The organism is Metapseudomonas otitidis (assembly GCF_900111835.1).
GTDB lineage: Bacteria > Pseudomonadota > Gammaproteobacteria > Pseudomonadales > Pseudomonadaceae > Metapseudomonas > Metapseudomonas otitidis.
In genome coordinates this window covers 113,529-222,540 of the sequence record NZ_FOJP01000005.1, presented here as the reverse complement: position 1 = coordinate 222,540, position 109,012 = coordinate 113,529, and the positions used below count along the sequence as shown (strand labels likewise).

The 109,012-nt window shown below is 68.1% G+C and carries 113 protein-coding genes and 2 pseudogenes (2 of these 115 only partly in view); 63 read left to right on the top strand and 52 right to left on the bottom strand.

Going from position 1 to position 109,012, the window contains the following annotated elements; genetic code table 11:
• Positions 1–636, top strand: the 3' portion of a protein-coding gene (gene pdxH, locus BM198_RS08295) for a pyridoxamine 5'-phosphate oxidase (protein ID WP_044413361.1). 12 nt of this gene lie to the left of the window's left edge; the window shows 636 of its 648 coding nt (coding positions 13–648); its start codon lies beyond the left edge, outside the window; its stop codon occupies positions 634–636.
• Here pdxH and BM198_RS08290 read toward each other — a convergent pair.
• Positions 633–881, bottom strand: a complete 249-nt coding sequence (locus BM198_RS08290; protein ID WP_044413363.1) for a hypothetical protein — start codon at positions 879–881, stop codon at positions 633–635. The genes pdxH and BM198_RS08290 overlap by 4 nt on opposite strands.
• A 157-nt stretch (positions 882–1,038) precedes the next feature.
• Here BM198_RS08290 and BM198_RS08285 point away from each other — a divergent pair, with 157 nt between their 5' ends.
• The 9 genes from BM198_RS08285 to BM198_RS08245 all read left to right on the top strand — a co-directional run bounded on the left by BM198_RS08285 (position 1,039) and on the right by BM198_RS08245 (position 9,541).
• The gene (locus tag BM198_RS08285) at positions 1,039–1,503 is read left to right on the top strand and encodes an outer membrane lipoprotein (RefSeq protein ID WP_074969173.1); all 465 of its coding nucleotides are present in this window, start codon (positions 1,039–1,041) and stop codon (positions 1,501–1,503) included.
• Between the two features lie 225 nt (positions 1,504–1,728).
• On the top strand, positions 1,729–4,524 hold the full coding sequence (locus BM198_RS08280) for a monovalent cation/H+ antiporter subunit A (RefSeq protein ID WP_074969171.1): 2,796 nt from the start codon (positions 1,729–1,731) through the stop codon (positions 4,522–4,524).
• A complete protein-coding gene (locus BM198_RS08275; protein ID WP_044413370.1) occupies positions 4,524–4,856 on the top strand; it encodes a Na+/H+ antiporter subunit C in 333 nt (110 codons plus the stop codon). Before BM198_RS08280 ends, BM198_RS08275 begins: the two co-directional genes overlap by 1 nt.
• Positions 4,853–6,358, top strand: coding sequence for a monovalent cation/H+ antiporter subunit D (locus BM198_RS08270; RefSeq protein ID WP_074969169.1), 1,506 nt, complete (start codon positions 4,853–4,855; stop codon positions 6,356–6,358). The genes BM198_RS08275 and BM198_RS08270 overlap by 4 nt, the downstream gene beginning before the upstream one ends.
• Positions 6,355–6,855, top strand: a complete 501-nt coding sequence (locus BM198_RS08265) for a Na+/H+ antiporter subunit E (RefSeq protein WP_044413375.1) — start codon at positions 6,355–6,357, stop codon at positions 6,853–6,855. The genes BM198_RS08270 and BM198_RS08265 overlap by 4 nt, the downstream gene beginning before the upstream one ends.
• Positions 6,840–7,109, top strand: coding sequence for a K+/H+ antiporter subunit F (locus BM198_RS08260; protein ID WP_044413378.1), 270 nt, complete (start codon positions 6,840–6,842; stop codon positions 7,107–7,109). The genes BM198_RS08265 and BM198_RS08260 overlap by 16 nt, the downstream gene beginning before the upstream one ends.
• Positions 7,106–7,453, top strand: coding sequence for a Na+/H+ antiporter subunit G (locus tag BM198_RS08255; protein ID WP_082078339.1), 348 nt, complete (start codon positions 7,106–7,108; stop codon positions 7,451–7,453). Before BM198_RS08260 ends, BM198_RS08255 begins: the two co-directional genes overlap by 4 nt.
• Positions 7,454–7,528: 75 nt before the next feature.
• Positions 7,529–8,434: a DMT family transporter gene (locus BM198_RS08250; protein WP_074969167.1), complete on the top strand. Its 906-nt coding sequence runs from the start codon at positions 7,529–7,531 to the stop codon at positions 8,432–8,434.
• A 9-nt stretch (positions 8,435–8,443) separates the two neighbouring features.
• Entirely contained in the window at positions 8,444–9,541 is a 1,098-nt protein-coding gene (locus BM198_RS08245) for a PLP-dependent cysteine synthase family protein (protein ID WP_074969165.1), read from the top strand.
• A gap of 44 nt (positions 9,542–9,585) precedes the next feature.
• Here BM198_RS08245 and gap read toward each other — a convergent pair whose 3' ends face one another.
• Both gap and BM198_RS08235 read right to left on the bottom strand, forming a co-directional pair.
• Entirely contained in the window at positions 9,586–10,605 is a 1,020-nt protein-coding gene (gene gap / locus BM198_RS08240; RefSeq protein WP_044413387.1) for a type I glyceraldehyde-3-phosphate dehydrogenase, read from the bottom strand.
• 107 nt (positions 10,606–10,712) lie between these two features.
• Positions 10,713–11,381, bottom strand: a complete 669-nt coding sequence (locus BM198_RS08235; protein WP_074969163.1) for a COG3650 family protein — start codon at positions 11,379–11,381, stop codon at positions 10,713–10,715.
• Positions 11,382–11,448: 67 nt separating this feature from the next.
• Between BM198_RS08235 and BM198_RS08230 the strand changes: the two genes are divergently transcribed.
• Complete coding sequence (locus tag BM198_RS08230) at positions 11,449–11,844, top strand: DUF488 domain-containing protein (RefSeq protein WP_074969161.1); 396 nt, start codon at positions 11,449–11,451, stop codon at positions 11,842–11,844.
• Between the two features lie 4 nt (positions 11,845–11,848).
• Here the strand turns inward: BM198_RS08230 and BM198_RS08225 are convergent, their stop codons facing one another.
• Complete coding sequence (locus BM198_RS08225; protein WP_074969159.1) at positions 11,849–12,448, bottom strand: short chain dehydrogenase; 600 nt, start codon at positions 12,446–12,448, stop codon at positions 11,849–11,851.
• A gap of 113 nt (positions 12,449–12,561) precedes the next feature.
• Between BM198_RS08225 and BM198_RS08220 the strand changes: the two genes are divergently transcribed.
• Positions 12,562–13,482, top strand: a complete 921-nt coding sequence (locus BM198_RS08220; protein WP_074969157.1) for a LysR family transcriptional regulator — start codon at positions 12,562–12,564, stop codon at positions 13,480–13,482.
• A 262-nt stretch (positions 13,483–13,744) separates the two neighbouring features.
• Here the strand turns inward: BM198_RS08220 and BM198_RS08215 are convergent, their stop codons facing one another.
• From BM198_RS08215 to BM198_RS08195, 5 genes are all read right to left on the bottom strand, one after another.
• Positions 13,745–14,446: an ABC transporter ATP-binding protein gene (locus tag BM198_RS08215; protein WP_044413400.1), complete on the bottom strand. Its 702-nt coding sequence runs from the start codon at positions 14,444–14,446 to the stop codon at positions 13,745–13,747.
• A 3-nt stretch (positions 14,447–14,449) separates the two neighbouring features.
• A complete protein-coding gene (gene livG / locus BM198_RS08210) occupies positions 14,450–15,217 on the bottom strand; it encodes a high-affinity branched-chain amino acid ABC transporter ATP-binding protein LivG (protein ID WP_074969155.1) in 768 nt (255 codons plus the stop codon).
• Positions 15,214–16,476 (bottom strand): high-affinity branched-chain amino acid ABC transporter permease LivM, encoded by a 1,263-nt coding sequence (locus BM198_RS08205; RefSeq protein ID WP_074969153.1) that lies wholly within the window; start codon positions 16,474–16,476, stop codon positions 15,214–15,216. The genes livG and BM198_RS08205 overlap by 4 nt, the downstream gene beginning before the upstream one ends.
• On the bottom strand, positions 16,473–17,396 hold the full coding sequence (gene livH / locus BM198_RS08200) for a high-affinity branched-chain amino acid ABC transporter permease LivH (RefSeq protein WP_044413408.1): 924 nt from the start codon (positions 17,394–17,396) through the stop codon (positions 16,473–16,475). Before livH ends, BM198_RS08205 begins: the two co-directional genes overlap by 4 nt.
• A gap of 116 nt (positions 17,397–17,512) precedes the next feature.
• Positions 17,513–18,631: a branched-chain amino acid ABC transporter substrate-binding protein gene (locus tag BM198_RS08195; RefSeq protein WP_074969151.1), complete on the bottom strand. Its 1,119-nt coding sequence runs from the start codon at positions 18,629–18,631 to the stop codon at positions 17,513–17,515.
• 309 nt (positions 18,632–18,940) lie between these two features.
• Here BM198_RS08195 and BM198_RS08190 point away from each other — a divergent pair, with 309 nt between their 5' ends.
• From BM198_RS08190 to BM198_RS08175, 4 genes are all read left to right on the top strand, one after another.
• Positions 18,941–19,258: a DUF2288 domain-containing protein gene (locus tag BM198_RS08190; RefSeq protein WP_044413413.1), complete on the top strand. Its 318-nt coding sequence runs from the start codon at positions 18,941–18,943 to the stop codon at positions 19,256–19,258.
• Positions 19,259–19,327: 69 nt separating this feature from the next.
• On the top strand, positions 19,328–19,696 hold the full coding sequence (locus tag BM198_RS08185; RefSeq protein ID WP_044413417.1) for a DUF5064 family protein: 369 nt from the start codon (positions 19,328–19,330) through the stop codon (positions 19,694–19,696).
• Positions 19,697–19,846: 150 nt separating this feature from the next.
• Complete coding sequence (locus BM198_RS08180; protein WP_074969149.1) at positions 19,847–20,731, top strand: NAD(P)-dependent oxidoreductase; 885 nt, start codon at positions 19,847–19,849, stop codon at positions 20,729–20,731.
• On the top strand, positions 20,728–21,507 hold the full coding sequence (locus tag BM198_RS08175; RefSeq protein WP_074969147.1) for a hydroxypyruvate isomerase family protein: 780 nt from the start codon (positions 20,728–20,730) through the stop codon (positions 21,505–21,507). The genes BM198_RS08180 and BM198_RS08175 overlap by 4 nt, the downstream gene beginning before the upstream one ends.
• A gap of 15 nt (positions 21,508–21,522) precedes the next feature.
• Here the strand turns inward: BM198_RS08175 and BM198_RS08170 are convergent, their stop codons facing one another.
• Entirely contained in the window at positions 21,523–23,688 is a 2,166-nt protein-coding gene (locus tag BM198_RS08170; RefSeq protein WP_074969145.1) for a putative bifunctional diguanylate cyclase/phosphodiesterase, read from the bottom strand.
• A 226-nt stretch (positions 23,689–23,914) separates the two neighbouring features.
• On the opposite strand from BM198_RS08170, the gene BM198_RS08165 reads away from it, so the two are divergent.
• The gene (locus tag BM198_RS08165; protein WP_074969143.1) at positions 23,915–25,252 is read left to right on the top strand and encodes a spinster family MFS transporter; all 1,338 of its coding nucleotides are present in this window, start codon (positions 23,915–23,917) and stop codon (positions 25,250–25,252) included.
• A 55-nt stretch (positions 25,253–25,307) separates the two neighbouring features.
• On the opposite strand, the gene rapA is transcribed toward BM198_RS08165, so the two are convergent.
• Complete coding sequence (gene rapA / locus BM198_RS08160) at positions 25,308–28,157, bottom strand: RNA polymerase-associated protein RapA (RefSeq protein ID WP_044413428.1); 2,850 nt, start codon at positions 28,155–28,157, stop codon at positions 25,308–25,310.
• A gap of 154 nt (positions 28,158–28,311) precedes the next feature.
• Between rapA and BM198_RS08155 the strand changes: the two genes are divergently transcribed.
• From BM198_RS08155 to BM198_RS30125, 3 genes are read left to right on the top strand one after another with little or no spacing between them, the layout of a single operon-like run.
• Complete coding sequence (locus BM198_RS08155) at positions 28,312–28,608, top strand: aspartate-semialdehyde dehydrogenase (RefSeq protein WP_074969141.1); 297 nt, start codon at positions 28,312–28,314, stop codon at positions 28,606–28,608.
• Between the two features lie 45 nt (positions 28,609–28,653).
• Positions 28,654–29,250 carry an alpha-ketoglutarate-dependent dioxygenase AlkB family protein gene (locus BM198_RS08150; RefSeq protein WP_074969139.1) on the top strand — a complete coding sequence of 199 codons (597 nt, stop codon included), beginning with the start codon at positions 28,654–28,656 and terminating at the stop codon, positions 29,248–29,250.
• Entirely contained in the window at positions 29,247–29,405 is a 159-nt protein-coding gene (locus tag BM198_RS30125) for a hypothetical protein (RefSeq protein WP_164707288.1), read from the top strand. Before BM198_RS08150 ends, BM198_RS30125 begins: the two co-directional genes overlap by 4 nt.
• A gap of 139 nt (positions 29,406–29,544) precedes the next feature.
• On the opposite strand, the gene ccoM is transcribed toward BM198_RS30125, so the two are convergent.
• Complete coding sequence (ccoM, locus tag BM198_RS30630) at positions 29,545–29,664, bottom strand: cytochrome c oxidase subunit CcoM (RefSeq protein WP_044413434.1); 120 nt, start codon at positions 29,662–29,664, stop codon at positions 29,545–29,547.
• Positions 29,665–29,943: 279 nt separating this feature from the next.
• Between ccoM and BM198_RS08145 the strand changes: the two genes are divergently transcribed.
• Genes BM198_RS08145 through BM198_RS08135 form a run of 3 tightly spaced genes read left to right on the top strand, consistent with a single transcriptional unit; the run spans position 29,944 to position 33,009 of the window.
• On the top strand, positions 29,944–31,932 hold the full coding sequence (locus BM198_RS08145) for an FUSC family protein (protein WP_074969137.1): 1,989 nt from the start codon (positions 29,944–29,946) through the stop codon (positions 31,930–31,932).
• Positions 31,919–32,125 (top strand): DUF1656 domain-containing protein, encoded by a 207-nt coding sequence (locus BM198_RS08140; protein WP_074969135.1) that lies wholly within the window; start codon positions 31,919–31,921, stop codon positions 32,123–32,125. The genes BM198_RS08145 and BM198_RS08140 overlap by 14 nt, the downstream gene beginning before the upstream one ends.
• An 11-nt stretch (positions 32,126–32,136) precedes the next feature.
• Positions 32,137–33,009, top strand: a complete 873-nt coding sequence (locus tag BM198_RS08135) for an efflux RND transporter periplasmic adaptor subunit (protein WP_074969133.1) — start codon at positions 32,137–32,139, stop codon at positions 33,007–33,009.
• Between the two features lie 66 nt (positions 33,010–33,075).
• Here BM198_RS08135 and BM198_RS08130 read toward each other — a convergent pair whose 3' ends face one another.
• Positions 33,076–33,546 (bottom strand): MaoC family dehydratase, encoded by a 471-nt coding sequence (locus tag BM198_RS08130; RefSeq protein ID WP_074969131.1) that lies wholly within the window; start codon positions 33,544–33,546, stop codon positions 33,076–33,078.
• A complete protein-coding gene (locus BM198_RS08125; protein WP_074969129.1) occupies positions 33,543–34,499 on the bottom strand; it encodes an alpha/beta hydrolase in 957 nt (318 codons plus the stop codon). Before BM198_RS08125 ends, BM198_RS08130 begins: the two co-directional genes overlap by 4 nt.
• Positions 34,500–34,767: 268 nt before the next feature.
• Here BM198_RS08125 and fadD2 point away from each other — a divergent pair, with 268 nt between their 5' ends.
• From fadD2 to BM198_RS08080, 9 genes are all read left to right on the top strand, one after another.
• On the top strand, positions 34,768–36,456 hold the full coding sequence (gene fadD2, locus BM198_RS08120) for a long-chain-fatty-acid--CoA ligase FadD2 (RefSeq protein WP_074969127.1): 1,689 nt from the start codon (positions 34,768–34,770) through the stop codon (positions 36,454–36,456).
• Positions 36,457–36,746: 290 nt separating this feature from the next.
• On the top strand, positions 36,747–38,432 hold the full coding sequence (fadD1, locus tag BM198_RS08115; RefSeq protein WP_044413452.1) for a long-chain-fatty-acid--CoA ligase FadD1: 1,686 nt from the start codon (positions 36,747–36,749) through the stop codon (positions 38,430–38,432).
• 263 nt (positions 38,433–38,695) lie between these two features.
• Positions 38,696–39,523 carry an SGNH/GDSL hydrolase family protein gene (locus tag BM198_RS08110; protein ID WP_139233585.1) on the top strand — a complete coding sequence of 276 codons (828 nt, stop codon included), beginning with the start codon at positions 38,696–38,698 and terminating at the stop codon, positions 39,521–39,523.
• Positions 39,524–39,631: 108 nt separating this feature from the next.
• Positions 39,632–43,531 carry an ATP-dependent RNA helicase HrpA gene (gene hrpA, locus BM198_RS08105; RefSeq protein WP_074969125.1) on the top strand — a complete coding sequence of 1,300 codons (3,900 nt, stop codon included), beginning with the start codon at positions 39,632–39,634 and terminating at the stop codon, positions 43,529–43,531.
• Positions 43,532–43,546: 15 nt separating this feature from the next.
• The gene (locus tag BM198_RS08100; RefSeq protein WP_074969123.1) at positions 43,547–44,071 is read left to right on the top strand and encodes a DUF3087 domain-containing protein; all 525 of its coding nucleotides are present in this window, start codon (positions 43,547–43,549) and stop codon (positions 44,069–44,071) included.
• A 29-nt stretch (positions 44,072–44,100) separates the two neighbouring features.
• Entirely contained in the window at positions 44,101–44,691 is a 591-nt protein-coding gene (gene pnuC / locus BM198_RS08095; protein WP_074969122.1) for a nicotinamide riboside transporter PnuC, read from the top strand.
• 1 nt (position 44,692) lies between these two features.
• Positions 44,693–45,733 (top strand): AAA family ATPase, encoded by a 1,041-nt coding sequence (locus tag BM198_RS08090; RefSeq protein WP_074969119.1) that lies wholly within the window; start codon positions 44,693–44,695, stop codon positions 45,731–45,733.
• A gap of 87 nt (positions 45,734–45,820) precedes the next feature.
• Positions 45,821–46,885, top strand: coding sequence for a sensor domain-containing diguanylate cyclase (locus BM198_RS08085; RefSeq protein WP_083422354.1), 1,065 nt, complete (start codon positions 45,821–45,823; stop codon positions 46,883–46,885).
• An 83-nt stretch (positions 46,886–46,968) separates the two neighbouring features.
• Positions 46,969–47,400: an HIT family protein gene (locus tag BM198_RS08080; RefSeq protein WP_044413468.1), complete on the top strand. Its 432-nt coding sequence runs from the start codon at positions 46,969–46,971 to the stop codon at positions 47,398–47,400.
• A gap of 38 nt (positions 47,401–47,438) precedes the next feature.
• Here the strand turns inward: BM198_RS08080 and BM198_RS08075 are convergent, their stop codons facing one another.
• Positions 47,439–47,894, bottom strand: coding sequence for a hypothetical protein (locus BM198_RS08075; RefSeq protein ID WP_044413471.1), 456 nt, complete (start codon positions 47,892–47,894; stop codon positions 47,439–47,441).
• A gap of 453 nt (positions 47,895–48,347) precedes the next feature.
• Here BM198_RS08075 and BM198_RS08070 point away from each other — a divergent pair, with 453 nt between their 5' ends.
• The 5 genes from BM198_RS08070 to BM198_RS08050 all read left to right on the top strand — a co-directional run bounded on the left by BM198_RS08070 (position 48,348) and on the right by BM198_RS08050 (position 53,213).
• Positions 48,348–49,469: a beta-ketoacyl-ACP synthase III gene (locus tag BM198_RS08070; RefSeq protein WP_074969117.1), complete on the top strand. Its 1,122-nt coding sequence runs from the start codon at positions 48,348–48,350 to the stop codon at positions 49,467–49,469.
• A complete protein-coding gene (locus tag BM198_RS08065; protein ID WP_074969115.1) occupies positions 49,469–50,080 on the top strand; it encodes an RNA polymerase sigma factor in 612 nt (203 codons plus the stop codon). The genes BM198_RS08070 and BM198_RS08065 overlap by 1 nt, the downstream gene beginning before the upstream one ends.
• Entirely contained in the window at positions 50,074–50,307 is a 234-nt protein-coding gene (locus BM198_RS08060) for an anti-sigma factor (RefSeq protein ID WP_074969113.1), read from the top strand. The genes BM198_RS08065 and BM198_RS08060 overlap by 7 nt, the downstream gene beginning before the upstream one ends.
• Positions 50,308–50,564: 257 nt before the next feature.
• Positions 50,565–51,896: an OprO/OprP family phosphate-selective porin gene (locus tag BM198_RS08055; RefSeq protein ID WP_074969111.1), complete on the top strand. Its 1,332-nt coding sequence runs from the start codon at positions 50,565–50,567 to the stop codon at positions 51,894–51,896.
• A gap of 189 nt (positions 51,897–52,085) precedes the next feature.
• On the top strand, positions 52,086–53,213 hold the full coding sequence (locus tag BM198_RS08050; protein WP_074969109.1) for a GNAT family N-acetyltransferase: 1,128 nt from the start codon (positions 52,086–52,088) through the stop codon (positions 53,211–53,213).
• A 3-nt stretch (positions 53,214–53,216) separates the two neighbouring features.
• On the opposite strand, the gene BM198_RS08045 is transcribed toward BM198_RS08050, so the two are convergent.
• From BM198_RS08045 to BM198_RS08025, 5 genes are all read right to left on the bottom strand, one after another.
• On the bottom strand, positions 53,217–53,483 hold the full coding sequence (locus BM198_RS08045) for a DUF2790 domain-containing protein (RefSeq protein ID WP_074969107.1): 267 nt from the start codon (positions 53,481–53,483) through the stop codon (positions 53,217–53,219).
• A 481-nt stretch (positions 53,484–53,964) separates the two neighbouring features.
• Positions 53,965–55,794, bottom strand: coding sequence for an ABC transporter ATP-binding protein (locus BM198_RS08040; RefSeq protein ID WP_074969105.1), 1,830 nt, complete (start codon positions 55,792–55,794; stop codon positions 53,965–53,967).
• Between the two features lie 82 nt (positions 55,795–55,876).
• A complete protein-coding gene (locus BM198_RS08035) occupies positions 55,877–56,431 on the bottom strand; it encodes a peptidylprolyl isomerase (protein WP_044413490.1) in 555 nt (184 codons plus the stop codon).
• Entirely contained in the window at positions 56,425–57,234 is an 810-nt protein-coding gene (locus BM198_RS08030; RefSeq protein ID WP_074969103.1) for an alpha/beta fold hydrolase, read from the bottom strand. The genes BM198_RS08035 and BM198_RS08030 overlap by 7 nt, the downstream gene beginning before the upstream one ends.
• 10 nt (positions 57,235–57,244) lie before the next feature.
• Entirely contained in the window at positions 57,245–58,171 is a 927-nt protein-coding gene (locus BM198_RS08025; protein ID WP_044413495.1) for a LysR family transcriptional regulator, read from the bottom strand.
• Positions 58,172–58,256: 85 nt separating this feature from the next.
• Here BM198_RS08025 and BM198_RS08020 point away from each other — a divergent pair, with 85 nt between their 5' ends.
• The 3 genes from BM198_RS08020 to rarD all read left to right on the top strand — a co-directional run bounded on the left by BM198_RS08020 (position 58,257) and on the right by rarD (position 60,595).
• Positions 58,257–58,574: an S-Ena type endospore appendage gene (locus BM198_RS08020; RefSeq protein ID WP_044413498.1), complete on the top strand. Its 318-nt coding sequence runs from the start codon at positions 58,257–58,259 to the stop codon at positions 58,572–58,574.
• A 145-nt stretch (positions 58,575–58,719) separates the two neighbouring features.
• The gene (locus tag BM198_RS08015) at positions 58,720–59,319 is read left to right on the top strand and encodes an FMN-dependent NADH-azoreductase (RefSeq protein WP_074969101.1); all 600 of its coding nucleotides are present in this window, start codon (positions 58,720–58,722) and stop codon (positions 59,317–59,319) included.
• A gap of 376 nt (positions 59,320–59,695) precedes the next feature.
• A complete protein-coding gene (rarD, locus tag BM198_RS08010) occupies positions 59,696–60,595 on the top strand; it encodes an EamA family transporter RarD (RefSeq protein ID WP_074969099.1) in 900 nt (299 codons plus the stop codon).
• 10 nt (positions 60,596–60,605) lie between these two features.
• Here rarD and BM198_RS08005 read toward each other — a convergent pair whose 3' ends face one another.
• Together BM198_RS08005 and BM198_RS08000 are read right to left on the bottom strand one after the other, a co-directional pair.
• Positions 60,606–61,013: an NUDIX hydrolase gene (locus BM198_RS08005; RefSeq protein ID WP_074969097.1), complete on the bottom strand. Its 408-nt coding sequence runs from the start codon at positions 61,011–61,013 to the stop codon at positions 60,606–60,608.
• Positions 61,010–61,555, bottom strand: a complete 546-nt coding sequence (locus tag BM198_RS08000; RefSeq protein ID WP_074969095.1) for a dihydrofolate reductase family protein — start codon at positions 61,553–61,555, stop codon at positions 61,010–61,012. The genes BM198_RS08005 and BM198_RS08000 overlap by 4 nt, the downstream gene beginning before the upstream one ends.
• A 164-nt stretch (positions 61,556–61,719) precedes the next feature.
• Here BM198_RS08000 and BM198_RS07995 point away from each other — a divergent pair, with 164 nt between their 5' ends.
• From BM198_RS07995 to BM198_RS07980, 4 genes and pseudogenes are all read left to right on the top strand, one after another.
• Positions 61,720–63,051 (top strand): DEAD/DEAH box helicase, encoded by a 1,332-nt coding sequence (locus BM198_RS07995; protein ID WP_074969093.1) that lies wholly within the window; start codon positions 61,720–61,722, stop codon positions 63,049–63,051.
• A gap of 14 nt (positions 63,052–63,065) precedes the next feature.
• Positions 63,066–63,296, top strand: a pseudogene (locus tag BM198_RS07990) (DUF1294 domain-containing protein); the annotation flags it as partial.
• Positions 63,297–63,458: 162 nt separating this feature from the next.
• Positions 63,459–64,517 carry an HAD family hydrolase gene (locus tag BM198_RS07985; RefSeq protein ID WP_044413514.1) on the top strand — a complete coding sequence of 353 codons (1,059 nt, stop codon included), beginning with the start codon at positions 63,459–63,461 and terminating at the stop codon, positions 64,515–64,517.
• A gap of 70 nt (positions 64,518–64,587) precedes the next feature.
• Positions 64,588–65,313, top strand: coding sequence for a substrate-binding periplasmic protein (locus tag BM198_RS07980; RefSeq protein WP_052807669.1), 726 nt, complete (start codon positions 64,588–64,590; stop codon positions 65,311–65,313).
• On the opposite strand, the gene BM198_RS07975 is transcribed toward BM198_RS07980, so the two are convergent.
• Both BM198_RS07975 and BM198_RS07970 read right to left on the bottom strand, forming a co-directional pair.
• Positions 65,307–65,603, bottom strand: a complete 297-nt coding sequence (locus tag BM198_RS07975) for a hypothetical protein (RefSeq protein WP_074969088.1) — start codon at positions 65,601–65,603, stop codon at positions 65,307–65,309. The two genes, BM198_RS07980 and BM198_RS07975, sit on opposite strands and share 7 nt — an antisense overlap.
• Positions 65,604–65,638: 35 nt before the next feature.
• Positions 65,639–67,399 (bottom strand): S8/S53 family peptidase, encoded by a 1,761-nt coding sequence (locus tag BM198_RS07970; RefSeq protein WP_074969086.1) that lies wholly within the window; start codon positions 67,397–67,399, stop codon positions 65,639–65,641.
• A 141-nt stretch (positions 67,400–67,540) separates the two neighbouring features.
• On the opposite strand from BM198_RS07970, the gene BM198_RS07965 reads away from it, so the two are divergent.
• Positions 67,541–67,942: a transcriptional regulator gene (locus tag BM198_RS07965; protein WP_074969084.1), complete on the top strand. Its 402-nt coding sequence runs from the start codon at positions 67,541–67,543 to the stop codon at positions 67,940–67,942.
• 3 nt (positions 67,943–67,945) lie between these two features.
• On the opposite strand, the gene BM198_RS07960 is transcribed toward BM198_RS07965, so the two are convergent.
• On the bottom strand, positions 67,946–68,254 hold the full coding sequence (locus BM198_RS07960) for a hypothetical protein (RefSeq protein WP_044413524.1): 309 nt from the start codon (positions 68,252–68,254) through the stop codon (positions 67,946–67,948).
• 195 nt (positions 68,255–68,449) lie between these two features.
• Here BM198_RS07960 and BM198_RS07955 point away from each other — a divergent pair, with 195 nt between their 5' ends.
• The gene (locus BM198_RS07955) at positions 68,450–69,748 is read left to right on the top strand and encodes a phospholipase (RefSeq protein ID WP_044413527.1); all 1,299 of its coding nucleotides are present in this window, start codon (positions 68,450–68,452) and stop codon (positions 69,746–69,748) included.
• A 25-nt stretch (positions 69,749–69,773) separates the two neighbouring features.
• Here the strand turns inward: BM198_RS07955 and BM198_RS07950 are convergent, their stop codons facing one another.
• Positions 69,774–70,472 carry an RNA pseudouridine synthase gene (locus tag BM198_RS07950; RefSeq protein ID WP_074969082.1) on the bottom strand — a complete coding sequence of 233 codons (699 nt, stop codon included), beginning with the start codon at positions 70,470–70,472 and terminating at the stop codon, positions 69,774–69,776.
• A gap of 45 nt (positions 70,473–70,517) precedes the next feature.
• Positions 70,518–72,866, bottom strand: coding sequence for an LTA synthase family protein (locus BM198_RS07945; protein WP_074969080.1), 2,349 nt, complete (start codon positions 72,864–72,866; stop codon positions 70,518–70,520).
• 242 nt (positions 72,867–73,108) lie between these two features.
• Here BM198_RS07945 and BM198_RS07940 point away from each other — a divergent pair, with 242 nt between their 5' ends.
• Both BM198_RS07940 and BM198_RS07935 read left to right on the top strand, forming a co-directional pair.
• Positions 73,109–73,948: a CvfB family protein gene (locus tag BM198_RS07940; RefSeq protein ID WP_074969078.1), complete on the top strand. Its 840-nt coding sequence runs from the start codon at positions 73,109–73,111 to the stop codon at positions 73,946–73,948.
• 178 nt (positions 73,949–74,126) lie between these two features.
• Positions 74,127–74,396 carry a DUF3509 domain-containing protein gene (locus tag BM198_RS07935; RefSeq protein ID WP_074969076.1) on the top strand — a complete coding sequence of 90 codons (270 nt, stop codon included), beginning with the start codon at positions 74,127–74,129 and terminating at the stop codon, positions 74,394–74,396.
• 74 nt (positions 74,397–74,470) lie between these two features.
• On the opposite strand, the gene BM198_RS07930 is transcribed toward BM198_RS07935, so the two are convergent.
• The 4 genes and pseudogenes from BM198_RS07930 to BM198_RS07920 form a co-directional block, all read right to left on the bottom strand.
• Entirely contained in the window at positions 74,471–74,785 is a 315-nt protein-coding gene (locus BM198_RS07930) for a hypothetical protein (protein WP_074969074.1), read from the bottom strand.
• Positions 74,786–74,975: 190 nt separating this feature from the next.
• Positions 74,976–75,167, bottom strand: a complete 192-nt coding sequence (locus BM198_RS30440; RefSeq protein ID WP_244165682.1) for a hypothetical protein — start codon at positions 75,165–75,167, stop codon at positions 74,976–74,978.
• Positions 75,168–75,299: 132 nt separating this feature from the next.
• Positions 75,300–75,467, bottom strand: a pseudogene (locus BM198_RS30755) (DUF4124 domain-containing protein); the annotation flags it as partial.
• 69 nt (positions 75,468–75,536) lie between these two features.
• Positions 75,537–76,466, bottom strand: a complete 930-nt coding sequence (locus tag BM198_RS07920; RefSeq protein ID WP_074969071.1) for a DMT family transporter — start codon at positions 76,464–76,466, stop codon at positions 75,537–75,539.
• A gap of 121 nt (positions 76,467–76,587) precedes the next feature.
• Between BM198_RS07920 and BM198_RS07915 the strand changes: the two genes are divergently transcribed.
• Positions 76,588–77,520, top strand: a complete 933-nt coding sequence (locus BM198_RS07915) for a LysR substrate-binding domain-containing protein (protein WP_074969069.1) — start codon at positions 76,588–76,590, stop codon at positions 77,518–77,520.
• 44 nt (positions 77,521–77,564) lie between these two features.
• Here the strand turns inward: BM198_RS07915 and BM198_RS07910 are convergent, their stop codons facing one another.
• On the bottom strand, positions 77,565–77,774 hold the full coding sequence (locus tag BM198_RS07910) for a cold-shock protein (RefSeq protein WP_044413549.1): 210 nt from the start codon (positions 77,772–77,774) through the stop codon (positions 77,565–77,567).
• Positions 77,775–78,066: 292 nt separating this feature from the next.
• Here BM198_RS07910 and def point away from each other — a divergent pair, with 292 nt between their 5' ends.
• Both def and BM198_RS07900 read left to right on the top strand, forming a co-directional pair.
• The gene (def, locus tag BM198_RS07905) at positions 78,067–78,606 is read left to right on the top strand and encodes a peptide deformylase (RefSeq protein ID WP_074969067.1); all 540 of its coding nucleotides are present in this window, start codon (positions 78,067–78,069) and stop codon (positions 78,604–78,606) included.
• A gap of 31 nt (positions 78,607–78,637) precedes the next feature.
• Entirely contained in the window at positions 78,638–80,176 is a 1,539-nt protein-coding gene (locus BM198_RS07900) for a ComEC/Rec2 family competence protein (protein WP_074969065.1), read from the top strand.
• 1 nt (position 80,177) lies between these two features.
• On the opposite strand, the gene BM198_RS07895 is transcribed toward BM198_RS07900, so the two are convergent.
• Positions 80,178–80,513, bottom strand: a complete 336-nt coding sequence (locus BM198_RS07895) for a DUF2025 family protein (protein ID WP_044413557.1) — start codon at positions 80,511–80,513, stop codon at positions 80,178–80,180.
• Between the two features lie 140 nt (positions 80,514–80,653).
• On the bottom strand, positions 80,654–81,196 hold the full coding sequence (locus BM198_RS07890; RefSeq protein WP_044413559.1) for a hypothetical protein: 543 nt from the start codon (positions 81,194–81,196) through the stop codon (positions 80,654–80,656).
• A gap of 229 nt (positions 81,197–81,425) precedes the next feature.
• On the opposite strand from BM198_RS07890, the gene BM198_RS07885 reads away from it, so the two are divergent.
• The 3 genes from BM198_RS07885 (at position 81,426) to BM198_RS07875 (ending at position 84,707) form a co-directional block, all read left to right on the top strand.
• Positions 81,426–82,226, top strand: a complete 801-nt coding sequence (locus BM198_RS07885; RefSeq protein ID WP_074969063.1) for a PP2C family protein-serine/threonine phosphatase — start codon at positions 81,426–81,428, stop codon at positions 82,224–82,226.
• A 17-nt stretch (positions 82,227–82,243) separates the two neighbouring features.
• Positions 82,244–83,785: a serine/threonine-protein kinase gene (locus tag BM198_RS07880; RefSeq protein ID WP_074969061.1), complete on the top strand. Its 1,542-nt coding sequence runs from the start codon at positions 82,244–82,246 to the stop codon at positions 83,783–83,785.
• Positions 83,786–83,846: 61 nt separating this feature from the next.
• Entirely contained in the window at positions 83,847–84,707 is an 861-nt protein-coding gene (locus tag BM198_RS07875; protein ID WP_044407376.1) for an FHA domain-containing protein, read from the top strand.
• A 33-nt stretch (positions 84,708–84,740) separates the two neighbouring features.
• On the opposite strand, the gene BM198_RS07870 is transcribed toward BM198_RS07875, so the two are convergent.
• From BM198_RS07870 to BM198_RS07860, 3 genes are all read right to left on the bottom strand, one after another.
• Complete coding sequence (locus BM198_RS07870; RefSeq protein ID WP_074969059.1) at positions 84,741–85,169, bottom strand: DUF4019 domain-containing protein; 429 nt, start codon at positions 85,167–85,169, stop codon at positions 84,741–84,743.
• Positions 85,170–85,224: 55 nt separating this feature from the next.
• Positions 85,225–85,623 carry a hypothetical protein gene (locus BM198_RS07865; protein WP_044407370.1) on the bottom strand — a complete coding sequence of 133 codons (399 nt, stop codon included), beginning with the start codon at positions 85,621–85,623 and terminating at the stop codon, positions 85,225–85,227.
• Positions 85,624–86,017: 394 nt separating this feature from the next.
• Entirely contained in the window at positions 86,018–87,283 is a 1,266-nt protein-coding gene (locus BM198_RS07860; RefSeq protein WP_074969057.1) for an OprD family porin, read from the bottom strand.
• 333 nt (positions 87,284–87,616) lie between these two features.
• Here BM198_RS07860 and BM198_RS07855 point away from each other — a divergent pair, with 333 nt between their 5' ends.
• The gene (locus BM198_RS07855; protein ID WP_074969055.1) at positions 87,617–88,990 is read left to right on the top strand and encodes a CSLREA domain-containing protein; all 1,374 of its coding nucleotides are present in this window, start codon (positions 87,617–87,619) and stop codon (positions 88,988–88,990) included.
• A gap of 431 nt (positions 88,991–89,421) precedes the next feature.
• Here BM198_RS07855 and BM198_RS07850 read toward each other — a convergent pair whose 3' ends face one another.
• The 4 genes from BM198_RS07850 to BM198_RS07835 form a co-directional block, all read right to left on the bottom strand.
• Entirely contained in the window at positions 89,422–89,763 is a 342-nt protein-coding gene (locus BM198_RS07850) for an FKBP-type peptidyl-prolyl cis-trans isomerase (RefSeq protein WP_044407361.1), read from the bottom strand.
• Between the two features lie 88 nt (positions 89,764–89,851).
• Positions 89,852–91,702 carry an ABCB family ABC transporter ATP-binding protein/permease gene (locus tag BM198_RS07845; RefSeq protein WP_074969053.1) on the bottom strand — a complete coding sequence of 617 codons (1,851 nt, stop codon included), beginning with the start codon at positions 91,700–91,702 and terminating at the stop codon, positions 89,852–89,854.
• A 103-nt stretch (positions 91,703–91,805) separates the two neighbouring features.
• Positions 91,806–92,933 (bottom strand): PilT/PilU family type 4a pilus ATPase, encoded by a 1,128-nt coding sequence (locus tag BM198_RS07840; RefSeq protein ID WP_074969051.1) that lies wholly within the window; start codon positions 92,931–92,933, stop codon positions 91,806–91,808.
• Between the two features lie 141 nt (positions 92,934–93,074).
• Positions 93,075–93,356, bottom strand: coding sequence for a peptidylprolyl isomerase (locus tag BM198_RS07835; RefSeq protein WP_044407352.1), 282 nt, complete (start codon positions 93,354–93,356; stop codon positions 93,075–93,077).
• Between the two features lie 284 nt (positions 93,357–93,640).
• Between BM198_RS07835 and BM198_RS07830 the strand changes: the two genes are divergently transcribed.
• The gene (locus tag BM198_RS07830) at positions 93,641–94,240 is read left to right on the top strand and encodes an eCIS core domain-containing protein (protein ID WP_074969049.1); all 600 of its coding nucleotides are present in this window, start codon (positions 93,641–93,643) and stop codon (positions 94,238–94,240) included.
• On the opposite strand, the gene BM198_RS07825 is transcribed toward BM198_RS07830, so the two are convergent.
• Positions 94,241–95,161 (bottom strand): ABC transporter six-transmembrane domain-containing protein, encoded by a 921-nt coding sequence (locus tag BM198_RS07825; protein WP_074969047.1) that lies wholly within the window; start codon positions 95,159–95,161, stop codon positions 94,241–94,243. It abuts the gene before it with no gap.
• Between the two features lie 112 nt (positions 95,162–95,273).
• Between BM198_RS07825 and BM198_RS07820 the strand changes: the two genes are divergently transcribed.
• Positions 95,274–95,888: a TetR/AcrR family transcriptional regulator gene (locus tag BM198_RS07820; protein WP_074969045.1), complete on the top strand. Its 615-nt coding sequence runs from the start codon at positions 95,274–95,276 to the stop codon at positions 95,886–95,888.
• A 33-nt stretch (positions 95,889–95,921) separates the two neighbouring features.
• On the opposite strand, the gene BM198_RS07815 is transcribed toward BM198_RS07820, so the two are convergent.
• Complete coding sequence (locus BM198_RS07815) at positions 95,922–96,146, bottom strand: hypothetical protein (protein ID WP_044407341.1); 225 nt, start codon at positions 96,144–96,146, stop codon at positions 95,922–95,924.
• Entirely contained in the window at positions 96,146–96,850 is a 705-nt protein-coding gene (locus tag BM198_RS07810) for a YebC/PmpR family DNA-binding transcriptional regulator (RefSeq protein WP_044407338.1), read from the bottom strand. Before BM198_RS07810 ends, BM198_RS07815 begins: the two co-directional genes overlap by 1 nt.
• 198 nt (positions 96,851–97,048) lie before the next feature.
• On the opposite strand from BM198_RS07810, the gene BM198_RS07805 reads away from it, so the two are divergent.
• Complete coding sequence (locus tag BM198_RS07805) at positions 97,049–97,474, top strand: group II truncated hemoglobin (protein ID WP_069563608.1); 426 nt, start codon at positions 97,049–97,051, stop codon at positions 97,472–97,474.
• Positions 97,475–97,477: 3 nt separating this feature from the next.
• Here BM198_RS07805 and BM198_RS07800 read toward each other — a convergent pair whose 3' ends face one another.
• On the bottom strand, positions 97,478–97,957 hold the full coding sequence (locus BM198_RS07800) for a hypothetical protein (protein ID WP_074969043.1): 480 nt from the start codon (positions 97,955–97,957) through the stop codon (positions 97,478–97,480).
• Between the two features lie 201 nt (positions 97,958–98,158).
• Here BM198_RS07800 and BM198_RS07795 point away from each other — a divergent pair, with 201 nt between their 5' ends.
• The 3 genes from BM198_RS07795 to BM198_RS07785 all read left to right on the top strand — a co-directional run bounded on the left by BM198_RS07795 (position 98,159) and on the right by BM198_RS07785 (position 100,321).
• Entirely contained in the window at positions 98,159–98,551 is a 393-nt protein-coding gene (locus tag BM198_RS07795) for a hypothetical protein (protein WP_074969041.1), read from the top strand.
• 113 nt (positions 98,552–98,664) lie between these two features.
• Entirely contained in the window at positions 98,665–99,288 is a 624-nt protein-coding gene (locus BM198_RS07790) for a hypothetical protein (protein ID WP_139233583.1), read from the top strand.
• 181 nt (positions 99,289–99,469) lie between these two features.
• Positions 99,470–100,321, top strand: coding sequence for a CAP domain-containing protein (locus BM198_RS07785; RefSeq protein ID WP_044407322.1), 852 nt, complete (start codon positions 99,470–99,472; stop codon positions 100,319–100,321).
• 13 nt (positions 100,322–100,334) lie between these two features.
• Here BM198_RS07785 and BM198_RS07780 read toward each other — a convergent pair whose 3' ends face one another.
• Positions 100,335–100,772, bottom strand: coding sequence for a helix-turn-helix domain-containing protein (locus BM198_RS07780; protein WP_044407319.1), 438 nt, complete (start codon positions 100,770–100,772; stop codon positions 100,335–100,337).
• A gap of 71 nt (positions 100,773–100,843) precedes the next feature.
• Between BM198_RS07780 and BM198_RS07775 the strand changes: the two genes are divergently transcribed.
• Positions 100,844–101,350, top strand: coding sequence for a DUF2938 domain-containing protein (locus tag BM198_RS07775; protein WP_074969037.1), 507 nt, complete (start codon positions 100,844–100,846; stop codon positions 101,348–101,350).
• A gap of 9 nt (positions 101,351–101,359) precedes the next feature.
• On the opposite strand, the gene BM198_RS07770 is transcribed toward BM198_RS07775, so the two are convergent.
• Positions 101,360–102,247, bottom strand: coding sequence for a LysR family transcriptional regulator (locus BM198_RS07770; RefSeq protein WP_074969035.1), 888 nt, complete (start codon positions 102,245–102,247; stop codon positions 101,360–101,362).
• Between the two features lie 85 nt (positions 102,248–102,332).
• On the opposite strand from BM198_RS07770, the gene BM198_RS07765 reads away from it, so the two are divergent.
• Entirely contained in the window at positions 102,333–103,112 is a 780-nt protein-coding gene (locus tag BM198_RS07765; RefSeq protein WP_074969033.1) for an NAD(P)H-dependent oxidoreductase, read from the top strand.
• A 482-nt stretch (positions 103,113–103,594) separates the two neighbouring features.
• Here the strand turns inward: BM198_RS07765 and BM198_RS07760 are convergent, their stop codons facing one another.
• From BM198_RS07760 to BM198_RS07740, 5 genes are all read right to left on the bottom strand, one after another.
• Positions 103,595–104,434: a bifunctional allantoicase/(S)-ureidoglycine aminohydrolase gene (locus BM198_RS07760; protein ID WP_074969031.1), complete on the bottom strand. Its 840-nt coding sequence runs from the start codon at positions 104,432–104,434 to the stop codon at positions 103,595–103,597.
• 190 nt (positions 104,435–104,624) lie between these two features.
• Positions 104,625–105,509, bottom strand: a complete 885-nt coding sequence (locus tag BM198_RS07755) for a LysR substrate-binding domain-containing protein (RefSeq protein ID WP_044407304.1) — start codon at positions 105,507–105,509, stop codon at positions 104,625–104,627.
• 167 nt (positions 105,510–105,676) lie between these two features.
• Positions 105,677–106,243, bottom strand: coding sequence for a prolyl hydroxylase family protein (locus tag BM198_RS07750; protein ID WP_074969029.1), 567 nt, complete (start codon positions 106,241–106,243; stop codon positions 105,677–105,679).
• A 129-nt stretch (positions 106,244–106,372) separates the two neighbouring features.
• Positions 106,373–108,424, bottom strand: a complete 2,052-nt coding sequence (locus tag BM198_RS07745; protein ID WP_074969027.1) for a TonB-dependent receptor — start codon at positions 108,422–108,424, stop codon at positions 106,373–106,375.
• A gap of 212 nt (positions 108,425–108,636) precedes the next feature.
• Positions 108,637–109,012, bottom strand: partial view of a methyl-accepting chemotaxis protein gene (locus BM198_RS07740; RefSeq protein ID WP_074969025.1) — the final stretch only. It continues 980 nt past the right edge of the window; the window shows 376 of its 1,356 coding nt (coding positions 981–1,356); its start codon lies off the right edge, out of view; its stop codon occupies positions 108,637–108,639.

The window sequence follows — 109,012 nt, the reverse complement described above, 5'->3', positions numbered from 1 at the left end:
CTGGCCGATATGCGCCGCGACTACACCCGCGACGGACTCAGCGAGGAGCAGGCCCCCCAGGAGCCGCTCGCGCTGTTCCACCGCTGGTTCGACGAGGCGGTGAAGACCGAGCAATTGCCCGTCGAACCCAACGCCATGACCCTGGCCACGGTGGACGCCGATGGGCGCCCCCATTGCCGGGTGCTGCTGCTCAAGGGGCTGGATGAGCGTGGCTTCACCTTCTTCAGCAACTACGACAGTGCCAAGGGCGAGCAACTGGCGGCGCGGCCGTTCGCGGCCATGACCTTCTTCTGGCCCAGCCTGGAGCGCCAGGTGCGCATCGAGGGGCGCGTGGAGCGGGTGACTCCGGCGGAGTCGGACGCCTACTTCCAGGTCCGCCCGCTGGGCAGCCGCATTGGCGCCTGGGCCTCACCGCAGAGCCGGGTGATCGCCGATCGTGCCGAACTGGAGGCCTTGCTGGCCGACACCGAGCGGCGTTTCCTCAACCAGTCCCCCACCTGCCCGCCGCACTGGGGCGGCTACCGGCTGCTGCCGGAGCGCGTCGAATTCTGGCAGGGGCGCCCCAGCCGGCTGCACGACCGCCTCAACTACCGCCTGGTAGATGGGCGTTGGCAGCGCGAGCGCCTCGCACCCTAGGACGCCTGGGGCGGCTGCGGGTAACGGCTGGCCGCCTGCTCCAGCCAGGCCTGCAGCGCCTTGCGCTTGATCCCCGCAGCCTTCGCCGCCTCCAGTTGCTCCAGCATGTAGGCGCGGCGCTGCGGGTCATCCCCCGCCATCGACAGGGCCAGGTCGCGGTCCACCCAGCGCTTGATACGCACGTAGATCCACCAGTGGAAGTACAGGCCCGCGACGGTGGTGACGACGATGATGAAGTAATCCATGGACTAACCTTGCTGCTCGGCACCCTGGCGTCGTTTCGTTGTCCGATGGCCGTGGCTGTACGGAAACTGAACGAGTCTGCACTTTGGCCGAGCGTCGAGTGACAGTTGAAGGTGCCGCGCAGTCTAATGGAGGCGCATCCAATCTGGAGGAAAAATCATGCGTAAATCCGTTCTGCTGGCCGCTTCGTTCGCCTCGATGGCGATGGTTCTGAGCGGCTGTCAATCGAGCCTGACCGGAGACACCTACTCCCGCGCCGAGGCCCGCCAGGTGCAGACCGTGCGCATGGGGACCATCGAATCGCTGCGCCCGGTGAAGATCGAGGGCACCAAGACCCCCATCGGTGCCGGTGCCGGTGCGGTGGTGGGCGGTGTCGGCGGCAGCGCCATCGGCGGTGGCCGTGGCAGTGTGGTGGCCGCCGTGATCGGCGCCGTGGCCGGTGGCCTGCTGGGCGCCGCGACCGAAGAAGGCCTGACCCGCACCCAGGGCGTGGAGATCACCGTGCGCGAGGATGACGGTTCCATGCGCGCCTACGTGCAGGAAGTGCAGGAAAACGAGATCTTCCGTGTCGGCGAACGTGTTCGCATCATGACCGTCAATGGCACCAGCCGCGTGACCCACTGATCCATCCCCCCGCAACCGGCGGGCTTTCCGCCGGTTCGTCCCCTACGCTTCATCTCACCAGCCAACCGGCAGGCGATTCATGGCTCTGTAGAGCGGGTCGCCTGTTCCGGCTTGCTAGGTTTTGAAATAATTCATGCATGCGCGGTGATCGATAGTTCTGGATAATCGATCACCGCATCGCCATTGCCGTGCTCAGCGCTGGCAGGCCGAAAGAGGAGGATTTCGATGCTACTGGCGCTGATCGTCGCCCTGCCGTTCCTGGGAACCCTGTTGCCGCTGCTGTTCGGCCGCCATTGCCGCACCCGTGCCGCGCTGGCGGCCGCCGTGGCGCCGGCCATCGGCCTTGGCCTGCTGCTCGCCCAGGCCGGCACCGTGCTGGGTGGGGAGGTCCTGAAGCTGTCCATCCCCTGGTTGCCGCAGCTGGGGCTGAACTTCAGCCTGCGCCTGGATGGGCTGGGCTTCCTCTTCGCACTGATGATCCTCGGCATCGGCCTGCTGGTGATCCTCTACGCCCGCTACTACCTCTCCGAGCGCGAGCCCTGTGGCCGCTTCTTCGCCTACCTGCTGCTGTTCATGGGCGCCATGCTCGGCGTGGTGCTGTCCGAGAACCTGCTGCTGATGCTGGTGTTCTGGGAGGCCACCAGCCTGTCGTCGTTCCTGCTGATCGGTTTCTGGGGGCACCGCTCCGACGCCCGCAAGGGCGCGCGCATGGCGCTGGCGGTCACCGGTGGCGGTGGCCTGGCGTTGCTGGCGGGCATCCTCCTGCTCGGGCAGATCGCCGGCAGCTTCGAGCTGACCGAGGTGCTGGCCCGGGGCGAGCTGATCCGCCAGCACAGCCTCTATCCGGTGATGCTGTGCCTGGTGCTGCTGGGGGCGCTGACCAAGTCGGCGCAGTTCCCCTTCCACTTCTGGCTGCCCCACGCCATGGCCGCGCCGACCCCGGTGTCCGCCTACCTGCACTCGGCAACCATGGTGAAGGCCGGTGTGTTCCTCCTGGCGCGGCTCTACCCGGCCCTGGCCGGCACCGACCTGTGGTTCTACCTGGTGGGCCTGAGCGGCCTGGCGACCCTGCTGCTGGGCGCCGGGATGGCGCTGTTCCAGCATGACCTCAAGGGCCTGCTGGCCTATTCCACCATCAGCCACCTGGGCCTGATCACCCTGCTGTTCGGCCTGGATACCCCGCTGTCCAACGTCGCGGCGGTGTTCCACATCATCAACCACGCCACCTTCAAGGCGTCGCTGTTCATGGCGGCCGGCATCATCGACCACGAGACCGGCAGCCGCGACATGCGGCAGATCAACGGCATGTGGCGCTACCTGCCGCACACCGCTGTGCTGGCGATGGTCGCCTCCCTGGCCATGGCCGGGGTGCCGTTGCTCAACGGCTTCCTCAGCAAGGAGATGTTCTTCAGCGAGACCCTCGGGCAGGACCTGCTGGGCAGCTTCAGCTGGTTGATCCCGGCCGGGGCGACCCTGGCGGGCGTGTTCTCGGTGGCCTACTCGCTGCGTTTCGTCCACGACGTGTTCTTCAACGGCGAGCCGCGCCAGTTGCCCAAGTTCCCGCCCCACGAGCCGCCGCGCTACATGAAGGTGCCGGTGGAGGTGCTCGTCGCCCTGTGCCTGCTGGTGGGCATGGCGCCGAACTTCAGCGTCGCGCCCCTGTTGGCGGCCGCATCCTCGGTGAGCATGGGTGGCACGCTGCCGGAATACAGCCTGGCGATCTGGCACGGACTCAACCTGCCGCTGCTGATGAGCACCCTGGCACTGGTCGGCGGCGTGCTGATCTACATCGGCCGCAAGCCGCTGTTCCGTTGGTACGAAGGGCTGCCGGACGCGGACGCGAAGGAAATCTTCGAGGCTGCGGTCCAGCGCGTGATCGGCGTGGCTGCGCGCTTTATCGCCGCGCTGGAGAACGGCTCCCTGCAGCGCTACATGGCGGTGCTGCTGCTGGCGGCCGTTGCCGTGGTGGTCGTGGCCCTGGCGCCGCTGACCTCGCTGACGGGCTCGCGGCCGCTCACCGGGCTGGATGGCGTGACGGCGGTGGGAATGCTGGTGCTGGCCGCCAGCGGTGTGCTGACGGCGTTGCTGCACCGCCAGCGCATGGTGGCGCTGCTGGTGCTGGGCGTCGGCGGCCTGCTGGTGGCCCTGGCCTTCGCCCGCTTCTCCGCGCCCGACCTGGCACTGACCCAGCTGACGGTGGAGGTGGTGACCCTGGTGTTGCTGATCCTCGCCATGTACTACCTGCCCTCGCGTACCCCGGCGGAAAGCTCCAGCCTGCGCATCCTCCGCGACCTCGGCCTGGCCGGCGCCGGCGGCACCCTGGTGGGCCTGCTGACCTACGCGGTGATGACCCGCCCGTACACCACCATCGCCGACTACTTCATCGCCAACGCCATCCCCGGCGGCGGCGGGCACAACGTGGTCAACGTCATCCTCGTGGACTTCCGCGGGTTCGACACCCTGGGCGAGATCACCGTGCTGGCGATCGCTGCGGTGGGCGTGCATGCGCTGCTGTCCGGGCTGTTGCTGCGCAACCCCACCTGCGATCCCCAGGGCCGGAACTGGGCACGGGCCAAGCACCCGCTGATCCTCGAAACCCTGTCGCGGCTACTGCTGCCCCTGGCGCTGATGGTGTCGGCCTTCATCTTCCTGCGCGGGCACAACCTGCCGGGCGGCGGCTTCATCGCCGGCCTGATCACTGCCGTGGCCCTGGTGTTGCAATACATCGCCAGTGGTTCAGCCTACGTCGAGTCGCGGCTGCCGCTGCGCTACCAGCGCATGGCCGGCTGCGGCGTACTGCTGGCCGGCCTTACCGGGCTGGGCAGCTGGGCCTTCGGCGCCCCGTTCCTGACCTCGGCTTTCGACCACTTCCACCTGCCGCTGGTGGGTGAGTTCGAACTGGCCACGGCACTGGCCTTCGACCTGGGCGTCTACCTCGCCGTGGTCGGCGCCGTGATGCTGATCCTCTCCGGGCTCGGTAAGCTGAGCCTGCACCCGCCCATGACCGAGGAGGTCCACTGATGGAAGCCCTGTTCGCCGTCACCCTCGGGCTGCTCACCGCCAGCGGCCTGTACCTGCTGCTCCGGGCGCGCACCTTCCCGGTCGTGCTCGGGCTGACGCTGTTGTCCTACGCGGTCAACCTGTTCCTCTTCGCCATGGGGCGCCTGGCAGGCGACGCCGCCGTGCTCGGCCAGGGCGGCACCCCGGCCGACCCGCTGCCCCAGGCGCTTGTGCTCACCGCCATCGTCATCGGCTTCGCCATGACCGCCTTCGTGGTGGCCCTGGCCCTGCGGGGCGTCGGCGAGCTGGGCAACGACCATGTCGATGGCCGCCGTGACGGGGAGGGCCGATGAACCACCTGCTCATCCTGCCGATCCTCCTGCCCCTGTTCGCCGGGGCGGCGCTGCTGATGCTGCCCTCGCTGGAGCGCATCAAGCGCACCCTGTCGATCCTTGCCTGCCTGGCGCTGATTCCCGTGGCCCTGTTGCTGATGCGGCAGGCGGCGGAAGGCGACCTGCAGGTGTACGCACTGGGCGGCTGGCAGGCACCGTTCGGCATCGTGCTGATGCTGGACCGCCTCAGCGCGCTGATGCTGCTGGTCACCGCCGTGCTCGGCACCGCCGTGGCGATCTATGCGGCCCGGGGTGATGACCGCCGGGGCATGCGCTTCCACGCGCTGCTGCAGTTCCAGTTGCTGGGCCTGAACGGTGCCTTCACCACCGGCGACCTGTTCAACCTCTTCGTGTTCTTCGAGGTGATGCTGATCGCCTCCTATGCGCTGCTGTTCCATGGTGGCGGTGCCGAACGGACCCGCGCCGGTTTGCACTACGTGGTGCTGAACCTGGTGGGCTCGGCGTTCTTCCTGATCGCCCTGGGCGTGTTCTACGGCATCACCGGCACCCTCAACATGGCCGACCTGTCGGTGAAGGTGGCCGCCGTGGCACCCGCCGATGCGCCGTTGCTGGCGGCTGCCGGGCTGCTCCTGCTGGTGGTGTTCGCCCTCAAGGCGGCGTTGCTGCCGCTGCACTTCTGGCTGCCGCGTGCCTATACCGTGGCCAGTGCGCCGGTGGCGGCGCTGTTCGCGATCATGACCAAGGTGGGCGTCTACTCCATCGTGCGGGTCTACCTGCTGGTGTTCGGTGCCGGGGCGGGTGAGCTGGCCCACCTGGGCAACGACTGGCTGTGGCCGCTGGCGCTGCTGACCATGGCGGTGGCCGCACTCGGTGCCCTGGCTGCTGCCAGCCTTCAGGCGCTGGTGGCCTACCTGGTGCTGCTCTCCGCCGGCACCCTGCTGGCGGCCGTGGCCCTTGGCACGCCGGCCTCCCTGGGCGCGGCGCTGTACTACCTGGTGCACAGCACCTGGGCGGCGGCCGGGTTGTTCCTGCTGGCCGACCTCATCAGCCGCGAGCGTGGCGAACGCCGGGGCGCGCTGGTGCAGGGGCCGCTGCTGGAGCACCCGGCCCTGCTGGGCGGCGCCTTCTTCTTCGCGGCCATCTCGGTGGCCGGCCTGCCGCCGTTGTCCGGCTTCATCGGCAAGCTGCTGCTGCTCAAGGCCGCGACGCCGGGCCTGCCGACGGCCCTGCTGTGGGGCGTGCTGCTGGGCGGCAGCCTGCTGTGCCTGGTGGCCCTGAGCCGGGCCGGCAGCACGCTGTTCTGGCGCACCACCGGGGCTGATGCACCCGGTGGCGAGGGGCTTGACGGTGTGCGCCTGGCCGTCACCCTTGCCCTGCTGGGCCTGGCGGTGCTGCTGGTGGTGCTGGCGGGCCCGCTGATGAGCTACCTGGAGGCCACGGCCACCCAGCTGCACGATGTCGATCTCTACCGGCAGGCCGTCCTGCCAGGAGCGGGCGCATGATCCGTCGTCTCTTGCCCCATCCGGCCACCAGCCTGCTGCTGCTGGTCACCTGGCTGCTGCTGGTGGATTCCCTGTCCTTCGGCCAGTGGCTGCTGGGGGGCGCGCTGGCCGTGCTCATCCCGCTGCTGTGCAACCCGCTGATGCTGGAGCACCCGCGCGCCTGGCGCCCGGCCCGCCTGGCCCGGTTCATCCTGCTGGTGCTGTGGGACATCCTGGTGGCCAACTTCCTGGTGGCCCGCCAGACCCTCGGCCCGATCCGGCGCCTGCAGCCGGGGTTCGTCGAGGTGCCGATCGACCTGGACAACGAAATGGCCATCAGCCTGCTGGTGTGCGTGGTGTCCCTGACCCCGGGCTCGGTGTCCGCCGACCTCAGCGGCGACCGCCGCATCCTGCTGGTCCACGCCCTGGACGTGCCCGATGCCGACGCGCTGGTGGCGGAGATCAAGCAGCGCTACGAAGCGCCCCTCAAGGAGGTGTTCCCATGCTCGCGTACGTGATTCCCGTCTGCCTGGGGCTGCTGGTGGTGGCCATGCTGCTGACCCTGGCCCGCCTGGTGCGCGGGCCCTGCCTGCCCGACCGGGTGCTGGCGCTGGATACCCTCTACGTCAATGCCATCGCCATGCTGATCCTGCTGGGCATCTGGCAGGGCACCAACCTGTATTTCGAGGTGGCGCTGCTGATCGCCGTGCTGGGGTTCGTCGGCACGGTGGCGGTGGCCAAGTACATGCTGCGCGGAGACATCATCGAATGAATATCGCCGACCTGCCCCTGTGGGCCGAGATCCTGGTTTCCCTGCTGCTGCTGCTGGGGGCGCTGTTCGTGCTGATCGGTGCCATCGGCCTCTATCGCCTGCCGGACTTCTTCATGCGCCTGCACGGGCCGACCAAGGCCACCACCCTGGGTGTGGGCAGCCTGGTGATGGGGTCGCTGGTGTACTTCTCCTGGGTGTCCGGCACGCTCAGCTTCCACGAGCTGCTGATCAGCCTGTTCCTCTTCATCAGCGCCCCGGTCAGTGCCTACATGCTGGCCAAGGCCGCTGTGCTGCAGCAACTGCCGCTCACGTCGCGGACCCGCGGCAAACCTTGGCAGCAGTAACAGTTTTGCCGGGCGGCTGTGCCTGTCGGGGGCGCCTGCCGCCCCCTAGACTGTCGATTTTTCCGGAGATGGGGCATGGCGCAGCAGGCTCGGTGGGTGGCAGTGGTCTGCCTGGTGCTGGCCATGGCGCTGTGGGGCAGCTCGTTCATCGCCCTCAAGTTCGCCTTCCGCGAGGTGCCGTCGATGTGGGTGATCTTCGCCCGCATGGCCCTCGGCAGCCTGGTGTTCCTGCTGGCCTGGCGCTGGCGGGGGAGGGCTGAACCCCGGCGCGGCGACTGGAAGTACTTCCTGGCCCTGGGCGCCTGCGAGCCCTGCCTCTATTTCATCTTCGAAGCCCTGGCGCTGGAGCACACCAGCGCCTCCCAGGCGGGGATGATCACGGCGCTGTTGCCGCTGCTGGTAGCGGTGGGGGCCTACCTGTTCCTCCGGGAGCGCATCACCCGCACCACCCTGGCCGGCTTCCTGCTGGCGGTGCTCGGTGCAGTGTGGCTGAGCCTGGCCAGCGAGTCGGACGCCCATGCCCGCGCGCCCCTGCTGGGCAACTTCTATGAATTCCTCGCGATGCTCTGCGCTACCGGCTACACGCTGCTGCTCAAGCACCTGTCGTCGCGCTACTCGGCCTTCCACCTGACGGCCTTGCAGGCGTTCATCGGGGCCGGGTTCTTCCTGCCGGTGGCGCTGCTGGGCGAGCCCTTGCCCGCCGTCATCAGCCCGCTGGCGCTGGGGTCGATGGTCTACCTCGGCATCGTGGTCACCGTCGGCGCCTATGGCCTCTACAATTTCGGCGTGGGGCGCCTGCCGGCCAGCCAGGCCACCGGCTTCATCAACCTGATCCCGGTGTTCACCCTGATCTTCGCCATGCTGCTGCTGGACGAACGCCTCAGCCCTGCCCAGTTCTGCGCCGCTGCCCTGGTGTTCGCCGGGGTGGCCCTCAGCCAGTGGCGCAGCGCCCCGCCGGCCCCGGCCGGCATCCTCGATTGAGTACACACCATGCCCGCTGATTTCCGCCGTTGGACCCGCGACGCCATCCGCCTCATCGAGGCCGACTTCCAGCGCAGCGCCGATACCCACCTGATCCCCCTCGCGCTGCCGGGTTTCCCGGGTGTCGACCTGTATTTCAAGGACGAGTCCAGCCACCCCACCGGCAGCCTCAAGCACCGCCTGGCCCGTTCGCTGTTCCTCTATGCCCTGTGCAACGGCTGGCTGGGGCCGGGGGCGCCGGTGATCGAGGCCTCCAGCGGCTCCACGGCGGTGTCCGAGGCCTACTTCGCGCGCCTGCTGGGGCTGCCGTTCATCGCCGTGATGCCGGCCAGCACCTCCCCGGAGAAGATCGCCCAGATCGCCTTCTATGGCGGCCGCAGCCACCTAGTGAGCGACCCGACGCAGATCTATGCCGAGTCCGAACGACTGGCGCGGGAGAGCGGCGGCCACTTCATGGACCAGTTCACCTACGCCGAGCGCGCCACCGACTGGCGGGCGAACAACAACATCGCCGAGTCGATCTTCCAGCAGATGCGCCACGAGCCGCACCCGGAACCGAGCTGGCTGGTGTCCAGCCCCGGCACGGGCGGCACCCTGGCCACCCTCGGGCGCTACGTGCGCTACCGCCAGCACCCGACCCGGGTGCTGTGTGCCGACGCCGAGCGTTCGGTGTTCTTCGATGCCTACGTGAGTGGCGACCGCAACCTGACCCTGGGCTGCGGGTCACGCATCGAGGGCATTGGCCGGCCTCGGGTCGAGGCGTCCTTCCTGCCCCAGGTGATCGATGCGATGGCCAAGGTGCCGGATGCGCTGTCCCTGGCGGCCATGCACTACCTGGCGCAGCGCCTGGGGCGGCGGGTCGGTGGCTCCAGCGGGACCAACCTGGTGGGGGCCTTGCGGGTGGCCGCAGACATGGCGGCCAAGGGGGAACAGGGCTCGGTGGTGGCGATCCTCTGCGATGGCGGCGAGCGCTACGCGACCACCTACTACGATCCGGCCTGGCTGGCGAGCCAGGGGTTCGACCTCGAACCCCTGGTCGCGCAGATCGCCGCCTGCGCCGAGCAGGGCGCACCCCTGCCGGATTCGCTGGCGGTGGCCGGGCTCTGACAGGCTGTTGAAACGCTCACAGCGCTGCCGCGGCGCCGTGTGCGTCATTCAACGGCGTGCCGGGCCTCGCCCCCTCGCCAGGCGAGGGCCACATCCAGCATGCGGTGGGCGAAGGCCCATTCGTTGTCGTACCAAGCGAGCACCTTCACCAGCTCGTCCTGCACCCGCGTCTGGGTCAGGTCGGCGACGCAGGACACCGGGTAGCCGTTGAAGTCCACCGATACCAGCGGCAGCTCGTTGCAGCTCATCACTCCCTCCGGCAGGCGGAAGGCGCCTTCGCGCAGCGCGGCGTTGACCGCCTCGCGGGTGGTGGGGCGCTCGGCGATGAAGCTCAGGTCCACCAGCGAGACGTTGGGGGTCGGCACCCTGACCGCCAGGCCGTCGAGGCGCCCGGCCAGCTCCGGCAGCACCAGGCCGATGGCCCGTGCCGCGCCGGTGCTGGTGGGAATCATCGAGAGGGCGGCGGCCCGCGCGCGGTAGAGGTCGTCGTGGGTCTTGTCCAGCAGGTTCTGGTCGTTGGTGTAGGCGTGCACTGTGGTCACCAGGCCGCTGCGGATGCCCACGGCGGCATGCAGCACCTTGGCCAGGGGCGCCAGGCAGTTGGTGGTGCAGGAGGCGTTGGAGACGATGCGCTGGTCGCCCAGCTGGTCGTGGTTGACCCCGTACACCACCGTCAGGTCGGCGCTGTCCAGCGGGTGGGACAGCAGCACGTGGGAGGCCCCGGCGGCCAGGTGCCGTTCCACCTGTTCGCGCTTCTTCATCCGCCCGGAGCATTCCAGCACCAGGTCCACCCCCAGGTCCGCCCAGGGCAGGTTGCCGGGTTCCGGCTCGGCCAGCAGGCGGATCGCCTGGGTGCCGACGTGCAGGTGGTCCTGGCGCAGTTCGAGGGGGCCGGCGAAGCGGCCGAAGGTGGAGTCGAAGCGGGTGAGGTGGGCGAGGGTGGCGAAATCGCCGAGGTCGTTGATGGCTTCGATCCGCACCTGCTGGTCGAGGCCCCGTTCGAACACGGCGCGGACAATGGCCCGGCCGATGCGTCCATACCCGTTCAATGCGATGCGCAGCATGACGTTCTCCTTCTTGCGTGTCCTGCCTGCAAGCTTAGGAGGTCATCGGCGAACGGGGGCCGCTCCGGCCCGGGGAACGGGCCGAGGCGGGGGAGGGAAACAACGGTTCAGTCGTTGCGGGCGCCGCCGAAGGCCGCACAGCCGCGCAGGGTCTTGCCGTCCAGGCGCAGTTCGGCGGAGAGGTGTTCGACGGCGCCGCTCATGCTGTCGACGCAGCGTTTCGGGGCGATCCACAGCTCCACCCGGCGGCCGTTGGCTTCGCTGGTGAGGTTGAAGCGGCCGTCGGGCAGTTGTTCTTCCATGTAGGGGATGGCCAGCGGCGGCTGCTCCGGCTGTTCCAGCACCAGGCCGGCGTTGCTGACGTTGACGTTCCAGGACGGCTCGTTGCCGCTGGCACGCAGCAGCAGGCGGCGGAAGTTCGGGTCGTCGCAGCCATGGCCCTCGCGCTGCAAGCGGTACAGGCGGCGCACGTCCAGCTGGCCATCGGCACCGGCCTTGCTCGCACCCAGCTGGCCGCCGAGGTCGGCGAACAGCGGGCCCGGCCCGTCGTCCAGGAGGGTGGCGGCTTCCTGCAGGATGCCGGTGGCGCCCACGTCGGTAATCACGAAGCGGCGCTGCTCCTGGCAGGGGCGGAACACCAGGCGTCCTTCGCTGGCCTCCAGTTCGCCCTGCATCCGCTGCTGCGGGAGTTGCGGCGCCTTCTCCGGGCCGGTGAACACCTGGCAGCCGGCGAACAGGGGGATCAGACTGAACAGCAGGGGACGAACGATGCGCATGGGGGCCTCCTTGGGAAGCGGCCACGTTACCGGGGCGCCTCGGCTAGCTCAAGGGCGAGGAGGACGGATGATCCAGTGCAAACGGGTTTATGAACCCTGGGATGAACGCGATGGCCAGCGGGTGCTGGTGGACCGGCTGTGGCCGCGCGGTTGCCGCAAGGAGGCGCTGGGGCTGGCGCTCTGGCAGAAGGCGGTGGCGCCTTCGGATGCGCTGCGCCGCGACTTCTGCCACGACCCCGAGCGCTTCGATGAATTCCGCCTGCGCTACCGGGGCGAGCTGGCGGCGCACCCGGAGCACTGGCAGGGGCTGCTGCAGATGGCGCGGGAAGGGACGCTGACCCTGCTCTACGCAGCCCGCGACGAGCAGGCCAACAACGCCCGGGTGCTGGCCGAGTTCCTCGAGGAGGAGCTGGACCGCGAAGGGCCGTCCAGCTCCCCGGTGTGCTACGCCGGCGAGGTGTAGCGGCTTACCAGACGCGGTACACCTGGCCGGTCTGGCCGCCTTCGGCGCTCTTGGCATAGGCCAGGGCTGCGACGGCTGCCGGCACGGCCTTGAAGCCGCGGAAGAACGGGCCGTAGGACGGCAGGGCTTCTTCGATCACCGTGGGGCTGACGCTGTTGATGCGCAGGCCGCGGGGCAGTTCGATGGCGGCGCTTTTCACGAAGCTGTCGATGGCGCCGTTGACCATGCTGGCCGAGGCGCCGGCGCGGATCGGGTCGTCGCTCAGCACCCCGGAGGTGAGGGTGAAGGAGCCGCCGTCGTTGATGAACTCGCGGCCGATCAGCACCAGGTTCACCTGGCCCATCAGCTTGTCCGCCAGGCCCTTGGCGAATTCCGCTTCGCCCATTTCCGCCAGGGCGCCGAAGTGCACCTTGCCGGTGGCGCTGATCAGCGCGTCGAAGCGCCCGGTCTGTTCGAACAGGCGGCGGATCGAGGCGGCATCGCGGATGTCCACCTGGAAGTCGCCGCTGCTGTGGCCGACGCGGACGATCTCGTGGCGCTCCTTGAGCTCGTTGTCGATGGCTTGGCCGATGGTGCCGCTGGCGCCGATGAGAAGGATCTTCATGAAGGGATTCCTGTGGCTGAGGGATGACGGAATCCAGTGTAGAGTCGCTTTTGTTTCCGATAAGCAGGGTAATCGGAAACCTTGGGTTTTCATTTGGAAACAGTGAGGGGCGCGTGAGCGAACTCGACGACCTGGCGGCGTTCGCCGTCTTGCTGGAAGCGGGCAGCTTTACCCGCGCGGCCGAACGGCTGGGGTGCAGCAAGGGGCAGTTGTCCAAGCGCATCCGTCATCTGGAGGAGGGGCTGGGCACGACGCTGTTGCACCGCACCACCCGGCGCCTGGACCTCACGGCGGCCGGCGCCGCGCTGTTGCCCCAGGCCCGCGCCCTGGTGGCCCAGGCGGAGGTGGCACGGCAGGCGGTGAAGCGCCTGCAGGAGGAGGTGGCCGGACGGGTGCGGATCAGCGTGCCGGTGTCCCTGGGGGAGACCTTCTTCGATGCGCTACTGCTGGACTTCACCCGCCAGTACCCGGCGGTGCGGGTGGAGCTGGATCTGAGCAATGCCTACCGCGACCTGATTGCCGAGGGCTTCGACCTGGGCGTGCGCAGCGGCCCGCACCAGGACGAGCGGCTGGTGGCCCGGCCGCTGTTCTCCCTGGAGGAGATCACCTGCGCCGCCCCGGACTACCTGGCTCGCCACGGAGAGCCCCACGCCCCGGCGGAGTTGGCCGGCCACCAGTGCCTGCTCAACACCCACTACGCCGGCTACGAGGAGTGGCTCTACCACCGCCAGCACCAGCTGGAGCGGGTGCAGGTGGCGGGCAACCTCGCCAGCAACCACTACAGCCTGCTGAAGAAGGCCGCCCTGGCCGGCGCCGGCATCGCCCGGCTGCCGTCCTACATGCTGCACGACGAACTGGCGGATGGCCGCCTGGTGTGGCTGCTGCGTGGGTACCGTACCCGGCAGTCGCCGGTGTTCCTCGTGCATCCCTACCAGAGCGGCCTGCCCCGCCGTACCCAGGTGCTGGTGGACTACCTGCTGGACTGGTTCGAGCGCAGCCGCCAGGCCCTCGACCGGCTGGAGCTCGGGGCATAGGGCGGAGTCATCTGCAATGCCATGGGCGCAGGCTCGGTGGGAGCTGCCCCGGTGTGATGCGCTTCGTGCCTCAGCGCATCCTACGAGCCGATGTCGCCCGTGGGATGGGCGAAGCCCATCGTGTCCAGGCGATTACCGGCTAAATGCCGCAGGGTGGATCGCGCGTCATCGGTCCATCGTCGTGCGTCCAGCCAGGCTCCGGGGCTCTGGCGACACAAACGAAAACGGCCCCTTTCGGGGCCGTTGTCGTGTCGCTGTGGGATCAGCCGCCCAGGTACGCGTCGCGCACCTTGGGGTCGGTCAGCAGGGCTTCACCGGTGCCCTGCATGACGATCCGTCCGTTCTCCAGCACGTAGCCGCGATCCGCCAGCTTGAGCGCCTGGTTGGCGTTCTGCTCGACAAGGAACACGGTCACGCCATCACGGCGCAGCTGTTCGATGATGTCGAAGATCTGCTGGATGATGATCGGCGCCAGGCCCAGGGACGGCTCGTCCAGCAGCAGCAGCTGGGGCTTGCTCATCAGAGCGCGGCCGATGGCGAGCATCTGCTGTTCGCCGCCGGACATGGTGCCGGCGCGCTGGGCATAGCGTTCCTTGAGGCGCGGGAACAGGTGCAGGATCTTGTCCAGCTGCTCCTGGTAGTCACCCTTGGGCGTGAAGAAACCGCCCATGGCCAGGTTCTCCTCGACGGTCAGGCGGGCGAACACACGGCGGCCTTCCGGCACCACCGCGATGCTCTTGCGCATGATGTCGCTGGACTCCTGGCCCACCAGCTCCTCGCCGAGGTAGCGGATGCTGCCGCTGGCCGCACGCGGCGAGCCGCAGAGGGTCATCAGCAGGGTGGACTTGCCGGCACCGTTGGCACCGATCAGGGTGACGATCTCGCCACGGCTGACTTCCATGCTGACGTCGTGCAGCGCCTGGACCTTGCCGTAGAAGGTGGAAACCTTGTCGAAACTCAGCATGACTCAGGCCTCCCCCAGATAGGCTTTGATCACATCCGGGTTGCTGCGGATCTGCTCCGGCGTACCGTCGGCCAGGGGCGTGCCCTGGTTGATCACGTAGATGTGGTCGGAAATGCTCATCACCAGGTGCATGTCGTGCTCGATCAGCAGCACGGTGACGTTGTGCTCGTTGCGCAGCAGGGCGATCAGCGCCTTCAGGTCCTCGGTCTCGCGCGGGTTCAGGCCGGCGGCGGGCTCGTCGAGCATGAGGATGCGCGGGCGCGTCATCATGCAGCGGGCGATCTCCAGCCGGCGCTGCTGGCCGTAGGCGAGGGTGCCGGCGGGGCGGTTGGCCACGTCGGTGAGGTTGACCTGCTCCAGCCAGTGCGCCGCCAGGTCCATGGCCTCGCGTTCGCTCTTGCGGAAGCCCGGGGTCTTGAACAGGCCGGCCAGGAAGTTGGTGTTGAGGTGGCGGTGCTGGGCGACCAGCAGGTTCTCCACCGCCGTCATTTCCTTGAACAGGCGGACGTTCTGGAAGGTGCGGACCACGCCCTTGCGGGCGATCTTGTGGCCCGGCAGGCCGGCGATCTGCTCGCCGTCCAGCAGGATGCTGCCCCCGGTCGGCTGGTAGAAGCCGGTGAGGCAGTTGAACACGGTGGTCTTGCCGGCGCCGTTGGGGCCGATCATCGAGACCACCTGCTTTTCTTTGACGTTCAGGGCCACACCATTGACGGCCAGCAGGCCGCCGAAGCGCATGGAGAGGCCGCTTACTTCGAGGATGGTGCGGCTCATTGCTTCAGCTCCAGGTGGGGACGCTGCATGGGCAGGAGGCCCTGCGGACGCCAGATCATCATCAGCACCATCAGGGCGCCGAACATCAGCATGCGGTACTCGTTGAATTCACGGGCGAGTTCCGGCAGCAGGATCATCACCACCGCAGCGAGGATCACCCCCAGCTGCGAGCCCATGCCGCCCAGCACCACGATGGCGAGGATGATCGCCGACTCGATGAAGGTGAAGGACTCAGGGGTCACCAGGCCCTGGCGCGCGGCGAAGAAGCTGCCGGCGAAACCGGCGAAGCAGGCGCCCAGGGTAAAGGCCGAGAGCTTGATCACGGTGGGGTTCATCCCCAGCGCGCGGCAGGCGATCTCGTCTTCGCGCAGCGCTTCCCAGGCACGGCCGATGGGCATGCGCAGGAGGCGGTTGATCACGAACAGGGTCAGCAGCACCAGCAGCAGCGCCACCAGGTAGAGGAACACCACCTTGTACTGGGAGTTGTAGGCAATCCCGAAGTACTCGTGGAAGGTCTGCATGCCCTCGGCCGCGCGACGCTCGAAGGTGAGGCCGAACAGGCTGGGCTTCTCGATGTTGCTGATGCCGTTGGGGCCGCCGGTGATCTCTGTGAGGTTGCGCAGCAGGATGCGGATGATCTCGCCGAAGCCGAGGGTCACGATGGCCAGGTAGTCACCGCGCAGGCGCAACACCGGGAAGCCCAGCAGGAAGCCGAACAGCGCGGCCATCATGCCGGCGATCGGCAGGCACACCCAAAAGCCCAGGCCGTAGTAGTGCGACAGCAGCGCATAGCTGTAGGCGCCCACGGCGTAAAAGCCGACATAGCCCAGGTCCAGCAGGCCGGCGAGGCCGACCACGATGTTCAGGCCGAGGCCGAGCATCACGTAGATCAGGATCAGCGTGGCGATGTCCACCGCACCGCGCGAGCCGAAGAACGGCCAGGCGAGGGCGACCACGATCAGGCCGAGGATGATCCAGCGCTGGGTGGAGGGCAGGGTGAGGAAGTTGGTGGCCTTGTCCGACAGCTTCGGCCGACTCGGGGCCTTGCTCCAGGCTTCGGTCAGCTGGTTGCGGAACAGCTGCCAGAAGAACATGGCGATGGCACAGCCGGCGATGGTCCAGAGCACGGCGGGGCTGCCGCCCTGCACCTGCAGGCTGATGCCCACGGTGGTGAGCTTCAGGCCCAGCACCGGGTAGGCGACCGCGACGACCAGCAGGGCGCTGAAGAGGGCGGTCTTGAGGTTCTTGGCGGTGTTCATACCTTCTCCACCTCCGGGCGACCGAGGATGCCGGTGGGGCGGAACAGCAGGACCAGGACCAGCAGGCTGAAGGACACCACGTCCTTGTACTGGTCACCGAACACATCGGCGCCGAAGGCTTCGGCCACGCCGAGCACCAGGCCGCCGAGCATGGCGCCGGGTATGCTGCCGATGCCGCCGAGTACCGCGGCGGTGAAGGCCTTGATGCCGGCGAGGAAGCCCAGGTGCGGGTTGATCACGCCGTACTGCATGCCCAGCAGCACTGCGGCGATGGCAGCCAGGGTGGCGCCGATGACGAAGGTGAGGGCGATGATGTTGTTGGTGTTGATCCCCAGCAGGTTGGCCATCTTGATGTCCTCGGCACAGGCGCGGCAGGCGCGGCCCAGACGGGAACGGGAGATGAACTGGGTGAGGCCGAACATGACCAGGAAGGTGACGACGAAGATCAGCACCTGCATGTACGAGATGGTGACCCCGTTCATGGTGCTTTCGCCGAACACGAAGTTGCCCGGCAGCAGGTTCGGGATCGCCTTGTCCTTGGAGTCCTGGGCGAGCAGGACTTCGTTCTGCAGGAAGATCGACATGCCGATGGCGGAGATCAGCGGGATCAGGCGGTTGCTGCCGCGCAGCGGCCGGTAGGCCACCCGTTCGATGCTGTAGCCATAGGCGCTGGCGACGATGATGCTGGCGCTGAAGGCCGCCACCATCAGGAGAGGCAGGCTGTCGAGACCGAGCATGGTGAGCCCGGCGATGGCGATGAAGGCTACGTACGAGCCGATCATGTAAACCTCGCCGTGGGCGAAGTTGATCATGCCGATGATGCCGTAGACCATGGTGTAGCCGATGGCGATCAGGGCATAGGTGCTGCCAACGGTCAGGCCGTTAACCAGCTGTTGCAGGTAGTGATAGAGATCAGGCATTCCCCAACTCCTCGGGCATCACGTAAAGCGGCGCTTGTGGCGCAGCGGAGCCCGTAAAACTCGGATAAACAAAGCCCACTGCGGATGCAGTGGGCTCTGGGCTTAAGGCGGGAAGCTTATTTGGCTTCGGTCTTGGTGCCGTCCTTGTGCCACTCGTACACCACGAAGCTGAAGTCCTTCAGATCGCCCTTCTTGTCGAAGGAGAGGGTGCCGGTCGGGGTTTCGAAAGAGTTGGAGCGCAGGGCTTCAGCCACCTTGGCGGTGTCGTCGCCAGCCTTCTTGATGCCTTCGGCAATGACTTGCACGGCGGCGTAGGCCGGGAACACGAACGGACCGGTGGGGTCTTCGTTCTTGGCCTTGAAGGCCTCTACCAGGGCCTGGTTCTTCGGATCCTGGTCGAAGGACTTCGGCAGGGTCACCAGCAGGCCTTCGGAAGCCGGGCCGGCGATGGCGGAGATTTCCTTGTTGCCGACACCTTCCGGACCCATGAAGCGAGCGCTCAGGCCTTTTTCGGAAGCCTGGCGCAGCAGCAGGCCCAGCTCGGGGTGGTAGCCGCCGTAGTAGACGAAGTCGACATTGGCCTGCTTCAGCTTGGCGATCAGGGCGGAGAAGTCCTTGTCGCCGGCGTTGATGCCTTCGAACAGGGCCACCTTGCCGCCCTTGGCTTCCAGGGTCTGCTTCACGGCCGTGGCGATGCCTTCGCCGTACTGCTGCTTGTCGTGGATGACGGCGACGTTTTTCGGCTTGATGTGGTCAGCGATGAAGTTGCCGGCGGTCGGGCCTTGCAGGCTGTCCAGGCCGATGGTGCGGAACACCAGCTGGTAGCCACGGGCGGTGATCTCGGGGCTGGTGGAGGCCGCAGTGATCATCAGGATGCCTTCGTCTTCGTAGATATCGGACGCAGGCTGGGTGGAGCTGGAGCACAGGTGGCCAACGACGTACTTCACGCCATCGTTGACGATCTTGTTGGCTACGGCGACCGCTTGCTTCGGATCGCACGCGTCGTCGTAGACCACGCCTTCGAGTTGAGCGCCGTTCACCCCGCCGGCCTTGTTGATCTGCTCGATCGCCATCTTGGCGCCGATGAACTGCATTTCACCGTACTGGGCGACCGCACCGGTCACCGGGCCGGCCAGGGCGATCTTGATGGTGTCGGCCGCTACGGAGTAGCTGGCGGCACCGGCGAGGGCCATGGCGGCGAACAGTTTGGAAAGCTGCTTGGTAGCCTTGTTCATAGTGCTCCACTCGTATGTTTATCGTTGTTGTTGTCCTGGTTGCCTGAAAGCAGAGGACAGGGTCCTTTTTGTCACCCCGCCGAGTCCTGCGGCAACTGTACCGGTACAGTGTAGAGTGCCGATTTGCGGCTTGAAAAGCCGACAGGAGGGTGCGGAATGTTCCTATGTCGCCTAATCGCAACAAACGTATAGAAATACGGCGTGCCCTGAAGGACGCAGGAAGCGTCTGGCTGCACTTGTGAACAAGATGACGGGCGTTGGTTATCATTGCCCGCCCTGCAACCGTTACTTTCCCACTCAGAGCAAGCCATGAACGAATCCTCAAGCACCCTCTATGCCAAGCTGCTCGGCGAAACCGCCGCCATCACCTGGGAGGAGCTGCAGCCCTTCTTCGCCCGTGGGCAACTGCTCTGGGTCGAGGGTCAGGAGGATCTGGTCGGCGTCGCCCTGGCCGTGGCCGAGGACGACAAGCCCCAGGTCGCGGCGCTGCTGCAGGCCGGCAAGCTGGAGCGCGTGGAAGAGGCCCGGGCACGCGACCTGCTGGAGCGTGACCCCACCCTCTGGGCCGTGGTGGTGGCGCCCTGGGTGCTGGTGCAGGAGCGCCTGGAGGCACCGGCCCGTCACTGAGGGCTGCGGCCTGCCGGCAAAGGCCGTCTAGACTCCTTCCACCCCGTTCGTCTCTCAAGGAGCTTCACCATGTTCGAACCCGGCCACCTGCACCGTGCCAGCATTCCCGGGCTGCCCAACCAGCCGGAGTTCTCCATCGACCTCTATTACGAGGTCCGGCGTGATGCGGAGGAAGGCACCATGCTGCACTTCCGCATGGTGGGCGTGATCAATGGCGTGAGCTTCGAGGAAACCTTCGAGCTGCACCGGGACACCGCCTTCAACTTCGCCAGCGTCGCCACCCGCATTGCCAACAAGCACGGGCTGCACACCAGCGTCGGGCCGATCGTGCACAACCACCAGGAGTTCGATGCGATGTTCGAGGACATCCGTCAGAAGCTGGGGGCGGAACCCGGCGAGCCGGTGAACCTGGATCACCTGCAGAAGGACGGCCTCTGACCCATATCGGTGCGCACTCCTGGTGCGCACCGTTACCTTTTCGCACCGTTGAGGTGCATTTTTCCTGCTGGGTGACACACCGATTTCCGGGGCGGTGCACGGCCTGGGCAGCCGGTTAAGATAGGCGCTTCCGCCCGACTGGAGCTCAGCATGTCGTTACCCCGCATCGCCTTCGCCGGCATCGGCCTCATGGGCCTGCCGATGACCCGCCGCCTGCTGGCCGCCGGCTTCCCCCTCACGGTCTGGAACCGGACTCCCGACAAATGCACACCCCTGCTGGAGCTCGGTGCACGCCGTGCCGAAACCCCGGCCGAGCTGTGTACCGAGGCCGACATTCTCATGCTCTGCCTGGCCGACACGGCCGTGGTGCGTGAGGTGGTGTTCGGGCCGGGCGGCGTGGTGGAAGGGGCGCGGGCCGGGCAGGTGCTGGTGGACTTCTCCAGCCTCGAACCGGCGGCGACCCGCGAGATGGCCGCCGAACTGGAGCGACGTACCGGCGTGCACTGGATCGATGCACCGGTTTCCGGTGGCACCCCGGGTGCCGAGGCCGGCACCCTGGCGATCATGGCCGGTGGCCGCGAGGAGGATGTGGAGCGGGTGCGCCCCGTGCTCGCGCACCTGGGGCAGCGTCTGACGCGTATGGGCGAGGTCGGTGCCGGCCAGGTGACCAAGGTCTGCAACCAGATGATCGTCGCCTGCAATGCCCTGGTGATTGCCGAGGTGGTGGCCCTGGCGGAGAAGGCCGGGGTCGATGCCAGCCTGCTGGCACCGGCACTGGCTGGCGGCTTCGCCGACTCGCGGCCCTTGCAGATCCTGGCGCCGCAGATGGCCGAAAGCTGCTTCGAGCCGGTCAAATGGCATGTCCGCACTTTGCTCAAGGACCTGGACACCGCCACCCGCCTGTCCCGCGAGGAGGGCAGCGCCACCCCCATGAGCGGGCTCGCCGCGCAGCTCATGCGCCTGCATGGCAGCCAGGGCAACCTGGAGCGCGACCCCGCGACCCTGATCGAACTCTACCGAGAGGAGCACCCATGAAGGTTTCCGCCAACCTGTCGCTGCTGTTCACCGAGCTGCCCCTGATCGAACGCATCGGCGCTGCCGCCGAGGCGGGTTTCGACGGCGTGGAGATCCAGTTCCCCTACGAGCTGCCTGCCGGCGAGCTGAAGGCCGCCCTGGACCAGGCCGGCCTGCCGCTGGTGCTCATCAACCTGCCCGCCGGCGACCTGATGCAGGGCGGCGCCGGGCTGGCTGCCGTGCCGGCCCACCAGGACGCCTTAGACGCCGCCCTGCGCCATGCCTACACCTACGCCGCGCTGGTGCAGCCGCAGTGCGTCAACGTACTGCCCGGGCGCCTGGCCAATGGCGTGTCGCGACCCGAGGCGCTGGCCACGCTGGTGGCCAACCTGCGCAAGGCCGCCGACACCTTCCACCCGCTGGGCATCCAGGTGCTGGCCGAGGCGATCAACCCCTTCGACATGCCGGGCTTCCTCATCAACACCCCCGAGCAGTTGCTGGAGCTGGTGCGCTCGGTGGAAAGCCCCAACTTCGCCGCCCAGCTGGACCTCTATCACCTGGCCCGCCAGCAACTGGACCCGGTCGTGGCCATCCGCCTGCTGGGCGACGCCATCGGCCATGTGCAGTTCGCCGACCACCCCGGACGCGGCGCCCCTGGCAGTGGTGAGCTGGATTTCGCCCCGGCGCTCGCCGCCCTGGCCGAGGTGGGATACGCCGGCTGGTTGGGCGCCGAGTATCGCCCCGGCGGGTCGACCCGCGACGGGCTCGACTGGTTGCCGCGCTTCAAGGCCGCGTGACCGAATGGGCCGGCCTCAGGCGAAGTTGAGGGCCGGCCCCTCGCCCCACTCCTCCAGCAGCGGACGCAGGTCCGCCAGCAATCGGGGGCGACTCAGCAGGTAGCCCTGGATGAAGTCGCAGCCCAGCCCGCGCAGCAACTCCAGCTGCGCCTCGCTTTCCACCCCTTCGGCCACCACCTGCAGGCGCAGGGTGCGGGCCATGCCGATGATGGCCTGGACGATCTCCATGTCCGCGTGGGCGTGGGGCAGGTCCTGGATGAAGCAGCGGTCGATCTTCAGCGTGTCCAGCGGCAGGCGCTTGAGGTAGGCCAGGGACGAATAGCCGGTGCCGAAGTCGTCGATGGAGACGGCCACCCCCTGGTCGCGGATGCGCTGCAGCAGGCGCAAGGCCTGGTTGACGTTGCTCATCAGCGCGTTCTCGGTCACCTCCAGTTCCAGCCGGTTGGCGGCCAGCCCCGACAAGGCCAGGGCCTCGGCCACGCGGTCTGCGAGTTCGTCCTGGCACAGGTTCAGGGCCGAGCAGTTGACCGCCACCCGCAGGCCGTCGTGCCCCAGCTCTGCCAGCTCGCGGCAGGCACGGCGCAGCACCCAGGCGTCCAGCTCGGTGATGAAGCCGTTGGCCTCGGCAATGCCGACGAACCGGTCCGGCGTCAGCAGGCCATGCTGCGGATGACGCCAGCGCACCAGGGCCTCCAGCTTGCCCAGGCGGTTGCCGGCCAGGGCGAGGATGGGCTGGTAATGCAGCTCCAGCTCACGGTCTTCGGCCAGGGCGCGGCGCAGCTCTTCCTCCAGCTGCAACTCGACGGTGGCCTTGTGCTTCAGGTGGCGGCTGAAGAAGTGCAGGTTGTTGCGGCCGCTGCCCTTGGATTGGTACAGCGCCAGGTCCGCGTGCTTGAGCAGTTCCTCGCAGCTCTCGCCGTCCTCGGGGAACAGGCTGATGCCGATGCTGGTGGTCATCACCATCTTCCGTCCGGCCAGCTCGATGGGCTCCTTGAGCGCCTGCATCACCCGCTGGGCCAGCACCCGTGCCTCTTCCGGGCGGTGCAGGCCGGCGAGGATGCAGAACTCGTCGCCGCCCAGCCGGGCGATCAGGTCCTCGTCCCGCAGCATCGCGGCAATGCGCTCGGCCACGGCCTTGAGCAGGGCATCGCCGGCATCGTGGCCGAGGCTGTCGTTGATCCGCTTGAAGTGGTCGATGTCGAGGAACATCACCGCCAGCGACTGCCGGGTGCGGCCGTGGATCGCCAGCCGCTCGGCGAACACCTCGTTGAAGGCCCGGCGGTTGGGCAGGTTGGTCAGCGGGTCGACATGGGCGACTTTCTGCAACACCGCCTTGGCCTGGTCCAGTTGCTTGAGCAGGCTGCCGACGCGCTCCAGGTCCTGGTCGCGGCGCTGCAACTGGCGATCGGCCCAGGCGGCGCCGAGGCCGAAGAACAGGCTGAGGAAGGCGATCAGTCCGACGCTCACGGCCATCGCCAGGTTCTGCGCGGGGGGCTGCAGGTGCAGTTCGATGCCGGGGGGCACGGTCAGCTCCAGCGCCCACATGCCGGTGAAATGCATGGAAACGATGGCCCCGCCCATCACCAAGCTGGCCGGGATGCGCAGGCGGTGGTTGAGGCTGTCGTCGCGGCCACGGAAGAACACCGCCAGCATCAGCGCCACCAGGCTGGTGACCACGGCCACGTCGATGGAGAGCATGAACAGCTCGGGGCGGTAGGTCTGGGTGGCTTCCGAGCGGATCGCCGCCATGCCGGTGTAATGCATGCAGGCGATGCCCAGGCCCAGGGTCAGCGAGCCGGCCAGGTAGTGCCGGGGCCCCAGTTGCGGGTGACCCAGGGTGCGCATCGTCGCCAGGGAGACGCCGATCACCACCAGCAGGGAGAGGGCAGTCACCAGGGCGTCGTAATGCAGCACCACCGGCGCTTCGAAGGCGAGCATGGCGATGAAGTGCATGGACCATATGCCGCCGCCCAGGCACAGCGCGCCGATCCAGTACCAGCGTCGTCGGGCTGCCGGGTCGGCCACGTTGGCCACGCGCTCGCCCATGCTCAGCGCGGTGTAGGCGGCGGCGCTCGCCACCAGGAAGGCCAGCAGCACCAGCCAGCCGTTGTGGGTGCAGTCCAGCAGGCGCACCTGTCCCTCGGGGAGTTCGTTGCTGATGCGCAACCCGAGCCATTCCATTGCCTGTTGCCTCCGCGACGGGGCGTGCCGATCCGTTTGAGTATCGGCCAGCCCCATCCACCCGCCACGGCTGCCGGGCGCCGGACGACGAGTGGTCGGGGAGGGCGCCATCGTTCGCCATAACCAGCGCGAATGTTCGCAGACAGCCGCAAGGCGAGCCTCTAGATTCGGCCTTACAAGCCCGGCAGGCGGTCTGCCGGGTCACCAACAACAAAGAGACCGACCCATGCAGCCTTCTCCGCAAGCGGCCAATGCCTGGCGCGTGCTGTTCCTGTTGTTCCTGGCCAACCTGTTCAACTTCTTCGATCGCACCATCCCCGCGATCATCATCGAGCCGGTGCGCCACGAGTGGAGCCTGAGTGACTTCCAGCTGGGGCTGATCGGCACCGCCTTCACCCTGGTCTACGCCGTGGCCGGCCTGCCCCTCGGGCGCATGGCCGACACCGGCTCGCGGAAGAAGATCATGGGCTGGGGCCTGGCGGTGTGGAGCGGGCTGACGGCGGTGAACGCCCTGGCGTGGAATTTCTGGAGCTTCCTGCTGATCCGCATGGGGATCGGCATCGGCGAAGCCAGTTATGCCCCGGCGGCCAACTCGCTGATCGGCGACCTGTTCCCGCCGAACAAGCGCGCCCGCGCCATGGGCCTGTTCATGCTCGGCCTGCCGCTGGGGCTGCTGCTGGCCTTCTTCACCATCGGTGCGATGGTGCAGGCCTTCGGCAGCTGGCGGGCGCCCTTCGTCATCGCGGCGATTCCGGGGCTGATCCTCGCGGTGTTCATGTTCTTCATCAAGGAGCCGCAGCGCGGCGCCGCCGACAACCGCACCCAGGACCAGACGCCGCTGGACCGCCCGCTGCGCCGGGTGCTGTCGATCCGCACCTTCTGGTGGCTGACCCTGGCGGGGCTGACCTTCAACTTCGCCACCTACGCCTGCAACTCGTTCATGGTGCCGATGCTGCAGCGCTACTTCCTGATGTCCCTGCAGGGGGCTGCCGTCGCCACCGGCATCATCGCCGGCCTCACCGGGCTGGTCGGTTTGACCCTGGGCGGCTGGCTGGCGGACAAGGCCCACGAGAAGTCCGAGCGCGGCCGCCTGCTGCTGGCCACCGGCAGCCTGCTGGTGGCGACCCTGGCCACCGGCTTCGCGCTGTTCTCCGGGCGCATCGAGGTGGGGGTGTTCGTGGGCGTGTTCAGCATCGGCTGGCTGTTCGCCTACACCTTCTACACCTGCGTCTACACCGCCATCCAGGACGTGGTGGAGCCGCGCCTGCGGGCCACGGCCATGGCGCTGTTCTTCGCCGGCCTCTACCTGCTGGGCGGTGGCCTGGGGCCGGTGGTGGTGGGGCTGCTGTCGGACCACTTCGCCCATGCGGCGATGTATGCCGCCGGTGCCAGCGAGATGACCGAGGCCTTCAAGGCCGTGGGCCTGCACGATGCCATGTACCTGATCCCGGTAGCCCTGGGGCTGACCACCCTGGCCCTGTTCCAGGCAGCGCGCTGCTTCGGGCGGGACGCCCGGCGCATGCGCGAGGGGCAGCAGCCGGCGGGGCAGGCCGCGCTGGCCTGATACCGCAGAAACGAAAAAGCGCGCCGAGGCGCGCTTTTTCGTGGGCGGGGTTTGCTTAGCCGGCGACCAGTACCCGGATGGACTCCAGCCGCAGCGCGGCCTTCTCCATCAGCGCCAGGCCTTCTTCGCGCTGACGGCGCAGGGCCTCGATCTCGCTGTCGCGGACGCTGGGGTTGACCGCCTTGAGCGCTTCCAGGCGCGCCAGTTCTTCCTCCAGCTCGGCCGCGAGGCGCTTGGTGGCCTCGGCCACGCGGGCGTCGTGGCGCGGGCGGATCTTGGTTTCGGCGACCTGGATCTGTGCCGCGAGCACGTCGCGCTGGGCCTGGACGAACTTGTTGGCACTGCCGCGCGGCACGCTTTCCAGCTGGTCGTTGAGGGTGTCGAAGGCCACCTTGGAGGCCAGGTCGTTGCCGTTGGCGTCCAGCAGGCAGCGCAGCGCGGCCGGCGGCAGGAAGCGGCTCAGCTGCAGGCTGCGCGGCGCCACCACCTCGCTCACGTAGAGCAGCTCCAGCAGCACGGTGCCGGGCTTGAGGGCCTTGTTCTTGATCAGCGCGACGGCGGTGTTGCCCATGGAGCCGGACAGCACCAGGTCCATGCCGCCCTGGACCATGGGGTGCTCCCAGGTGAGGAACTGCATGTCCTCGCGGGACAGGGCCTGGTTGCGGTCGTAGGTGATGGTCACGCCTTCGTCGTCGCCCAGGGGGAAGCCGGCGTCGAGCATCTTCTCGCCGGGCTTGAGCACCAGGGCGTTCTCGGAGTGGTCCTCACTGTCGATGCCGAAGGCGTCGAGCAGGGACTCCATGTAGATCGGCAGGGCGAACTCGTCGTCCTGCTCGAGGATGGCCTCGACCAGCGCACGGCCTTCACCGCCGCCGTTGGAGTTCAGCTCCAGCAGGCGGTCGCGGCCGGAATGCATCTCGCTTTCCAGGCGCTTGCGCTCGGCTTCGGCTTCGCTCAGCAGCGCACCCCAGGTGTCTTCGTCGGCGTCTTCCAGCAGCGGCAGCAGGCGCGGGCCGAACTGGTGCTGCAGGGCGTTGCCGGTGGGGCAGGTGGCGAGGAAGGCGTTCAGCGCGCGGTCGTACCACTGGAACAGGCGCTCCTGGGGGCTGTTCTCCAGGTAGGGCACGTGCAGCTGGATGGTGTGCTTCTGGCCGATCCGGTCGAGGCGGCCGATGCGCTGTTCCAGCAGGTCCGGGTGGGCCGGCAGGTCGAACAGCACCAGGTGGTGGGCGAACTGGAAGTTGCGGCCTTCGGAGCCGATCTCGGAGCAGATCAGCACCTGGGCGCCGAATTCCTCGTCGGCGAAGTAGGCCGCGGCGCGGTCGCGCTCGAGGATGCTCATGCCTTCGTGGAACACGGTGGCGGGAATGCCGGAGCGCACGCGCAGGGCGTCTTCCAGGTCGAGGGCGGTCTCGGCATGGGCGCAGATCACCAGCACCTTGAACTTCTTCAGCATCTTCAGGGTGTCGATCAGCCACTCGACACGGGGGTCGAAGCGCCACCAGCGCTCGCTGTCGTCGACCTCGCCCTGCTGGGCCTGGAAGCTGACCTCGGGGTACAGGTCCGGGTGGTCGCCCACCGGCAGCTCCATGTATTCGCTGGGGTTGGGCAGCGGGTAGGGGTGCAGCTGGCGCTCGGGGAAGCCCTGGACGGCGGCGCGGGTGTTGCGGAACAGCAGGCGACCGGTGCCGTGGCGGTCCAGCAGCTCGCGCACCAGGCGTGCGGAGGCGTCGCTGTCGCCTTCGGCGACGGCGGCCAGAAGGGTTTCGCCTTCGCTGCCGAGGAAGTTGGCGATGGTGGCCCGCGCTTCGGCGGACAGGCGGCCCTCGTCCAGCAGCTCCTGCACCGCTTCGGCGATGGGGCGATAGTGGGCGCTCTCGGCACGGAAGGCTTCTAGGTCATGGAAGCGGTTGCGGTCCAGCAGGCGCAGGCGCGCGAAGTGGCTTTCCTGCCCCAGTTGCTCCGGGGTCGCGGTCAGCAGCAGGACGCCGGGGATGACCTCGGCCAGTTGCTCCACCAGGCGGTACTCGTCGCTGGCGTGCTCGGGGTGCCAGACCAGGTGGTGGGCTTCGTCCACCACCAGCAGGTCCCAGCCGGCGGCGAAGGCGGCATCCTGGGCGCGCTCGCTGTCCTTCAGCCATTCCAGGGACACCAGGGCGAGCTGGGCATCCTCGAAGGGGTTGCTGGCATCGCTCTCGGCGAAGCGCTCGGCGTCGAACAGCGCAACCTGCAGGTTGAAGCGGCGGCGCATCTCCACCAGCCACTGGTGCTGGAGGTTCTCCGGGACCAGGATCAGCACCCGGCTGGCGCGCCCGGAGAGCAGCTGGCGGTGGATCACCAGGCCGGCCTCGATGGTCTTGCCCAGGCCCACTTCGTCGGCCAGCAGGACGCGGGGCGCGATGCGGTCGGCCACTTCGCGGGCGATGTGCAGCTGGTGGGCGATGGGCTGGGCGCGGGCGCCGGACAGGCCCCACAGCGAGGATTGCAGCAGGCGGCTCTGGTGTTGCAGGGTGTGGTAGCGCAGGCCGAACCAGTTCAGCGGGTCGATCTGCCCGGCGAACAGGCGGTCGCTGGCCAGGCGGAACTGGATGAAGTTGGACAGCTGGGTTTCCGGCAGGGTGCGGGCTTCGTTCTGGGCCGTGATGCCGTGGTAGACCAGCAGGCCGTCGACGTCGTCGACTTCCTGCACGGTGAGCTTCCAGCCCTCGAAGTGGGTGATCTCGTCACCCGGAGCGAAGCGCACGCGGGTCAGCGGGGCGTTGCGCAGGGCATACTGGCGCGTCTCGCCGGTCGCCGGGTAGAGCACGGTGAGCAGCCGCCCGTCGGATGTCAGGATGGTTCCGAGGCCCAGTTCAGCCTCGCTGTCACTGATCCAGCGTTGCCCCGGTTCATACTGCTGCGCCATGCGTGTCTCCCGCCATGCAAAAAAGCCGGCTAGTTTAGCGGAACGCGTGGCCAAGAGCGACGGAACTTGCGTTCCCGTTTGCGGTAGAAGTGTAGCGAGGTCGCTAAAGGTGTGGCCTGTGTTGCCGACAGGTTGAATGACAGAGGGTCTGACCATGTTGCCGCCGATCCCCCACAGCCTGGTTCCCGTGACCGCCCAGCAGGACGTGGCCAAGCCACGTCCCGACATTCCCCCCGTGGCGCCAGCCCAGGAAAGCCAGCACGAAAGCGAAGTCGGGCTGGACCGCCGTCACCCGCAGGAGGCCGAGGAGATGCTCCGCGAGGAGCAGCGCCGCCGCCAGCGCCGGGGCTACACCCCCGAGCAACTGGCCGAGGGCGAGGTGAAGCCGGCGGACGAGGAGGTGATCGACACCCTTCCGCGCCAGGGCCTCTGGGTAGACGTCGAGGTCTGACGTCGTGGGAGAATGTGTCCCCCTGTTTGCGCAATCGGTCATCCCATGAGCCTGTTCGACGACCTGCCCCTTGAGCTGCCGGACGCCTGCCTGCGCCATGAGCGCCACTGGCTGGCGGTGGAGGAAGCCGACGAATGGCTGGCCGGGCTGCTGGCGGAGACGCCCTGGGAGCAGCCGGTCGTGCACCTGCACGGCCAGGACTACCGGGTGCCCCGGCAGGTGGCCTGGTACGGCGACCCCGAGGCGAGCTACCGCTATTCCGGCCTGGTTCACCGCCCGCTGCCCTGGACGCCCCTGCTGGCGAAAATCCGCCAGCGCGTGCAGGAAGAAGTGGGGCAGCCCTTCAACGGCGTGCTGCTGAACCTCTACCGGGACGGCCAGGACTCCATGGGCTGGCACAGCGACGACGAGCCGGAACTGGGGCCCGATCCCACCGTGGCGTCGGTGAACCTCGGTGGCACCCGGCGCTTCGACCTGCGCCGCAAGGGCAGCGGGCGCATCGAGCATTCGCTGGAACTGGCACACGGTGCGCTGCTGGTCATGAGCGGGCCGACGCAGCATCATTGGCAACACCAGGTGGCCAAGACCCGGGCCGCCTGCCAGCCACGCCTCAACCTCACCTTCCGCTGGATCCGCCCATGAGCAATGACGACAAGCTGATCGATTTCGGCGCCGAGCGCGACAAGCGCATCCATGACCTGCACGAGAAACGGCTGGTGGACATGCGCCAGGCCTTCGAAAAGGCGCTGCCGCTGGGCAAGGCGAAGAAGAACCGCAGCAAACCGAAGAAGCGCTGAACGCCAACCTGAACGGCCCGTCATGGGCTGCGGTCAGAGTGTCGCCCGGTGCCGGCTGGGATATTTTCGACGGACGAAAAAAAGGGCGACCGAAGTCGCCCGAGGTGCCTTGCGTGCCTGTGTACCTGGAGAACTCGACTTACGCTTTCTTGTCGCGCTTGTGAGAGTCCTTCCAGATGAAGTATCCGACGCCACCGAAGAAGGCGAGCATCAGGCCAACAGTGCCGATACCGGCTAGAACCACAACATCGACGAACATAAGGGCCTCCTGCGTCTGGCGTCTTGTTTCGATGGGTCAAAGGTAGACCCGGGCCAGGGGGCCGAAATTGATCTGGATCAATGGCCGCAGGGCCCGTCCCGCAAGGTCTGCGGGTAACTGATCCAGGTCAATTTTCCAGGGGGTCCCCTGCGCCGGATGGGGCATTTCAGAGCCTTTCGACAGGGAAGGAGAGGGGGGAGATGATCAGACGAATCCAGGGCCGTGCCGTACAGGCGGGCGGCCGCCTATGCTTGCCGCACCTCTTCCAAGGTTCCCGACGTGCGTGAAACCCTGAAGGCCTTCCTCGCCCCCGACCTCCCGGCCCTGCAGTTCGCCATCAAGACATTGCTCGGGGGCGGCCTGGCGCTCTGGTGTGCGCTGCGCTTCGGCCTGGAGCAGCCGCAATGGGCGCTGATGACGGCCTTCATCGTGGCCCAGCCGCTGTCCGGGATGGTGGTGCAGAAGGGCCTGGCGCGGCTGCTCGGCACCCTGGTAGGGACCACCATGGCCGTTGTGATCATGGCGCTGTTCGCCCAGACGCCCTGGCTGTTCCTCTTCGTCCTGGCCACCTGGCTGGCGCTGTGCACGGCGGCCTCCACCATGCTGCGCAGTGCCTGGTCGTACGCCTTCGTCCTGGCCGGCTACACGGTGGCCATCATCGGCCTGCCGGCCATCGCCCACCCGCTCAATGTCTTCGACCAGGCCGTGGCCCGCTGCACCGAGATCTGCCTCGGCATCCTCTGTGCCACCGCCACCAGCGCGCTGATCTGGCCGCAGCGTGTGGAGCGCCAGCTGGTGCGCCAGGCCACCGAGGCCTGGGAGAGCGGCATCCGTGCGGCCCGCTCGGCCCTGGACGGTGCGCCCTACGAGCGCCAGGGGCTGCTGGGTGTCCTGGGGCGCCTGGTGGCCGTGGATGCCCAGCGCGAGCACGCCTGGTTCGAAGGTGCGCGCGGCCGGCGTCGTGCCGCTGCCTTGCGGGTGCTCAGCCGCGACCTGCTCAGCGTGCTGCGGCTGGCGCGTGGGGTGGCACGCCAGTGGCGGCAGTTGTCGGACGACGAGGCTGAGCGTCTGGCCCCCTGGCTGGAGGCTGTGCGACAGGCGCTGGAGTCACCCGATCCGGCACGCCTCGAAGCCCTGGGGCAGCGCCTGCTGGAGGCGGCCGAATCCCCCGAACTGAGCGTAGTGCAGCAATACTGCCTGGGGCGCCTGGCGGTCACCCTCCGCCAGGTGCGGGCCGCCGCCGCAGCGCTGGAGGCCGTTGAGCGTGGCGCTCCCACCGAGGACAGTTCGGCGCCCCTGTCCTGGCACCACGACCTGCCCACGGCCTTGCTCTACGGCTCCCGCAGCGGGCTGGCCTTCCTCGGGCTGGCGACCTTCTGGATGGCCACCGCCTGGACCTCCTCCATCGGCGCGCTGACCCTCACCTGCGTGGTCTGCAGCCTCTTTGCCAGCCGCGAGAACGCTGCGCAGATCGGCCTGATGTTCCTGCGTGGCATCCTCTATGCGCTGCCGGTGGCCTTCTTCATCGGCCAGGTGGTGCTGCCCCAGTTCAGCGGCTTCCCGCTGCTCTGCATGGCCCTCGGCGTGCCGCTGTTCTTCGGCACCCTGGGCATGGCGCGGCCGGCCCTGAGCGGCACGGCCACCTCGTTCTGCCTGCACTTCATCGTGCTGTGCGCACCGCAGAACACCATGCACTTCGACGTTGCGGTGTTCCTCAACGAAGCCCTGTCCATCCTGCTTGGGGTCGGTTTCGCCGTGCTGGTGTTCCGCCTCATCGTGCTGACCCACCCCGGCTGGCATGGCCGGCGGCTGCTGCGGGCCACCTTCAGCGACCTGGGCCGGCTCACCCACCGCACCCTGGCGGGGGCGGAGAACTGGTTCGGCGGGCGCATGGCCGACCGCCTGCTGCAGCTGGCCCGACACTACCCGGCGCTGCCCAGCCAGTCTCGCAACCGTTGGGACGACGGCATCACCAGTCTCGACATCGGTGACGAACTGCTGCACCTGCGCCGTTGCCTGGCCGTGGGGGAGCGCTCCCTCGGCGCCTCCGAGGCGCGCTTTCTCGAACGGATCGAGCCACTGCTGGAGCAGGGGCCGGCGCCGGAGCGGGCGGATGCGATGGACGCGCCGTCCGAACAACTGATCCAGGCCCTGCGCGAGGCCGGCAACAGCATCGACCGGCGGCTGGCCCTGGCGGCCTTGCTGCAGTTGCGGCAGAGCTGGCGGCAGTGGTGTGAACAACAGGAGGCGAGCTATGGGCTTGCGTGAATGGTCACTGGGCGGCGTATTGCTCAGCCCGCTGCTGATCTACGCCCTGGCGGCGCTGCTGGTGACCGGCGTGCTGCGCCTGGCGCTGCAGCGGCTGGGCCTGGCGCGCTGGATCTGGCACGAGGCGCTGTTCGATACCGCTCTCTATGTCTGTGTACTGTCGGTGCTGGTCGCCATCTTCGGGCACTGGTGAAGGAGAAAACCATGGGTTCCACCTTGCGTGTCGTTGTCACCCTGGCGCTGGTCGCCGCAGCCGTTGTGGGGGGCTACAGCCTCTGGCAGCACTACATGCTCGCGCCCTGGACGCGGGACGCGCGCATCCGCGCCGACGTGGTGGTGATAGCACCGGACGTGTCCGGCTGGGTGGTGGACCTGAAGGTCCGCGACAACCAGCAGGTGAAGGCCGGGGACCTGCTGATGACCATCGACCGCGACCGCTACGAGGCCGCCCTGGAAAAGGCCCGCGCCGTCGCCGAAACCCGCCAGCAGCAACTGCGCCTGCGTGAGCACGAGGCCTCGCGCCGCGCCAGCCTCGGCCCCCAGGCCATCAGCGCGGAGCTGCGGGAGAACGCCCAGATCACCGCCGACATCGCCCGGGGCGAATACCGCCAGGCCCAGGCCGACGTGAAGGTCGCCGAGTTGAACCTGGCCCGCAGCGAAGTCCGTGCCCCGCGCAGCGGCCAGGTCACCAACCTGCGCCTGGCCCAGGGCAACTACGCCAGCGCCGGGCAGCCGGTGATGGCACTGGTGGACGACCAGTCCTTCTACGTGCAGGCGTACTTCGAGGAGACCAAGCTGCCCGGCATCCGTGTCGGCGCACCGGTGGACATCTGGCTGATGAGCGCCGGCCAGCCGCTCAAGGGCACGGTGGAAAGCGTCAGCCGCGGCATCACCGACCGCAACGCCAGCCCGGACGGGCAACTGCTCGCCAACGTCGAGCCCACGTTCAACTGGGTACGCCTGGCCCAGCGCATCCCGGTACGGATCAAACTCGACCCGGTGCCGGATGACATACAGCTCAGTGCGGGGATGACCGCCAGCGTCACGGTCGGGGATCAGCCGCAGGCGCAGGACTAGCCGGAAGCTCCCCCGGAACGAAAAAGCCCGGCGATTGCCGGGCTTCTCTCATCAGGGCTGCGGGGTTCAGCCGATGGTGATCGGCGGCAGCTCCGGCAGCTCGATGGCGAGCGATTGCTTGGGCGCCAGTACTTCGGCCTCGCCGTCCACCACCTGCTCGGCGTTCTGGTTGAACACGCGGGTGGCGATGCGCACGCGGTTCTTCGGCAGCTTCTCGAGGATCTCCAGTTCCACGGTCAGGCTGTCGCCCAGCTTCACCGGGCGGGTGAACTTCAGTTGCTGGCCCAGGTAGATGGTGCCCGGCCCGGGCAGCTCGCAGGCGATGGCCGCGCTGATCAGGGCGCCGCTGAACATGCCGTGGGCGATGCGTTCCTTGAAGACCGTACCGGCCGCGTACTCGGCATCCAGGTGCACCGGGTTGCGGTCGCCGGACAGGGCAGCGAACAACTGGATGTCACGCTCCTCCACCTGCTTCGCGTAGCTGGCCTTCTGGCCGACTTCGAGGGCGTCGTAGGTGAAGTTGGTTACCTGGCTCATGGCGTCTCCTTGTTCGGTTGGCAGGCTCGACCCTGGGCGAGGGCGTGCCCCAGCCAGTCGAGCAGATGATTCGTCACCTCGTCGCGGTTGGTCTCGTTGAACAACTCGTGGCGGGCGTCGGGGTAGATCCTCAGTTGCACGTCGCGCACACCAGCCGAGCGCAGGGCATTGGCCAGGTCCTCCAGGCGCTTGCCGTCGCTGACCGGGTCGCACGCGCCGCCGATCACCAGCAGGGGCAGGTCCGGGTCGATCTGCGCCAGGTGGCCGATGGGCGTGATGTTCTGAAGCCCGCCGAGCAGGTCGAGCCACAACTGGTTGGTGCAGCGGAAGCCGCAGAGGCTGTCGTTGACGTACTTGTCCACCTCGTCCGGGTCGCGGCTGAGCCAGTCGAAGGGCGTGCGGTTGGGTTTGAAGGCCTTGTTGAACGAGCCGAAGGAGAGGAACTCGATCAGCGCGCTGCGGCCGTTCGGGCCCTGGCGCCAGCGTTCCAGTCGCGCCACCACGGCAGCCGCGCGGTACAGCCCCACCGGCTGGTAGTTGGAGCCGGAAAGGATGGCCCCCTGCAAGCTGCAGCTGTGCCGCATCAGGTAGCCCTGGGCGATGTAGCTGCCCATGCTGTGGCCGAGCAGGATGATCGGCGTCTGCGGGTGTTGCTGGCGGATGTGGTGGTTGAGGGCCGCGAGGTCGGCGATCACCTTGTTCCAGCCGTCGTGCTCGGCGTACAGGCCGAGGATGCCGTGCTGGGCGGTGCGCCCGTGGCCGCGCTGGTCGTGGGCGTAGACCTCGACGCCCGCCGCCACCAGCGCCGCTGCCAGCCGCGCGTAGCGGCCGCTGTGCTCGGCCATGCCGTGGGCGATCATCACCACCGCCCGGGGTGGCTCCTCGCCGCTCCAGCGGTTCACGTAGAGCGGGGCGGCATCGCTGGCGGTGAGCCAGAAAGCGTCGTGGCGCATGGCCAATCCTTTTGGCGGGAGTGGAGTGATCGGCGCATTGTGCACGGGGGCCGGGGCGGCGCAAAGGGGCTGCGCTGCGTGACCGGTCGGTCCTGCGCGGACCGTTTCGACAGCCTTTGTTCAGCCGCTCAGGCACGGGCTGTTGCGGCGAGATTCACGGGATCAATGAGGGCGCTTCGCGTATTTGCGCACGCGGGTGGACCTGCTACTTTCCGGGCAGTCCCGCAGCGCGGGCCAGACACATTCAGGGCAAATGAGGACAACAACAATGCAACCTGATTTCTGGAGCGACAAACGCCCTGCCGGCGTACCGGACCAGATCGACCTGGCGGCCTACCGTTCCGTGGTCGAGGTGTTCGAGCGTTCCTGCAAGAAATTCGCCGACCGCCCGGCCTTCCATAACCTGGGCGTGACCCTGACCTACGCCGAGCTGGACCGCCTTTCCGCCGCCTTCGCCGCCTACCTGCAGAAGCACACGGACCTCAAGCCCGGCGACCGCATCGCCGTGCAGATGCCCAACGTCCTGCAATACCCCATCGCCGTGTTCGGCGCCCTGCGCGCCGGCCTGGTGGTGGTCAACACCAACCCCCTCTACACCGCCCGCGAGATGCGCCACCAGTTCAAGGACGCCGGCGTGCGGGCCCTGGTGTACATCAACCTGTTCGGCAAGCTGGTGCAGGAAGTGCTGCCCGACACCGAGATCGAGCACCTGATCGAGGCCCGCATGGGTGACATGCTGCCCAGCATCAAGGGCTGGCTGGTCAACACCGTGGTGAAGAAGGTCAAGAAGATGGTGCCGGATTACCACCTGCCCCAGGCCGTCTCCTTCAAGGACGCCCTGCGCCAGGGCCGGGGCCATGGCCTCAAGCCGGTCAGTGTCGGCCTGGAAGACCTTGCCGTGCTGCAGTACACCGGCGGCACCACGGGCGTGGCCAAGGGCGCGATGCTCACCCACGGCAACCTCGTGGCCAACATGCAGCAGGTCAACGCCTGCCTGTCGCAGCTGGGCCCGGATGGCCAGCCGCTGATGAAGCAGGGCCAGGAGATCATGATCGCGCCGCTGCCGCTCTACCACATCTACGCCTTCACCGCGAACTGCATGTGCATGATGGTCAACGGCAACCTCAACGTGCTGATCACCAACCCGCGCGACATTCCCGGCTTCGTCAAGGAGCTGAAGAAGTGGCGCTTCTCCGCGCTGCTGGGCCTCAACACCCTGTTCGTCGCGTTGATGGACAACCCCGACTTCAAGGACCTGGACTTCTCCAACCTCAAGGTCACCAACTCCGGCGGCACCGCCCTGGTCAAGGCCACCGCCGAGCGCTGGCAGGCCGTCACCGGCTGCACCGTGGTGGAGGGCTACGGCCTCACCGAAACCTCCCCGGTGGCCAGCGCCAACCCCTACGGTGCCCAGGCCCGCCTGGGCACCGTAGGCATCCCGGTGCCCGGCACCGCCTTCAAGGTGATCGACGACGACGGTAACGAGCTGCCCCTGGGCGAGCGCGGCGAGCTGTGCATCCAGGGCCCGCAGGTGATGAAGGGCTACTGGAACCGCCCCGAAGCCACCGCCGAGGTGCTGGACGCCGAGGGCTGGCTGAAGACCGGCGACATCGCCGTGATCGACCCGGACGGCTACGTGCGCATCGTCGACCGCAAGAAGGACCTGATCATCGTCTCCGGCTTCAACGTCTACCCCAACGAGATCGAGGACGTGGTCATGGCCCACCCGAAGGTGGCCAGCTGCGCCGCCATCGGTGTGCCCGACGAGAAGTCCGGCGAGGCGGTGAAGCTGTTCGTCGTCCCCCGCGAGGGCGGCGTTTCCGTCGAGGAGCTGAAGGCCTACTGCAAGGAAAACTTCACCGGCTACAAGGTGCCCAAGCACATCGTCCTCAAGGACGCCCTGCCCATGACGCCGGTCGGCAAGATCCTCCGTCGCGAGCTGCGCGACATCGCCTGATCCATCCCCTCCGACCCTCGCACCTGCCGCCCGGCAGTGTGCGAGGGTTCACAAACCGCCCTGGGACGCGCTTTCTACGCCAGTTAGGTGGTTTGCTCTAAAGGTGACTGATTGGTTTTATCTGGTCATTTTGTTGACTGGAAAGGGTCTATTTGGCTCTGGTCGCCTTTTTTCAAAGCTGATAATCTCGGCGCGCTTTTCGCCCTGGGAAGGGCCTGAAACCGCACAGACCACAAAAAACAACTGCCTCGTGCAGTGAAGATCAGCTGTTGCTCAGGAGTGGGCTTTCCATGACCGATAACTTCTGGACGGACAAGTATCCAGCAGGCGTTCCTGCGGAAATCAATGCCGACGCTTACCCCAACATTCAGGCGGTATTGAAAGAGTCCTGCCAACGCTTTGCCGACAAGCCCGCATTCAGCAACCTGGGCAAGACCCTCACCTACGGTGAGCTCTACGCACTCTCCGGTGCCTTCGCCGCCTACCTGCAGAACCACACCGACCTGCAGCCCGGCGACCGCATCGCCGTGCAACTGCCCAACGTCCTGCAGTACCCCGTCGTGGTCTTCGGTGCCCTGCGCGCCGGCCTGGTGGTGGTGAACACCAACCCGCTGTACACCGCGCGGGAGATGGAGCACCAGTTCAACGACTCCGGCGCCAAGGCCCTGGTGTGCCTGGCCAACATGGCCCACCTGGCCGAGAGCGTGCTGCCCAAGACCGGCATTCGCCACGTGGTGGTGACCGAAGTGGGCGACCTGCTGCCGCCGCTCAAGCGCCTGCTGGTGAACAGCGTCATCAAGTACGTGAAGAAGATGGTGCCGGCCTTCCACCTGCCCCAGGCCGTCAAGCTCAACCACGCACTGGCCAAGGGCCAGGGCAAGGCCGTGCGCGAAGCCTCGCCGGCCGCCAACGACGTTGCCGTGCTGCAGTACACCGGCGGCACCACCGGCGTGGCCAAGGGCGCGATGCTCACCCATCGCAACCTCATCGCCAACATGCTGCAGTGCAAGGCGCTGATGGGCGCCAACCTCAATGAAGGGTGCGAGGTACTCATCACCCCGCTGCCGCTCTATCACATCTACGCCTTCACCTTCCATTGCATGGCGATGATGCTGACCGGCAACCACAACATCCTGATCAGCAACCCGCGCGACCTGCCGGCGATGGTCAAGGAACTGGGCAACTGGAAGTTCACCGGCTTCGTCGGCCTCAACACCCTGTTCGTTGCCCTGTGCAACAACGAGGACTTCCGCAAGCTCGACTTCTCCGCCCTCAAGCTCACCCTGTCCGGCGGCATGGCCCTGCAACTGGCTGCGGCCGAGCGCTGGAAAGAGGTCACCGGCTGCGCCATCTGCGAAGGCTTCGGCATGACCGAGACCAGCCCCGTGGTGTCGGTGAACCCGTTCCAGAGCATCCAGATCGGCACCATCGGCATCCCGGTCCCCTCGACCCAGTGCAAGGTGGTGGACGACGAGGGCAACGACCTCGCCATCGGCGCCATCGGCGAACTGTGCGTCAAGGGCCCGCAGGTGATGAAGGGCTACTGGCAGCGCCAGGACGCCACCGACGAGATCCTCTCGGCGGACGGCTGGCTGAAGACCGGCGACATCGGCCTGATCCAGGAAGACGGCTACATGCGCATCGTCGACCGCAAGAAGGACATGATCCTGGTCTCCGGCTTCAACGTGTACCCGAACGAGCTGGAAGACGTGCTCGCCACCCTGCCGGGCGTCCTGCAATGCGCCGCCATCGGCATCCCGGACGAGAAGTCCGGCGAGGCGATCAAGGTCTTCGTGGTGGTCAAGCCGGGTGCCAGCCTGACCAAGGACGAGGTGATGCAGCACATGCGCGCCAACGTCACCGGCTACAAGGTCCCGCGCTCCGTCGAGTTCCGCGACAGCCTGCCGACCACCAACGTCGGCAAGATCCTGCGCCGTGAACTGCGTGACCAGGAACTGAAGAAGCTCAAGGGCTGACCCGTCCCGGCATGAACGAGCCCCGCACCTGCGGGGCTTTTTCTTTTCCTCGCCCGATGCAGTCACCCCCGGCAGGCGTAGCCCGGGCTTCAGCCCGGGAGCGCCCCGTGCCTCCAGCCGCTTCGCCAGCTCTACCGAACGGTATGACCTCCCGTCCCCCCCGCCCGTTGCCAGCATTGCGACAGCGGTGGATTCGCATAACCTGCGCCGGTCCGCGGGCCCGTGGCCCGCACCGTTATGCTTCCTGGGGGACCTCCATGCGTATGAACGTGCGTCGAATCCTCCTGGCCTGGATGCTGGGAGTTGTCGTCGTCGGCCCGACCGTGGCCGCTGAAAACCCGTCCGCGAAACCGGTGATCGGTTCCGCCTCGCCGCAGGCCGTGACCGGCCGCCCGTTCAGCGTGCTGTTCGTGGGCAACAGCTACACCTTCTACAACGACCTGCCGCGCATGGTCCGGCAGATGTCGCTCGACGCCGCCCAGCCGCGCCCGCTGGACGTGCGCGACGTCACCTTCGGCGGCGCAAGCCTTGAGGCCCACTGGAACCGCGGCGTGGTGCAGCAGGTGCTGGCCAGCCAGCACTGGGACTACGTGGTGATCCAGGACTTCAGCACCATGCCGGTGGACAACCCCGAGAAGACCCGCACCTACGTGCGCCTGATGGCCGCCGAGGCTCGCAAGGCCGGCGCCCAGCCGATCCTCTACCTGACCTGGGCGCGCCAGGCGAACCCGGCCATGCAGGCGCAGCTCGATGCCGTCTACACCGGCCTGGCCAACGAGACCCACGCGCTGCTGGCCCCGGTCGGGCAGGCCTGGAAGCAGGCCCTGGCGGCCACCCCGCAACCGCACCTGTTCATCGAGGACGGCAGCCACCCGAGCTACAGCGGCAGCTACCTGACCGCCTCGGTGTTCTATTCGCTGATCTACGGCGTGCAGCCGCCGGCACCGTCGTCCGAGCAGGCCGCGCGCCTGGACCACGACAGCAGCAGCGCCCTGCAGGGCTTCGCCTGGAATTCCCTGCAGGCCCAGGACCTGGCCCTGCGCACCGTACCGGCCGAGCTGCGCACCCTGCCGATCACCGCCACCCGCTGACCCGTCCCACCCCGCGTCGCCGAGCCATCGGCGCGCGGGCGCTTCCCGATGCGGTGCGGGGGCGGAATCTGCGACAATCGCGCCTTTGCCACGATTGCCCAGCGCCTGATGACCGACATCGCCTCCCTGCACAAGAACCTCGACCACGCCCTGATCGCCGACCGCCATCGCCTGCGCCGCCAGCTCCACGAGCTGCACAAGAAGCCGGACGAGGCGAAGCTCGCCCAGTGGCTGGAACGTTTCCAGGCTTCCTGCGCCAAGGTCGAGGCCCGTCGCGCCAGCGTGCCGCGCATGCGCTATGACGACGCCCTGCCCATCGCCGCCAAACGCGACGAGATCAAGGCCGCCTTGGAGAAGCACCAGGTGCTGGTGATCGCCGGCGAGACCGGTTCGGGCAAGACCACCCAGCTGCCGAAGATCTGCCTGGAGATCGGCCGCGGCACCCATGGCCTGATCGGCCACACCCAGCCGCGCCGGCTGGCCGCGCGCAGCGTGGCGACCCGCGTGGCCGAGGAGATCGGCACGCCCCTGGGCGAACTGGTGGGCTACCAGGTGCGCTTCGAGGACCAGTCCAACGAGCGCAGTCTGATTAAGCTGATGACCGACGGCATCCTGCTGGCCGAGACCCAGCACGACCGCCTGCTCGAGCGCTACGACACGATCATCGTCGACGAGGCCCACGAGCGCAGCCTCAACATCGACTTCCTCCTGGGCTACCTGAAGACCCTGCTGCCGCGCCGCCCGGACCTGAAGCTGATCATCACGTCGGCGACCATCGACCTGGAGCGCTTTTCCAAGCACTTCGGTGACGCGCCCATCGTCGAAGTCTCCGGCCGCACCTACCCGGTGGACACCTGGTACCGGCCCCTGGCCGCCGAGGTGGATGAGAACGGCGAGCCGCTGTTCGACGACCTGTCGGTGGACCAGGGCATCCTCCGCGCCCTGGACGAGATCGCCGACCACGAGCGCGCCGAAGGCAAGCGCCCGGGCGACGTGCTGGTGTTCCTCCCCGGCGAGCGCGAGATCCGCGATGCCGCCGAGGTGCTGCGCAAGGCCAACCTGCGCCACACCGAGGTGCTGCCGCTTTATGCACGGCTGACCCCGGCCGAGCAGCAGAAGATCTTCGCGCCCATGCCGGGCCGCAAGATCGTCCTCGCCACCAACGTCGCCGAAACCTCGCTGACGGTGCCCGGCATCCGCTACGTGATCGACAGCGGCACCGCGCGCATCAGCCGCTACAGCTACCGCGCCAAGGTCCAGCGCCTGCCCATCGAGGCCGTGTCCCAGGCCAGCGCCAACCAGCGCAAGGGTCGCTGCGGCCGGGTCGAGCCGGGCATCTGCGTGCGCCTGTACAGCGAGGAGGACTTCCTCGGCCGCCCCGAGTTCACCGACCCGGAGATCCTGCGCACCAACCTGGCGGCGGTGATCCTGCAGATGCTCCACCTGCGCCTGGGCGACATCGCCGACTTCCCCTTCATCGAACCGCCGGACGGCAAGGCGGTGAGCGACGGCTTCACCCTGCTGCAGGAACTCTCGGCAGTGAACCGCGAAGGTCAGCTCACCCCCCTGGGCCGCCAGCTGGCGCGCCTGCCGGTGGACCCGCGCCTGGGCCGCATGCTGCTGGAGGCCGCCCACCAGGGCAGCCTCGACGAGGTGCTGCTGATCACCAGCGCGCTCTCGGTGCAGGACCCGCGCGAACGGCCGATGGATCGCCAGCAGGCCGCCGACCAGGCCCACGCGCAGTGGAAGGACGCCGATTCCGACTTCGCCGCGCTGGTCAACCTCTGGCGCGGCTTCGAGGAGCAGCGCCAGGCACTGGGCTCCAACGCCCTGCGCACCTGGTGCCGCAAGAACTTCCTCAACTACATGCGCCTGCGCGAGTGGCGCGATGCCCACCGCCAGCTGACGCTGATCTGCCGCGAACTCAAGCTGACCCTCAACAAGGAGCCGGCGGACTACCCGCGCGTGCACAAGGCGCTGCTCTCCGGCCTGCTCAGCCAGATCGGCCAGAAGAGCGAGGACGGCGACTACCTCGGCGCCCGCCAGCGGCGTTTCTGGATCCACCCCTCCACCGTGATCGCCAAGAAGCGCCCGCAGTGGATCATGGCCGCCGAACTGGTGGAGACCACCAAGCTGTTCGCACGCATGGTCGCCAAGATCGACCCCGACTGGCTGGAACCCCTGGCTGGCCACCTGGTGAAGAAGAACCACCTGGAGCCGCACTGGGAGAAGCGCCGTGGCCAGGTCGTGGCCTACGAGCAGGTCACCCTCTACGGGCTGATCGTGGTCGGCCGCCGCCCGGTGCACTACGGCCCCATCGACCCGCCGGTGGCGCGCGAGCTGTTCATCCGCGAGGGCCTGGTGCGCGGCGAGATCCACAGCCGCGCCAAGTGCCTGGCCGCCAACCGCCAGTTGCTGGAACGGCTCGACGAGCTGGAGGCCAAGGCCCGCCGCCGCGACATCCTCGCCGACGAGGAAACCCTCTTCGGCTACTACGCCGCGCGCCTGCCCGAGGACATCTACCAGACCGCCAGCTTCGAGAAGTGGTACGAGCGCGAGCGGGCGAAGAACCCCGAGCTGCTGATCATGCGCGAGGAGGACGTGCTGGCCCGCGAAGCCAGCGAAGTCACCGCCGCGCAGTACCCGGACACCCTGCGCATCGGCGAGCTGCAACTGCCGCTGGACTACCACTTCGAACCCGGCCACCCGCGTGACGGCGTGACCCTGCGGGTGCCCGCGCCCCTGCTGCCGCAGCTGCCCGCCGAGCGCCTCGACTGGCTGGTGCCCGGCCTGCTGGAAGCCAAGTGCGTGGCCCTGGTGCGCAACCTGCCCAAGGCCATCCGCAAGAACTTCGTGCCGGTGCCGGATTTCGTGAAGGCCGCGCTGGCCAAGCTGGCCTTCGCCCAGGGCTCGCTGCCCGAGGCGCTGGGCCGCGAACTGCAGCGCATGACCGGCGCCCGCGTGCCCGAGGAGGCCTGGGCGGAGGCCGCCGGTCTGCTGGAGCACCACCTGAAGATGAACATCGAAGTGGTGGACGCGCGCGGCAAGTTCCTTGGCGAAGGCCGTGATCTGGCCGAGCTGACCGCGCGCTTCGCCGAGGCCAGCCAGGCCGCCCTGGCCATCCCGCAGAAGCAGGGCGAGCAGCGCCCGGTGGAAGCCAAGGGCTTCGCCCAGGTGGCGGAGAAGACCCAGCAGAAGGTTGCCGGCCTGTCCATGACCGTGTACCCGGCGCTGGTGGAGGAGGGCGGCAGCGTCAAGGAAAGCCGCTTCCCCACCCAGGCCGAGGCCGACTGGCAGCACCGCCGCGCCCTGCAGCGCCTGCTGCTGCAACAACTGGCCGAGCCGGCCAAGTACCTGCGCGGCAAGCTGCCGGGCCTGACCGAGCTGGGCCTGCTGTACCGCGACATGGGCCGGGTCGACGCGCTGGTGGAGGACATCCTCCTGGCAAGCCTCGACAGCTGCATCCTCGACGGCGAAGCCAGCCTGCCCCGCGATGGCGCGGCCCTGGCCTCGCTGGCGGAGAAGAAGCGCGGTGCCTGGGCCGAGCACGCCGAACGCCTGGCCCGCCTGACCCTGGACATCCTCAAGCTCTGGCATGGCCTGCAGAAGCGCTTCAAGGGCCGCATCGACCTGGCCCAGGCGGTGGCGCTCAACGACATCAAGGTGCAGCTGGGCAACCTGGTGTACCCCGGTTTCGTCCGCGAGACCCCGGCCGAGTGGCTGAAGGAAGTGCCGCGCTACCTCAAGGCCATCGAGCAGCGCTTCGACAAGATCGGCGCCCAGCTGCAGCGCGACCGCGTCTGGTCCGGCGAGCTGGCCGGCTACTGGGAGCAGTACCAGGCGCGCCTGGCCAAGCATGCCCAGGAAGGCAAGCGCGACCCCGAGCTGGTGCTGTACCGCTGGATGCTGGAGGAGTACCGCGTGTCCCTCTTCGCCCAGCAGCTGGGGACGAAGATGCCGGTCTCCGACAAGCGTCTCAACAAGCAGTGGACCCAGGTGGAGGGTTGATCCGTGAGTGATGTGATGTTCGAAATCCGCCCCATGAGCCCCGAGCTGTACCGCGAGAAGACCCGGCGCATCGCCATTGGCATCGCCGTGCTGTTCATCGCCCTGGCCATGCTGTTCGCCACCGCCAGCGTGCAGCTGTTCGGCACCCCCGGTGGCGACAACTTCCGCTGGAACCTGGCCGGCGTGCTGGCCGGGCTGGCGGTGACCGTGGCCCTGGTGCGCCTGCAGTTCTGGCCGCGCCCGTTCATGGCGCCGGCGGTCTACGGCTGGGGGCTCAAGCGCAGCCTGATGCGCGTCACCAACCTGATGCACCGGGTCAAGGCCGGCGTCGCCGTGAACGACCCGGCGGCGATGAAGCTGCTGCGCTTCTACCACCTGGGCGTGACCCAGATGCACCAGCTGGACGGCAACACCTCCGACCTCAGCCAGATGGTCCGCGAGATCGATGCGCACCGCGAGGCGATGCTGGCCCTGGGGCTCGACCCGGAGCAGGGGCGCCTGGAGCGCGACTGGCTGGACGCGGTCAAGCGCTTCGGCTGAACCCCGCCGCATCGGACAAGGACGACCCCATGCCTTCCACCCTCGAACTCGTCGCCGACCTGGTGAACCTGATCGCCGTGCTGCTGGCGGCGCGCAACAGCGTGCACACCTGGTCCAGCGGCATCCTCGGCTGCGTGCTGTTCGGCTGGTTGTTCTTCGAATCCCAGCTGTATGCCGACGTCACCCTGCAGGGCTTCTTCATCGTCACCAGCGCCCTGGGCTGGTGGGCCTGGTTGCGTGGCAACGCCGGCACCCAGCTGCCGGTGAGCCGCACCGCGCCAGGCACGCTGGCGTGGATGGCGGCCCTGGCGGTGGTGGTGGCGCTGGCCTACGGGGCGCTGCTGCACCACTTCACCGATGCCTACGCACCGCTGGTGGATTCCCTTGTGCTGACCTTCAGCGTGCTGGCGCAACTGTTGCTGATGCGCCGGCGCCTGGAGAACTGGTACGCCTGGCTGCTGGTGAACACCCTGGCGGTGCCGCTCTACGCCTCCCGCGAGCTGTACCTCACCGCCGGGCTCTACACGCTGTTCTGGTGCAACGCCTGGTACGGCCTGTACCGCTGGCGCCGTGAGCTGCGCGAGGCCGCTGCGCCCCTGGCCGGGCAGGAACCGGCCTGAGATGAACACGACCTTCCGCACCGGCCTGGTGGTAGGCAAGTTCTCGCCGCTGCACCTGGGCCATGAGCGACTGATCCGCGCGGCCCAGGGGCAATGCGAGCGGCTGTTGCTGCTCTGCTGGTCCCTCCCCGAGCTGCCGGGGTGCGATGCCGGGCGCCGTGAGCGCTGGCTGCGCCTGCGCTTTCCGGAGTTGCAGGCCGAGGTGGTCACCCCGGCCCGCATCCGGGCCTGGCGGGAGCAGGGCAAGCGCCTGCCCGACCTGCCCCACAACGACGCCCCCGAGTTCGAGCCGCGCCAGTTCGTCGCCGAGTTCTGCCAGGCGGTGTTCGGCACCACGGTGGACGCGGTGTTCACCAGCGAGGGCTATGGCGAGGGGGTCGCCGCGCACCTGGCGGGTGTCTTCGGGCACCCGGTGCAGCACATCTGCGTCGACCCGCAGCGCCTCGCCGTGCCCGTCTCCGGCACCCGCCTGCGGGCCGACCCCCACGGGTTGCGGGACTTCCTCGCCCCCGAGGTGCATGCCGATTTCGTCGAACGCATCGTCCTGCTCGGTGGCGAGTCCACCGGCAAGAGCAGCCTCGCCATCGCCCTGGCCGCCGCGCTCGACGCGCCTTGCGTTGCCGAATTCGGCCGCGAGCACTGGGTGGCGAAGGACGGCCAGCTGGAGTTCGATGACCTGCTGCACATCGGCCGCACCCAGGTGGCGCGGGAAGACCGGGCGGCACTCACGGCCGGGCGCTACCTGGTCTGCGACACCTCGGCGCTGACCACGCTGTTCTACAGCCAGGCGATGTTCGGCCGCGCCGAAGCCGAGCTGGCCACCCTGGCCGAACGTCCCTACGCGCACACCTTCCTCTGCGCCGACGACTTCCCCTTCGTGCAGGACGGCACCCGCCAGGACGACAGCTTCCGCCGCCGCCAGCAGGCCTGGTACCGCGCGGAACTCCAACGTCGCGGCTGGCCCTACCGGGTGCTCACCGGCCCGCTGGAGGCGCGGGTGAAGCAGGTGCTGGATGCCCTGCGCGGTGGTTCCCCGGGCTGAAGCCCGGGCTACGGGGCGGCGAGCTACGTGGTGAGGGTGGTGGCGCCGTGCTATACAGCCCGGCAGGACTCCCGAGAGTAAACGACCATGGCCAGGCAGAACGGCAGCAGTACCGTCCCGGCAGTGCCTTCCGGCAGGCAGGGTTTCAGCCGCTTCGTCTGGCGGGCCCTGTTGCCTCGTGCCCTGGGGCTGCCTGTCGGCGCCTTGTGCCTTGCCCTGCCGCTGTGGGAGTTGCACCGACCGGCGTGGGTCTGGGTGCTGCTGGCGCTGTTCTCCTTCGTCTGGCCCTGGGTGGCCCTGGCGTTGAGCCGGAGCTACCAGGACCCGGTGCGCAACGAGCGTCGGCACATCCTGTTCGACTCCTTCGCCGGCACTTTCTGGATCGCCACCGCCGGCTTCAGCCCGCTTGCCACCTGCGTGGCCTTCGCCATGTTGCAGGCGAACAACGTCGCCGCCGGCGGCATCCGCTTCGTGGCCCAGGGCCTGCTGGCGCAGCTGGCCGGCGTGGGGGCGGGCATCCTGGTGTTCGGCTTCACCTTCCACAGCCCCATCACCTTGCAGCACCTGCTGCTGTGCCTGCCGATGATGCTGCTGCACCCCCTGGTGATCGGCGCCACCCTCTATGACCTGGCCCAGAGCGTGGCGCGCAGCCGCAAGGCGCTGCGCACCCTGAGCCAGACCGACAGCCTCACCGGCCTCTACAACCGCCGCCACTGGACCGAGCAGGCCCAGCAGGAATTCCTCCGATGCCAACGGGGCGGCCAGCCCGCCTGCCTGGCGCTGGTGGACCTGGATCACTTCAAGGCCGTCAACGACACCCGTGGCCACCTGGCCGGCGACGAGTTGCTGGAGCGCCTGGGTCGGGGCTTGCGCGAGACCCTGCGGGACACCGACCTGTGCGGGCGCTATGGCGGCGACGAGTTCTGCGTGCTGCTGCCGATGACCCAGGAGGAGGGCGCCCGGGTGCTGCTGGAGCGCCTGCGCGAGAAGATCGCCCGCGAGGAAGGCGATGTGGGGTTGAGCATCGGCCTGGCCGTCTTCGACGGGCGCATGGCGTCGGTGGAGGACTGGATCCGCGCAGCGGACCAGGCGCTCTACCGGGCCAAGTCCCAGGGGCGCAACCGGGTGGTGGTGCTGGAGCGCACGGGGTGACGCCAGCGCGGCGCCGGGGGTTCAACTCCGGCGCCGCAGCGGGTAAGGTGCGCGGCTGACCAGTCGGCATATGGAGCGCCACGATGAGCCTTCACGGTACCTACGATCCGCAGAACATCTTTGCCCAGATCATCCGGGGCGATGCCCCGTGCTACAGGCTCTACGAAGACGACGACGTGCTCGCCTTCCTCGACCTGTTCCCGCAGTCCTACGGTCATGCCCTGGTGATCCCCAAGCGCTCGGCGGCGCGCAACCTGCTGGACGTGGACCCGGAGGCGCTGGCCAAGGTCATGGCCGTGGTGCAGCGGCTGTCCCGCGTAATCACCGAGGAGCTGAAGCCGGCCGGTGTCCAGGTGGCCCAGTTCAACGGCGCCCCGGCCGGGCAGACCGTGTTCCACCTGCACTTCCACATCATTCCCCGCTACGAGGGGGAAGGCCTGGGCATCCACGCCAGCCAGAAGGCCGACCCCGCCGTGCTGGAAGCGCTCCAGGCGCGCATCAGCCGCCATCTGTAAGGCCTGTTGCCCTCGCGCTACGAGGGCAGTCGAGCTGTCTAGATCAAGGCGCCTAGGTACACCAGTGCATAAACGCCGAGCATGAACACCACGCCGACGCCTACCGCTTGCCAGTTGGACAGGAAGGCTCCGTTTTCCTCGACGTGCTGGTTGATGTCGTCCTCCAGCAAGACGTTGGCGAACATGAGCATCGTTACGACCTGAACGACGGTGAACGGCAGCGCCGGAACGCTTTCCGGCAGGAGCCAGAGCAGTCCGCACATGAGTAGCAGTTGGATGATCGAGCCTGTCCATACCAACGCCCCTTTGTTGGCCTTTCCTCGTAGTTGGAGGTTGTGCATCACGATCCAGGCTCCGGCCAGTGGTGTGCCGAAAAGAGTGGCCCAGCCGACAGCGCTGATCCGGTATAGCGGGTTGGCCGTTTCGTGAGCGATTTCTCCTGCTTGGAGTTCCGCTTCTGGGGATTGATAGGGGTTATCGTTTTTTACTTCCATGTCGAAAGTTCCTGTTCGGCTTGTGTTGACGCAGTCGCGTGAATGCGCGCTGCTCCTCGTCTGCGTGCCCGCTTCTCGACTCGACGCAGGCAGCAGTGGTCGGGGAGTGTGCCTGCCAGTCGGATCGGTTGCATGTGAGTGCTTGTTTATGAATTGATTGGTTTTTTCTGATTGTGGTGAGGCTACCGAAATGCCCGGTGGTCTGCCGTTGCGCTCCGGCAGGCGCCAGAAGGGCCCGTGCTGTGGCAAACTTCGCCGCCAGCAAGCGCCTCGCCCGTTATCCTGCGTGGGCCGTGCCCAGTCCGGGGCACGGATGACTTGCCAACCCGTTCCACCCACCATCCCGCTGCCCGGAGATGGCCCAATTTCAGACGCCGGGCGCGCCCTGTCGGCCGGCGAACCAACTGCCTAACCGGCTGTGCCCGTCACAGCCCCGCAATGAGAGGATCGACCGTGCACAACGTCGTGATCAGTGGCACCGGCCTTTACACCCCGTCCAACAGCATCTCCAACGAAGAACTCGTGGCGTCCTTCAACGCCTACGTGCAGGCCTTCAACGCCGAGAACGCCGCTGCCATCGAGCGCGGCGAGGTGGAAGCACTGGCCGAGTCCAGCGTGGCGTTCATCGAGAAGGCCTCGGGCATCAAGAGCCGCTTCGTGGTGGACAAGGCCGGCATCCTCGATCCGCAGCGCATGGTGCCGCGCATCCCCGAACGCTCCAACGACGAGTGGGGCATCCTCTGCGAGATGGCCGTGGGCGCGGCCCGCGAGGCCCTGGAGCGTGCCGGCCGTACCGCTGCCGACATCGACGGCGTGATCGTCGCCTGCTCCAACCTGCAGCGCGCCTACCCGGCAGTGGCCATCGAGGTCCAGGCTGCACTGGGCATCCAGGGCTACGGCTACGACATGAACGTCGCCTGCTCCTCCGCCACCTTCGGCATCCAGGCGGCCGTGACCGCGATCCAGACCGGCCAGGCCCGCGCCATCCTCATGGTCAACCCGGAGATCTGCACCGGCCACCTGAACTTCCGTGACCGCGACAGCCACTTCATCTTCGGCGACGCCGCCACCGCAGTGATCCTGGAGCGTGCCGACAAGGCCACCTCCAAGCACCAGTTCGAAGTCGTCGGCACCAAGCTGCTGACCCAGTTCTCCAACAACATCCGCAACAACTTCGGCTTCCTCAACCGCGCGGCGGAAGAGGGTATCGGCGCCCGCGACAAGCTGTTCGTGCAGGAAGGCCGCAAGGTGTTCAAGGACGTCTGCCCGATGGTGGCCGAGCTGATCGCCGCGCACCTGCAGGAGAACGACATCGACGTCACCCAGGTGAAGCGCTTCTGGCTGCACCAGGCCAACCTGAACATGAACCTGCTGATCGCCCGCAAGCTGCTGGGCCGTGACGCCGAGCCCCAGGAAGCGCCGGTGATCCTCGACACCTACGCCAACACCAGCTCCGCCGGTTCGGTCATTGCCTTTCACAAGCACCAGGACGACCTGCCCAGCGGCAGCCTCGGCGTGCTCAGCTCCTTCGGCGCCGGTTACTCCATCGGCAGCGTGATCCTGCGCAAGCGCTGATGCCCCTCCCTGCGGACGCCGAACTGCTGCCCCGCCTGCGCGCGGGGGAGCCTTCGGCGTTTCGCCAGCTCATCGCCGCCCACCAGGGCGCGATGCGCGCGGTGGCCTACGCCATCGCCGGCCCCCGCCATGTGGAAGAAGTGGTCCAGGACGCCTGGCTGGCCGCCGTGCGCGCGCTCGACGGTTTCGAAGGCCGCTCCAGCCTCAAGACCTGGCTGCTCACCATCGCCGCCAACACCGCCCGTACCCGCGCCAGCCAGGCCCGGCGGGAGGTACTGCTGGATGACCTGCCAGCGCCCCATGGCAGCCTCGATGACGCCCGCTTCGCCCCTGACGGCCATTGGCTGCGCCCACCCAGCGCCTGGCACGAGGACTCGCCGGAAGCCCTGCTGCAGGCCGACGAGCTGCGCGAGTGCCTGGAGAAGACCCTGCTGAGCCTGTCCGACCTGCAGCGCAGCGTGTTGCTGCTGCACGAGCGCGAAGGGCTGGCGCCGGAGGCCATCTGTAATCTCCTGGACGTTTCGCTCTCCAATATGCGCGTGTTGCTGCACCGCGCGCGCCTGAAGGTCTTCGCCACCCTGGAGCACTACGAGGAGACGGGCCAATGCTGAATTGCCGAGCGCTGGTGGCCTGTTCCAGCGACTACCTCGACGGCCGCCTCGGGCTGCTGGCGCGCCTCGATGCGCGCCGCCATCTGCTGTTTTGCGCCGATTGCCGGCGCTTCATCCACCAGCTGGCGGTGACCCGCGAGGTGGTGCGGCATCTGCCTGATGCTTCCCCGGGGGAAGTGGACGTACTGGCCCAGCGCCTGGCCGACGAGCGCCGCTCCCGGGGCTGACGCACCCTCGCCACCGTTCTGTCATCTTTCCCGCCGCCACGAACCTGTACGCCCTGCTTGATGGCCGGCTGGAACCCGCATGGGTGCTGGCTTTGAGCCTTATTTCCCATCGGACTTAAAAAGTTCCTATGTCATAAAACATTTATCTAAAAGCAACTGAGCTGAAATAACCCCCCGCCAACATTCCCCACCAGCACGAACGAGCCCCGAGGGCTCGGGTGTTTTTCCAGCACTAAGACCAATTAGGGGAATCTTCGATGATCCGTAAGCACCTCGCCGGTATTGCCGCCAGCGCCATCGCCCTGGCCATTTCCGCCCAGGCCTTCGCAGGTACCGTGACCACCGACGGCACCGACATCGTTATCAAGACCAAGGGCGGCCTGGAAGTCGGCACCACCGACAAGGCGTTCAGCTTCAAGCTCGGCGGCCGTCTGCAAGCCGACTACGGCCGCTTCGATGGCCTGTACACCCGCAACGGCGACACCGGTGACGCGGCCTACTTCCGTCGTGCTTACCTGGAACTGTCCGGCGTGGCCTACACCGACTGGGCCTATGCCGTGGCCTACGACTTCTCCGAGAACTCCGGCAACAGCAGCGGCGCGCCCAGCAGCGGCAACTTCGACGAAGCCTCGATCAGCTACACCGGCTTCAACCCGATCACCATCCGCTTCGGTCGCTTCGACCCGGACTTCGGCCTGGAGAAAGCCACCAGCTCCAAGTGGGTGACCGCGCTCGAGCGCAGCGCCATGAACGAAGTGATCGACTGGGCCAACACCCACCAGGACGGCATGGGCATCCAGTTGCAGGCGCTGATCAGCAACTACGCCTACGTGTCCACCAGCCTGAGCAGCAAGGACGCCAACGACGACGAAGGCGACAGCGTCAAGCAGTTCAACGCCCGCGCCGTATTCGCGCCGATGGCCGAAGCCGGCAACGTGCTGCACTTCGGTGCCAACTTCGCCCGCCGCAACCTGGACGACGTGGCCGGTGCCGACGTTCGCTACCGCTCCCGCCTGGGCATGCGCGGTGTAGACACCAACGGCGGCAACGCCTCCGGCAACCTGGGCAACCGTGCTGTGCTGGCCGGTACCAACTCCGCCACTTCCTTCTGGGATGACGACTCCGCCTACGGCCTGGAAGCCGCCTACGCAACCGGCCCGTTCTCCCTGCAGGGCGAATGGATGAAGCGTGAGACCAAATCCGCCGGCACCCAGTCCGACCTCGAAGCCTCCGGCTTCTACGTCCAGGCTGCCTACACCCTCACTGGCGAGGCTCGCGGCTACAAGATGGGCAAGTTCGACTCCATCAAACCGACCAACAAGCAGACCGGCGCCTGGGAAGTCTATTACCGCTACGACAGCATCTCGGCTGACAACGATGTCGCCGTCGCTGCCGCCGCCAACCAGACCTACCTGCGTGATGCCCAGGACACCAAGGCCAAGGTGCACAACCTCGGTGTGAACTGGTACGCCAACGAAGCGGTGAAGATCAGCGGCATGTACACCAAGGCCAAGACTGACCACTTCACCAACCGCAATGGCGACGACAGCGGCGACGGCTTCGTCATCCGCGCGCAATACGTGTTCTAAGCAACTCCGTTCATCCGCTCCTTCTTGGGCCCCGCTTCGGCGGGGCTTTTTTATGGCGCGGATTTTCGCGGTCGGACCCGCGTGTGCGACGCCTTGTGGGAGCGGCTTCACCCGCTCTGCACCAGGGGCGTCGGCAATTTCTCCACGGCGGACTTTTTTTCGACTGCGCCCCGCGCCAGACTGCTCGCCATGCCTATCCAGACCCTCACCCGACTCTCCGACCTGGCGCCCGAGCACTGGGACGCCCTGCTGCCCGATGACCAGCCCTTCCTGCGCCATGCCTTCCTCTCGACCCTGGAGGACAGCGGCAGTGTGGGGGGACAGTCCGGCTGGTACCCGGCGCACCGGCTGCTGCTGGACGACCAGGGCCTCCTGCGCGCGGCGATGCCGGCCTATGTGAAGGTGCACTCCTACGGTGAGTACGTGTTCGACTGGTCCTGGGCCGATGCCTGCCAGCGTGCCGGGATCGGCTACTACCCCAAGCTGCTGGGGGCCGTGCCGTTCTCCCCGGTCGGCGGCGCGCGCCTGCTGGCGGTGGACGCCAGCGCGGCGTCGGCGCTGCTGGAGGGGGTGACCGAAGCCCTCGACGCGGAGGACCTGTCGAGCCTGCATCTGAATTTCACCGATGCCTTCGCCGACGCGGTGCTGCGCGGGCGCGAGCACTGGCTGGAGCGCCTGGGCTGCCAGTACCACTGGCACAACCGGGGCTACCGGGACTTCCAGGACTTTCTCGATGCATTCGCCTCGCGCAAGCGCAAGCAGGTGCGCAAGGAGCGTGAGCAGGTGGCGGGGCAGGGGATCGATTTCCAGTGGCGCGAGGGGCACGAGCTGCTGGAGGCGGACTGGGACTTCGTCTATGCCTGCTACGCCAACACCTATGCGGTGCGGGGGCAGACGCCCTACCTGACGCGCGCCTTCTTCAGCCTGTTGGCCGAGCGCATGCCTCAGGCCATTCGCGTGGTGTTCGCGGTGCAGGCAGGCCGGCCGGTGGCCATGGCGTTCTCGCTGGTGGATGGCAGCACCCTGTACGGGCGTTACTGGGGCTGCCTGGCGGAGTTCGACCGCCTGCATTTCGAGACCTGTTTCTACCAGGGCATCGAGTGGGCGATCCGCGCCGGGCTGTCGCGTTTCGACGCCGGCGCCCAGGGCGAACACAAACTGATCCGGGGCTTCGAGCCGGTCGTGACCCGCTCCTGGCACCTGCTGCGCCACCCCGGCTTGCGCGCGGCAGTGGCGGACTTCCTGGCCCAGGAACGCCCCGCGATCCTCCGTTATGCCGAGGAGGCGCGGGGCCTGTTGCCCTATCGCCAGGGCTGAGCCTCAGCCGTTGCTGAGGGTGCTGCCGCCCCATTCCAGGTAGCGCATCTTGTGCACGTCGCCCTGGCTGTCCTCGTACACCATCACCACCGGCACCACGCCGGCACGGCTGCTGTTGTCGGTGCGGTAGAGCACTTTCTTCACGTCGACCTGCATCCCGTAGTGGTACTCCTCCACCGGGAGGCCGGCGCCGGGGGCGCGGCTTTCGGCGGCGAACACGGTGGGGGTGAGGCTGGAGAGAACGGCGGTGACGGCGGCTGCGATTTTCATGACGGTCTTTCCTCGATCAGTGGGTGGCGCTCCGACCGAAGCCCGGGGCCTGTGGCGCGGCTTCGGTGGGTGCCGGGAACGGGGTCTATATGACCACCGCCCCTTTCATCGCGGAAATTGATGGTTCTTCTAGTCGAGATCATCGGGATTGATAGTCGACGCGATTCCCGGGTGACCGCCGTGCGCGGTAATGGTGGATGGAAAGAGCGCGATCCACCGTTGCGGTGTGGCCGATGTGGCGGGCGGGTTCCTCAAAACCGTTGCATTGATCGTCGCGATGCGCTTCGTGGCCTCAGCACATCCTACGGGCTGAGCCTGTGACTGTTGCGGCATGGCCGATGTGTCGGTGGGCTCAGACCGTTGCGGTGCGGCCTGATGCGCTTCGTGGCCTCAGCGCATCCTACGGGCCGTACCTGTGGCCGTAGGATGGGCTGAGCTGTGCGAAGCCCATGGTGTTTGGCGGTGTTGGAACTCCAGCGGCTCAGTCGACGCCGACGAAGCCACCGGTCTGGTGGCGCCACAGGCGGGCGTAGAGGCCGCCCTGGGCGAGCAGCTCGGCGTGGCTGCCGCTTTCCACCACGCGGCCTTGGTCGAGGACCACCAGGCGGTCCATGCGGGCGATGGTGGAGAGGCGGTGGGCGATGGCGATCACCGTCTTGCCGCGCATCAGGCTCTCCAGGCTTTCCTGGATGGCCGCTTCCACTTCCGAATCCAGTGCCGAGGTGGCCTCGTCGAGGATCAGCAGCGGTGCGTCCTTGAGCAGCACGCGGGCGATGGCGATGCGCTGGCGCTGACCGCCGGAGAGCTTCACGCCGCGCTCGCCAACGTGGGCGTCCAGGCCGTGGCGGCCTTCGGCGTCGCTGAGCTGGGGGATGAAGCCGTCGGCGCGGGCCTTGCTCACCGCGTCCCAGAGCGCCGCATCATCCGCGTCCGGGCGGCCGTAGAGCAGGTTCTCGCGGATGGAGCGGTGCAGCAGCGAGGTGTCCTGGGTGACCATGCCGATCTGCGCGCGCAGGCTGTCCTGGGTCACCTGGGCGATGTCCTGGCCATCGATGAGGATGCGCCCGCCTTCCAGGTCGTAGAGGCGCAGCAGCAGGTTCACCAGGGTCGACTTGCCGGCGCCGGAAGGGCCCACCAGGCCGATCTTCTCGCCGGGGCGCACGTGCAGGTCCAGGTGCTCGATCACCCCGCTGCCCTTGCCGTAGTGGAAGCGCACCGCCTCGAAGCGCACCTCGCCACGCTGCACCTGCAGGGGCTGTGCGTCGGGGAAGTCCACCACCTGGCGCGGCACGGCGATGGTCTGGATGCCGTCCTGCACCTGGCCGATGTTGTCGAAGATGCCGTTGACCACCCACATGATCCAGCCGGACATGTTGATGATGCGGATCACCAGGCCGGTGGCCAGGGCGATGGCGCCGGCGCTGATCAGGCCCTGGTTCCACAGCCACAGGGCGAGGCCGCAGGTGCTGACCACCAGGGCGCCGCCGAGCAGGGTGACGACGGTGTCCATGATGGTGACCACCCGCGCGGCCAGCTGGCTGCGCCAGGTCTGTTCGTCCAGCGCTTCGCGGGCGTAGCCCTCTTCGTCACGGGTGTGGGCGAACAGCTTGAGGGTGGTGATGTTGGTGTAGCCGTCGACGATGCGCCCCATCAGCCGCGAGCGGGCATCGGAGGACTCCACCGAGCGCTGCTTGACCCGGGGCACGAACCAGGCGATGGCGATGACGTAGGCGATGATCCAGGCCAGCAGCGGCAGCATCAGCCGCCAGTCGGCCTCGGCGAACAGCACCAGGGAGCTGACGGCGTAGATCAGCACGTGCCAGAGGGCATCCACCGCCTGCACGGCGGAGTCCCGCAGGGAGTTGCCGGTCTGCATGATGCGCTGGGCGATGCGGCCGGCGAAGTCGTTCTGGAAGAAGCCGAGGCTCTGCTTGAGCACGTAGCGGTGGTTCTGCCAGCGGATCAGGTTGGTCAGGCTGGGGTTGATGCTCTGGTGCACCAGCAGGTCGTGCAGGGCGTTGAACAGCGGGCGCAGCAGCAGGGTCACCACCGCCATCCACAGCAGCTCGTGGCCGTGGGCGCTGAACAGTTCGCCGGCCGGGGTGGACTGCGCCAGGTCGACGATGCGCCCGAGGAAGCTGAACATCGCCACTTCGATCAGCGCCACGATCAGCCCCACCACCAGCAGGGCGGCGAACACCGGCCAGACCTGGCGCAGGTAGTGCAGGTAGAAGCGCAGCACGCTGCGTGGCGGGGTGTCGTCAGGGGCCGGTCGGAAGACGTCGATCAGGCGTTCGAAGCGGCGGAGCATGGCGGGACCTCGACGAAGAACGGGGCCGGCTCCAGGGAGCCGGCCCCGTGTGCAGCGGCCCGCCGAGGCGGGCCGCAAGGGGTCAGGAGCGCTTGGCGGAGAGGATCACCACCGGCTGCACAGGCACGTCCTGGTGCATGCCACGGCGACCGGTGGGGACGTTGGCGATCTGGTCGACCACGTCCATGCCGCGCACCACCTTGCCGAACACTGCGTAGCCGAAGCCACGGGCACCGTGGTCCAGCGCGGCGTTGTCACGGTGGTTGATGAAGAACTGGCTGGTGGCCGAGTCGGTGGCCTGGGTGCGGGCCATGGCGATGGTGCCGCGCACGTTGTGCAGGCCGTTGTCGGCTTCGTTCTTGATCGGCGGATTGGTGGACTTGTCCTGCATGTCGGCGGTCATGCCGCCGCCCTGGATCATGAAGCCGGGGATGACCCGGTGGAACACGGTGCCGTTGTAGAAGCCCGCGTCCACGTAGGCGAGGAAGTTCTTCACGGTGATCGGCGCCTTGGCCTCGTCCAGCTCCAGCTCGATCTCCCCGGCGGAAGTGTTGAGGGTGACGTGGGGGTTGCCGGCGGCCAGCAGGTGGGAGGCGAACAGCAGGGTGCAGGCCGCGAGGGCGAGTTTCTTCAGCATGTGGGGCGTTCCTTGTTGTGCTCGACCTCGTGGAGGAAGCCGAGGAGGGTGGTGTTGAAGCGTTGCGGTTGATCCAGCGGGGTGGCATGGCGGGATTGCTCGATCACCACCAGGCGGGCATCGGGCAATTCGCGGACGTAGGCCTCCTTTTGCGCCACCGGGGTGTAGTCCCGGTCGGCCGTCACCACCAGCGTAGGACAGGTGATGCGGGCCAGGCGTTCCCGCACGCCCCAGCCGATGATGGCGTCGAGGGCGGCGAGGTAGGCGCGCTTGTCGTTGCGCGGCCAGCGTTCTTCCACCTTGGCGCGCAGCTCGGCCTGCTCCGGCAGCGGGAACAGCAGGCGGCCCAGGGCCTTGGCGATGGTGTCCAGCCCCAGCAGGCGCGAGAGGGTCCAGCGCTTGGCCACCTCCAGGTAGTCGCGCGGGCTGCGGGGTTTCACTTCTGGTGCGCTGTTGACGATGGTCAGGCTGCGCAGCAGTTCGGGGCGGTCGACGCCGAGCTGGAAGCCGATCATCCCGCCCATACTGATGCCCACCAGGTGCACCGGGGCCAGGCCCAGGTGCTCGATCAGCGCGGCGGCGTCGGCGGCGAAGCCGGCGATGCTGTAGCGCTCGCGGGGCTTGTCCGACTGGCCGTGGCCGCGCACGTCCATCAGCACCACCTGGTGGCGGGCGCTGAGGGCGGGGAGCTGGTACTCCCAGTCCAGGGTGCTGGAGCCGAGGCCGTGCACCAGCAGCACCGGGGTGCCCTGGCCGTGGATTTCATAGTGCAGGCGACAGCCGTGATGGTCGAACCAGGGCATGGCGGGCTCCTCAGGCGCTGGGCATCGGCGCGGCGAAGGGGGCGTTGAGGGGCGTCGAGTCGAAGGTCTTGATCAGCTCGACGAGGATCTGCGAGGCCGGTCCCAGGGCCTTCTCCTTGCTCGCATAGAGGAAGAAGTTCGGGTGCCGGGTGGCGCCCTGGTCCAGCGGCAACGGCTTGAGCAGGCCGTCGGCCAGCTCCCGTTCGATGATGTGGCGCGGCAGCCAGGCGAAGCCCAGGCCGTTGCTGACGAAGTTGGCAGCGGTGGGCAGGCTGCCCACCGTCCAGCGCTGTTCGGCGCCCAGCCAGCCGACGTCGCGGGGCTGGGTGCGGCCGGAGTCGCGGATCACCACCTGCAGCTGGCTTTCCAGGTCCTGGAAGCTGAGGGTGCGATTGAGGCGGTGCAGCGGGTGGTCGGGGTGGGCCACGGCGACGAACTCCACGTTGCACAGTTCGGTGCCCAGGTAGCCGGCCACGGTGAGGCTGGTGATGGCCAGGTCTGCGGTGCCCTCCAGCAGCACCTCCTCCACGCCGGACAGCACCTCCTCGCGCAGGCGTACCCGGCAGCCGCGGCTCTGCGGCATGAACGCGGCCAGTGCACGCAGCAGGCGGGCGGTGGGGTAGGCGGCATCGACCACCAGGCGCACCTCGGCCTCCCAGCCCTGTTCCATGTGGTGGGCCAGCTCCTCCAGCTGGCTGGCGGCCTTGACCAGGTGGCGGGAGCGGCGCAGCAGCACCTCGCCGGCTTCGGTGAGCACCGCCTTGCGCCCGTCGATGCGCAGCAGCGGCACGCCGAGCTGTTCCTGCATGCGCGCGATGGTGTAGCTCACCGAGGACTGGGAGCGGTGGGTGGCCTCCGCCGCCTGGGCGAAGCCGCCGTGGTCCACCACGGCCTGCAGGGTTCTCCATTGGTCCAGGGTGACCCGGGGCGCTTTCATGGCTGACTCCTCACGTTGACCGGCGCCGATGACCTGGATCGGCGCTCTCCTGTAATCTGGCGGCCCACCGCAGCGGAGACCCCCGATGAAAACAACAATGCTCTGTACCCTGCTGGCCTGCCTGCCCGGCGTCGCCCTGGCCTACCCCATCGAGGTTGAGAAGCAGTACAACGGTGCCGAGATTTCCTACCAGACCAATGACATCGACCACAACATGGGTGCCATCACGGTCTACAACCTGGGCGGGACCCGCGCCGAATGCACCGCGCGCTTCGTCAACGGCCCGGAAACCCCTCGGGTGCGCCGCTCGGTGATCGCACCGGGGGAGAGCGTCTCGCTGACCGCCAAGTTCAACCGCAGCATCATCCGCCTGCGCGTCGGGCTGACCTGCAAGCCGGTTTGATTGCGCTGCCTCCTGGTCCATCAGGAGGCCTTTATAAATTAAAAACATCGATATTTAGTAGCGGATTTTTTCGCTTTTTTATCGAATTGTGTCCTCCTAAGCTGCGCTCCATCGAATCGCAACCGTTCTTGATGGAGCAGCCAGCATGTCCCGTGTCCTCATCGTCGAAAGCAGCGCCCGCCAACAGGGTTCCATCTCCCGCCAACTGACCGCCGAGTTCATCGCCCAATGGAAGGCCGCCCACCCGGCCGACAAGGTGGTGGTGCGCGACCTGGCCCAGGAAAGCGTGCCGCACCTGGACAGCGACCTGCTGGGCGGCTGGATGAAGCCGGCTGACCAGCAGAACGACGCCGAGCGCGCGGCCCTGGCCCGCTCCAACCGACTCACCGAGGAACTGCTGGCCGCCGACGTGCTGGTGCTGGCGGCGCCGATGTACAACTTCGGCATCCCCAGCACCCTCAAGGCCTGGCTGGACCATGTGCTGCGCGCCGGGGTGACCTTCAAGTACACCGAGACCGGCCCCCAGGGCCTGCTCAGCGGCAAGCGCGCCTTCGTCCTCACCGCCCGTGGCGGCGTGTACGCCGGTGGTCCGCTGGACCACCAGGAGCCCTACCTGCGCCAGGCGCTGGCGTTCATCGGCATCCATGACGTCACCTTCATCCATGCCGAGGGCCTGAACATGGGCGCCGAGTTCCAGGAGAAGGGCATCGCCCAGGCCCGTGCGCAACTGGTCAAGGTTGCATGAGCGGCTTCACCCGATTGCTCCGTGCGTGATCCCGACGCACACACTCCGCCCGGCCCATGGCCGGGCTTTTTTATGGGCGCTCGCTTCCCGTTGGAGCGCGCTCTGCTCGCGAAGCCGGTGAGGTGAGAGTGGGTGGCCGTAGGGGCTTCAGCCCACCGCCCTGCTTCGGCCGACTCGGCGCCCGGCTGGATTCCCGAAGCGGGAGCCTGATGGGCAGGTGCCGCTTTCAGGCCCGTCGATGCCGGGTTGGTCCCAGCGGGTCCGCACGTGCGTGGGTAAGCTTCCTCTGCTGGTGATGAGCGGGTATTTTCGCCGGCTGCAATCAGAGGCCTGCCATGTCTTCTTCGTTCTTCTACCCAGCCGTCACGGTGTGCCGGTGAGGCTGTCCGGGCGCGGAGTCGCCCTGTCCCTGGTGGCGTCGGTGCTGTTTGCGCTGATGCCGGGCTACGTGCGCGAGCTGGCGCCGCTGGATGGTGTGCAGGTGTTCGCCCAGCGCGTGCTCTGGTCGATTCCGGCAGTGCTGCTGCTGGTGGCGCTGAGTCGCCAGTGGGCCACCCTTGGCGGGGTGCTCGTGCGCTTGCGGCGCGAGCCGCTGTTGTTGGCGGCGCTGCCGCTGGCGGCGTTGCTGATCGGCCTGCAGTGGGGGCTGTTCCTCTGGGCGCCGTTGCAGGGGCGGATGCTGGAGGTGTCGCTGGGCTACTTCCTGCTGCCGCTGGCGATGGTGGTGTGCGGCCGGCTGTTCTACAACGAGCGCCTGCGTCCACTGCAGCTGCTGGCGGTGATCTGCGCGCTGGCCGGGGTGCTCCACGAGTTGTGGATGACCCGCGCCTTCTCCTGGCTGACGTTGGTCACGGCGTTGGGCTACCCGCCGTATTTCATGCTGCGCCGCTGGATGCGCCTGGATGCGCTGTCCGGTTTCATCCTCGAAATGCTGGTGCTGGCCCCCCTGGCGGCGTGGCTGATCATCGCCCACGGCCCCGAGGGCGCGTTCGCCCAGTCCCCGGCGCTGTGGTGGCTGATTCCTGGGCTGGGCGTGCTGGGCACCCTGGCCTTTGCGGCGATGATGGCTTCCAGCCGGCTGCTGCCGCTGGGGCTGTTCGGCATCCTCAGCTACGTGGAGCCGGTGCTGCTGTTCGCAGTGGCGGTGGTGTTCCTCGGCGAGGCGTTCGACCCGGCGCAGCTGTGGACCTACCTGCCCATCTGGCTGGCGGTGCTGCTGATCGGCTGGGACAGCGCCCAGCTGCTGCGGCGCCAGGCGCGCCAGCTGGGCGTGTGAAGCGCAGCCTTCAGGCGAAGGCGGGGTGAGCGGCCAGGGCCGGCAGGACCTGTTCCCTCAGCAGCGGCGCCAGGGTGTCCGGCAGGGGTTGGCCGGGGGCCAGCCAGGCCAGTTCCTCCAGCTCGGCGGCGGGCGCCACCGGCTGCTCCAGGCGTGCGACGAAGACCTGGGCCTCGACCCAGGTGTCCGGCTCGTTGGCCGCTGCCGCGCGGAATGACCCCAGCGGGCTCAGGGCCTCGGCCGGCAGGCTCAGTTCCAGCTCTTCCTGCAGTTCACGGCGCAGCGCCTCGTGCGCGCTCTCGCCGGGCTCGCGCTTGCCGCCGGGAAGCATGAAGGCCCGGGTGTTGCGCTTGCGCACCAGCAGCAGGCGGTTGTCGGCGTCGATCAGGCAGGCGGCGGCGATGTCGAGGGTGGTCATGGGGCAGGGGCTTCCGGTAGCAGTCGGTAATGCAGCTGCACCACGCCGGTGGAGAAGCTGCGTTGTTCGTGCAGTTGCAGGCGCCGTTCGAGGCCGGTGGCGAACATCGGGATGCCCGCACCGAGCAGGTGGGGGATCACACAGACAATCAGCTCGTCCAGCAGGCCGGCGGCGTAGCAGGTGCCCGCGAGGGACCCGCCGCCCACCAGCCAGACCCGCTTGCAGCCGGCCTCGGCCAGCTCCGCCAGGGCCTCCTGGGGCGTGCTGTGGCGGATCTTCACCTGGGGGCCGGCGGGTTGCAGGTCGGCGCGGGTGAGCACGGTACAGGGCTTGCCGGGGTAGGGCCAATCGCCGCCCATCGCCAGCACGGTCTCGTAGGTCCCCCGGCCCATCAGCAGGCCGTCGATGCTTTCGTAGAAGGCGTGGTAGCCGTGGTCGTCGCCGGAGCGCTCGATGGGTTCGAGCCAGTCCACCCGGCCGTCGGGGCGGGCGATGTAGCCGTCGAGGCTGGTGGCGACGTAATAGATCAGCGAAGCAGTCATGGGGGCTTTCCGCAGAGGGGATCGGGGGCGTCAGGGTTTGGAGTGGGCCGGTCGGGCGCGAGTTCAGTCGTGCGCAGGGGCCGGCGAAGGGATCGCGGGCGTTCGGGCGCGACACAAGGTAACCTACGCAGCTGTTTTCCAGGCTTCCGATCGAGGTGGTACCCGTGTTCTCCCAATTCGCCCTTCACGAACGTCTGCTCAAGGCTGTCGCCGAACTGAAATTCGTCGAACCGACGCCCGTGCAGCAGGCGGCGATTCCCCCGGCGCTGGAAGGGCGCGACCTGCGCGTCACCGCGCGCACCGGCAGCGGCAAGACGGCGGCCTTCGTGCTGCCCCTGCTGAACCGCCTGATCGGTGAAGCCAAGCCCCGCGAGCGCATCCGTTCGCTGATCCTGCTGCCGACCCGGGAGCTGGCCCAGCAGACCCTGAAGGAAGTGGAGCGCTTCTCGCAGTTCACCTTCATCAAGTCCGGCCTGGTCACCGGCGGCGAGGACTTCAAGGTCCAGGCCGCCATGCTGCGCAAGCTGCCGGACGTACTGGTGAGCACCCCCGGCCGCCTGATCGAGCACCTCAACTCCGGCACCGTGAGCCTCAAGGAGGTGGAGGTGCTGGTGCTGGACGAGGCCGACCGCATGCTGGACATGGGCTTCGCCGAGGACATGCAGCGCATCACCGGCGAATGCGCCAACCGCCAGCAGACCCTGCTGTTCTCCGCCACCACTGGCGGCGCGGCCCTGCGCGAGGTGTCCGCCCAGGTCCTGAAGGACCCGCTGCACCTGCGCCTGAACGGCATCGAGCAGCTCAACGAGTCGACCCGGCAGCAAGTCATCACCGCCGACGACGTGGACCACAAGGAAGCCCTGGCGCGCTGGCTGCTGGCCAACGAGACCTACCAGAAGGCCATTGTCTTCACCAACACCCGTGCCCAGGCCGACCGTTTCTACGGCCACCTGGTGGCGGCCGGCTACAAGGCCTTCGTGCTGCACGGCGACAAGGACCAGAAGGACCGCAAGCTGGCCATCGACCGCGTGCGCGAGGGCGGCACCAAGGTGCTGGTGGCCACCGACGTGGCGGCCCGTGGCCTGGACATCGAAGGCATGGACCTGGTGATCAACTTCGACATGCCGCGCTCCGGCGACGAGTACGTGCACCGCGTCGGCCGCACCGGCCGTGCCGGCGGCGAGGGCCTGGCCGTCTCGCTGATCTGCCACAACGACTGGAACCTGATGTCCAGCGTCGAGCGCTACCTCAAGCAGAGCTTCGAGCGCCGTGTGATCAAGGAGCTGAAAGGCACCTACAACGGGCCGAAGAAGGTCAAGGCCTCGGGCAAGGCAGTCGGTAGCAAGAAGAAAAAGACCGACAAGAAGAGCACCGGCAAGGCGTCCGCCAAGCCCGCCGCCAAGCGCAAGCCGTCCAGCCCGCGCCGCGAGCAGCCGCAGGTGGTGAGCAGCGACGGCCTGGCACCGCTCAAGCGCCGCAAGCCGGCGGCTGAGTGACCCTCCCTTCAGGCTGGCAGCTGCTGGCCCTCGTCTACCTGGTCATGAGCCTGGTCTGCTTCGTCGCCTACTGGTACGACAAGCGCCAGGCCGTGGCCGGCATGCGGCGCATCCCCGAGGCGCGCCTGCACCTCTTCGAGCTTCTCGGCGGCTGGCCCGGCGGCCTGCTGGCCCAGCGGCTGATCCGCCACAAGAACCGCAAGCTGCCCTACCAGTTGCGCTTCTGGTTCATCGTCCTGCTGCACCTCGGGGCCTTCGGCGCCTGGGTCGGGTGGCGCTGGCACTGACGTGGACGCAAGCGCGATGGTGCGTGTCGGTTACGGTCATGGCGGTGTCATGGTCCTCTGCTAGGGTCCAGGGGCCCGGGGCGCCTGATGCGCCTCGCCCACCCCGAGGGAACCTACGCGATGACATTGACCCGGACGCTTCTCGCCGCCGCCCTGTGCCTTGGCCTGGCCGGCCCCGCCGCAGCCGCCACCGAACTTGCCCACTGGCCGGCGCCCGCCGCCAAGCAGCTGGACGCGCTGATCGCCGCCAACGCCAACAAGGGCGCCTACGCGGTGTTCGACATGGACAACACCAGCTACCGCTACGACCTGGAGGAGTCCCTGCTGCCCTTCCTGGAAATGAAGGGCGTGCTGACCCGCGAGAAGCTCGACCCGTCGCTCAAGCTCATCCCGTTCAAAGACGTCAACGGCCACAAGGAAAGCCTCAACAGCTACTACTACCGCCTCTGCGAAGTGGACGACCTAGTCTGCTACCCCTGGGTGGCCCAAGTGTTCTCCGGCTTCACCCTGCGCGAGCTGAAGGGCTACGTGGACGAGCTGATGGCCTACGGCAAGCCGATCCCCAGCACCTACTACGAGGGGGATGAGGTCAAGACCATCGAGATCAACCCGCCCAAGCCCTTCACCGGGCAGAAGGAGCTGATGAACAAGCTCCGGGAGAACGGCATCGAGGTGTACATCATGACCGCCGCCCTGGAAGAGCTGGTGCGCATGGTCGCCGCCGATCCCAAGTACGGCTACAACGTGAAGCCCGAGAACGTCATCGGCGTCACCACCCTGCTCAAGGACCGCAAGACCGGCGCCCTGACCACCGCGCGCAAGCAGATCAAGGACGGCCACTACGACGAGAAGGCCAACCTCGACCTGGAAGTCACCCCCTACCTGTGGACCCCGGCCACCTGGATGGCGGGCAAGCAGGCGGCCATCCTCACCTACATCGACCAGTGGAAGAAGCCGATCCTGGTGGGCGGCGACACCCCCGAGAGCGATGGCTACATGCTGTTCCACGGCACCGACGTGGAGAAGGGCGGGCTGCGGGTGTGGGTGAACCGCAAGGCCAAGTACATGGACCAGATCACCGCCATGCAGAAGAAGAACGCCGAGTCCCAGGCCAAGCTGGGCCTGCCGGTCACCGCCGACCGCAACTGGGTGGTGGTGACGCCGGAGGAGATCCAGTAACCGGCCGTCTTGCCCCCTGCGCAGCCACAGCGCCAGCGACTATTCTGCGAGGCAGTGATCAGGGGGTGGCATGGGAAAGTGGTTCATCGGCATCGTGCTGGCAGGGGTGACCCTGCTGGCACAGGGGGAAACCCTGCGGTTCGGTTTCGGCACCGAGAAGCCACCTTATGTATTCGAAGCGGAGCAACGCGGCCTGGAGGTGGAGATCATCGCCGCCGCCGCCCGTGAAGCCGGCTTCGAGCTGGAGTACCACTACCTGCCCATGGAGCGCCTGCACCTGATGCTGGCGCGCGGCGAGCTGGACGGCATCGCCCCCACCAGCGAGCTGAGCCAGGTGCAGGCGTTCTATTCCGACGTCTACCTGCAGTACCACAACTACGCCATCGCGCTGGCCGCCTCGAACCTGACCCTGTCCTCCATCGAGGACCTGGGGCAGTACTCGGTGAGCGCCTTCCAGCGTGCACGCTTCCTGCTCGGGCCGCGCTTCCAGGCCATGGCCGAGAACAACCCGCGCTACCGCGAAGAGGCCCACCAGATCGCCCGCAACCGGTTGCTGTATGCGCGGCGCATCGATGTGGTCATCGGCGACCGGCGCATCATCAACTACCTCAACCAGGAGGTGAGGGACCAGGTGGACGTGGCCCAGCCGCTGGCCTGGTTCGACCTCTTCGAGCCCACCGACTACAAGGTGGGCTTCCTCCACGCCTACCAGCGCGACCGCTTCAACATCGGCCTGCGGCGCATCCGCGAGAGCGGCGAGTACGGCGTGATCGAACGCAAGTACGGGCGCTACTGATCCGGTGTCTTGCGTTCGGCCTCGCTGCCGGCGCGTTCCACTTCGCGGGCCCGCCGCTCGGCGGCGGCGCATTCATCGGTGCCCGGCCGGGCGGACGTCTCGGGCTTGTCCTGGCGCAGCTCCTTGTTCACCTGGGCTGCCTGCTTCGGGTCGCTGTCGGTGGCCTGGTGCACCTCGCGGGCCAGTTGCCCGCGCTGCTCGACGGCGTCGTCCACGCCGCAGGTGGCCAGGGCCGGCAGCGGTGCGGCGAGCGCCAGTGCCAGGGCGAGGAGTGGGGTGCGAGGGTTCATGGTGACCTCCTGTTTCGGCATCTGAGGGGCGTGCGTCAGCGCACGCGGTTGCGGCTCCGGACCGCCAGGTCCAGGGCCTTCTGCATGTCCAGCCGTGCCGAGCGGCCGACATCGGGGTCATCGAGTCGGTAGCGACGTTCCGAGGGCAGGATGGGGGCCGTCAGGTCCTCGGCATCCATGGGCTCGAAGTCATAGTCGCCGCCGATGGTCATGGCGCTGCGGCGCAGCAGCATGCGCAGCTGGTCCGGCTGCAGGCGCGGGTTGATCGAGAGCATGGCGGCCACCACCCCGGTGACCATGGGCGTGGCGTAGGAGGTGCCGCAGTGCACGTCGCCGCGCTGGCCGTCCTCCAGGGTGGAGGCGTGGGTGCAGGCGGCGGCGGTGATGTCCACCCGCATGTCGATGTTCGAGGTGCTGCGCTTGACCGCATAGGCCGGGTCGTCCACCGCCAGGCCTTCGCGTTCGCTGCGCTGGTGGCCGCCTACCACCAGCAACTGGTCGGTGACGAAGGAGGAGGGCAGGCGGTACTCGTCGGTGCCGGAGAAAGAGGCGCCGTTGCCCGCCGAGTTGATCACCACCACATCCGGGTGGGCCTTGCGCAGCCAGAGGAAGAACTCTTCCAGCAGTTCCTCGTAGCCGCTCATGGCGATGCCGGAGCGCACCAGCGAATCCACTTCGTCGCCTTCCACGTTGCGTGCGCCGACCCGGTGGATGCCCCAGCTCCAGTTGAGGACCCGCACGCCGTCCTCCACCAGGTTCACCGAGGCGGCGATGTTGGCGGTGATGCCGGCATCGGCATTGCGCTCGACGATCACCTCGAAGCCCTGGCTGGCGCCGTCCAGGGCCCGCAGGAAGCCGCTGTTGCCGCCACGCCCGGCATGTGCCGCGAGGATGCCGGCCACGGTGGAGCCGTGGTTGTCCGGGCGCCGTGCGTCGCGAGCGTAGAGGCAGGTGCGCGGCCCTTCGCAGGGACCGAGGTAGTCGGCGAAGTCGGGGGCGTCGAAGTCCACCTCGCGCTCGATCACCCCGATGCGCACCGGGGTGGCCGGCACCGGGGCCTGGTGTGCGGGAATGCGCCGGGTGTAGTAGTTCACCGCGTCCATGAAGCGGTTGGCGGCCCATTCGTCCGAGTCGGGCGCCGGTTTGCTGCGCGCCGGCCCGGCTTCGGCTTCTTCGCCCTTCTCGGGGGCGGATTCCTCCACCACCACGGCATCGACGCTGGTCTCGCTGCCCAGGCGCAGCACCAGGGCATCGCGCTCGGTCAGGTCGCGGGCCGGCAGGCGCAGCTGGTAGACGTTCAGCGGCGGGATCGCGCCGACCACCTGGGCACCGTACTTGCCGGCCAGGCGCTGGGCCTCCTGGGCGCCGTCGCGGTCTTCTTCGATCAGCAGGCTCACCAGGTCGACGTAGGTGGTCAGCCCGTCCATGTTCTTCGCCACCTCATCCGGCCCGGCGGCCAGCACGTGGCTGCGGTTGAGCGACAGCCACACCGGGTTGCTGCGCCGGCCATCGACCTCCAGCCAGACCGGCCCGCTGCGGTGTTCGCGGGCGTCCACCTGCAGGCGCAGCCGGCCCTCGGCAGGCTCCCGCTCCACGGCCAGGGTGCGCCCGCCCAGGTGCAGCACGGGGTCGGCCTTGCCCAGCCCGCGCACGCCGAGGCACCAGGTCTGCTGGGTCGGCTCCAGCAGGTCCCCGCAGCGGGCCAGCCGCTCGATGCGCAAGGGCTCCGGGCCGGCCTCGGCCAGGCCGGACAGGGCCAGCAGCACGGGAGCGAGGCAGGCGGGACGAAGGGGCATCGGCGGTTCTCCTGGATCGGGCCTTGTGCAGTTCCGACTGCCCCCGGGCGGCTTTCGTTCAGGTGACCGTCCGCCTCGTCGGTCGAACCGCCCGGGCGTCGTCCGGTCGCAAGGAAGAGGACCACCACAGGAGTCATCGCCATGAACGAGCACTACGACTGGGAACTGATCGAACGCCTGCTGCACGAGGCGCAGAACGGCGCGAACCGACCCTTCGCCCCGCGCGAGTACGCCGCGCAACTGGCCGAGGAGCGCCTGGCCAGCGGTCGCGACCCTGGCGGCAATATGGATGCGCTGAAGATGCGCGCGGCGGACTACGAGGCCCTGCTGCTGGAGGGCGGCTACCTGGAGCACCGCCCGGAGGCGGAGGGCGGCAACGGCGAGAACTTCGTGCTGGGCGCGCGAGGCGTGCGCCTGCTGGAGATCCTCGGCAGCAGCCTGCCGGCGCACCTGCAGGTGCGCGAGCAACTGACCGAGCGCGGCAGTGCGGCGCTGGTGCCGGAGGTGTTCGACACCCTGGCCGACCAGGCGGCCAGGGCCTGAGCCTCAGTAGTTCGGCGGGGTTTCCGGCAGCACCTCGGGATCGGGGATGTAGGGCATGGCCCAGGGGTCGAGGTTGCGCCCCTGGTGGGTCAGGTCCAGCCGAACCTGTTCCAGCACGCCGGCCAGGCGCACCGGGTCGGCGTACTGGGTGCTGCGGACGTGGCTGATCTCCAGCACCTTGCCGCCGTGGAGGTCGGTCACGGTGAAGCTGAAGCTGTCGTCCTCGTCATGGGCCCGGGCCTGGCAGCCATAGGGCAGGAAGGCCTGGGTGGCCAGGCGCATGGCGGTGTCGCGGGTGATCGGCGTGGTCATGGCGGGCTCCTCGTGGATGGGGTCGCAGAGGGTGGACCACCGGCCCTGTGGCGGGGGTTCCCATGGCCCGACGAGGGGCAGCGACCGATTTGGTGAGTCGCCTGTCCTGCCTGGACAGTGCCCCGGCGTTCCTTCGATTGTTACCCTTGCGTGACGAGCGCCCCGGCAAGAGGGCGCCCCAGACACGGAGATGCAATGAAACGCCTGCTGCTCGCCCTCTGCGGCCTGATCGCCTGTTCGCCGGCCACCCTGCTGGCCTGGTCCAACCATTCCCTCGGCACCTGGCTGGCCCTGGCCGACCTGCCCGAGCTGCGCCAGGCCGAGCCGGTGCAGGTGGAGCGCCTGGAGGACTTTCTCGCAGCCGAGGCGGTGGCCCTGCAGCAGGTGCTGGACGAGCAGGAGGCGCGTGCCCGCGAGGAGCTGCCGGACTACCCGGCCCGGCCGGACAGCCTGCGCTGGATCACCGATGGCAGCGGCGACCGGCGTCGTGCCTTCCTCATGGCGCTGCGGGTCAGCCCGGAGATCCGCCTGGCGTATTTCGTCCAGGCGCTGCCGGGGCTGGAGCTGCCGGCGGCCAAGGTGCTGCCGGCCCAGGACGTGCTGGTGTTCCGCAAGCTGAGCCTGTGGAACGAATGGCGCTTCCTGGCGGTGGAGCCGGGGGAGCGGGTGAGCCCCCGTGCGGTGCTCGCCAGCGCGGCGGACGAGCCGGACTACGGGCACGACATCAACCTCTTCTCGGACAACCCCGGCGAGGTCGGCGCGCTCTACGGCTTCGGCCCCCAGCCCTTCGGTGATGCGCGTTTCGAATACTCGTCACAGGCGCCGTTCCACATCGGCTACTACCACGAGTCGGCGGTCATCTATCAGGCCGCGCCGTTCCTCGCCCGCACCTACCCGGAGCTGCGCGTGCGCCAGTACATGGCGCTGGCGCGGCTGGCGTTCGAGAGTGGCCACCCGTACTGGGGCTACCGCTTCCTCGGCTGGGCGCTGCACTACGTGCAGGACCTGACCCAGCCCTACCACGCCAAGGCCCTGCCCGGTGAAAACACCGCCACGCTGATGTGGACGGCCATCCAGGCGGCGCTGGGCGATACCTCGGGCAAGGAGGCGGCCATCGAGCGGGTGGCGACCCGCCATACGGAAGTGGAGAAGTACCAGGCCGACTGGTTGCGCCGGCTGCTGCGCGAGGGGCGCAATGACGACCCGCTGCTCAGGGCCTATGCGGACACGTCGGACGACGACCGCTACCCGCCGTTCGGCCCCGGCTACCTGCAGGACGTGGTGGCGCAGGAGTCCTATGAGGCGGCGGACGAGTTCGACGAGCGCATCGGCCTGTGGCTGGCCGGTGCCCAGCCGGGGCAGGGCTTCAGTGCGGGCAACCAGCTCAAGCCGGCGGAGACCGATCCGGCGCTGAACGAGGTGCTGGTGAAGCTGATCCGGCATTTCGCCGGGCACACCCGCAACCTGGTGAAGACCACCCTGGACAATCCATAGGAAGGCGGGCCATTGGCCCGCCGCTTCAGAACTTCTCGCCGGGCAGCAGGTAACGCCACTGCCCCGGCTGCAGCCGTGCTGCCGAGACGCCGCCCAGGCGCAGGCGCCGCAGGCCCAGCAGCTCCAGGCCGAGGTGCTCGCAGATCTGCCGCAGCTGGCCGGGGCGCGGGCTCTTCAGGGCGATGCGCAGGCGGTTCTCGCTCTGCCAGCTGACCTTGGCCCGGGGCAGCGGGCGGCCTTTGTGCTCGACCCCGCGTGCCACCCGCGCCAGGTGTTCGGCATCGGCTTCGCCGCGCACGTCGACGGTGTATTCCTCTTCCAGCGGGCGCTCGAAGCGCAGGGTGACGCCGTGGGCCTGGGTGAAGATCACCAGGCCGCTGGCCCGGGGTTCCAGCGGGGCCATCTGCGTCAGTCGCGAGAAGTGCTTGCGCAGGGTGCGCTCGCCGGCCTGCTCCGCCGCCAGGTTGGCCGGCACCAGCAGGGCGCGGGCGCCGTCCTCATCCACGCCGGCGGGTTTGTGCAGCAGCAGGGTGACCGGCGGCACCGGCGTCGGCTTGGCGTCGGGGTGCAGGTTGATGACTTCGTCGGTCACCCGTGCGTGGGGTTCTTCCACCACCTGGCCGGCGACGCTGACCCAGCCGTTCTCGATGTACAGCTCGGCGTCGCGGCGCGAGCAGGGCAGCAGCTCGGCGAGGCGCTTGGAGAGGCGGATGGGGTCGGTCATGGTGCGGGCTCCTGTGGCGGGGCCCGCATTGTCCCCGGTGCGCGGTCAGCGCACCAGGGTTTCCGGCTCGGCGTCGACCGGTAACAGCTCGGGCAGGGCCTCGGATTCGGCTTCCCCGGTGCTCTCCAGGTCGCTGTCGACCGTCTCCGGATGGCGGGCGAACAGGTTGAACACCCGGGCGATGCCCTTGCGCTCGGGGGCGGCCTCGGCCACCTGGCTGGCCGCCTCCGGCGTGGCGGGCGGCGTGGGCAGCGGCTGGGTGACCACCTTGAAGTTGCTGATCTCGATGGTGCCGCGCCCTTCGGCCAGCAGGTGGAAGGAGAATGCCTTGCGCGCCTCGGGGTTGTCGAAGGCGAAGTGCAGGGTCACCGGCTTGCCGCGCTTGAGCAGCGGGAACTCGGGAATGGCCAGGGCCACGTCGCGCTCGAACTCCTTGGTTTTGAGCTGCAGGCGGGCGCCCTTGGCGTCCATGGCGTGGACCTTGATGGTCAGTTCCACCTCGGTGCGGGTGTTCTTCGGCAGCTCCAGGTACTGGGCGCCGATCAGGTTGTCGGCCCAGTCGTCCTTCACCTGCTGCTTCAGGCGGATGCGCTCGCGGGTGGCGAACTGGTATTCCTGGCCCACCTGGCCGCCGACCAGAGACTGGTCCAGCAGGGTGCCCCGGGTGGCCACCTGGCGGGCTTCGCGGCCGCTGAAACGGCCGTCGAAGCGGGCCTGGTCGGCGATGAAGCCTTCACTGCGGTAGCGCCGGCAGACCTGCTGGAAGTCGCATTCGACGAAGTGGTCCCTGCCGTCGTGGTAGCGCAGCATGCCGTTGGTGTAGGAGATCATCTCGCGGCCCTGCTCGTAGTCACGGAACAGCGAGCGGCCGGCCAGGCTCAGCGGGACGCGGTAGCCGAAGTAGTCGAGCACCGAGGCGGTCAGGTCGACGTGGCCGTAGACGCCCCCCTTGATCGGCGGCAGGGCGGCCTGCTCGGGGGCCAGCACCAGGTTGAAGCCCCAGGCGGAGGCCAGGCGCACCTGGTCGATGCCGTGGGATTCGTCGGAGGTGATGATGACCAGGGTGTCCTTCAGTACGCCCTGTTTCTCCAGGCCGCTGAGGAAGGCGTCCACGGCATCGTCCAGGTAGGCGATGGCGGCGCGCTTGGCGTCCGGGTAGCGGGCCAGGTAGTCCTCCGGCGCCGAGTAGGGCTGGTGGGTGCCGACGGTGAGCAGGGTGAGCATCCACGGCTTCTTCTGCTTGCGCAGTTGCTGCACGTAGGTCTGCGCGCCCTCGAAGAAGGCCTTGTCGTCCATGCCCCAGGGGAATTCGAGGTAGGGGGTGTTGCGGAACCAGTCGCGGCCCTGGGTCTTGTCGAAGCCCATGCGCGGCATGATCTTGTCCTTGGCCATGAAGCGCAGCCCGGCACCCTGCAGGAAGTGGGTGCTGAAGCCGTGCTGGTGCAGCTGGGCCGGCAGGCAGTCCTGGGCGCGGGTGGGGTTGTTCAGCAGTTCCAGGCCCTTGGGGGTGCCGGAGTCGAGCTTGCTGTAGTCACCGCAGAGCATGGCGTAGAGGCCGCGGATGGTCTGGTGGCTGTGCAGTACGTAGTCCGGCGTGGTCATGGCGCGTTCGGCCCACTGGCTCAGGCGCGGCATGGGCGATTCGGCGTAGTGGCTGTTGATGGCGGCGCGGTTGGCGGCGATGTAGGCCCCCGGGATGCCTTCCAGGGTGATCACCAGCACGTTGCGCGCCTGGCCGGGGCCGGCCAGCAGCGGGGTGCCGTCGAGGTCCAGGCGGGCCAGGCCGGCGATGTCCGGCGGGCTTTCCGGTTGGTCCCCGGCGAGCCAGTCTTCCACGGCCATCTGGCCGCTGCTGAGGGCACCGGCGAGCAGCTTGTGGGGCAGGTTGAACTGGCGCCACTGGTCCGCTTCGCTGGGGCGCAGGTACTGCAGGGTGGCGTGGCCGGCCAGCAGGGCGAGCGGCACGGCCAGCCAGGCACGGGCCGGGCGTTTGGCCGGACGATGCCAGGCCAGCAGGGCGGCGAGGATGCCGATGGCCAGCGCGCCGGCCAGCCAGGGGTAGGTCAGCCCGCCGCCCTGGGTGGAGTGGCCGACGAACTGCGGGTCCAGCAGGTACTTGAGGTCGCTCGGCTCGGGCATGCGCCCGACTGCGCCCACCAGCTCGGCCGTCCCCAGCATGATCAGCGCCCAGAACAGCATCACCGGCAGCGCTACCCAGCGCGGGCGACCATACAGCAGGGCCACCAGAAGGCTGCCGAAGGCCAGGTCGGAACCGTAGCCGAAGCCTTCGCTCCAGCCGAGCAGTGCACGGCTGACCAACGGGATGCCAATGAACAGGACGATGAGCAGGAACAGGTGGAGGGGAGCAGACAGCCAGCGGCCGATGGTGCGCACAGGAACTCCTGAGTTAGGGCAGCGAGAATCCGAAAACTGGGCAAATGTTTCAATGTGGACACGATTCTGAAACATCATTGTGCTAGCGGCCAGTAGACAACGCCGGCAATGCGGAATTCTCCGCATCAAGGTGTTTCAGCGAAGCGGCGACGGGCGGCGTTGCGAGGCCGTCGAGCGGTGTGCGTGGCCCCGTTGCGGCGGGGGCTGTAGAATGCGCGCCCTGTCAATTCGAGGTACGCGAGATGGCCCTGATCGGTCGATTCAACAGCCTGCCGGTGGCCAAGCACACCGATTTCGGTCTCTATCTGGACGGTGGTGCGGAAGGCGAGATCCTGCTGCCCCGGCGTTATGTGCCCAAGGACCAGCCCTGCGAAGTGGGTGACTGGCTCAACGTGTTCGTCTACCTCGACAGCGAGGACCGCCTGATCGCCACCACCCAGAAACCCAAGGTCCAGGTGGGCGGTTTCGCCAGCCTGAAGGTGGTGGAGATCAACCGCATCGGCCTGTTCCTCGACTGGGGCCTGCCGAAGGACCTGCTGCTGCCGCACTCGGAAGAGAAGCGCCCGCTGCAGGTGGGCGACTACTGCGTGGTGCACGTCTACCTCGACCGCTCCCGCCGCATCACCGCCACCGCCCGGCTGGACCGCTACCTGGACACCACCCCGGCCCGCTACAGCGTGGGCCAGGAAGTGGACCTGCTGGTGGTGGAGCAGACCGACATGGGCTTCAAGGCCATCATCGAGGACCGCCACTGGGGGCTGATCCACCGCAACGAGGTGTTCAAGTTCCTGCGCAGCGGCATGCGCGAGAAGGGCTACATCCGCGAGATCCGCCCCGACGGCAAGATCGCCCTGAGCCTGCAGCCCCAGGGGCAAGCCGCTTCGTCCGACCTCGCCGAGCGCATCCTCGAGCGTCTGCGCGCCGAAGGTGGCCGCCTGGCATTGAGCGACAAGAGCCCGCCGGAGGTGATCGCCCAGATGTTCAACGTCAGCAAGGGCAACTTCAAGAAGGCCATCGGCGGCCTCTACAAGCGCGGTGAGATCGTCATCCACGAGGACGGCATCGAGCTGGCGCGCCGCTGAATCGCATCGTGCATATTGCCCGGTGATTTTCGGGTGATCGGGCGAAATGCACGAAAGCGGGTTGGGCTTATTTCACCAACACATTGATTTTATTGGGCTTTCGCTTGTCTCAAGGCTGGCACGCTGCCTGCAGGACACCCTGCCAGGAAAAATTTTGCCCCTTGGAGAGTGAAACGCTATGGGTCTCGACATCAAGCAGTTGGCCAAGGCCTTTCCCGACTACGCGCTCAGCGCCCAGCGCCGCCCCGACGGTGGCTACGTGGTGGTGCTGGAGAAGGGCGACACCCGCTTCCAGCGCGTGGTGCCGGCGCTCAAGCAGCCGGCTCAGCTGGAGCTGATCATCGCTACGCTGCGCCGCGACATCGCCCTGGAGCTGGGCGAGGTGCCGCCGGTGGAGTCGTTGCGCAACCTGCACAGCACGCCGTTGCCGCGCTATTTCGGCGCCTGATTTCCACATGACAGAACGCCGGCCCGGGGCGACCCGGGCCGGCGTTCTCGCGTCTGCGCTGGGTGCGAGGCGGATCAGGTTTCCACGCCAGCGGGCGGCATCATGGCGTCGCCCTCCTTCGGGCGTTCGCCTTCGGCACGGGGCGGTTGCTCGGGCTGTTCGCCGGGCTGCGCCTTGAGCCATTCGCGGGTGGCCTGCTGCGCCTTGTCCACTTCCTTGTTCACTTGGTCCACGGTGTCGTTGATGGCTTCACGGGCCAGTTCCTCGGCGGCTTCGCGGGTCTTCTCGGCGAGGCGGTCGGCCGACTCCTGTGCCATGTCGCAGCCGGCGAGAGCGAGCAGCAGGGTGCTGCCGAACAGCAGGGAGGGGAGGCGGGAACGTGTGGGCATGGTTGGGCTCCGTGGGACTGGCCGCAGATCGGGCCGTTAACGCTCGGCATGATCGGTCAGTCCGAGCCCGGCGTGAACGCCCCGGGCGCAGGGAAACTGTGAGCGGAGATGACAGGTGAAACGACCCCGGACCCCCAGCGGCGACTCTATGGGGTCCGAGGCCTGAGGCCGCCGGTCATCGGCCTCGTTGTCACTGACCCGTGCCCGTGCTCGATGGTTCCCCGGTGGTCGACGAACTGCTGTTGGGGGATGGGGTAGGGCTCTGTTGGCGCTGGCGGGCTTCGTATTCGCGCTGCAGGCGCAGTTCTTGCTCTCGACGCTTGATGCGTTCGAAATCCCTGATGTAACTCTCCTCCTTCTCTCGCTGGGCACGTTCGCGCATCTCGTTGGCTCGTGCTTCCCGATTACTGGCGGAGCTGTCCTCAATTACGGTGATGCGCGTGCCAGGTGGGCGGGCTGGCTCGCTTGCCGTGGCTGCGGGGGAGGCTTGTGTTTCCAGGGGGGGTACCGCTGCAGGCGGGCCGGAGGTCGGCATAGGTTCCACGATCCGTGTGGTCTGGCCTTCGGTGGCGGGGCAGGGCACGGCGGAGTAGCTGACAGCGCCGTCGTTGCCGACGCATTTGTAAACGGCCGCCTGCGCCAGCATGGGCAGCAGGCAGAGGCCGAGCAGGGCCGATCTCAAAGTGCATCCCTCACTTCGTCTGAAACGGCCGACAGGCTATCAGCCCTTTTTCCTGACCGATAGGTGCAATCAGGTGCTGTGTGTCACGCGCCGACGCGCCAGGTGGTCGCGCAGCAGCTCGGCGCCGGTGACCAGCAGCAGGCCGCCCAGTACCAGCAGGCCGCCGAAGATGAAGGAGGAGTCCAGCGGTTCGCCCAGCACTAGCACACCGAAGCCGACGCCGAACAACGGAGTCATGAACGACAGCATCGACAGGCGCGAGGCGAGGTAGCGGCGCAGGAGCCAGAACCACCCCAGGTAGCTGATCAGTGCCACCACCACCACCTGGAAGCCGAGGCTGAGCAGGGCGCGGTCGCTGGGGACCAGACCCAGGCGGCCGGTGGCGACGGCCACCGCCAGCAGGACCACGCCGGCAACGCCGAGCTGGTAGAAAAGCGTCTTCACCGGGGCGGCTTCCGACAGGCTCGAGCCCCGGATGAGCACGGTGGTGGCGCCCCAGGCGATGGCGGCGCAGATGCCCAGTGCATCGCCGAACAGGCTGCCTGCGGCATTCCCCGGCTTGCCGAGAAAGGCCAGGGCGATGCCGCCGAAGGCCACCAGCACGCCCAGCCACTGGACCGGCGACAGGCGTTCCTCGGGGAGGATCAGGTGCAGCCCCAGGGCGGCGAAGATCGGCGCGGTGTAGAGGAACACCGCGATGTGGGACGCGCTGGTGCGGACCAGCCCTTCGGAGATGAAGAAGAACTCCAGGGTGAACAGCAGGCCGACCCCCAGCCCCGGCAGCAGGGTGCCGTCACCGAAGGCACCACGGCCTTCCCGCCACAGGGTGATGGCGCCCAGCACCAGCGCGGCGATGCCGGAGCGGATGGCCAGTTGCAGGACCGGCGCCACGTCCTGCTCCACCAGCTTGATGGAGACCTGCTGGAAGCCCCAGACGATGCAGAGCAGCAGCATCAGGCCGCAGGCGAAAGGGTCCAGGGGCAGGCGTGTGGGTCTCATCGATGACTCGCAAGGCAGGGGCCGCACAGGTGGGCCGGAAGGGCGGCAGGATGGCGAGCAGGCGCCTTGCATTCAAACGATGTTTTGTCATCATGCTTTGACTTCAACTCAAAGCACTCCCATGCGCACACCATCCCTTGTCGCCCTGCGCGCCTTCGAGGTCGCCGCCCGCAGCCGCAACTTCACCGAAGCCGCCCATGAGCTGTCGGTCACCCCGGGTGCCGTCAGCCGGCAGATCCGTCTGCTGGAAGAAGAGCTCGGGGTCAGCCTGTTCGACCGTACCCGCAACACCGTCACCCTCAACGACAACGGCCGGCGCCTGGCTGCCACCGTGTCCCAGGCGTTCGCCCTGCTGGCCGAGGGGGCGGCGGCGCTGCGGGGCATGCCCGAGGGGCCGCTGCAGGTCAGCTGTGCGCCCTCCATCGCGTCCCACTGGTTGATGCGCCGGCTCAACCAGTTCTCCGGCACTCATCCGGACATCGCCCTGAGCCTGGAGGCCACCGAAGAGCTGGTGGACCTGGAGCGCGGCGAGGCCAGCCTGGCGATCCGCTTCGTCACCGAGGGCACCGTGCTGCCTGCCAGCGAGCTGCTGTTCCGCGAGGTGTTCTTCCCGGTGTGCAGTCCGGCCTACCTGGAGGCCCATCCGGTCCGCGAGCCGGCTGATCTGGTGGGCGCGCGGCTGGTCCACGCCCATTGGAAGAGCGCCAGCAACCTGCGGATTCCCGACTGGGGGGACTGGTTCGAGCGCTATGTCGGCGCGCGCGTCGATACCTCGGCCGGCATCCGCTTCGGCCTGATCGGGCATGCGATCCAGGGGGCGGTGAATGGGCAGGGCTTTGCGTTGGGGTCGACGGCGCTGGCGGGGGACGACATCGCGCAGGGGCGACTGGTGCTGCCGTTCGGTGAGGCGTGTCGCTTGCCTACACCCTGGGAATACCGCCTGGCCTGGAGCCGGAAGGGGCAGCCCAGCGAGCGACTACGCCGGCTGATCGACTGGCTGGTGGCTGAGGCTCGCGCCAGTACGCGCGTCAGCGAAGCCAAATCGCAGGCATGAAAAAACCGGCCCGAGGGCCGGTTTTTCCGGAAGACGGTCGGTGATCAGATCACTTGGACTTCGTCTGCCTGCATGCCCTTCTGGCCCTGAACGGCTACGAAGGAAACCTTTTGGCCTTCCTTCAGAGTTTTGAAGCCGTTGGACTGGATGGAGCGGTAGTGGACGAACAGGTCCGGGCCGTTGTCAGTGGTGATGAAGCCGAAGCCTTTCTCATCGTTGAACCACTTAACGGTGCCAGTTTGACGATCAGCCATTTGGAGTAACTCCTTGAACAAAGTTGACACGGCGAGGACTTTCCACGCCGGACTGAGCGCAAAGAGTACAAATCGAAGCTTGGAACATGGATCGATTTACGTCACACATGCAGCACAGTGGGCAACACCATACCCGTCATTTCGGGGATTGCCTACCGTTTTTTAGCGCTGCGTTGAAAGACCCGTTTGCGCCCCCCGGCGAGGTGCGTTGCAAAGCCGTTGCGACCCTTGCCAGCGGTCGCGTTTGCAGGCTTCATCGAGCCCCTCCAGCCACCGCTCCGGAATGCCCGAGATGATCCGCGAAATCCTCCGCATGGGTGACCCGCGCCTGTTGCGCATCGCCCCGCCCGTGCCCGACGAGATGATCGGCAGCGCCGCCCTCAAGACGCTGATCGACGACATGTTCGAAACCATGCACCACGTCGGCGGCGTCGGCCTGGCCGCCCCGCAGATCGGCGTCGACCTGCAGCTGGTGATCTTCGGGTTCGAGCGCAGCGAGCGGTACCCCGACGCGCCGGCTGTGCCGCCCACCATCCTCCTCAACCCGGTGATCACGCCCCTGGACGATGCCCGAGAAAGCGGCTGGGAAGGTTGCCTCTCGGTGCCCGGCCTGCGTGGCTGGGTGCCGCGCTACCGGACCATCCGCTACCAGGGCATCGATCCGGACGGACAGCCCATCGATCGCACCGTCGACGGCTTCCACGCCCGCGTCGTACAGCATGAATGCGACCACCTGATCGGCCGGCTTTACCCCTCGCGCATCGAAGACTTCACCCGCTTCGGCTTCACCGAGGTGCTGTTCCCCGGCCTCGATCCCACGGCCGACGACTGACCCGCCCAACACGCCCGGAAGGAGCCCGAGCATGACCGCCCAGCACGCCATCGCCGTCGACCTCGCCAACGTCTACGACAGCCCGGAACGCAACACGCTGCTCTACACCCTCGCCTGGGGGGATTTCGTCGAGGTACTGGAGGTGACCGAGCGGCATGTGCGCATCGCCACCCACACCTACGAGGAGCGCCCCGACGGCAGCATCCTGCCCGTCGCCACCGAGGCCTGGCTGGTGCCTCCGCGCTCGGCCAGGCGCCGCGATGGCAAGCCCCTGCGACCGGCCGACCTGGTCATGCCGCGCACGGAAAGCCGGGTGCTCAAGGTCAACTTCGTCGACGTGCAGCAGGGCGATGGCGCGGTGATCGAGACCCCGGGCGGCCAGGTGATGCTGGTGGACGGCGGCGACAACCAGATGTTCGCCCGCTACCTGGCCGCTCGCTACCGCGGCTCCTCGCCCGAGGCGCCCAAGGTGATCGACTGCATCCTCGTCACCCACGGCGATGCCGACCACTTCTCCGGGCTGACCCAGATCCACCGCTCGGAAACCAACGCCGAACCGCGCAAGCGGCTGTTCATCGAGCCCCGGCGGATCTACCACAACGGCCTGGTCAAGCGTGCCGCCAAGGGCCTCAAGGAAACCGAGCAGCTCGGCCCCACCCGCCAGGCCGGCGACGCCCTGCTGGTCTCGCCCCTGCTGGACAACCCCCTGGACGTACCGGCCGAGGCGATGAACACCGACTTCCGCGCCTGGCGCAAGGCGCTGGAGGCCTGGTCGAGCCGGGCCCGCCAGCCCATCGAGTTCCGCCGCCTGTCCTTCGGCCAGCACGATGCCTTCGACTTCCTCCGCAAGGAGGGGGTGGACGTCCAGGTGCTCGGCCCATTGCCGGTCGGCGAAGGGGCCGACGCCGGCCTGCCGTTCCTCGGTGCGCCACCCTCCGGGCCCCGTGTCGGTCATGACTCGCTGGAAACGGCGCCCACCGGCTTCTCCGGGTATTCCGCCTCCCACACCATCAACGGCCACTCCGTGGTGTTCCGCCTGGCCTATGGCGGCTTCAGCTACCTGTTCTGCGGGGACCTCAACGACGAAGCCGGACGCACCCTGGCCCGCCAGCACGATGCCGGGCAGGTCAACCTGCGTTCCGAAGTGTTCAAGGTGCCGCACCACGGTTCGGCGGACTTCTCCGGCGCGTTGTTCAAGCGGGTGTCCCCGGTGGTCAACGTCGTCTCCAGCGGCGACGACCCGATGAACGAATACATCCACCCCCGTGCCACCCTCATGGGCGCCCTGGGGCGGCATTCCCGGGTCGAGGAGCCGCTGGTGTTCGTCACCGAGCTGGTGGCGTTCTTCCGCATGGAAGGCTGGGCGCGCCTGACCGACGCCCAGAAGGCCGAGCGCCGTGGCGACTTCTATGCCTTCAGCCGGACCGCCTACGGCCTGGTGAAGACCCGCACTGACGGCCAGCGCCTGCTGGTCTACACCGACAGCGGCAAGGCCAACCTCAAGGAAGCCTACTGCTACGAACTGGACGAGGCTGGCGAGCCGCGCCCGGTGCCGGTGCTGAAGGCCTGACTCAGGCCTCCAGGCAGCCCCGCAGGCGGCGCTCGGCGGTGATCTCGGGCAGGTCGCGGCGGCGCATGTACACCCGCAGCGGCTCGCTGATGTTCAGGCGCTCGTCGATGTTCTGGTCCAGCAGCAACTGGATCAGCTCGCGCTTGAGGGTCATGGTGTGGTCGGTGTGGGGCTGCCAGACGAATTCGCTGGCCGGCATGATGCTGTCGTTGTCCACGTCCATGCCGAAGGAGTCCTCGCTGAAGCGCACGATGTGGTGCCCGGTCTTCAGGTTGAAGCCGACGAAGCCCTGCAGCTGGTCGGCGGCGGCGCAGATGCCGCTGGAAGTGATGCTCATGGGTAAACCTCGCTGGAAGGTCCGCAGGACCGGTTCGGGTCTACACGCGCAGGCGAAGGGCGCCGGTCTGGCGCCGGGCTCCGGGGGCGGATTGTGCCGCAGGCGTCGGCGAGGTGGGGCTGGGCGTATTGCCGCAGGCGTCAGCGCCCGCTGACCCGCGCCCCGGCCGGGTTGGAACGGTCCACCAGGGTGTTGACCACCGCCAGGGCCTTCTCGAAGGAGGGGTAGCCGCTCTTGGCCACGTCCAGGTCGGCATAGCGTGCCCGGTACAGTTCCGCGCGCAACGGGTCCGCCTCGGTGGCCAGGAAGGGTTCGGACCAGATCTTGTAGAGCAGGGCGATGGCGTGGGGGTGCTTGCGCGCCGCTGCCTTCTCCAGCAGATCGAGCACCTCCTCCAGCTGCGGGCCCTCGTTGATCAGCAGCACCGCCTGGTAGAAGGGCACCTCGCCGCGCGTATCCCCCGGCTCCGCCCGCTTGAGCAGCGCGCCGGCCAACTCGTAGTTCTCCGGGTCACCCGCCGCGATCAGCAGCTTGGCCTGCAGCATGTCGTTCTGGTAGAGCAGCTTCTCGTCGCGGCAGGTCTCGCCGGAAAGCGGCTCGTCGCAGGACTGGCCGGCGCAGCCGGCCAGCAGCAGGGGCAGGCCGAGCAACAGGGTGCGGAAGCTGAAGCGGGTCACGGGCATGGGGCGTCCTCGGGTCCGGGTGCCTGGGTTGAGCGTTCGACTGCACGTGGCGGGGCCGGTTCGGCCCGTGCCGGCCCCGAAGCGCAAGCATAGACGCCCGGGTTGCGCACCACGCGTGCGACAAAGCCTCGACTGTTTAACACTTGTGGGGCACGGAACGCGACAGCCAGCGTGGCTGCCGCCATCATTCAGGGTCGACCCGACCCACCCGAGACCCCCGCCGCCGCCCATGCCCAGCACGCCCGCTCCCTCCGCACCCGCCTACGCCGCCCTGTCCGTGGCCGGCCGCGTGCGCGAACACAACGAAGACGCCCTGTTGTGCAGCAGCACCCTGGGCCTCTGGGCCGTGGCCGATGGCATGGGCGGGCACCAGTGCGGCGAAGTGGCCAGCGCCACCGCCCTGGCCGCGCTGGAGCAGCACATCCAGGCCGGTGCCGATCTGCCCACGGCCGTACACGGCGCCAATGAAGCCGTGCTCGCGGTGGCAGCCGAAGGGGGCGAGGAGCGCCGCGGCATGGGCACCACCCTGGTCGCCCTACACCTTCAGGGCGATGCCTACCAGCTGGCCTGGGCCGGTGACAGCCGCTGCTACCTCATCGACGCCAGCGGCATCCGCCAGATCAGCCACGACCACAGCTGGGTGCAGATGCTGGTGGACCTCGGCCAGCTCACCCCCGAGCAGGCCCGCCAGGACCCGCGTCGCAACGTCGTCACCCAGTGCCTCGGCCGGGACGACCAGGCCCTGGAAGTCGGCAGCCTGGTCGGTCGCCTCGCCCCGGGCGAGCTGCTGCTGCTGTGCAGCGATGGCCTCAGCAACGAACTGGACGACGCCACCCTGCACCAGGTCTGCAGCCGCTCGAGCACCCTCGAAGCGATGGTCGGCACGCTGGTTGAGCTAGCCAATTGCCATGGCGGCAGGGACAATATCTCCTGCATCGTGCTGGGCCTGTCGGCGCCGGAGCCTGTTCCACCGGAGGCCCCGCCACGCAGCTTCCTCAGCCGATGGTTTGGCTCCCGAAAACAGCGATAAGCGCACCTTCCTTCCCTATGAACGACAGCTTGTTGGAGATACCCGGCTACAGCGTGCAAGGCCGGCTGGGCCGTGGCGGCATGGCCGAGGTTTACCTCGCCACCCAGGAATCCCTGCACCGCCAGGTGGCGATCAAGGTCCTGCAACGCCTGGATGATGAAGCCTTCGCCAAGCGCTTCATCAAGGAAGCGCACCTGGTGGCCTCGCTGCACCATCCCGCGATCATCACCATCCACGACATCGGCCGGCTCGCCGATGGCCGCCCCTACATCGCCATGGAGTTCGTTGCCGGTGGCGACCTGGCGCAGCACCGGGGCGAGCGCTTCGAGCCCCAGCGGGCGCTGACCCTCATCCGGCAGATCGCCAGCGCCCTGGTGGTGGTGCACGACAAGGGCATGATCCACCGCGACATCAAGCCGGCCAACATCCTCTTCCGAGAGGACGGCACCGCCGTGCTCAGCGACTTCGGCATCGCCAAGGAACTGGCTCTGGACAGCGACCTCACCCAGCATGACGTCGCCGTCGGCAGCCCCGCCTACAGCAGCCCGGAGCAGGCCCAGTGCCTGCCCCTGGACCCGCGCAGCGACATCTACAGCCTGGGCGTGATCTTCCTTGAGCTGCTCATCGGCACCAACCCGTTCCGTGGCACCAGCTACACCCAGACCGTGCTCAACCACGTGCAGATGGAGCCACCGCGCCTGGCCGGCGCCCTGGAGTCCTACCAGTTCCTGGTGGACCGCATGCTCGCCAAGGACCCGGAAGAGCGCTTCGCCGACTGCCGCGTGCTGCTGGCCAGCCTCGCCGAGCTGAACGAGAACGAGCAGGACCACACCCGCGTCACCCGCACCCCCGACCTCGCCAAGGGAGCCGGCCCCGCGCGCACGTCCCCGCGTTCGCCCGTGCCGGCCGCTGCCCCGGCCCGTCGCCTGCCCGTCTGGGGCTGGGCGCTGCTTGGCGTGCTGCTGCTGGGGATCGGCTCCGCCGTCGGCTTGCACCTGGTCAAGCAGAAGGAAATCCGCGACCTCCTGGCCCAGGGCGAACAGCGCCTGGCCGCCGGCCAACTGGCCAGCCCGGCCGGTGACAGCGCCGAAGACTTCTTCAACCGCGTGCTCGCCCGCGAACCCGACAACGCCCAGGCCCGCGATGGCCTCGCCCGCGTCCTCCAGGCCCGCATCGAGGCCGCCCTGGCCCAGGGCGATGCGCGCCTGGCCGAGGACCGCCTGGTGCAACCCGAGGATGACAGCGCGGTCTACCACTACCGCCAGGCCCTGGCCCTGAAGCCGGACGAGGCCCGCGCCGAGCAGGGGCTCGACCGCGTCGCCGCGCGCTTCGCCCAGCTCGCCGACGAGGCTTACGGACACCGCGAGTTCGCCCTGGCCCAGCAGTTCATCGAGGCCGGGCTCAAGGTCCGCCCGCTGGACGAACCCCTGCTGGCCCTGCAGGCCGGCCATGCCCAGCGCGTGCGCCGGGCCCAGGCCCGTGCCTCCGGCAGCCAGGCGGCCCGGCAGCAGCAGAGCAGCAACCCGGTCAAGCGTTTGTGGAATCGCATCTTCGATTGATGCGCGGTAACAGGTCAGCTGGGCAATCGGCTTGGCGCAACGGAAATCAAGGACTTCGGACATGCTCAGGATTCACTTCGCGGACAACCGCCAGGAACCCATCTGGCTGGCGGACGAGCGCTTCACCATCGGCCAGGACGAACGCAACCACCTGGTACTGAACGAAGCGGACGTCAGCCCCTTCCACGCCGAGATCCGCCAGGACCACGGCCACTACTACCTCTCCGACTGCGGCACCCGCAACGGCACCCTGGTCAACGGCGAGCGCATCGGCGCCCGCTACCAGCTGCGTTCCGAGGACCGTGTGAAGGTCGGCTCCGTGGAACTGGTGCTGGTCGATCCGGCCAAGGTCAAGCCCAAGGCCGCACCCACCGCGCGCTGGTTCCTGCAGGTGATCAAGGGCGAGAACGAAGGGCGCAAGTACCACGTCACCGGCTCCATGACCTTCGGCCGGTCGGTGAAGTGCGAACTGTGCTTCAGCGACCTGGAACTGTCCCGCCGGCACGCCGAGTTCTTCCTCAAGGACGATGTGCTGGAGATCAAGGACCTGGCCTCCGCCAATGGCGTCTACGTCAACCAGCAGAAGGTCGGCACCGCCGTGCTCGCCCCGGGCGACCAGGTGCGCATGGCCTCGGTGACGCTGCTGGTGATCGGGCCCAAGGTGGAAGTGCGCCAGGCGGCCGACGAGGACGCCACCCAGTTCGTGCGTGTGGTCGACCTGCCCAAACCGGCCCCTGCAGCCGCCCGCGAGGCGAGCCAGCCGGCCGCGGCCAACCCGCTGCGCGCCGTGGCACCGGCCCCCGCCGAAGCGGCAGCCTCGGTGGCGACCAATGAAGACGCCAAGGGGCGTCTGGTGCTGATCGGTGGCATCGTCATCGCCGTGCTGGGCATCGGCGCCGCCGTCGCCAAGTTCGTGCTCTGACCCGCCAGGACCTCGCGCCCGTGGGGCGCGGGGTCAATCCACGAAGTAGCTCACCACCCGCCACCGGCCGTCGCTGTCGCGCATCGGCGTCACCGTTTCGGTCGCGCCGTCCCGGTGCTCGAAGTCGCTGCGGTACTGCAGGATCACGTATTCCCCATCCGGCAGCCCCGGCAACTGCGTGGCGTAGCTGGCGCCCTGCAGTTCACGTTGCTTGAGCGCCCCCAGGGGCGAACGCAGGTCCACCGCCAGGGTCACCCAGTCGTACTGGCTGGTGCTGCGGCGCAGTACACTGGCCGCCTGCTGCCAGGTGCGGATGTAGTCTTCACGGTCGGCCACCGCCAGCCAGGCGCGGGCGGCGGCTTTGGCCTGCTCGATGGCCTGGGCCTCCCCAGCGGCCTGGGCCGGGGTCAGGACGCAGAACAGCAGGCCCACCAGCAGCGGCAGGATGCCGCGTCGGTTCATCACGAAATCCTCCTTGAGGCACCCGCCGCACGGGCGACGGGTGTGGGTTTCTACCTTAGTCCTTCAGGCGCTCGTCACGTTTCAGCTGAACCATGTCGCCCCGCGTGCACTGCTGCGGCTCGGTGGAGGTCAGGTCATAGCAGCGCTGGCCGAAGCCCATGGGCCAGTAGATGATCGCGAACGGCGGCCAGAAGATCGACGCCACGCGGAAGCGCGCCCGCAGCTTGCCCTGCTGCACCGGCGCCCCGTCGATACGGGTGAGCTTGTAGGGGATGCCACCGCTGGCGCTCCAGAAGAACGGCCGGGTGGTGACCATGCCTTGCGGGTACTGCTCGGCGCGTTCGTAGACGGAAACCCGGGTGTTCTCCGGGAGCTTGAAATAGGTGCGGGTGGAGCAACCCCCCGCCACCAGGGCCACCGCCAGAAGGGCGGCCGTGCGCGTGTACTTCTTCACTTCCAATCCTTTTCGGTACGACTGTCCAGGGCGGTATCGCCGCCGGGTGCGCATGGTGCCCGGATCGGCTTGATGGCGCCAGGCCATTAGTCAGCGGATGGGCAGCACCGGGTGTTTATGTGAACCGTTCGACGGTGTGTCGGCGGGGGATTTGTAGCTCGGCTGGTTATCGAGTTCTGCTGATGTCACCTGTTTCGCCTTGGCGGGCGCGTTTCTTTTTCAGTCGCCCCCCGCGTCAGGCAACAGCAAAGTGTGCGCTCGGAGTTCGCTCAATTTTTCACTACCTGGGATAAGGCTGGGGGGAGAGCGGGTATCAGGACCTGGGAAGACAGGACCACCGCCAATAAAAAGCCCCGGCGCTTTCACGACGGGGCCTTTCGGAACGGGACGGGAATCAGAACACCCGGATCGGGTACTCCACGAACACCCGCACCTCGTTGCCATCGTCCATATAGCTGTTGACGTTGTTGGACGTCCGCAGCATCGAACCGCGCAGCTTCAGCTTGAGGTCCTTGGCCGGGCCTTCCTGCACCAGGTACTGCAGCTGGTTGAAGATCTCGCGCTCCTGGCCACGGCCGGCCTGGCCGGCGTCGATGTTGTCGCCGCGCACGTAGGCCACGCGGTAGCTCAAGCCGGGGATGCCGTACTCGGCGAAGTCCAGGCCGTAGGCCACCTGCCAGGAGTTCTCGTCCTTGCCGTTGAAGTCCGACCAGTAGGAGTTGGCCAGCCAGATGGTGGTGCCGCCGTCGCCGATGTAGTCGGCACTCTGGTAGCCGCCGTAGAGGTAGCCGATGTCACCGCTGCTGCGCTGGTGGGCGAGGGTGAAGGAGTGCGCGCCCATGGCGTAGGTGGCCGCCAGGCTCCAGATGCGGTTGGTGCGGTTGTCGTCCTTGGCGAAGTCCTTGTCCAGGCGGGTGCGGTAGCCGTTGAAGTCCAGGGTCAGGGAGCGGTCCTTGGCGATCGGGTAGACGTAGTTCAGGTTCACGTACTGCTTCTTCAGCACGTCTTCCACGTCGGAGCCGTACAGCGAGGCGCTGAACTGGTCGTTGAAGCGGTAGCTGCCGCCCAGCACGTCGATGCGCTTGAGACCGCCGCTGTCACGGCCTTCGGCGCTCTTGCGGGTCTCGGCGGTGAAGTGGCCGGCGTTCAGCTCCAGGCCCTCGATCTCCTTGGAGGTGATCAGGGTGCCGGTGTAGCTCTCCGGCAGCAGGCGCGAATCGTCGTAGCTCAGCACCGGCAGGGCGGGCATCTGGTCACCGAACTTCACCACGGTGTTGGAGAAGCGCGCCTTGACCGCCGCACCGCCACGGGCGATGTCGTCCTGGGCGTGGCCGCTGTCGCCGGGCTTGAAGAAGTCGATGCCGGCCGCGCCGACACGGCCCTTGCCGCCGTCCAGGCGCAGGCCGTAGAGGCCGAAGGCGTCGACGCCCACGCCCACGGTGCCCTGGGTGAAGCCGGAGGTGAAGGTGCCGATGACGCCTTGGCCCCACTCCATCTTGTCCTTGTTGTGGTGCTTGTAGTCGCGGTTCATGTACGCGTTGCGCAGCAGCACGTCGAGGTGGCTGTCTTCCACGAAGCCCTTGGCGGTGGACTGGTCGTCGGCCAGGGCCGAGGTGGAGGCGGCGATGCAGAGGGCGATCAGGCTGAGCGTGTTCTTCATGTTCGGTGCGGCTCGGTTTTTCGAAAGGCGGCGATTCTGACCAAGTCGTCCAAGGGGTTCAACCCGCCTAAGGTCGCGTTTTGCCCCTGACAGCGTGGGCGGCTGCCCGTGCTGCCTGCCGGAGCCGGCCGCTCTGCGACGGGGCGTCCAGGCTGCGCATGACCTTCCGTCCGGTTCGTTGAACCCCAGGCGCGTCGCGCCGGTCGATCACCCTGCCGCATTCGGGCGGCACGTGCGGAGGCCCGGTCGTATCCGCACCCATTGGAACCGGCAGGGCCTGGACGCTCACCTCGAACGGCGGCCGCGCCCTGTCCACGACACTCAGGACGGGTCATGCACATGCCACGTATCCCCTCTCGCCTCGGCGCCCCTTGCGCCGCACTGTCCCTCGCCTTCCTCGGCCTGCCGGCCGGCGCTGCCGACTTCATCGTCAACCAGACCGACGACCGCTACGACGGGGTCTGCGATGCCCACTGCTCCCTGCGCGATGCGGTCTCCGCCGCCAATGCGCTGCCGGGACCGGACCGCGTCATCCTCCAGGCCGAAACCTACCGCCTCAGCCTGCCCGCCGGGCGCGACGAGGAGGGCGATGTGCTGGACGAGGACGACAACCTCAACGGCGACCTCGACATCCGCGATTCCCTCACCATCGTCGGCCAGGGCCCCAGCCGCACCATCATCAGTGGCAGCCCCGAGGCCAACGACCGGCTGATCGAAGTGTTCGCCGGGGCCCGCGTGGTGCTGGAGCGCCTGCGCCTCACCGGTGGGCACAGCTCCACCTACGGCGGCGCCCTTGAGAACCACGGCGAAGTGGTGCTGCGCCAGGTGGAGGTGAGCGGCAACCGCTCCACGGCCGCCTTCCAGCCCGGCAACGGCGGCGGCGTGGCCAACCACGGACGGCTGGAGGTGCACCGCTCGCTGTTCGCCAACAACTGGGCGGGGGCCGGCGAAGGGCACTACGGCCTCGGCGGCGGCCTGTACAACGACGGCGACCTGCTGCTGCGCGACAGCACCCTGCTCGGCAACCGCGCCAGCGACGACGATGACGCCGGTTTCGGCGGCGGGCTCTACAACAAGGGCCGCGCCGACGTGGCGCGCACCACCTTCACCGGCAACGAAGCCAGCTTCGGCTCGGCCATCGGCAACGACGGCGTGCTGACCCTGGCCAATGCCACCCTCAGCGGCAACCGCCAGCCCTACTACGGCCAGGCGACCTTCAACAACGGCCAGTACCAGGTGGGCGGCACGCCGCCCGAAGCGCTGCTGGTGAACGTGACCATCGCCAGCAACAGCGGTGGCTACGGGCTGATCAACCTCGGCAAGGTGACCCTGCGCAACAGCATCATCGCCGGCAACCTCGACGAGGACCTGGCGACCCCGATGAACTGCGACAACCGGGGCGCCCAGGCGCAGTACAAGGCCATCGGCCTGCTGCTCGGCACCGGTCCGGGTAACTGCACGGGCGAGCTCTACGTGGAGCAGGCCGACGTGATGACCAAGGTCCTCTACCCGCTGGCGGACAACAACGGCCGCACCCAGACCCACGCCCTGCGCCCGCGCAGCCCGGCGGTGGACGCCGGCATCGGCACCTGCACCGCCCGTGACCAGCGCGGTTCCAAGCGCCCGCGTGACGGGGATGGTGATGGCGTGGCGCGCTGTGACCTGGGGGCCTATGAGCGGCCGAAGCCGTGGGTGGCGAAGCCCTGAGCGGGTGTAGAGAAAGGGGGCCGGGGCCTGCGAGGGGCCCCGTACTTTGGGGGTGAGGAGGCTACTTCTAGAAGGTCCAGCTGATTATCGAGTTCTGCTGGTGTTTCTTGTTTCGCCCTCCCGGGCGAGTCCCTTTTCCAGTCGTTGAAAAGGAACCAAAAAACTTGCCCCTGCATCCGGCCCGACTGCGTCGGGTTCCCTCGCTACGTCATCGCTCCAGTGGCACGCGCTGACGGGCCATCCCTGGCCCGGCAGCGCTCTCGCGACATCCATGTCGCTCAACCCCTTCCTCGATAACTCCGCTCGGCCTCCTGAAGGGGCGCTGTCCCCGCCTCACCTTCTCAGCGAGATGGTGGAGCAAGCGTGCGCTTCATGTGCGTTGCGAACGACAAAGGCTCTATGGCTGTTAAGCCTCCCTACAAATCCCTGGCTCAGTCGTCCCGGGTCAGCACTTCCAGCAGTTCGATCTCGAACACGAGGTTGGAGCCGGGGGTGATGTGGGCGCCGACCTGGCGGTCGCCGTAGGCCAGGTGGGCGGGGACGTGGAGCTTGCGCTTGCCGCCGACCTTCATGCCCATCAGGCCCTGGTCCCAGCCCTTGATCACGCGGCCGGTGCCGATCACGCACTGGAAGGGGCGGCCTTTCTGGTAGGAGGAGTCGAACAGGGTGCCGTCCTCCAGCCAGCCGTTGTACTGGGTGGTGATCAGCGCGCCCTTGACCACGGCCTTGCCGTCGCCTTCGAGCAGGTCTTCGATCTTCAGTTCATCGCTCATGGGAGTCGCTCCGGTGGGGAAGGCGCGCGTTTTCGCAGGAAGCGCGGCGCTTGGCAAGGGGCCGGTCGTGGGGCGACCGGCCCTCGGCTCAGGCTTCGGCGGGCTCGTCCGGCTCCTGCTGCTGCAGGGTCCACATCTGCGCGTAGGTGCCGCCGGCCTCCAGCAGTTCGCGGTGGGTGCCCTTTTCGATCACCCGGCCGGCGTCGAGCACCAGGATCTGGTCGGCGTCCATCACCGTCGACAGGCGGTGGGCGATGACCAGGGTGGTGCGGCCTTCCTGGATGCGGTCGAGGGCGGTCTGGATGGCCTTCTCGGACTTGGAGTCCAGCGCCGAGGTGGCCTCGTCGAAGATCAGGATCGCCGGGTTCTTCAGCAAGGCCCGGGCGATGGCGACGCGCTGCTTCTCACCACCGGAGAGCTTCAGGCCGCGCTCGCCCACCGGGGTTTCGTAGCCGTCGGGCAGGCGCTGGATGAAGTCGTGGATGTGGGCGGCGCGGGCGGCGGCCTCCACCTCTTCGCGGGTGGCGTCGGGGCGGCCGTAGCGGATGTTGTAGTAGATGCTGTCGTTGAACAGCACCGTGTCCTGGGGAACGATGGCGATGGCCCCGCGCAGGGACGACTGGGTCAGCTCCCGCAGGTCGTGGCCGTCGATGCGGATGTGGCCGCTGTCGATGTCGTAGAAGCGGTAGAGCAGGCGGGCGAGGGTGGATTTGCCTGAGCCGGAGTGCCCCACCACCGCCACCGTGCCGCCGGGCGGGATCTCGAAGTCCACGCCGTGGAGGATCTCCCGGCGCGGGTCGTAGCCGAAGTGCACGTTCTCGAAGCGCACCCGGGGCCGGGTGGCCTGCAGCGGTACGGCGCCCTCGGCGTCGCGCACGTCCTGGCGCTCGTCCAGCAGGCCGAACAGCCGCTCCATGTTGGTCAGCGACTGCTTCACCTCGCGGTACATCATGCCGAGCAGGAACAGCGGCGCGGAGAGCTGCAGCAGGTAGGTGTTCACCAGCACCAGGTCGCCGATGGTCAGCTCACCGGCCACCACGCCGGCGGCGGCGCGCCACATCATCGCGGTCACGCCCAGGGCGACGATGGCGGTCTGGCCCAGGTTGAGCAGCGCCAGGGACTTGGTCGCCTTTACCTTGGCGTTCTCCAGGTGGCGCAGGTTCTCGTCGTAGCGCGCCGCTTCGTGGGCTTCGTTGTTGAAGTACTTCACCGTCTCGTAGTTGAGCAGCGAGTCCACCGCACGCTCGTTGGCGCGGGTGTCCGCCTCCACCGAGGCGCGGTAGTAGGCGGTGCGCCACTCGGTCACCGCCACCGTCCACAGGCCGTAGGCCACCAGGGTGGCGAGGGTGATGAGGGCGAAGCCCCAGTCATAGGCCCAGACCAGCACGGCGGTGACCATGACGATCTCCACCAGGGTCGGGACGATGGTGTAGAGGGTCCAGTCCAGCAGGTCGGAGATGGCGCTGCCGCCGCGCTCCACGTCCCGTGCCACGCCGCCGGTGCGCCGGCCCAGGTGGAACTTGAGGCTGAGGCCGTGCAGGTGCTGGAACACCTGCAGGGTGATCTGCCGCGAGGCCCGCGCCATGACCCGGGCGAACACCACCTGGCGCAGCTCGGTGAACAGGGTCACGCCGATGCGCGCGGCACCGTAGGCCAGCAGCAGGCCGGCCGGCAGTACCACCAGGCTGGGGGCGACGTTGAGCTGGTCGACGATCTGCTTGAGCGCCATGGGTACGTAGAGGTTGACCAGCTTGGCCGCGAGGATCAGCCCCAGGGCCACGGCGATGCGCCCGGTGTAGGGGCGCAGGTAGGGGAGGAGGGTGGCGATCACCGCGGCATCGCCACGGGCGTTCGCCTGGCGCGCCATCGGGGTGGCGCCGTCATGGGGGCTGCCGGCGTCTGCCGGTGGGGTCTGGGTCTGTTCGTTCTGGGCTGCCATCGCCCACCTGCCTTGTGTCGTCGAGAAGGGGCGACCTTACTCCAGCGCCGGCGCGGGTGCGAATCGTGCCGGTCGATGGTGGTCATCGACCGCTGGTGGGCGATCAGGCGTCGCGCAGCACCTTGCGCTCGGCGTCCTGGCCGTCGAAGCCGTGCTCCAGCTTCACCTTCAGCGCCAGGTCGGTGCGCGAGTCGGCGAAGCGCAGCGCATCGGCCAGGCTGACGCGGTTGGCCTCGACCAGGCGGAACAGGCTCTGGTCGAAGCTGCACATGCCGGCCTCCAGGGCGTTCTCGATGGCGTCCTTGAGCTCGTGCAGCTCGTCGCGCAGCACCAGGTCACGCACATGGGGCGTGCCCAGCATCAGCTCCACGGCGGCCACGCGCTTGTGGTCGATGCCCGGCACTAGGCGCTGGCCGACCATGGCCAGGAGGTTCTGCGAGAGGTCGGCGAGCACCTGCTTGCGCGCCTCGTCGGGGAAGAAGCGGGTGACGCGCTCGATGGCATGGCGGGCGCTGGTGCCGTGCAGCGTGGCCACGCACAGGTGGCCGGTCTCGGCGTAGTGCAGGGCGTGCTGCATGGTGTCGGCGTCGCGCACCTCGCCGAGCATGATCACGTCCGGCGCCTCGCGCAGGACGTTGCGCAGGGCGGCGGAGAAGCTGTGGGTGTCCAGGCCCACCTCGCGCTGGTCGACGATGGAGCGACGGTGCGGGTGGAGGAACTCGATGGGGTCTTCGATGCAGATGATGTGGCCGCTGCGCTGGGCGTTGCGGTGGTCGAGCATGGCCGCCAGGGTGGTGGACTTGCCGGAGCCGGCGGCGCCCACCACCAGGATCAGGCCACGGTCCTGCAGGGCCAGCTTCTCCAGCACCGGTGGCAGGTCGAGGCTCTCCAGGCTGGGGATGCTGGTCTTGATCAGGCGCACCACCATCGAGACCTCGCCCCGCTGCAGGTACATGTTGGCGCGGAAGCGGCCGCTGCCGGGCAGGCTGACGGCCAGGTTCATCTCCCATTCGCGCTCGAACTCGGTGACCTGGGCGGGGGACATCAGCTGGTAGGCGAGCTGGCGCACTTCGCCGGGCTGCAGGGCGCGTTCGCCCACGGGCCGGGCGTGGCCTTCGATCTTGATGTGGGGCGGCGAGCCGACGCTGAAGAACATGTCGGAGCCCTGGTGCTGGTGCAGCAGGTCCAGGTAGGTGAATACGCCGGGGACCGTGTCGAGGGAGTCGCTCATCCCGCCTCCTTGCTGGGTGGATCGGGCAAGCCTAGCAGCGGCGGCGCGGGGCGTACCACCCGGCACGGCGTCGCAGGGGGGAAGAGAGGGAGGGGAGAAGGGGGCATGGAAAGGCCCGGCGCAGCCGGGCCTCGGGGCGGATCAGTCCTGGCGGCTGGTGACTTCCACCAGGTGGTAGCCGAACTGGGTCTTCACCGGGCCCTGGACCACGCCGACCGGCGCGCTGAAGACCACGGTGTCGAACTCGCGGACCATCTGGCCGGGGCCGAAGGAACCGAGGTTGCCGCCGTCACGGCTGGAGGGGCAGGTGGAGTTGTCCTTGGCGACCTGGGCGAAGTCGGCACCGCCTTCGATGGCGGCTTTCAGTTCGTTGCACTTGGCTTCGCTGGAAACCAGGATATGGCGTGCGGTTGCGCGGGGCATGGGAGGACTCCTCTGGAAAAACGCAGAGCCTACCGTAATGCGCCGGCCAGTCAAACGCCGTCGGGGCACCTCTAAAAACTACCTGCGTTGCCATCGCGGCGTTAAAAACAGGCTCGTGCGCGAGTCCGATCAAAATACTCATTTACCCCGCGTAAACTGCGCTTTTTCGCCTGTTTTTGCCTTGCGCTGGCTGCCTCGCCTACGTTTTTAGAGGCGCCCGTGGGGGCTGGACAACGGCGCGCGGCTGCCCAAGTATCGCCGCGCGTTTCGTTCCGGAGTCGTCCATGCGCCTTGCCCTGTCCGCCCGCTGCCTCGGGTTGCTGTTGTTGTCCGCCTCGCCCGCCTTTGCCGCGTCCTGCCCGGCGGGGCAGACGCAGGTCTGCCTGGGGGGCTGCATCTGCGTGCCCGATCCGGACGGGGTGATCGGCCCGGCTCAGCAGCGGGTAGGCGAAGTGGCGGCCACCTCCCTGGAGGGCTGGATCCTGCGCTCCCGCGCCTCGGCGCTGAGCCAGGGCACCGCGCCGATCCCGCCGGCGATCCGCCAGATGCTGCTGCCGTACTACCCCACCGACGTGCTCGACAACGTGCGCTACCGGGTGGGCGATGCCGACGACATGGCCGCCGCCCGCACCATGTTGCAGAACCCCGACATCAAGGCGGTGACGCTGGTGGACGTGATCGTCTTCCGCAACGAGGCCCTGGCCCAGGACGCCGCGCTCTGGGCCCACGAGCTGTTCCACGTCCAGCAGTACCGCCAGTGGGGCAGCCTGGAATTCGCCCGGCGCTACACCCGCGATTACGACGCGGTGGAGTCGCCGGCCTACCGCCAGCAGTTCGACGTGGCCCGCGAGCTGCGGCAGCAGGCCCAGCGCCCGGCCCACTGATCAGGCCGGGGTGTCGTCCCGGCCGATGTCGACGCGCTTGCCGATGTCCCGCAGGCGGGCCAGCTGGTCCACCACCGAGGGCGCTTCGTCCAGGCTGCCGACGAAGGTCCACAGGTAGGTCATCACCGCGTAGATGTGCCCGGCCTTGACCTGCTCGGCAGAGGCCAGGCAGGTGATGGCGACCACGAACAGCAGCGCAGCCATCACCCCCAGCAGCAGGTAGGCCACCGCCTCGCGGTCGGAGAGCCGCACCCGCAGGCTCGACAGGTGCCGGTAGTGGCGCAGCAGGCTGCCCCGGCCGACCCGACCCACCAACGCCACCTCCTGCTCCAGGCGGTCGTTCAGGCGCTCGTGCAGGGCCTGGTTGCAGGTGGCGAAGCGCGGCAGGCAGGCCAGGCACAGCGAGAGGGCCAGCAGGCAGGCCGCGCCCACCCAGGGCTCGATGGCCAGCAGCATCGCCGCGGCGCCGACGATGGAGACCAGGGCGGTAGCGATGATCGGGATCTGCTTCTCGAAGAAGTCGACGAACTCCCGGGCCAGCACCACCCGTGCCGCCACCTTCGAGGTGCCATGCTGCTGCCGGCGCTGGTGCAGCACCACCGGCACCGCCAGTTCGGCATAGATGCGGGTGAAGGTGCGGGTGTCCACTGCACGGCGCGCCGCGCCCACCACCCAGAAGCCCAGCACCACCAGCGCATAGAGCACCGCCAGGCGCGCTTCGCCACGCACGATGGCGTCGATGGCGAACCCGGCGAACAGCGGGTAGGCCAGCATCAGCAGGTTCTCCAGGGCGACCAGGGAGAAGGTGCCCAGCAGCTTGCCGGGGTAGGCGCAGGCGATGGCCTTGAGGGTGGTGGCGGCGGATTGCTGGCCGAGGCGGGCGCCGGTGGAGGCCAGTTGCTCGGTATCGAGGGGGTGCATCGTCGGTAGACCGTAGTGAGTGAAGAAGGGCCGCGCTATGATTTGAGCGGCCGCTCAATTTTCCTTGAGCAGTCGCTCAAAATTCAAGAGCCACTCATCCCCCGGAGACCCCATGGCCCGTCCCCCCGTTGCCGAACGCAAGGATCAGATCATCACCGCCGCCCTGGAGCTGTTCCTGCGCAACGGCCTGGCCAGCGTCTCCACCCGTGACCTGGCGGAGCACACGGGGTTGTCCCGTAGCCACCTGTACCACTACTTCAGTGACTGGAAGACCCTGCGCCGGGCGGCGTTCGAGCGCTTCTCCGAAGAGCAGCTGGCCGGCACCCAGGCGTTGCTCCAGGGGCTCGACCCCGAGCCTGCGCTCATCGCGCTGATGCGCGATTGCCTGCCGGCGCGCAAGGACGACGCGGCCTGGACGCTCTGGCTGGATGCCTGGGATGAATCCCTGCACGACCCGGAACTGGCCGAGGCCTACCGGCTGGCACTCGGCCAATGGCAGGCGCTGCTGCTGGGGCTGATCGCCGAGGGATGCGCCAGTGGGGTATTCAGCTGCGATGACCTGCCACGGGCCACCCGGCAGATCACCGCCCTGGCCAACAGCTACGCGGCGGACCTGCTGCTGGAGCCCTCGCCCATCACCCTGGAGGCGGCGCTGGAGGAAATCATCGAAGTGGTGGGCTTGCTGCTGGGGGCGCCCAGGCTGGGCGCACGGCTGAAGCCTGCGTGAGGAGTGCCCGCGCAGTGGCGCGCGGGGCGCGGGTCAGTGGACCGTGGTCCCCGGCGCGTCCAGCAGGCGCTGGGCCGAGGTCAGCCGCTCCAGTTCGCGGCGCACCATGTTGGCGTACTCCGGCGGCTTGAACTGGTAGAGCTCGGTGGCCACCCAGGCCAGCCAGCGCGGGCCGAGGGCGACGCGCTGGGCCAGCAGGCGCAACGCGTCGGCGCGGGCGCGCTCGGCGTGTTCCTCGTGGAAGTCCCGGCGGCTCATCAGGCCACGGAGAGGCCCACGTAGACGTTCTGCACGTCATCGTGGCCGTCGAGGGCTTCGAGGAAGGCCTCCACTTCCTCCAGCTCGGCGCCGGAGAGGGTGACCGGGTTCTTGGCCTTGTAGCCGAGGTTGGCCGAATGCACGGTGAAGCCGAAGTCCGGCAGGGCCTTGCACACGGCGTCCAGGTCGGTGGGCTCGGTGTAGAACACGCTGGTGTTGTCGTCACCGGGCTCGAAATCCTGGGCGCCGGCTTCGATGGCGGCCAGTTCCACGTCGGCATCGGCGCTGGCCGGCTCGGCCTCGATGATGCCCAGGTGGTCGAAGTCCCAGGACACGGAGCCGGAGGTGCCCAGCTGGCCCTTGCGGAACAGCACGCGGATTTCCGCCACGGTGCGGTTCAGGTTGTCGGTCAGGCACTCGACGATCACCGGCACGCGGTGCGGGGCGAAGCCTTCGTACAGGGTGCGCTCGTAGTTGACCACCTCACCGGACAGCCCGGCGCCTTTCTTGATGGCGCGCTCCAGGGTGTCCTTGGGCATGGAGGCCTTCTTGGCCTGGTGAACGGCCAGGCGCAGCTTGGGGTTCATGTCCGGGTCGGCGCCGTTGCGCGCGGCGATCATGATTTCCTTCACCAGCTTGCCGAAGATCTTCCCTCGGGCGTTGGCGGCGGCTTCTTTGGGTTTGGCTTTCCACTGGGCGCCCATGGCGTATCTCCCGCAGGTTGATGGGGCGGACGTGACCGTCCGGCAGGGCGGCGATTCTACCGGGCCAGCAGGGGCGCCTGCCAGCGGGGCGCCGAGTGGTGCGCGGGGGGGCACAGCGCCAGTGTCCGGTGCGACCAATGAGCAGTCACTGCCACCAGGCTCCGCTCGCTACAATCCGCGCTTTGCCCGGAGCCCTCCATGAGCCATGCGCCCTACGGCGTCGGCGATGCCTCTTACCAGGCCGCCGGCGGCATCGACGGTTTGCGCCGTCTGGTCGACGACTTCTACCAGCAGATGGACAGCCTGCCCGAGGCGGCGGCGCTGCGCCGGCTGCACCCCGAGGACCTGGCGCCCTCGCGGGACAAGCTGGCCTGCTTCCTCAGCGGCTGGCTGGGCGGCCCGCGCCTGTTCAGCGAGAAGTACGGCGCCATCGCCATCCCGGCGTTCCATGCCCGCTGGCCCATCGACGAGGGCCTCAGCGAGGCGTGGCTGCTGTGCATGGAGCGGGCGATCGCCCGGCAGGGCTACGCGGCGGACTTCGCCGAGTACCTGTTGGTGCAGTTGCGGGTGCCGGCCGCGCGGGTGGTGCAGGCCGCCCGGGCGCGGCACGGCTTGCCGGGCTGAGGTTCAGCGCCGGCGGCGCAGCTCGTCGAGGAAGCTGCAGGCCTGGTCGATGTCTTCGCCCCAGGCCAGTAGCCACGGCTGCTCGCCGCACCACTGCATGAAGCGCAGCAGCAGGCCGAGCTGCTGCGCATCCAGCGCGCCGAGGCGGGTGCGGGTGTCCTCGCGGTAGGCGGGGGAGGGGTTGAGGTTGAGGATGAGGAAGCCCAGCAGCAGGTTGATCTCATCGGGCGGCGACTCCAGCACCAGCCGCAGGTAGGAGGGCAGCGCCCAGCGCCAGCCAGCGGCGGAGAGGCTGCTCATGTCGTCGTGCAGCCAGAAGAGGGCCTCCATCGGCAGCTTGCGCCCGGGCCATATGGCCAGCTCCGTGCGCAGCATGTCGCAGGCGTCGCAGCCGCTGGGGTGAAAGGACAGGTCCGGACCTTCGGGCTTGTCCACCGGGGGCAGCAGGCGGTCCAGTTCGTCGAGCAGTTCCAGCCGGTCCATGTCAGCCCCTCCGCTGTCGCAGGGGGAAACGGACGTGGTCGGGGGTTCGCAGGGCAGGGCTCATGGGGTTCCTTCCATGGGGTGGTGGGGTGTCGGGTGCCACGTTCTGGGACGGTCGTCCGGGCGGTCGCCGATGATGCTCGCTGCGTGGTGCCGAGCGTTGCCTTGCGTCAACATGTGCGCTTTTCACGGAGGAAAACCATGCCTGTCCAGTACCCGCTGACCACCTATGAGCTCGTTGTCCTGGCCATTCCAGTCGTACTGGTTCTGATGCTTTTGGGATGGCTGGGCTTGACCGTCCGTCGAGCGCCGGGCCTGGCTTCGCTATGGGTGGCGGCCCTCGGTGTGGGGAGCGGTTACGTGCTTTTTGTCGGCAACCTGGTCGCCAAGGGATTGCAGCAAGCGTCGCTGGAATGGCCGCTCAGTCTTTCGCTGGCGATGTGCACGGTATTGCTGCTGTTGGGGGCGTGGCGCTATCGGTTCGAGGGGCGGCGAACCGTTGGAATGGTGGTGATCGGTGCGGTCATGTTGCTGGCAAGCATGCTGCCGACCTGGTTCGTGTTCGGCTGCATGACCACCTCGGTCTGTCTGTAAGCCCAAACGCCGGCTGATTCCCCTGTCATCCCCGGCCGCTCCCGTGCTGGGGCCGCTGACGGTGTGCCTGGGCGTGGGTAATCTGCGCGCCCCTTTGCTTGCCGGCGCTGCCCATGAATCCGTTGCCCATCGTCCTGCTGGTTGCCCTCGGTCTGGTGCCTGCCGTGGCTGATGCCCGCGCCGTCGACGCGGTTGTGGCGGCCCCCGCCCCGGCCTCGCTCGGGCTGCCGCCGCTGGAGCCGGTGCAGGGCGACCTGCGCGGTGCGCGGCTGCTGCACCAGGCGGACTGGTTGCGGGTGCAGTTCCTGGCGCCGGACCAGCGTGGAGCGGCCGAGGCGGCGTTGAGCGCGCTCAAGGCCAGCGGGGCGCCGGGCCCTGGCGCGCTGGGTGGTGTGCCGCTGGTGCCGTTGCCCGATGCACTGGAGCGCCTGGCCGCGCGGCTCGGCGTCACGCCCGGGCCGGCGCCGGTGGTGGTGGCCGAGGGGCAGGTGCTGGGGCGGCTCGCCCAGGGGTTCAGCCTGCCCGTGGGGCGCGGCGCCTGGCTCTACGGCTACACCGGCCCGCGCGGGCTGTTGGCGCTGGGCGCCGTGCTGGAGGAGGGGGCGGACTCCCAGGCCTTGATGGGCGCGTTCCTCGCCCTCAACCGCGAGCACGGCCTGTTGCTGGTGGACTGGCCCCAGCGGCTTTTGCTGCTCGGCGCCGATGCCAAGGGCCAGGTGCAGGGCTGGCGGCCCTGAACGGGGCTATTCCGGTGCGAATGGCCTGGGATTTGCCCGGCCCCCGTGGTTGAATCCACCCCTATCCGTCCGGCCAGGCAACCATTCGCCCGTCTGCCGGTCATACGCCCTTCCGATAAGCCGCGACCCCAGCCCCGAGCGGGCTCGCGCACCCGGGCGCAACCCGTCCAAGGAGGCATCCATGCGCGTCACCTCTACCGTCCTGCGGCTTGCGGCCCTGTCGCTGGGCCTGTTGCTCGCCCAAGGCGCCCGTGCCGGCGATGAAGCGCAGCTGATCGAAGCCCTCAACGCCTACCGCGGCCAGGTGCAGAGCTGTGCCGGCCAGGCTTCCCTGGAGCTGCCGCCGCTCACCGCCGACCCCCGCCTGGTGATTTCCGCCACCACCATGGGCGACCTGCAGGAGGCGATGACCCAGTCGCGCTACCCCATGGTCAACGTCCAGGCCATCAGCCTCTCCGGCCCCCGCGATGCGCAGTCGGCGATGAAGGCCATCCGCGAGAGCTTCTGCCAGGTGGTGCTGGACCCGCAGTTCGTCGACATCGGCGTCAGCCGCGATGACCGCGAGTGGCGCATCGTCCTGGCTCGGCCGCTGCTCACCGGGCGCCTGGGCGATTGGCAGGCCGAGGGCCAGAAGCTGCTGGAGCAGATCAACACCGCCCGCGCCCAGTCCCGCCAGTGCGGCACCCAGTTCTTCGCCGCCGCTGCGCCGCTGAGCTGGAACGCCTCCCTGGCCACGGCGGCCGAGGGGCACTCCCGCGCCATGGCCAACAACAATTTCTTCGACCACAAGGACCGCGACGGCCGCACCCCGGGTGACCGCGCCGAGCTGTCCGGCTACATCGGCCGGCAGATCGGCGAGAACATCGCCGCCGGCCAGGACACCTCGCGCAAGGTGCTCGACGGCTGGCTCGCCAGCCCCGGCCACTGCGCCAACCTGATGAACCCGCAGTTCCGCGACCTAGGCGCTGCCTACTCGGTGGACCCGAAGAGCGACGCCGGCATCTATTGGACCGCGCTGTTCGGCAGCCAGTGACCCCGCGCCGGCCTCAGGGCCGGCGTTTCGTACCCGCCCGCCGCGCCGGCTCCCGCGTGGCGGCGCGGGCCGCCACTTTCATCAGGCGCTGGAAGGTGGGGCAGGCCAGGTGGTCCTCCGCCGGGCAGTCCACCGCGTGGCGCAGGCTGTCGCGGATCGCCGACAGCTGGCGGATGGTCGCGTCCAGCGCGTCGGCCTGTTCCGCCAGGCGCTGGCGGTCCAGGGTCGGTTGCCGTGCGCTGCCGAGCAGGGCGCCGATGTCGTCCAGGGAGAACCCCGCCGCCCGTCCCATGGCGATCAGCGCCAGGCGCTCCAGCACGTTGGCGTTGAACACCCGCTTCATGCCGGCGCGGCCGATGGAGCGGATCAGCCCCTTCTCCTCGTAGTAGCGCAGTGTCGAGGCCGGCAGGCCGGAGTTTCTCGCCACCTGGGCGATGTCCATCTCTTTCATGTTTGACCTCAAGTCGACTTGAACTGGCAGCCTGATTCCACGGGCGTTCCGTGACAGTGGAGGAGCTAAGCATGAACGGTGAGACGGTGGTAGCGGTGGTGGGGATCGGTGTGGGCGCGACCCTGGTGATGGACCTGTGGGGCTGGCTGCTGCGCCGTCTGACCGGCAACGCCGGGCTGGACTACGCCCTGGTGGGGCGCTGGGTCGGGCACATGCCCCGTGGCCGCTTCCGCCACGCCGGCATCGGCCGTGCCGCGCCGGTGCGCGGTGAGCGCGTGCTGGGCTGGACCTGCCACTACCTGATCGGCATCGGTTTCGCCGCGTTGCTGGTGGCGGTTGCCGGGCCGGCCTGGCTGTGCCGGCCAAGCCTGTGGCCGGCGCTGGCGTTCGGGCTGCTGAGCGTGGCGGCGCCGTTCCTGGTGATGCAGCCGGCCTTCGGGCTCGGCATCGCCGCTTCCCGCACCCCGGAGCCGCTCAAGGCGCGGCTGCGCAGCCTGCGCACGCACCTGGTGTTTGGCCTGGGCCTGTACCTGGCGGCCCTGGCCATGGCCTGGGGGTGGATGAGCTGCGCGGGCTGAGCGACCGGCTCACAGGGCGCTGACGATCTGCTCCCGCAGCCACTGGTGGGCCGGGTCGCGGTGCACGCGCTCGTGCCAGAGCATGGCCATCTCGTAGCCGGGCACGTCCACGGGGGCGTCGACCACCTGCAGCGTGCTGCCCTTCAGCAGACGCTCGGGGAGCATGGCCACCAGGTCGGTGCTCTCCAGCACGGCCCGGAGGAACAGGAAGTGCGGCACCGAGAGCACCACCTTCCGTTCCAGGCCCAGGCTTGCCAGGGCCTCGTCGGTGGGGCCGCTGAAGCCGCCGCCATCGGGCGAGACGATCGCCTGGTCCATTGCGCAGAACTGCTCCCGCGTCGGCCGCCGCCTGAGGCCGGGATGCCCGGTGCGGCCAGCGAGCACGTAGCGTTCGGCGAACAGGGTGCGGCGATGCAGGCTGGTGGGCGAGCCCTCCACGGTGTGGAAGGCCAGCTCGATTTCCCCGTGCTCCGCCTGCCGGGCGATGCGCGAGGGTACCATCTCCACCACCGCCACGCGCATGCCCGGGGCAGCCCGCAAGCGGGGCAGGGCGGGCAACAGGATGGCCGACTCGCCGTAGTCGGTGGCGGCCACCCGCCAGGTACCCTGGGCCTGGGCAGGGTCGAACGGGCTGGCCGGGGCCACGGCGCGCTCCAGGGCCTCCAGCGCCTGGCGCAAGGGCTCGCGCAGGGCCTCGGCGCGAGCGGTGGGGCGCATGCCGCGGGGGCCGGGCAGCAGCAGCGGGTCGTTGAAGATCTCCCGCAGCTTGGCCAGGTGCACGCTCACCGAGGGCTGGGAGAAGTTCAGGCGCTCGGCGGTGCGGGTGACGTTGTGTTCGGTCAACAGCGTGTCGAGGGTGACCAGCAGGTTGAGGTCCAGCCGTCTGAGATTATTCATGCGTATACCTGGGATATCAGCTATTCATTTCCAATATATCTGCCGGGCTCCCATCCTGCGTACCTCCCATCCCGTGAGGTGCCCCATGAATATCCTGATCGTCCATGCCCACCCTGAACCCCGCTCCCTCAACGGCGCGCTGAAGGACTTCAGCGTCCGGCACCTGCAGGCCGCCGGCCATGCGGTGCAGGTGTCCGACCTGTACGCCATGGGCTGGAAGCCGACCCTCGACGCCGCCGACAACCTGGACCACGAGCCCGGTGCTCGCTTCGATGCCTCACTGGACTCCCGGCACGCCTTCGCCAACGGCCGGCAGAGCCCGGACATCGCCGCCGAGCAGGACAAGCTGCGCTGGGCGGATGCGCTCATCCTGCAGTTCCCGCTCTGGTGGTTCACCCTGCCGGCGATCCTCAAGGGGTGGGTCGACCGCGTGTACGCCTACGGATTCGCCTACGGCGTGGGCGAGCATTCGGATGCGCGCTGGGGGGACCGCTACGGCGAGGGCTCCATGGCCGGCAAGCGGGCCATGCTGGTGGTCACCACCGGTGGCTGGGATTCCCACTACAGCCCGCGCGGCATCAACGGCCCCATGGAGGACCTGCTGTTCCCGATCCACCACGGCATCCTCCATTACCCCGGCTTCGACGTGCTGCCGCCCTTCGTCGTGCACCGCACCAGCCGCATCGACGCGGCACGCTTCGCCCGCATCCAGCAGGAACTGGGGCAGCGCCTGGACGACCTGTGGCGCACCGAGCCCATCCACTACCGCAAGCAGAACGCGGGGGACTACGAGATCCCCGCGCTGACCCTCAAGCCCGACATCGCGCCGGGGGAGGAGGGGTTCGCAGCGCATGTGAAGCGGTAGGCGAGGGGCAACGTAGCCCGGCTTCAGCCCGGGACCGGAGTCCACCGAGGCATCCCTGGGCTGAAGCCCAGGCTACGAAGACTTTGCGATACCGCAGAAACGACGACGGGAGATCAGGCCATCCGAGCCTCGTAGGAACGAACTCTGCTCGCGAACCGCTGCCGCTCCGAGTTTCGGCGGCAACCGTAGCCCGGGCTTCAGCCCGGGACCGGAGTCCACCGAGGCATCCCTGGGCTGAAGCCCAGGCTACGAAGCCTTTGCGGCCCCGCAGAAACGACGACGGGAGATCAGGCCATCCGAGCCTTGTAGGAGCGAGCTCTGCTCGCGAACCGCTGCCGCTCCGAGTTTCGGCAGCAACCGTAGCCCGGGCTTCAGCCCGGGGCCGGAGTCTACCGAGGAATCCCTGGGCTGAAGCCCAGGCCACGGAGCCTTTGCGGCACCGCAGAAACGACGACGGGAGCGCTGGGCTCCCGTCGTTTGGATCAATGGGCCTGGTTGAGGGTCAGGCGCATGTGGCGGTTCACATCCTTGTACAGCAGGTAGCGGAAGCGACCCGGGCCACCGGAGTAGCAGGCCTGCGGGCAGAAGGCACGCAGCCACATGAAGTCGCCGGCTTCCACCTCGACCCAGTCCTGGTTCAGGCGGTACACCGCCTTGCCTTCCAGCACGTAGAGGCCGTGTTCCATCACGTGGGTCTCGGCGAAGGGGATCACGCCGCCCGGCTCGAAGTTGACGATGTTCACGTGCATGTCGTGGCGCATGTCGCTGATGTCCACGAAGCGGGTGGTGCTCCAGCGGCCTTCGGTGTCCGGCATCACCTTCGGCTCGATGTCCTGCTCGTTGGTGACGAAGGCTTCCGGCAGCGGCACGCCGTCAACCCGCTGGTAGTGCTTGCGAATCCAGTGGAAGCGGGTGTGCTGGCCGGAGGTGTTGCGCACCTTGTAGTCGGCGCCCGGCGGAATGAACGCATAGCCGCCCGGCTGCATGTTGTGTACCTGGCCCTGCAGGGTCAGGGTCAGCTCGCCTTCTACGATGAACAGCACCGCCTCGGCGTTCGGGTCCAGTTCGGGCTTGTCGCTGCCGCCGTTGGGCGCCAGCTCGACGATGTACTGGGAGAAGGTCTCGGCGAAACCGGACAGCGGGCGGGCGATGACCCACATGCGCATGTCGTCCCAGAAGGGCAGGTGGCTGGTGACGATGTCACGCATCACCCCTTTGGGGATCACGGCGTAGGCTTCGGTGAACATCGCACGGTCGGTCAGCAGCTCGGTCTGGGCCGGGTGACCGCCGTGGGGAGCGAAATAGAAAGGCTTCTTGGACACGAAAAGTCTCCTGTAGGTATTCGGCGCCCTGCCAGTGGCCAGGAGGCCGACGCTGGCGTCGCGTGGGCGCAGCCGCAACCGGACGGGTCGCAGGTGCGCGGGGCGGAATCCACGATATCCAGCTGTCTTCGCATCCACAAATTAAATATCGGGATGGGTCACATTCGATTATCGAATGCAGTGCGCGACCTCAGCGCTGGCGCTCCTCGTCCAGCAGGCGGCACAGGGATTCGGCCAGCGCCTTGATCACCGGCCCGGCGCTGGGGCGGTGCAGCAGCGCCACCTCGAACAGGTCCAGCGGCTGAAGCCCCATCTTCTTCGGCAGCACCGCGTGGTCGGCCGTCACCGCCCGCGCCGGCAGCAGGCCGACGCCCATACCATCGGCGATGGCAGCCTGGATGCCGCTCAGGCTGGAGCTGGTGAAGCTGATGCGCCAGCGCCGGCCGGCGGCTTCCAGGGCGCTGATCATCTCGTCGCGGTACAGCCCGCGCGGGGGGAAGGTGACGATGGGCAGCGGGTCCAGGTTGGCGGCCGGGGTGCGCGCGCTGTCCACCCAGCGGGTCTTCTCCGGCCAGCGGGCGATGGCGTCGCGGCTGTTGCGGCGCTGCTTGATCAGCACCAGGTCCAGCTCGCCACGGTCGTAGCTGGCGGCCAGGTCGCGGCTCAACCCGCTGGTGACCTCCAGCTTGGCCTGGGGGAAGTGGTGGTTGAACACCGCCAGGTGGCGGGTGGTGCTGCCGGCGGCGAAGTCATCCGGCACGCCGATGCGCACCGTCAGCGACACCCGCGCACCCGCCAGCGCCTCGTGCAGTTCATCGTTCAACGCCAGCATGCGCCGGGCATAGGCCAGCAGCGTCTCCCCGGCATCGGTGGGCAGCACATCGCGGTTACCGCGCTCCAGCAACCGGTGCCCGGCCAGTTCCTCCAGCCGCCGGACCTTCTGGCTCACCGTCGACTGCGTGGAGCTGAGGCGCCCGGCGGCACTGGTGAAACTGCCGCAATCGGCCACCGCCACCAGCGCCCGCAGCAGGTCCAGCTCGAACAGGCGGTTATTCGATCTGTCACTGTGGTCCATGGGGGTATTCGTCTTTCAAATGGGGATGAGGGCTTGTAGCAGCTTGAGGGGGGAGGGGGCAAACATCGTCACTGAGGCGGCGATGGCCCATCATCTCTGCCGTGGAAAGAGCACGGCGATGCACCGATGCTCAAGCTTCTGGGGGGCCACTCGCGAAGCAGGTGCTATCAGGCCCCGGCTTCTATCCGCCGGTACATCACATCGGTTCGCAGCACGTACTTCACCCCGGCCGTTATCGGCGAGCCCTGGTGCATCACGCGGTGGGGGAAGACCAGGGCCATGCCGGTCTCGGGGCGGATGTCGGCTTCGTCGCGCAGTTGGGTGGCGCCGCCCTGGTAGTTGTCGTTGAGGTAGATGAGCAGGGTCAGCTGGCTGATCTCGCTGGGGCTGCGCTGGAAGGCGCCGTCCCGGTGCCATTTGAAGTACTGCTCCGGGGTGTAGCGGTAGAAGCGGAAGCGTTCGTTCAGGCCCACCAACTGCCACTCGTTGTCCAGGCAGTCGGGCAGCCAGGGGCGGGCCCGTTCCAGCAGGCGCTGGGCCAGGGCCGGGTCGTCGAAGAGGATGCGGTCGTTGTTGCGGATGGCCTTGTTCATCGCCTGGCCGCCGTCGCGGGTCTGGATGGCGGCTTCTTCGTAGCCCAGGGCTTCGCTGGCGTGGATGTGGCCCTGGCATTCGTCGGGGCTGAGGAAGCCGTGGATGAGAAAGCGCATGCCGCCCAGGTCGGTCTTTTCCATGATCCGGTCCGTGGTTTCGTGGGAAAGGCCGGATGCTACGGCCGCGCCGGGCGGGCTGTCGAGGGCCGCTTGCGCCCGGTGGGACGGGGTTCGCGGGCGTGGCAGGGCGGCTGCCACGCCCGCCTGGGGCTACAGCTTCAGGTTCAGCGACAGGTAGGCGGTGCGCCCCGGTGCGGGGGAGAACATCGGCTGGTCAGCACCGCCCCAGAAGAAGTTGTCGTACCAGACGTATTCGTACTGGCGGTCGGTGAGGTTCTTCACCTGCAGGTCCAGGTTGGTGGTGGGGCTCAGTCGGTAGTTCACGCTAGCGTCCAGCAGCGCGTAGCCGCCGTACTTGCCCTGCTGGTTCAGTTCTTCGATGTAGTAGTCGCCCTGGGCGCGGGCCTGCAGGCCGAAGCGCCAGTCGTCGTTGAGCCGGTAGTCCGCCCCCAGGTTGGAGATGTGGCGCGGGGTGGAGAACACCTCCTTGCCGGCCAGGGACTGGCCGCTGGCAGTGAAGGCGCTGACCACCTTGGCCTCCTGGATCGAGTGGGAGGCCCAGAGGCTCCAGTGCTCGTCGAGTTCGGCGGTCAGCTGCAGGTCGACGCCGCGCCGGCGGGTCTTGCCGAGGCCGACGGTGGTGCCGGTGCTGGGCATGTTGGCCACTTCGTCGGTGGCGTCCTGCTGCCACAGGGCGATGCGCGTTTCGGTGCCGTTGACCGGGTTGAACCGCACGCCCACTTCCTTGCCGGTGTTGATGGAGGGCTTGAAAGCCTTCTGCCCGGCGGTGAGGTAGGCCGGCTCGCGGGAGCCGGTGAGGATCTGGAAGGTGCGGCCCCAGTTGGCGTAGACGTTCAGGTCCGGGGTGAGGCTGTAGACCACGCTCAGCTTGGGCTGGCGGATCCAGCCGTAGTCCTGCAGGTCGGCCTTGATGCCGCCGGGCAGCTCGGTCTCGCCGGAGAAGCGGTCCAGGCGGTAAGCCGGGATGATCTTCAACTGCTCGGTGGGCTGGATCACCGCCTGCACGTAGGTGCCGAAGTTGTCCAGGGTGTAGGCGTCGTCGTTCTGGATGCGCGCCGGCGGGGCGTCGAAGTTCGTCGGCACGCTGTAGCTGTAGCGGTAACGACGGTACTCGTTGTCCTGGTGTTCGAGGTTGATGCCGCCGTCCAGGGTCAGCCAGTCGGTGCTGGCCCAGGTGAGGTTGCTGAGCAGGCCGGTCTGGCGTTCGTCCCACTGGCGGCGCTGGCGCGGTGCGTTGCCCACGGCGTAGGAGGTGAAGGTGACCTTGCGGTCGTCCTCGTAGCGGTTGTGGTAGAGCGTGTTGCTCAGGCTGAGGTCGTCGCGCAGTTGCCAGTCCAGGTGCAACGCCACCTGCTTCATGTCGCGGTCGTCGCCGTCGTTGGCGTTCTTCGCGGCGGAGTCGGTGCGGCTGGCCTTGAGTTCCTGGCGGGTGAGGAAGCCCGGCTCGTCGGCCTCGTGGTGGTAGAGGCGGGTCACCAGGCCGACCTTGAGCAGGCCCTCGTCGTCGGTGAAGAACCACTTGGCGCCGAGGGAGTACTTGTCCGATCTGTCGTGGTCGCGGAAGCCGTCGGAGTCCTGCTTGGCGAAGAAGTAGTTCTGCGCGAAGTTGCCCGACTCGCGGCCCACGGCCACCTGCAGTTCGCGTGTGTTGAAGCTGCCGTAGGTCAGCCGGCCGTCGCTGTAGTTGCCGCCCTGGCGGGTGACGAAGTTGATGTTGCCGCCGATGTTGTGCAGGCCGTAGCGCGGGTCGTTGGTGCCGCGCACCACCTCGATGTAGTCGATGTCGAGGGGGAAGACCATGTCGATGAAGCGCTGGTTGCCGCTGTTGACGTTGCTCGGCACGCCGTCGATCAGGGTCTTGATGCCGTTGATGTAGCCCTCGCCGTTGAAGGCGCGGAAGGTGGCCTTGCCCGACTCGGCGCCCTGGCGGGTCTCGGTCAGCTGGATGCCGGGCATCTGCCCCAGCAGCTCCCAGCTGTTCATCACGTTCTTTTCCTCCACCTTGTCGGCGCCCAGCACGTCCACCGAGGTCAGCACGCTGCTGCCGGTCTGCAGGGGGCGCCCGGAGGAGGAGTCCACTCGGACTTCGCCGAGGGTCAGGGTGGATTCGCCAGCGGGCGCCGCTTCGGCGCCACCTGCCAGGGCGGCCAGCATGGCCAGGGGGGCAAGCTCGTTCTTCATCGTGTGTCCTTGCAACCGGGTCGGGAGGTCGCCCCGGCAGGTGAGCGGGACGGCAGCCAGCCCGACGCGGCCGCAAGGCCGGTCGACAGGGCGGGGAGGGGCTGCACGGAACCGCTCATGTCTCCGTGCCGGGGTCAGGGGTCGTAAATGTTATACCGTAACGTTTTGTCGCGTCATCCCCGGCGCGGATTCACGCCTGCTGGCGAGGGGGGTCAGTGCCCGGCTTGCCAGGCGCCGGACTTCACCTCCGATTCGTCCAGCAGGTTGGCGAACATGCTGACCGCCTGCACGGCGTCGTTGGTGCCCTGGCGGATCTGCTCCACCACCACCCCGGCCTGGTCGGCCAGGGCCATGCCCGCCTCAGCGCGTTGCAGCGTGCTCTTCATGCTGTCCACTGCCTGGCGGGTCTCGGAGAGGATCATCCCGATCATCTCGGCGATCTCCGTCGTGGCGCTGCTGGTGCGCCCGGCCAACTGCCGCACCTCATCGGCCACCACGGCGAAGCCCCGTCCCTGGTCACCGGCGCGGGCGGCCTCGATGGCGGCGTTCAGCGCCAGCAGGTTGGTCTGGTCGGCGATGCTGCGGATG

Coding starts and splice junctions, on each gene's coding strand:
- BM198_RS08290 (WP_044413363.1), bottom strand. CDS start 881: ATGGATTACTTCATCATCGTCGTCACCACCGTCGCGGGCCTGTACTTC.
- BM198_RS08285 (WP_074969173.1), top strand. CDS start 1,039: ATGCGTAAATCCGTTCTGCTGGCCGCTTCGTTCGCCTCGATGGCGATG.
- BM198_RS08280 (WP_074969171.1), top strand. CDS start 1,729: ATGCTACTGGCGCTGATCGTCGCCCTGCCGTTCCTGGGAACCCTGTTG.
- BM198_RS08275 (WP_044413370.1), top strand. CDS start 4,524: ATGGAAGCCCTGTTCGCCGTCACCCTCGGGCTGCTCACCGCCAGCGGC.
- BM198_RS08270 (WP_074969169.1), top strand. CDS start 4,853: ATGAACCACCTGCTCATCCTGCCGATCCTCCTGCCCCTGTTCGCCGGG.
- BM198_RS08265 (WP_044413375.1), top strand. CDS start 6,355: ATGATCCGTCGTCTCTTGCCCCATCCGGCCACCAGCCTGCTGCTGCTG.
- BM198_RS08260 (WP_044413378.1), top strand. CDS start 6,840: ATGCTCGCGTACGTGATTCCCGTCTGCCTGGGGCTGCTGGTGGTGGCC.
- BM198_RS08255 (WP_082078339.1), top strand. CDS start 7,106: ATGAATATCGCCGACCTGCCCCTGTGGGCCGAGATCCTGGTTTCCCTG.
- BM198_RS08250 (WP_074969167.1), top strand. CDS start 7,529: ATGGCGCAGCAGGCTCGGTGGGTGGCAGTGGTCTGCCTGGTGCTGGCC.
- BM198_RS08245 (WP_074969165.1), top strand. CDS start 8,444: ATGCCCGCTGATTTCCGCCGTTGGACCCGCGACGCCATCCGCCTCATC.
- gap (WP_044413387.1), bottom strand. CDS start 10,605: ATGCTGCGCATCGCATTGAACGGGTATGGACGCATCGGCCGGGCCATT.
- BM198_RS08235 (WP_074969163.1), bottom strand. CDS start 11,381: ATGCGCATCGTTCGTCCCCTGCTGTTCAGTCTGATCCCCCTGTTCGCC.
- BM198_RS08230 (WP_074969161.1), top strand. CDS start 11,449: ATGATCCAGTGCAAACGGGTTTATGAACCCTGGGATGAACGCGATGGC.
- BM198_RS08225 (WP_074969159.1), bottom strand. CDS start 12,448: ATGAAGATCCTTCTCATCGGCGCCAGCGGCACCATCGGCCAAGCCATC.
- BM198_RS08215 (WP_044413400.1), bottom strand. CDS start 14,446: ATGCTGAGTTTCGACAAGGTTTCCACCTTCTACGGCAAGGTCCAGGCG.
- livG (WP_074969155.1), bottom strand. CDS start 15,217: ATGAGCCGCACCATCCTCGAAGTAAGCGGCCTCTCCATGCGCTTCGGC.
- BM198_RS08205 (WP_074969153.1), bottom strand. CDS start 16,476: ATGAACACCGCCAAGAACCTCAAGACCGCCCTCTTCAGCGCCCTGCTG.
- livH (WP_044413408.1), bottom strand. CDS start 17,396: ATGCCTGATCTCTATCACTACCTGCAACAGCTGGTTAACGGCCTGACC.
- BM198_RS08195 (WP_074969151.1), bottom strand. CDS start 18,631: ATGAACAAGGCTACCAAGCAGCTTTCCAAACTGTTCGCCGCCATGGCC.
- BM198_RS08190 (WP_044413413.1), top strand. CDS start 18,941: ATGAACGAATCCTCAAGCACCCTCTATGCCAAGCTGCTCGGCGAAACC.
- BM198_RS08185 (WP_044413417.1), top strand. CDS start 19,328: ATGTTCGAACCCGGCCACCTGCACCGTGCCAGCATTCCCGGGCTGCCC.
- BM198_RS08180 (WP_074969149.1), top strand. CDS start 19,847: ATGTCGTTACCCCGCATCGCCTTCGCCGGCATCGGCCTCATGGGCCTG.
- BM198_RS08175 (WP_074969147.1), top strand. CDS start 20,728: ATGAAGGTTTCCGCCAACCTGTCGCTGCTGTTCACCGAGCTGCCCCTG.
- BM198_RS08170 (WP_074969145.1), bottom strand. CDS start 23,688: ATGGAATGGCTCGGGTTGCGCATCAGCAACGAACTCCCCGAGGGACAG.
- BM198_RS08165 (WP_074969143.1), top strand. CDS start 23,915: ATGCAGCCTTCTCCGCAAGCGGCCAATGCCTGGCGCGTGCTGTTCCTG.
- rapA (WP_044413428.1), bottom strand. CDS start 28,157: ATGGCGCAGCAGTATGAACCGGGGCAACGCTGGATCAGTGACAGCGAG.
- BM198_RS08155 (WP_074969141.1), top strand. CDS start 28,312: ATGTTGCCGCCGATCCCCCACAGCCTGGTTCCCGTGACCGCCCAGCAG.
- BM198_RS08150 (WP_074969139.1), top strand. CDS start 28,654: ATGAGCCTGTTCGACGACCTGCCCCTTGAGCTGCCGGACGCCTGCCTG.
- BM198_RS30125 (WP_164707288.1), top strand. CDS start 29,247: ATGAGCAATGACGACAAGCTGATCGATTTCGGCGCCGAGCGCGACAAG.
- ccoM (WP_044413434.1), bottom strand. CDS start 29,664: ATGTTCGTCGATGTTGTGGTTCTAGCCGGTATCGGCACTGTTGGCCTG.
- BM198_RS08140 (WP_074969135.1), top strand. CDS start 31,919: ATGGGCTTGCGTGAATGGTCACTGGGCGGCGTATTGCTCAGCCCGCTG.
- BM198_RS08135 (WP_074969133.1), top strand. CDS start 32,137: ATGGGTTCCACCTTGCGTGTCGTTGTCACCCTGGCGCTGGTCGCCGCA.
- BM198_RS08130 (WP_074969131.1), bottom strand. CDS start 33,546: ATGAGCCAGGTAACCAACTTCACCTACGACGCCCTCGAAGTCGGCCAG.
- BM198_RS08125 (WP_074969129.1), bottom strand. CDS start 34,499: ATGCGCCACGACGCTTTCTGGCTCACCGCCAGCGATGCCGCCCCGCTC.
- fadD2 (WP_074969127.1), top strand. CDS start 34,768: ATGCAACCTGATTTCTGGAGCGACAAACGCCCTGCCGGCGTACCGGAC.
- fadD1 (WP_044413452.1), top strand. CDS start 36,747: ATGACCGATAACTTCTGGACGGACAAGTATCCAGCAGGCGTTCCTGCG.
- BM198_RS08110 (WP_139233585.1), top strand. CDS start 38,696: ATGAACGTGCGTCGAATCCTCCTGGCCTGGATGCTGGGAGTTGTCGTC.
- hrpA (WP_074969125.1), top strand. CDS start 39,632: ATGACCGACATCGCCTCCCTGCACAAGAACCTCGACCACGCCCTGATC.
- BM198_RS08100 (WP_074969123.1), top strand. CDS start 43,547: ATGTTCGAAATCCGCCCCATGAGCCCCGAGCTGTACCGCGAGAAGACC.
- pnuC (WP_074969122.1), top strand. CDS start 44,101: ATGCCTTCCACCCTCGAACTCGTCGCCGACCTGGTGAACCTGATCGCC.
- BM198_RS08090 (WP_074969119.1), top strand. CDS start 44,693: ATGAACACGACCTTCCGCACCGGCCTGGTGGTAGGCAAGTTCTCGCCG.
- BM198_RS08085 (WP_083422354.1), top strand. CDS start 45,821: ATGGCCAGGCAGAACGGCAGCAGTACCGTCCCGGCAGTGCCTTCCGGC.
- BM198_RS08080 (WP_044413468.1), top strand. CDS start 46,969: ATGAGCCTTCACGGTACCTACGATCCGCAGAACATCTTTGCCCAGATC.
- BM198_RS08075 (WP_044413471.1), bottom strand. CDS start 47,894: ATGGAAGTAAAAAACGATAACCCCTATCAATCCCCAGAAGCGGAACTC.
- BM198_RS08065 (WP_074969115.1), top strand. CDS start 49,469: ATGCCCCTCCCTGCGGACGCCGAACTGCTGCCCCGCCTGCGCGCGGGG.
- BM198_RS08060 (WP_074969113.1), top strand. CDS start 50,074: ATGCTGAATTGCCGAGCGCTGGTGGCCTGTTCCAGCGACTACCTCGAC.
- BM198_RS08055 (WP_074969111.1), top strand. CDS start 50,565: ATGATCCGTAAGCACCTCGCCGGTATTGCCGCCAGCGCCATCGCCCTG.
- BM198_RS08050 (WP_074969109.1), top strand. CDS start 52,086: ATGCCTATCCAGACCCTCACCCGACTCTCCGACCTGGCGCCCGAGCAC.
- BM198_RS08045 (WP_074969107.1), bottom strand. CDS start 53,483: ATGAAAATCGCAGCCGCCGTCACCGCCGTTCTCTCCAGCCTCACCCCC.
- BM198_RS08040 (WP_074969105.1), bottom strand. CDS start 55,794: ATGCTCCGCCGCTTCGAACGCCTGATCGACGTCTTCCGACCGGCCCCT.
- BM198_RS08035 (WP_044413490.1), bottom strand. CDS start 56,431: ATGCTGAAGAAACTCGCCCTCGCGGCCTGCACCCTGCTGTTCGCCTCC.
- BM198_RS08030 (WP_074969103.1), bottom strand. CDS start 57,234: ATGCCCTGGTTCGACCATCACGGCTGTCGCCTGCACTATGAAATCCAC.
- BM198_RS08025 (WP_044413495.1), bottom strand. CDS start 58,171: ATGAAAGCGCCCCGGGTCACCCTGGACCAATGGAGAACCCTGCAGGCC.
- BM198_RS08020 (WP_044413498.1), top strand. CDS start 58,257: ATGAAAACAACAATGCTCTGTACCCTGCTGGCCTGCCTGCCCGGCGTC.
- BM198_RS08015 (WP_074969101.1), top strand. CDS start 58,720: ATGTCCCGTGTCCTCATCGTCGAAAGCAGCGCCCGCCAACAGGGTTCC.
- BM198_RS08005 (WP_074969097.1), bottom strand. CDS start 61,013: ATGACCACCCTCGACATCGCCGCCGCCTGCCTGATCGACGCCGACAAC.
- BM198_RS08000 (WP_074969095.1), bottom strand. CDS start 61,555: ATGACTGCTTCGCTGATCTATTACGTCGCCACCAGCCTCGACGGCTAC.
- BM198_RS07985 (WP_044413514.1), top strand. CDS start 63,459: ATGACATTGACCCGGACGCTTCTCGCCGCCGCCCTGTGCCTTGGCCTG.
- BM198_RS07980 (WP_052807669.1), top strand. CDS start 64,588: ATGGGAAAGTGGTTCATCGGCATCGTGCTGGCAGGGGTGACCCTGCTG.
- BM198_RS07975 (WP_074969088.1), bottom strand. CDS start 65,603: ATGAACCCTCGCACCCCACTCCTCGCCCTGGCACTGGCGCTCGCCGCA.
- BM198_RS07970 (WP_074969086.1), bottom strand. CDS start 67,399: ATGCCCCTTCGTCCCGCCTGCCTCGCTCCCGTGCTGCTGGCCCTGTCC.
- BM198_RS07965 (WP_074969084.1), top strand. CDS start 67,541: ATGAACGAGCACTACGACTGGGAACTGATCGAACGCCTGCTGCACGAG.
- BM198_RS07960 (WP_044413524.1), bottom strand. CDS start 68,254: ATGACCACGCCGATCACCCGCGACACCGCCATGCGCCTGGCCACCCAG.
- BM198_RS07955 (WP_044413527.1), top strand. CDS start 68,450: ATGAAACGCCTGCTGCTCGCCCTCTGCGGCCTGATCGCCTGTTCGCCG.
- BM198_RS07950 (WP_074969082.1), bottom strand. CDS start 70,472: ATGACCGACCCCATCCGCCTCTCCAAGCGCCTCGCCGAGCTGCTGCCC.
- BM198_RS07940 (WP_074969078.1), top strand. CDS start 73,109: ATGGCCCTGATCGGTCGATTCAACAGCCTGCCGGTGGCCAAGCACACC.
- BM198_RS07935 (WP_074969076.1), top strand. CDS start 74,127: ATGGGTCTCGACATCAAGCAGTTGGCCAAGGCCTTTCCCGACTACGCG.
- BM198_RS07930 (WP_074969074.1), bottom strand. CDS start 74,785: ATGCCCACACGTTCCCGCCTCCCCTCCCTGCTGTTCGGCAGCACCCTG.
- BM198_RS30440 (WP_244165682.1), bottom strand. CDS start 75,167: ATGCGCGAACGTGCCCAGCGAGAGAAGGAGGAGAGTTACATCAGGGAT.
- BM198_RS07920 (WP_074969071.1), bottom strand. CDS start 76,466: ATGAGACCCACACGCCTGCCCCTGGACCCTTTCGCCTGCGGCCTGATG.
- BM198_RS07915 (WP_074969069.1), top strand. CDS start 76,588: ATGCGCACACCATCCCTTGTCGCCCTGCGCGCCTTCGAGGTCGCCGCC.
- BM198_RS07910 (WP_044413549.1), bottom strand. CDS start 77,774: ATGGCTGATCGTCAAACTGGCACCGTTAAGTGGTTCAACGATGAGAAA.
- def (WP_074969067.1), top strand. CDS start 78,067: ATGATCCGCGAAATCCTCCGCATGGGTGACCCGCGCCTGTTGCGCATC.
- BM198_RS07900 (WP_074969065.1), top strand. CDS start 78,638: ATGACCGCCCAGCACGCCATCGCCGTCGACCTCGCCAACGTCTACGAC.
- BM198_RS07895 (WP_044413557.1), bottom strand. CDS start 80,513: ATGAGCATCACTTCCAGCGGCATCTGCGCCGCCGCCGACCAGCTGCAG.
- BM198_RS07890 (WP_044413559.1), bottom strand. CDS start 81,196: ATGCCCGTGACCCGCTTCAGCTTCCGCACCCTGTTGCTCGGCCTGCCC.
- BM198_RS07885 (WP_074969063.1), top strand. CDS start 81,426: ATGCCCAGCACGCCCGCTCCCTCCGCACCCGCCTACGCCGCCCTGTCC.
- BM198_RS07880 (WP_074969061.1), top strand. CDS start 82,244: ATGAACGACAGCTTGTTGGAGATACCCGGCTACAGCGTGCAAGGCCGG.
- BM198_RS07875 (WP_044407376.1), top strand. CDS start 83,847: ATGCTCAGGATTCACTTCGCGGACAACCGCCAGGAACCCATCTGGCTG.
- BM198_RS07870 (WP_074969059.1), bottom strand. CDS start 85,169: ATGAACCGACGCGGCATCCTGCCGCTGCTGGTGGGCCTGCTGTTCTGC.
- BM198_RS07860 (WP_074969057.1), bottom strand. CDS start 87,283: ATGAAGAACACGCTCAGCCTGATCGCCCTCTGCATCGCCGCCTCCACC.
- BM198_RS07855 (WP_074969055.1), top strand. CDS start 87,617: ATGCACATGCCACGTATCCCCTCTCGCCTCGGCGCCCCTTGCGCCGCA.
- BM198_RS07850 (WP_044407361.1), bottom strand. CDS start 89,763: ATGAGCGATGAACTGAAGATCGAAGACCTGCTCGAAGGCGACGGCAAG.
- BM198_RS07845 (WP_074969053.1), bottom strand. CDS start 91,702: ATGGCAGCCCAGAACGAACAGACCCAGACCCCACCGGCAGACGCCGGC.
- BM198_RS07840 (WP_074969051.1), bottom strand. CDS start 92,933: ATGAGCGACTCCCTCGACACGGTCCCCGGCGTATTCACCTACCTGGAC.
- BM198_RS07835 (WP_044407352.1), bottom strand. CDS start 93,356: ATGCCCCGCGCAACCGCACGCCATATCCTGGTTTCCAGCGAAGCCAAG.
- BM198_RS07830 (WP_074969049.1), top strand. CDS start 93,641: ATGCGCCTTGCCCTGTCCGCCCGCTGCCTCGGGTTGCTGTTGTTGTCC.
- BM198_RS07825 (WP_074969047.1), bottom strand. CDS start 95,161: ATGCACCCCCTCGATACCGAGCAACTGGCCTCCACCGGCGCCCGCCTC.
- BM198_RS07820 (WP_074969045.1), top strand. CDS start 95,274: ATGGCCCGTCCCCCCGTTGCCGAACGCAAGGATCAGATCATCACCGCC.
- BM198_RS07815 (WP_044407341.1), bottom strand. CDS start 96,146: ATGAGCCGCCGGGACTTCCACGAGGAACACGCCGAGCGCGCCCGCGCC.
- BM198_RS07810 (WP_044407338.1), bottom strand. CDS start 96,850: ATGGGCGCCCAGTGGAAAGCCAAACCCAAAGAAGCCGCCGCCAACGCC.
- BM198_RS07805 (WP_069563608.1), top strand. CDS start 97,049: ATGAGCCATGCGCCCTACGGCGTCGGCGATGCCTCTTACCAGGCCGCC.
- BM198_RS07800 (WP_074969043.1), bottom strand. CDS start 97,957: ATGGACCGGCTGGAACTGCTCGACGAACTGGACCGCCTGCTGCCCCCG.
- BM198_RS07795 (WP_074969041.1), top strand. CDS start 98,159: ATGCCTGTCCAGTACCCGCTGACCACCTATGAGCTCGTTGTCCTGGCC.
- BM198_RS07790 (WP_139233583.1), top strand. CDS start 98,665: ATGAATCCGTTGCCCATCGTCCTGCTGGTTGCCCTCGGTCTGGTGCCT.
- BM198_RS07785 (WP_044407322.1), top strand. CDS start 99,470: ATGCGCGTCACCTCTACCGTCCTGCGGCTTGCGGCCCTGTCGCTGGGC.
- BM198_RS07780 (WP_044407319.1), bottom strand. CDS start 100,772: ATGAAAGAGATGGACATCGCCCAGGTGGCGAGAAACTCCGGCCTGCCG.
- BM198_RS07775 (WP_074969037.1), top strand. CDS start 100,844: ATGAACGGTGAGACGGTGGTAGCGGTGGTGGGGATCGGTGTGGGCGCG.
- BM198_RS07770 (WP_074969035.1), bottom strand. CDS start 102,247: ATGAATAATCTCAGACGGCTGGACCTCAACCTGCTGGTCACCCTCGAC.
- BM198_RS07765 (WP_074969033.1), top strand. CDS start 102,333: ATGAATATCCTGATCGTCCATGCCCACCCTGAACCCCGCTCCCTCAAC.
- BM198_RS07755 (WP_044407304.1), bottom strand. CDS start 105,509: ATGGACCACAGTGACAGATCGAATAACCGCCTGTTCGAGCTGGACCTG.
- BM198_RS07750 (WP_074969029.1), bottom strand. CDS start 106,243: ATGGAAAAGACCGACCTGGGCGGCATGCGCTTTCTCATCCACGGCTTC.
- BM198_RS07745 (WP_074969027.1), bottom strand. CDS start 108,424: ATGAAGAACGAGCTTGCCCCCCTGGCCATGCTGGCCGCCCTGGCAGGT.